General features: G+C 54.2%; 102 protein-coding genes and 1 tRNA gene (2 of these 103 only partly in view). 57 read left to right on the forward strand and 46 right to left on the reverse strand.

All coding sequences use genetic code 11. From position 1 onward, the window contains the following. The 7 genes from ABMA60_RS05105 to ABMA60_RS05135 form a co-directional block, all read left to right on the forward strand. A protein-coding gene (locus ABMA60_RS05105) for a heme biosynthesis protein HemY (protein WP_392799662.1) crosses the window boundary here: on the forward strand, positions 1 to 601 show its 3' portion. 587 nt of this gene lie to the left of the window's left edge; the window shows 601 of its 1,188 coding nt (coding positions 588-1,188); its start codon lies beyond the left edge, outside the window; it ends in the stop codon at positions 599 to 601. Further along, positions 594 to 1,091: a GAF domain-containing protein gene (locus ABMA60_RS05110; RefSeq protein ID WP_392799665.1), complete on the forward strand. Its 498-nt coding sequence runs from the start codon at positions 594 to 596 to the stop codon at positions 1,089 to 1,091. The genes ABMA60_RS05105 and ABMA60_RS05110 overlap by 8 nt, the downstream gene beginning before the upstream one ends. 356 nt (positions 1,092 to 1,447) lie before the next feature. Further along, positions 1,448 to 2,695 carry an ABC transporter substrate-binding protein gene (locus ABMA60_RS05115; protein ID WP_392799667.1) on the forward strand — a complete coding sequence of 416 codons (1,248 nt, stop codon included), beginning with the start codon at positions 1,448 to 1,450 and terminating at the stop codon, positions 2,693 to 2,695. Positions 2,696 to 2,851: 156 nt separating this feature from the next. Next, positions 2,852 to 3,739, forward strand: coding sequence for a carbohydrate ABC transporter permease (locus ABMA60_RS05120; RefSeq protein WP_392799671.1), 888 nt, complete (start codon positions 2,852 to 2,854; stop codon positions 3,737 to 3,739). Further along, positions 3,732 to 4,607, forward strand: coding sequence for a carbohydrate ABC transporter permease (locus tag ABMA60_RS05125; RefSeq protein WP_392799674.1), 876 nt, complete (start codon positions 3,732 to 3,734; stop codon positions 4,605 to 4,607). Before ABMA60_RS05120 ends, ABMA60_RS05125 begins: the two co-directional genes overlap by 8 nt. A 12-nt stretch (positions 4,608 to 4,619) precedes the next feature. Next, positions 4,620 to 5,729, forward strand: coding sequence for an ABC transporter ATP-binding protein (locus ABMA60_RS05130; RefSeq protein WP_392799677.1), 1,110 nt, complete (start codon positions 4,620 to 4,622; stop codon positions 5,727 to 5,729). A 168-nt stretch (positions 5,730 to 5,897) separates the two neighbouring features. After that, positions 5,898 to 8,933, forward strand: a complete 3,036-nt coding sequence (locus tag ABMA60_RS05135) for an EAL domain-containing protein (RefSeq protein ID WP_392799679.1) — start codon at positions 5,898 to 5,900, stop codon at positions 8,931 to 8,933. A gap of 69 nt (positions 8,934 to 9,002) precedes the next feature. On the opposite strand, the gene argH is transcribed toward ABMA60_RS05135, so the two are convergent. Further along, positions 9,003 to 10,403 carry an argininosuccinate lyase gene (gene argH, locus ABMA60_RS05140; RefSeq protein ID WP_392799681.1) on the reverse strand — a complete coding sequence of 467 codons (1,401 nt, stop codon included), beginning with the start codon at positions 10,401 to 10,403 and terminating at the stop codon, positions 9,003 to 9,005. A gap of 227 nt (positions 10,404 to 10,630) precedes the next feature. Between argH and ABMA60_RS05145 the strand changes: the two genes are divergently transcribed. From ABMA60_RS05145 to ABMA60_RS05165, 5 genes are all read left to right on the forward strand, one after another. After that, positions 10,631 to 10,834, forward strand: coding sequence for a hypothetical protein (locus ABMA60_RS05145; RefSeq protein ID WP_392799683.1), 204 nt, complete (start codon positions 10,631 to 10,633; stop codon positions 10,832 to 10,834). Positions 10,835 to 11,257: 423 nt separating this feature from the next. Continuing rightward, positions 11,258 to 12,799 carry a phosphoenolpyruvate carboxykinase gene (locus ABMA60_RS05150; protein WP_392799685.1) on the forward strand — a complete coding sequence of 514 codons (1,542 nt, stop codon included), beginning with the start codon at positions 11,258 to 11,260 and terminating at the stop codon, positions 12,797 to 12,799. Positions 12,800 to 12,869: 70 nt separating this feature from the next. Next, positions 12,870 to 13,817 carry a thiamine-phosphate kinase gene (thiL, locus tag ABMA60_RS05155; protein WP_392799686.1) on the forward strand — a complete coding sequence of 316 codons (948 nt, stop codon included), beginning with the start codon at positions 12,870 to 12,872 and terminating at the stop codon, positions 13,815 to 13,817. A 13-nt stretch (positions 13,818 to 13,830) separates the two neighbouring features. Continuing rightward, positions 13,831 to 14,307 carry a phosphatidylglycerophosphatase A gene (locus ABMA60_RS05160; protein ID WP_392799689.1) on the forward strand — a complete coding sequence of 159 codons (477 nt, stop codon included), beginning with the start codon at positions 13,831 to 13,833 and terminating at the stop codon, positions 14,305 to 14,307. Between the two features lie 33 nt (positions 14,308 to 14,340). Beyond that, positions 14,341 to 15,081: a substrate-binding periplasmic protein gene (locus ABMA60_RS05165; protein WP_392799692.1), complete on the forward strand. Its 741-nt coding sequence runs from the start codon at positions 14,341 to 14,343 to the stop codon at positions 15,079 to 15,081. Between the two features lie 6 nt (positions 15,082 to 15,087). On the opposite strand, the gene ptsP is transcribed toward ABMA60_RS05165, so the two are convergent. Next, positions 15,088 to 17,352: a phosphoenolpyruvate--protein phosphotransferase gene (ptsP, locus tag ABMA60_RS05170; RefSeq protein ID WP_392799694.1), complete on the reverse strand. Its 2,265-nt coding sequence runs from the start codon at positions 17,350 to 17,352 to the stop codon at positions 15,088 to 15,090. 166 nt (positions 17,353 to 17,518) lie between these two features. Between ptsP and ABMA60_RS05175 the strand changes: the two genes are divergently transcribed. The 5 genes from ABMA60_RS05175 (at position 17,519) to ABMA60_RS05195 (ending at position 25,004) form a co-directional block, all read left to right on the forward strand. Continuing rightward, positions 17,519 to 18,121, forward strand: a complete 603-nt coding sequence (locus tag ABMA60_RS05175; protein WP_392799697.1) for a TetR/AcrR family transcriptional regulator — start codon at positions 17,519 to 17,521, stop codon at positions 18,119 to 18,121. Then, positions 18,118 to 20,547, forward strand: coding sequence for an RND family transporter (locus tag ABMA60_RS05180; protein WP_392799699.1), 2,430 nt, complete (start codon positions 18,118 to 18,120; stop codon positions 20,545 to 20,547). The genes ABMA60_RS05175 and ABMA60_RS05180 overlap by 4 nt, the downstream gene beginning before the upstream one ends. Before the next feature lie 2 nt (positions 20,548 to 20,549). Next, complete coding sequence (locus ABMA60_RS05185) at positions 20,550 to 21,359, forward strand: outer membrane lipoprotein-sorting protein (RefSeq protein ID WP_392799702.1); 810 nt, start codon at positions 20,550 to 20,552, stop codon at positions 21,357 to 21,359. Next, positions 21,356 to 22,690 carry a hypothetical protein gene (locus tag ABMA60_RS05190; protein ID WP_392799706.1) on the forward strand — a complete coding sequence of 445 codons (1,335 nt, stop codon included), beginning with the start codon at positions 21,356 to 21,358 and terminating at the stop codon, positions 22,688 to 22,690. The genes ABMA60_RS05185 and ABMA60_RS05190 overlap by 4 nt, the downstream gene beginning before the upstream one ends. 118 nt (positions 22,691 to 22,808) lie before the next feature. Then, on the forward strand, positions 22,809 to 25,004 hold the full coding sequence (locus tag ABMA60_RS05195; RefSeq protein WP_392799709.1) for an OsmC domain/YcaO domain-containing protein: 2,196 nt from the start codon (positions 22,809 to 22,811) through the stop codon (positions 25,002 to 25,004). Between the two features lie 67 nt (positions 25,005 to 25,071). Here ABMA60_RS05195 and ABMA60_RS05200 read toward each other — a convergent pair whose 3' ends face one another. Continuing rightward, entirely contained in the window at positions 25,072 to 26,136 is a 1,065-nt protein-coding gene (locus ABMA60_RS05200; protein WP_392799711.1) for a M28 family metallopeptidase, read from the reverse strand. A 136-nt stretch (positions 26,137 to 26,272) separates the two neighbouring features. Here ABMA60_RS05200 and ABMA60_RS05205 point away from each other — a divergent pair, with 136 nt between their 5' ends. The 8 genes from ABMA60_RS05205 (at position 26,273) to ABMA60_RS05240 (ending at position 38,037) form a co-directional block, all read left to right on the forward strand. After that, complete coding sequence (locus ABMA60_RS05205; protein WP_392799713.1) at positions 26,273 to 26,674, forward strand: OsmC family protein; 402 nt, start codon at positions 26,273 to 26,275, stop codon at positions 26,672 to 26,674. A 181-nt stretch (positions 26,675 to 26,855) separates the two neighbouring features. Beyond that, positions 26,856 to 26,932 (forward strand) — tRNA-Ile (locus tag ABMA60_RS05210). A 268-nt stretch (positions 26,933 to 27,200) separates the two neighbouring features. Continuing rightward, positions 27,201 to 30,371, forward strand: coding sequence for a type I restriction endonuclease subunit R (locus ABMA60_RS05215; RefSeq protein WP_392799716.1), 3,171 nt, complete (start codon positions 27,201 to 27,203; stop codon positions 30,369 to 30,371). Between the two features lie 18 nt (positions 30,372 to 30,389). After that, positions 30,390 to 32,024 (forward strand): class I SAM-dependent DNA methyltransferase, encoded by a 1,635-nt coding sequence (locus ABMA60_RS05220; protein WP_392799718.1) that lies wholly within the window; start codon positions 30,390 to 30,392, stop codon positions 32,022 to 32,024. Continuing rightward, a complete protein-coding gene (locus ABMA60_RS05225; RefSeq protein WP_392799721.1) occupies positions 32,017 to 33,303 on the forward strand; it encodes a restriction endonuclease subunit S in 1,287 nt (428 codons plus the stop codon). Before ABMA60_RS05220 ends, ABMA60_RS05225 begins: the two co-directional genes overlap by 8 nt. A gap of 1 nt (position 33,304) precedes the next feature. Further along, entirely contained in the window at positions 33,305 to 34,318 is a 1,014-nt protein-coding gene (locus ABMA60_RS05230; protein ID WP_392799723.1) for a hypothetical protein, read from the forward strand. Between the two features lie 16 nt (positions 34,319 to 34,334). Continuing rightward, positions 34,335 to 34,796, forward strand: a complete 462-nt coding sequence (locus tag ABMA60_RS05235) for a type II toxin-antitoxin system death-on-curing family toxin (protein WP_392799725.1) — start codon at positions 34,335 to 34,337, stop codon at positions 34,794 to 34,796. Positions 34,797 to 34,833: 37 nt separating this feature from the next. Then, on the forward strand, positions 34,834 to 38,037 hold the full coding sequence (locus ABMA60_RS05240) for a hypothetical protein (protein ID WP_392799728.1): 3,204 nt from the start codon (positions 34,834 to 34,836) through the stop codon (positions 38,035 to 38,037). A 376-nt stretch (positions 38,038 to 38,413) separates the two neighbouring features. Here ABMA60_RS05240 and ABMA60_RS05245 read toward each other — a convergent pair whose 3' ends face one another. After that, the gene (locus tag ABMA60_RS05245) at positions 38,414 to 38,776 is read right to left on the reverse strand and encodes a hypothetical protein (protein ID WP_392799730.1); all 363 of its coding nucleotides are present in this window, start codon (positions 38,774 to 38,776) and stop codon (positions 38,414 to 38,416) included. Positions 38,777 to 39,201: 425 nt separating this feature from the next. On the opposite strand from ABMA60_RS05245, the gene ABMA60_RS05250 reads away from it, so the two are divergent. Further along, a complete protein-coding gene (locus tag ABMA60_RS05250; protein WP_392799732.1) occupies positions 39,202 to 40,839 on the forward strand; it encodes a methyl-accepting chemotaxis protein in 1,638 nt (545 codons plus the stop codon). Positions 40,840 to 41,149: 310 nt separating this feature from the next. Here ABMA60_RS05250 and ABMA60_RS05255 read toward each other — a convergent pair whose 3' ends face one another. From ABMA60_RS05255 to ABMA60_RS05280, 6 genes are all read right to left on the reverse strand, one after another. Continuing rightward, on the reverse strand, positions 41,150 to 41,716 hold the full coding sequence (locus ABMA60_RS05255) for a hypothetical protein (protein WP_392799734.1): 567 nt from the start codon (positions 41,714 to 41,716) through the stop codon (positions 41,150 to 41,152). Between the two features lie 530 nt (positions 41,717 to 42,246). Further along, positions 42,247 to 43,011, reverse strand: a complete 765-nt coding sequence (locus tag ABMA60_RS05260) for a class I SAM-dependent methyltransferase (RefSeq protein ID WP_392799736.1) — start codon at positions 43,009 to 43,011, stop codon at positions 42,247 to 42,249. Next, a complete protein-coding gene (locus tag ABMA60_RS05265) occupies positions 42,989 to 43,810 on the reverse strand; it encodes an ABC transporter ATP-binding protein (protein ID WP_392799738.1) in 822 nt (273 codons plus the stop codon). The genes ABMA60_RS05260 and ABMA60_RS05265 overlap by 23 nt, the downstream gene beginning before the upstream one ends. Then, positions 43,807 to 44,769, reverse strand: a complete 963-nt coding sequence (locus ABMA60_RS05270; protein ID WP_392799740.1) for an ABC transporter substrate-binding protein — start codon at positions 44,767 to 44,769, stop codon at positions 43,807 to 43,809. The genes ABMA60_RS05265 and ABMA60_RS05270 overlap by 4 nt, the downstream gene beginning before the upstream one ends. 28 nt (positions 44,770 to 44,797) lie before the next feature. Next, entirely contained in the window at positions 44,798 to 45,790 is a 993-nt protein-coding gene (locus ABMA60_RS05275; protein WP_392799743.1) for a FecCD family ABC transporter permease, read from the reverse strand. A gap of 152 nt (positions 45,791 to 45,942) precedes the next feature. Continuing rightward, complete coding sequence (locus ABMA60_RS05280; protein ID WP_392799745.1) at positions 45,943 to 46,944, reverse strand: helix-turn-helix domain-containing protein; 1,002 nt, start codon at positions 46,942 to 46,944, stop codon at positions 45,943 to 45,945. Positions 46,945 to 47,102: 158 nt separating this feature from the next. On the opposite strand from ABMA60_RS05280, the gene ABMA60_RS05285 reads away from it, so the two are divergent. Next, on the forward strand, positions 47,103 to 48,035 hold the full coding sequence (locus ABMA60_RS05285; protein ID WP_392799747.1) for a sterol desaturase family protein: 933 nt from the start codon (positions 47,103 to 47,105) through the stop codon (positions 48,033 to 48,035). 222 nt (positions 48,036 to 48,257) lie between these two features. Here ABMA60_RS05285 and ABMA60_RS05290 read toward each other — a convergent pair whose 3' ends face one another. Then, on the reverse strand, positions 48,258 to 49,859 hold the full coding sequence (locus tag ABMA60_RS05290) for an alpha/beta fold hydrolase (protein WP_392799750.1): 1,602 nt from the start codon (positions 49,857 to 49,859) through the stop codon (positions 48,258 to 48,260). Positions 49,860 to 50,141: 282 nt separating this feature from the next. Between ABMA60_RS05290 and ABMA60_RS05295 the strand changes: the two genes are divergently transcribed. The 3 genes from ABMA60_RS05295 to ABMA60_RS05305 all read left to right on the forward strand — a co-directional run bounded on the left by ABMA60_RS05295 (position 50,142) and on the right by ABMA60_RS05305 (position 54,162). After that, positions 50,142 to 51,179 (forward strand): hypothetical protein, encoded by a 1,038-nt coding sequence (locus ABMA60_RS05295; protein WP_392799752.1) that lies wholly within the window; start codon positions 50,142 to 50,144, stop codon positions 51,177 to 51,179. Positions 51,180 to 51,342: 163 nt separating this feature from the next. Next, positions 51,343 to 52,995 carry a hypothetical protein gene (locus ABMA60_RS05300; RefSeq protein WP_392799755.1) on the forward strand — a complete coding sequence of 551 codons (1,653 nt, stop codon included), beginning with the start codon at positions 51,343 to 51,345 and terminating at the stop codon, positions 52,993 to 52,995. 354 nt (positions 52,996 to 53,349) lie between these two features. After that, positions 53,350 to 54,162 carry a LysR family transcriptional regulator gene (locus tag ABMA60_RS05305; protein WP_392799758.1) on the forward strand — a complete coding sequence of 271 codons (813 nt, stop codon included), beginning with the start codon at positions 53,350 to 53,352 and terminating at the stop codon, positions 54,160 to 54,162. 93 nt (positions 54,163 to 54,255) lie between these two features. Here ABMA60_RS05305 and ABMA60_RS05310 read toward each other — a convergent pair whose 3' ends face one another. The 3 genes from ABMA60_RS05310 to ABMA60_RS05320 all read right to left on the reverse strand — a co-directional run bounded on the left by ABMA60_RS05310 (position 54,256) and on the right by ABMA60_RS05320 (position 58,933). Further along, complete coding sequence (locus ABMA60_RS05310; protein ID WP_392799761.1) at positions 54,256 to 55,407, reverse strand: L-lactate dehydrogenase; 1,152 nt, start codon at positions 55,405 to 55,407, stop codon at positions 54,256 to 54,258. Between the two features lie 67 nt (positions 55,408 to 55,474). Beyond that, positions 55,475 to 56,770: an L-rhamnose catabolism isomerase gene (gene rhaI / locus ABMA60_RS05315; RefSeq protein ID WP_392799764.1), complete on the reverse strand. Its 1,296-nt coding sequence runs from the start codon at positions 56,768 to 56,770 to the stop codon at positions 55,475 to 55,477. Positions 56,771 to 56,833: 63 nt separating this feature from the next. Beyond that, the gene (locus tag ABMA60_RS05320) at positions 56,834 to 58,933 is read right to left on the reverse strand and encodes a bifunctional rhamnulose-1-phosphate aldolase/short-chain dehydrogenase (protein WP_392799767.1); all 2,100 of its coding nucleotides are present in this window, start codon (positions 58,931 to 58,933) and stop codon (positions 56,834 to 56,836) included. Positions 58,934 to 59,177: 244 nt separating this feature from the next. On the opposite strand from ABMA60_RS05320, the gene ABMA60_RS05325 reads away from it, so the two are divergent. The 8 genes from ABMA60_RS05325 to ABMA60_RS05360 all read left to right on the forward strand — a co-directional run bounded on the left by ABMA60_RS05325 (position 59,178) and on the right by ABMA60_RS05360 (position 66,966). Next, a complete protein-coding gene (locus ABMA60_RS05325) occupies positions 59,178 to 59,975 on the forward strand; it encodes a DeoR/GlpR family DNA-binding transcription regulator (RefSeq protein WP_392799769.1) in 798 nt (265 codons plus the stop codon). A gap of 55 nt (positions 59,976 to 60,030) precedes the next feature. Continuing rightward, positions 60,031 to 61,026 carry a rhamnose ABC transporter substrate-binding protein gene (gene rhaS / locus ABMA60_RS05330; RefSeq protein ID WP_392799771.1) on the forward strand — a complete coding sequence of 332 codons (996 nt, stop codon included), beginning with the start codon at positions 60,031 to 60,033 and terminating at the stop codon, positions 61,024 to 61,026. A 92-nt stretch (positions 61,027 to 61,118) separates the two neighbouring features. After that, the gene (locus tag ABMA60_RS05335) at positions 61,119 to 62,624 is read left to right on the forward strand and encodes a sugar ABC transporter ATP-binding protein (protein ID WP_392799774.1); all 1,506 of its coding nucleotides are present in this window, start codon (positions 61,119 to 61,121) and stop codon (positions 62,622 to 62,624) included. Then, on the forward strand, positions 62,621 to 63,628 hold the full coding sequence (locus tag ABMA60_RS05340) for an ABC transporter permease (protein WP_392799777.1): 1,008 nt from the start codon (positions 62,621 to 62,623) through the stop codon (positions 63,626 to 63,628). The genes ABMA60_RS05335 and ABMA60_RS05340 overlap by 4 nt, the downstream gene beginning before the upstream one ends. Before the next feature lie 14 nt (positions 63,629 to 63,642). After that, the gene (locus ABMA60_RS05345; RefSeq protein WP_392799780.1) at positions 63,643 to 64,638 is read left to right on the forward strand and encodes an ABC transporter permease; all 996 of its coding nucleotides are present in this window, start codon (positions 63,643 to 63,645) and stop codon (positions 64,636 to 64,638) included. Then, positions 64,635 to 64,949 (forward strand): L-rhamnose mutarotase, encoded by a 315-nt coding sequence (locus tag ABMA60_RS05350; RefSeq protein WP_392799782.1) that lies wholly within the window; start codon positions 64,635 to 64,637, stop codon positions 64,947 to 64,949. The genes ABMA60_RS05345 and ABMA60_RS05350 overlap by 4 nt, the downstream gene beginning before the upstream one ends. Continuing rightward, on the forward strand, positions 64,946 to 66,361 hold the full coding sequence (locus ABMA60_RS05355; protein ID WP_392799785.1) for an FGGY-family carbohydrate kinase: 1,416 nt from the start codon (positions 64,946 to 64,948) through the stop codon (positions 66,359 to 66,361). Before ABMA60_RS05350 ends, ABMA60_RS05355 begins: the two co-directional genes overlap by 4 nt. A gap of 128 nt (positions 66,362 to 66,489) precedes the next feature. Next, positions 66,490 to 66,966: a hypothetical protein gene (locus tag ABMA60_RS05360; RefSeq protein WP_392799788.1), complete on the forward strand. Its 477-nt coding sequence runs from the start codon at positions 66,490 to 66,492 to the stop codon at positions 66,964 to 66,966. Positions 66,967 to 66,981: 15 nt separating this feature from the next. Here the strand turns inward: ABMA60_RS05360 and ABMA60_RS05365 are convergent, their stop codons facing one another. Continuing rightward, positions 66,982 to 68,613, reverse strand: coding sequence for a methyl-accepting chemotaxis protein (locus tag ABMA60_RS05365; RefSeq protein WP_392799790.1), 1,632 nt, complete (start codon positions 68,611 to 68,613; stop codon positions 66,982 to 66,984). Between the two features lie 245 nt (positions 68,614 to 68,858). Here ABMA60_RS05365 and ABMA60_RS05370 point away from each other — a divergent pair, with 245 nt between their 5' ends. Beyond that, positions 68,859 to 69,401: a DUF2058 domain-containing protein gene (locus ABMA60_RS05370; protein WP_392799792.1), complete on the forward strand. Its 543-nt coding sequence runs from the start codon at positions 68,859 to 68,861 to the stop codon at positions 69,399 to 69,401. A gap of 1 nt (position 69,402) precedes the next feature. Here ABMA60_RS05370 and ABMA60_RS05375 read toward each other — a convergent pair whose 3' ends face one another. Together ABMA60_RS05375 and ABMA60_RS05380 are read right to left on the reverse strand one after the other, a co-directional pair. Next, positions 69,403 to 70,254 (reverse strand): hypothetical protein, encoded by an 852-nt coding sequence (locus ABMA60_RS05375; RefSeq protein WP_392799794.1) that lies wholly within the window; start codon positions 70,252 to 70,254, stop codon positions 69,403 to 69,405. A gap of 125 nt (positions 70,255 to 70,379) precedes the next feature. Then, complete coding sequence (locus ABMA60_RS05380; protein ID WP_392799797.1) at positions 70,380 to 71,390, reverse strand: LacI family DNA-binding transcriptional regulator; 1,011 nt, start codon at positions 71,388 to 71,390, stop codon at positions 70,380 to 70,382. Positions 71,391 to 71,701: 311 nt separating this feature from the next. Here ABMA60_RS05380 and ABMA60_RS05385 point away from each other — a divergent pair, with 311 nt between their 5' ends. The 7 genes from ABMA60_RS05385 (at position 71,702) to ABMA60_RS05415 (ending at position 80,305) form a co-directional block, all read left to right on the forward strand. Next, on the forward strand, positions 71,702 to 72,754 hold the full coding sequence (locus ABMA60_RS05385) for a sugar phosphate isomerase/epimerase family protein (protein WP_392799800.1): 1,053 nt from the start codon (positions 71,702 to 71,704) through the stop codon (positions 72,752 to 72,754). Between the two features lie 40 nt (positions 72,755 to 72,794). Then, positions 72,795 to 73,934: a Gfo/Idh/MocA family protein gene (locus ABMA60_RS05390; RefSeq protein WP_392799803.1), complete on the forward strand. Its 1,140-nt coding sequence runs from the start codon at positions 72,795 to 72,797 to the stop codon at positions 73,932 to 73,934. Beyond that, complete coding sequence (locus ABMA60_RS05395; RefSeq protein WP_392799805.1) at positions 73,931 to 75,442, forward strand: sugar ABC transporter ATP-binding protein; 1,512 nt, start codon at positions 73,931 to 73,933, stop codon at positions 75,440 to 75,442. The genes ABMA60_RS05390 and ABMA60_RS05395 overlap by 4 nt, the downstream gene beginning before the upstream one ends. Further along, on the forward strand, positions 75,439 to 76,425 hold the full coding sequence (locus ABMA60_RS05400; protein WP_392799808.1) for an ABC transporter permease: 987 nt from the start codon (positions 75,439 to 75,441) through the stop codon (positions 76,423 to 76,425). The genes ABMA60_RS05395 and ABMA60_RS05400 overlap by 4 nt, the downstream gene beginning before the upstream one ends. Before the next feature lie 98 nt (positions 76,426 to 76,523). Next, the gene (locus tag ABMA60_RS05405) at positions 76,524 to 77,495 is read left to right on the forward strand and encodes a substrate-binding domain-containing protein (protein ID WP_392799811.1); all 972 of its coding nucleotides are present in this window, start codon (positions 76,524 to 76,526) and stop codon (positions 77,493 to 77,495) included. Between the two features lie 209 nt (positions 77,496 to 77,704). Continuing rightward, on the forward strand, positions 77,705 to 78,514 hold the full coding sequence (dkgB, locus tag ABMA60_RS05410; RefSeq protein ID WP_392799814.1) for a 2,5-didehydrogluconate reductase DkgB: 810 nt from the start codon (positions 77,705 to 77,707) through the stop codon (positions 78,512 to 78,514). A 225-nt stretch (positions 78,515 to 78,739) separates the two neighbouring features. Further along, positions 78,740 to 80,305, forward strand: a complete 1,566-nt coding sequence (locus tag ABMA60_RS05415) for a PAS domain-containing methyl-accepting chemotaxis protein (RefSeq protein WP_392799817.1) — start codon at positions 78,740 to 78,742, stop codon at positions 80,303 to 80,305. A gap of 7 nt (positions 80,306 to 80,312) precedes the next feature. On the opposite strand, the gene ABMA60_RS05420 is transcribed toward ABMA60_RS05415, so the two are convergent. From ABMA60_RS05420 to ugpB, 8 genes are all read right to left on the reverse strand, one after another. Then, positions 80,313 to 81,920 carry a Na/Pi cotransporter family protein gene (locus ABMA60_RS05420; protein WP_392799820.1) on the reverse strand — a complete coding sequence of 536 codons (1,608 nt, stop codon included), beginning with the start codon at positions 81,918 to 81,920 and terminating at the stop codon, positions 80,313 to 80,315. Beyond that, positions 81,917 to 82,699 carry an HAD-IIB family hydrolase gene (locus ABMA60_RS05425; RefSeq protein ID WP_392799823.1) on the reverse strand — a complete coding sequence of 261 codons (783 nt, stop codon included), beginning with the start codon at positions 82,697 to 82,699 and terminating at the stop codon, positions 81,917 to 81,919. The genes ABMA60_RS05420 and ABMA60_RS05425 overlap by 4 nt, the downstream gene beginning before the upstream one ends. Positions 82,700 to 82,707: 8 nt before the next feature. After that, positions 82,708 to 83,463, reverse strand: a complete 756-nt coding sequence (locus tag ABMA60_RS05430; RefSeq protein WP_392799826.1) for a DeoR/GlpR family DNA-binding transcription regulator — start codon at positions 83,461 to 83,463, stop codon at positions 82,708 to 82,710. Then, the gene (locus ABMA60_RS05435; protein ID WP_392799829.1) at positions 83,460 to 84,185 is read right to left on the reverse strand and encodes a glycerophosphodiester phosphodiesterase family protein; all 726 of its coding nucleotides are present in this window, start codon (positions 84,183 to 84,185) and stop codon (positions 83,460 to 83,462) included. The genes ABMA60_RS05430 and ABMA60_RS05435 overlap by 4 nt, the downstream gene beginning before the upstream one ends. Then, entirely contained in the window at positions 84,182 to 85,252 is a 1,071-nt protein-coding gene (locus ABMA60_RS05440) for an ABC transporter ATP-binding protein (protein ID WP_392799832.1), read from the reverse strand. The genes ABMA60_RS05435 and ABMA60_RS05440 overlap by 4 nt, the downstream gene beginning before the upstream one ends. Before the next feature lie 9 nt (positions 85,253 to 85,261). Next, on the reverse strand, positions 85,262 to 86,110 hold the full coding sequence (gene ugpE / locus ABMA60_RS05445) for a sn-glycerol-3-phosphate ABC transporter permease UgpE (protein ID WP_392799834.1): 849 nt from the start codon (positions 86,108 to 86,110) through the stop codon (positions 85,262 to 85,264). Continuing rightward, positions 86,110 to 86,991 (reverse strand): sn-glycerol-3-phosphate ABC transporter permease UgpA, encoded by an 882-nt coding sequence (ugpA, locus tag ABMA60_RS05450; RefSeq protein ID WP_392799837.1) that lies wholly within the window; start codon positions 86,989 to 86,991, stop codon positions 86,110 to 86,112. The genes ugpE and ugpA overlap by 1 nt, the downstream gene beginning before the upstream one ends. Before the next feature lie 99 nt (positions 86,992 to 87,090). Next, positions 87,091 to 88,389: a sn-glycerol-3-phosphate ABC transporter substrate-binding protein UgpB gene (ugpB, locus tag ABMA60_RS05455; protein ID WP_392799839.1), complete on the reverse strand. Its 1,299-nt coding sequence runs from the start codon at positions 88,387 to 88,389 to the stop codon at positions 87,091 to 87,093. A 253-nt stretch (positions 88,390 to 88,642) separates the two neighbouring features. Between ugpB and ABMA60_RS05460 the strand changes: the two genes are divergently transcribed. Beyond that, positions 88,643 to 89,263: a DUF305 domain-containing protein gene (locus ABMA60_RS05460; RefSeq protein WP_392799842.1), complete on the forward strand. Its 621-nt coding sequence runs from the start codon at positions 88,643 to 88,645 to the stop codon at positions 89,261 to 89,263. Between the two features lie 7 nt (positions 89,264 to 89,270). Here the strand turns inward: ABMA60_RS05460 and ABMA60_RS05465 are convergent, their stop codons facing one another. Continuing rightward, a complete protein-coding gene (locus ABMA60_RS05465) occupies positions 89,271 to 89,594 on the reverse strand; it encodes a hypothetical protein (RefSeq protein ID WP_392799846.1) in 324 nt (107 codons plus the stop codon). Positions 89,595 to 89,598: 4 nt separating this feature from the next. Between ABMA60_RS05465 and ABMA60_RS05470 the strand changes: the two genes are divergently transcribed. The 5 genes from ABMA60_RS05470 to ABMA60_RS05490 all read left to right on the forward strand — a co-directional run bounded on the left by ABMA60_RS05470 (position 89,599) and on the right by ABMA60_RS05490 (position 94,419). After that, entirely contained in the window at positions 89,599 to 90,189 is a 591-nt protein-coding gene (locus tag ABMA60_RS05470; RefSeq protein WP_392799848.1) for an alpha-ketoglutarate-dependent dioxygenase AlkB family protein, read from the forward strand. Positions 90,190 to 90,310: 121 nt separating this feature from the next. Then, on the forward strand, positions 90,311 to 91,183 hold the full coding sequence (locus tag ABMA60_RS05475; RefSeq protein WP_392799851.1) for an acyl-CoA thioesterase domain-containing protein: 873 nt from the start codon (positions 90,311 to 90,313) through the stop codon (positions 91,181 to 91,183). Beyond that, positions 91,180 to 91,803 (forward strand): flavin prenyltransferase UbiX, encoded by a 624-nt coding sequence (locus ABMA60_RS05480; RefSeq protein ID WP_392799855.1) that lies wholly within the window; start codon positions 91,180 to 91,182, stop codon positions 91,801 to 91,803. Before ABMA60_RS05475 ends, ABMA60_RS05480 begins: the two co-directional genes overlap by 4 nt. Then, complete coding sequence (locus tag ABMA60_RS05485; RefSeq protein WP_392799858.1) at positions 91,790 to 93,034, forward strand: DUF3524 domain-containing protein; 1,245 nt, start codon at positions 91,790 to 91,792, stop codon at positions 93,032 to 93,034. Before ABMA60_RS05480 ends, ABMA60_RS05485 begins: the two co-directional genes overlap by 14 nt. Before the next feature lie 107 nt (positions 93,035 to 93,141). Beyond that, on the forward strand, positions 93,142 to 94,419 hold the full coding sequence (locus tag ABMA60_RS05490) for an MFS transporter (RefSeq protein WP_392799860.1): 1,278 nt from the start codon (positions 93,142 to 93,144) through the stop codon (positions 94,417 to 94,419). Between the two features lie 25 nt (positions 94,420 to 94,444). Here the strand turns inward: ABMA60_RS05490 and ABMA60_RS05495 are convergent, their stop codons facing one another. From ABMA60_RS05495 to traF (ABMA60_RS05575), 17 genes are all read right to left on the reverse strand, one after another. Continuing rightward, complete coding sequence (locus ABMA60_RS05495; protein ID WP_392799863.1) at positions 94,445 to 94,711, reverse strand: YHYH domain-containing protein; 267 nt, start codon at positions 94,709 to 94,711, stop codon at positions 94,445 to 94,447. 120 nt (positions 94,712 to 94,831) lie between these two features. Beyond that, positions 94,832 to 96,523: a serine hydrolase domain-containing protein gene (locus ABMA60_RS05500; RefSeq protein WP_392799865.1), complete on the reverse strand. Its 1,692-nt coding sequence runs from the start codon at positions 96,521 to 96,523 to the stop codon at positions 94,832 to 94,834. Positions 96,524 to 96,663: 140 nt separating this feature from the next. Continuing rightward, on the reverse strand, positions 96,664 to 97,545 hold the full coding sequence (locus ABMA60_RS05505; RefSeq protein ID WP_392799868.1) for a response regulator transcription factor: 882 nt from the start codon (positions 97,543 to 97,545) through the stop codon (positions 96,664 to 96,666). 97 nt (positions 97,546 to 97,642) lie between these two features. Beyond that, positions 97,643 to 97,939, reverse strand: coding sequence for a DUF4180 domain-containing protein (locus tag ABMA60_RS05510; protein ID WP_392799872.1), 297 nt, complete (start codon positions 97,937 to 97,939; stop codon positions 97,643 to 97,645). A gap of 11 nt (positions 97,940 to 97,950) precedes the next feature. Then, positions 97,951 to 98,304 carry a DUF2200 domain-containing protein gene (locus tag ABMA60_RS05515; RefSeq protein WP_392799875.1) on the reverse strand — a complete coding sequence of 118 codons (354 nt, stop codon included), beginning with the start codon at positions 98,302 to 98,304 and terminating at the stop codon, positions 97,951 to 97,953. 73 nt (positions 98,305 to 98,377) lie between these two features. Then, complete coding sequence (locus tag ABMA60_RS05520; RefSeq protein WP_392799878.1) at positions 98,378 to 98,983, reverse strand: trimeric intracellular cation channel family protein; 606 nt, start codon at positions 98,981 to 98,983, stop codon at positions 98,378 to 98,380. Positions 98,984 to 98,989: 6 nt separating this feature from the next. Continuing rightward, positions 98,990 to 99,280 carry a putative quinol monooxygenase gene (locus tag ABMA60_RS05525; RefSeq protein WP_392799881.1) on the reverse strand — a complete coding sequence of 97 codons (291 nt, stop codon included), beginning with the start codon at positions 99,278 to 99,280 and terminating at the stop codon, positions 98,990 to 98,992. A 92-nt stretch (positions 99,281 to 99,372) separates the two neighbouring features. Next, the gene (locus ABMA60_RS05530) at positions 99,373 to 100,020 is read right to left on the reverse strand and encodes an acyl-CoA thioester hydrolase/BAAT C-terminal domain-containing protein (RefSeq protein WP_392799884.1); all 648 of its coding nucleotides are present in this window, start codon (positions 100,018 to 100,020) and stop codon (positions 99,373 to 99,375) included. 450 nt (positions 100,021 to 100,470) lie between these two features. Beyond that, the gene (locus tag ABMA60_RS05535; protein ID WP_392799887.1) at positions 100,471 to 101,094 is read right to left on the reverse strand and encodes a DUF4272 domain-containing protein; all 624 of its coding nucleotides are present in this window, start codon (positions 101,092 to 101,094) and stop codon (positions 100,471 to 100,473) included. Positions 101,095 to 101,147: 53 nt separating this feature from the next. Then, entirely contained in the window at positions 101,148 to 102,170 is a 1,023-nt protein-coding gene (locus tag ABMA60_RS05540; protein WP_392799890.1) for a hypothetical protein, read from the reverse strand. After that, positions 102,167 to 102,604 carry a T6SS immunity protein Tdi1 domain-containing protein gene (locus ABMA60_RS05545; protein ID WP_392799893.1) on the reverse strand — a complete coding sequence of 146 codons (438 nt, stop codon included), beginning with the start codon at positions 102,602 to 102,604 and terminating at the stop codon, positions 102,167 to 102,169. The genes ABMA60_RS05540 and ABMA60_RS05545 overlap by 4 nt, the downstream gene beginning before the upstream one ends. A 163-nt stretch (positions 102,605 to 102,767) precedes the next feature. Then, complete coding sequence (locus ABMA60_RS05550) at positions 102,768 to 103,163, reverse strand: hypothetical protein (protein WP_392799896.1); 396 nt, start codon at positions 103,161 to 103,163, stop codon at positions 102,768 to 102,770. A gap of 103 nt (positions 103,164 to 103,266) precedes the next feature. Then, positions 103,267 to 103,899 (reverse strand): DUF1877 family protein, encoded by a 633-nt coding sequence (locus tag ABMA60_RS05555; RefSeq protein WP_392799898.1) that lies wholly within the window; start codon positions 103,897 to 103,899, stop codon positions 103,267 to 103,269. A 393-nt stretch (positions 103,900 to 104,292) separates the two neighbouring features. Further along, a complete protein-coding gene (locus tag ABMA60_RS05560) occupies positions 104,293 to 105,051 on the reverse strand; it encodes a pteridine reductase (protein ID WP_392799901.1) in 759 nt (252 codons plus the stop codon). Next, on the reverse strand, positions 105,042 to 106,268 hold the full coding sequence (locus ABMA60_RS05565; protein WP_392799903.1) for a multifunctional CCA addition/repair protein: 1,227 nt from the start codon (positions 106,266 to 106,268) through the stop codon (positions 105,042 to 105,044). The genes ABMA60_RS05560 and ABMA60_RS05565 overlap by 10 nt, the downstream gene beginning before the upstream one ends. Positions 106,269 to 106,410: 142 nt before the next feature. Further along, positions 106,411 to 108,090 carry a conjugal transfer protein TraF gene (gene traF, locus ABMA60_RS05570; protein WP_392799906.1) on the reverse strand — a complete coding sequence of 560 codons (1,680 nt, stop codon included), beginning with the start codon at positions 108,088 to 108,090 and terminating at the stop codon, positions 106,411 to 106,413. 282 nt (positions 108,091 to 108,372) lie between these two features. Next, the gene (traF, locus tag ABMA60_RS05575; protein WP_392799909.1) at positions 108,373 to 110,040 is read right to left on the reverse strand and encodes a conjugal transfer protein TraF; all 1,668 of its coding nucleotides are present in this window, start codon (positions 110,038 to 110,040) and stop codon (positions 108,373 to 108,375) included. Between the two features lie 82 nt (positions 110,041 to 110,122). Here traF (ABMA60_RS05575) and ABMA60_RS05580 point away from each other — a divergent pair, with 82 nt between their 5' ends. From ABMA60_RS05580 to ABMA60_RS05600, 5 genes are all read left to right on the forward strand, one after another. Next, the gene (locus tag ABMA60_RS05580) at positions 110,123 to 110,284 is read left to right on the forward strand and encodes a hypothetical protein (protein WP_392799912.1); all 162 of its coding nucleotides are present in this window, start codon (positions 110,123 to 110,125) and stop codon (positions 110,282 to 110,284) included. Between the two features lie 111 nt (positions 110,285 to 110,395). Continuing rightward, positions 110,396 to 111,007 (forward strand): LPP20 family lipoprotein, encoded by a 612-nt coding sequence (locus ABMA60_RS05585; RefSeq protein WP_392799915.1) that lies wholly within the window; start codon positions 110,396 to 110,398, stop codon positions 111,005 to 111,007. Positions 111,008 to 111,064: 57 nt separating this feature from the next. Next, a complete protein-coding gene (locus ABMA60_RS05590; RefSeq protein ID WP_392799918.1) occupies positions 111,065 to 112,327 on the forward strand; it encodes a flagellar assembly protein T N-terminal domain-containing protein in 1,263 nt (420 codons plus the stop codon). Positions 112,328 to 112,509: 182 nt separating this feature from the next. Next, complete coding sequence (locus ABMA60_RS05595; protein ID WP_392799921.1) at positions 112,510 to 112,836, forward strand: type II toxin-antitoxin system PrlF family antitoxin; 327 nt, start codon at positions 112,510 to 112,512, stop codon at positions 112,834 to 112,836. Continuing rightward, entirely contained in the window at positions 112,833 to 113,351 is a 519-nt protein-coding gene (locus ABMA60_RS05600; RefSeq protein ID WP_392799924.1) for a type II toxin-antitoxin system YhaV family toxin, read from the forward strand. The genes ABMA60_RS05595 and ABMA60_RS05600 overlap by 4 nt, the downstream gene beginning before the upstream one ends. 60 nt (positions 113,352 to 113,411) lie before the next feature. Here the strand turns inward: ABMA60_RS05600 and ABMA60_RS05605 are convergent, their stop codons facing one another. The 3 genes in view from ABMA60_RS05605 to pdxA are tightly spaced (each overlapping or abutting the next) and all read right to left on the reverse strand, a layout consistent with a single transcriptional unit that may run on beyond the window. Then, positions 113,412 to 114,236 carry a symmetrical bis(5'-nucleosyl)-tetraphosphatase gene (locus ABMA60_RS05605; protein ID WP_392799927.1) on the reverse strand — a complete coding sequence of 275 codons (825 nt, stop codon included), beginning with the start codon at positions 114,234 to 114,236 and terminating at the stop codon, positions 113,412 to 113,414. Next, the gene (gene rsmA / locus ABMA60_RS05610) at positions 114,233 to 115,024 is read right to left on the reverse strand and encodes a 16S rRNA (adenine(1518)-N(6)/adenine(1519)-N(6))-dimethyltransferase RsmA (protein WP_392799930.1); all 792 of its coding nucleotides are present in this window, start codon (positions 115,022 to 115,024) and stop codon (positions 114,233 to 114,235) included. Before rsmA ends, ABMA60_RS05605 begins: the two co-directional genes overlap by 4 nt. Beyond that, positions 115,017 to 115,343, reverse strand: the final stretch of a protein-coding gene (gene pdxA / locus ABMA60_RS05615; RefSeq protein ID WP_392799933.1) for a 4-hydroxythreonine-4-phosphate dehydrogenase PdxA. It continues 699 nt past the right edge of the window; the window shows 327 of its 1,026 coding nt (coding positions 700-1,026); the start codon falls outside the window, past its right edge; the stop codon is at positions 115,017 to 115,019. The genes rsmA and pdxA overlap by 8 nt, the downstream gene beginning before the upstream one ends.

Consider the following 115,343-nt stretch of genomic DNA (forward strand, 5'->3'; position numbering starts at 1 on the left):
GATTGATGAAGGCCAGGCCGACAAAGCACTGCGTCGTATCGAAGCGGCGCCGACGTTGAATCCGGACGATCGTGAACAGTGGCAACGGCTGGCCGGCCGCGCTTTGGTCGAACAAGCCTACGCCTTGGGCACGCCGAACAGTTCGGTGTTGAAAGCCTTGCCTCGCGGCATGCGCCAAAAGCCTGGGCTGGTCGCGACCGAAGTGCGTTGTCTGGCGCGGCATGAGCGCTTGAATGAAGCCTACGATCGGCTGAAAAAAGCCCTGGAACGCGCGCCTGCGGACGAACTTTGGCAGTTACTGGCTGAGCTGCCCTTTAACAACAGCGATGCCTTGCGTCTGGGTGAGTCGATCCTGACTCGCTCGCGCCAGCCGTCAGCCGCGGCGCAGACGGTCCTGGGTTTGCTCAGTGAGCGCGAGGCGCTGTGGGGGCAGGCGGAAAACTATTTGCAGGCGGCCTGGCAACAACAACCGTCGGTTCAGGCTGGCCAGGCACTGGCGGCGCTGTATGAGCGTCGCGGTGACAAAGACCGCGCCCTGACTATCTACAAACAACTGGCGGCCCAGCAGGCCGCTGCACCTGGAGCGCCGAACCTTGGCTGAGACTCTCAACATCAACAGCGCCGCTGATCGTCAGCAGCAGTACGCTGACTTATTGCCGCAATTGCGGGGCCTGATCAGTGGCGAGCCCAATCGTACCGCCAACCTGGCCAATCTCGCCGCTGCCATCCGTCAGACCTTCGGCTTTTTCTGGGTGGGTTTTTATCTGGTTGATGGCGATGAACTGGTACTCGGCCCGTTCCAGGGCGATATCGCCTGTACGCGCATTGGTTTTGGCCAGGGCGTGTGTGGTGCGGCCTGGCAGGAAGCGACCACTCAGTGGGTGCCCGATGTCGATGCCTTCCCGGGTCATATTGCCTGCAGCAGCCAGTCACGTTCGGAAGTGGTGGTGCCGGTTTTGGTCGATGACGACGTCGTTGCCGTGCTGGACATCGACAGCGACCAGCTTGATGACTTCACCGAAGCCGACGTCGAAGGCTTACAGGCCATCGCCAGCCTGTGCAGTGAACTGTTTCAAACTTCACAAGTGTAACAATCTTGTTACATGCCGCCGGTAACCATCGTTACCGGCTGTTACCCTCCGCACCGATTTTCTCCGCCAGGAACCACCCAGTGCTGCGCTTGTTGGCGACGGTTAAATACTGTGTCACTCACAGTAACACCGGTAACACTTTGCTTTGCCCTCTCCCTGTTAGCCTTTGTTACGCTCGGTTGCCTTTTTAGACGTGTCATTGACCTTCGCTGCAACTAGAGTCCCGGTGTTGGAAGGCGGTTGTACCGAGTCCGAACGATGCCCTTTCCAAATACTGGACCGGCAATTCCGGTTCGGTTTGCCTCGAAAACTAGTAAGAACAGCTAGTCACAACAACAACAGAAGGACTGAGCGATATGTTTAAGAAAACAATGATGGCAATGGCACTGGGTGGCACCCTGGCTGCTGGCGCTCAAGCTGGTGAAATCGAAGTGATGCACTGGTGGACCTCCGGCGGTGAAGCACGCGCTATTTCCGTATTGAAAGAAATGGTCGAAGACGAAGGCCATACCTGGATCGACTTCGCGGTCGCTGGTGGCGGCGGTGAAAACGCCTACACCGTACTGCGTTCACGCGCTGTGTCTGGCAACCCGCCGGCAGCGGCCCAGATCAAAGGTCTGGAAATTCAGGAATGGGGCGACCTCGGCTTCCTGGCCAGCCTGGATGACGTGGCTGAAGAAAATAACTGGGACGAGCAACTGCCGACCATCGTTGCTGACTACATGAAGCACGACGGCGAATACGTTGCCACTCCGGTCAACGTTCACCGCGTTAACTGGATGTGGGCTAACCCGGCGGTATTTGAAAGCGCTGGTGTTGAAATCCCGACCACTATGGACGAACTGTGGGCCGCTGCCGACGCGCTGAAAGCGGCCGGTGTTACTCCGATCGCTCACGGCGGTCAGGCTTGGCAGGACGCGACTACCTTCGAAAGCATTGTATTGGCTGTCGGTGGTGCGGACTTCTTCGAAGACGTCTTTGTTGACCACGATCAGGACGCGCTGCAAAGCGACACCATGATCGAAGCGCTGGAACAGTTTAAGCGCGTCAGCAACTACATCGACCAGGGCGCTCCGGGTCGTGACTGGAACGTAGCGACTGGCATGGTTATCCGTGGCGAAGCCGCTATGCAGTTCATGGGCGACTGGGCCAAGGGTGAATTCACCGCCGCTGGCATGGAGCCAGGCACCGACTACGTCTGTGCGCCGTTCCCGGGTACTGAAGATGCGTTCACTTTCAACATCGACTCTCTGGCGATGTTCAAACAGCCGAATGCAGACAGCACCGAAGCTCAGATGGCGATGGCTGCTCTGGTACTGTCCGATGAATTCCAGCAGACCTTCAACCTGAACAAAGGTTCTATCCCGGTTCGTACCGATATGGACATGAGCGCTTTTGACAGCTGTGCGGTACAAGCGATGGATGCTTTCAAATCAACCGCTGAAACCGGTGGTCTGGTTCCTTCCATGGCACACGGCATGTCTACCAGTTCCAGTGTTCAGGGTGCAATCTTCGATACTGTGACTGAGTACTTCAACTCTCGCAGCATGACTGCTGAACAGGCTGCCACTCAAATGGCTCGCGCTATCCGTGCGGCTCAGTAAGTGACATAAAACTGCATTAACGCAGTGCTAAAAGGCGGCGCATCCGCGCCGCCTTTTTATACCCAGACTGTTTCAAAAAGGGCTCAGTCGGCCAACCTGACTTTGCGCCGCTGAACTACTTTTTGAATCTGCTTTGTGTGAACGGACGGAAGACTTATGTCGGTAACAAGCAAAAAGGGGTTGGACTACTGGCTGCCCAAGCTGGTGTTGTCGCCCACGGTGGCCATTGCCATCATTTTTATCTACGGCTTTATTATCTGGACCAGCGTGATTTCGCTGACCGATTCGACCATTTTGCCGCGTTACGACTTCGTTGGTTTTGAACAGTACGTCAAGCTGTTCCAGAACCCGCGCTGGTTATCTTCGCTGTGGAATCTGGTGGTATTTGGTTCTCTGTTTATCGGTGTCTGTATGTTGGTGGGATTGGTGTTGGCCATCCTGCTGGATCAGCAGATCCGTGCTGAGGGTGCTTTGCGAACCGTTTATCTGTATCCGATGGCGCTGTCTTTCATCGTCACCGGTACGGTGTGGAAATGGTTGCTGAACCCGACCGTGGGTATCGAGCGGTTTGTTCATAACCTGGGTTGGGAAAGTTTCCAGTTCGACTGGATTGTTAACCCGGATATGGCCATCTACACGGTGGTGATCGCCGGGGTCTGGCAATCGAGTGGTTTTGTCATGGCGATCTTCCTGGCCGGTCTGCGGGGTATTGATACCTCCATCATCAAAGCGGCTCAGCTCGATGGTGCCAGCCTGTTTTCGGTGTACTCGCGCATCATTATTCCGTCCATGCGACCGGTGTTTTTCTCCGCCTTTATTATGCTGGCGCACCTGGCGATCAAGAGCTTCGATTTGATCGTTGCCTTGACCGGCGGCGGTCCGGGTAATGCCACCGACGTGCCGGCCATCTTTATGTATCAGTTCTCCTTCCAGCGTGGACGTCTGGGTGTGGGCGCGGCGTCGGCGGTCATTATGTTGATGACCATCCTGGCGATTCTGATTCCTTATCTGTACTCCGAATTGAGGAAGCCAAAAGATGCGTGATACCAGCAAACGTTACCAACCTGTTACCGGGCGCGCCATCCTCTACGGTGTCCTGATTATTGTGGCCGCTTATTATCTGCTGCCGCTGATTCTGATGATCCTGACATCGGTGCGTTCGATGGAAGACATCCGCATGGGGCAGCTCATTGCCTGGCCGGAGTCGTTCAGTTTGGAAGCCTGGCGTCAGGCCTGGAGTGAAGTGCAGATCGGTGCGCGCAGCGATACCGGTCTGAAACCTTATTTCCTTAACTCCATCAAGATTGTGATTCCGGCGGTGGCGATTTCCACCATCCTGGGCGCACTGAATGGTTATGTGCTGAGCTTCTTCAAATTCCGCGGCAGTGACTTCTTTTTTGCTGCGTTGTTGCTCGGTTGCTTTGTACCTTTCCAGGCCATTCTGTTGCCGCAATCTCAGTTGCTCGGCTGGTTGAATCTGGGCGGTACCATTCCCGGTCTGGTGTTGACGCACGTGGCTTACGGGGTGAGTTTTACCACCCTGTTCTTCCGCAACTACTACGTCAATTTGCCGCACGAACTGGTCAAAGCCGCCAAGCTCGACGGCGCCGGTTTCTGGACCATTTTCTTCCGCATCATTCTGCCGATCTCCACCCCCATTCTGGTGGTCACGGTGATCTGGCAGTTCACCCAAATCTGGAACGACTTCCTGTTTGGGGTGGTGTTCTCCGATCCGTCATCGCAGCCGGTGACCGTCGGTCTGAACAATATGGTCAACAGCACCACCGGTGAGACGCGTTACAACGTGGACATGGCCGGCGCCATCATCGCCGCGCTGCCTACCATCATCGTCTATGTCGTTGCCGGCAAGTATTTCGTACGCGGCCTGACGGCCGGGTCTGTTAAAGGTTAATGGAGTTCCCTCATGGCTGAACTGAACATCAAGAACGTCAATAAAAGTTTTGGCACCACCGATGTGCTCAAGGGCATCAACCTGGATATCCAGGACGGTGAATTCATCATCCTGGTCGGCCCGTCCGGCTGTGGTAAATCGACGCTGCTGAACTGCATCGCCGGTTTGGAAGATGTTACCTCTGGCGACATCATGATCGGTGACGACAACGTCACCTATGCCGCGCCGAAAGATCGCGACATCGCCATGGTGTTCCAGAGCTACGCGCTCTATCCGAACATGAACGTGCGTAAGAACATCGCCTTCGGTTTGGAAATTCGCAAGATGCCGAAGGAAGAGATCAACACAGAAGTGCAGCGTGTTGCCAAGCTGCTGCAGATTGAAAATCTGCTCGATCGCAAACCATCGCAACTGTCTGGCGGTCAGCGTCAGCGTGTTGCCATGGGTCGTGCTTTGGCGCGTCGTCCCAAGACTTATTTGTTCGATGAGCCGCTGTCGAACCTCGACGCCAAACTGCGTGTCGAGATGCGTACCGAAATGAAGAAACTGCACCAGCGTCTGGGCACCACCATCGTTTACGTGACGCACGATCAGATCGAAGCCATGACCCTGGCCGATCGCATCGCCGTGATGAAAGACGGCATCGTCCAGCAGTTCGGCACGCCCCAGGAAGTCTATGACGATCCGGCCAACATCTTTGTCGCTGGTTTTATGGGTTCGCCGTCGATGAACTTCCTGGAATGCGCTGTGATTAAAACGGCGAACGGCTTTGCGGTACAGATCGAATCTCAGGGTAAAAACTTCGAGCTGCCGGTTGATCCGAGTCAGGCCGACCTGTCTGCACACGAAGGCAAAAACGTCGTGCTGGGCATTCGCCCGGAGCAAATCACTCACGTGATGCCGCATGTTGAAACCCAGCCGTTTGTCACCCGTGTGCCGGTGAAGATCGAAGTCACCGAACCGACCGGCGCCGACACCCTGGTGCTGACGCACATCAACGGTCAGGAATGCGAATGCCGGGTACACCCGACTGAAGCGGGCAAGCCGGGCGAACAGATGGACTTGCTGTTCAATATGAGCAAGGCAGTGTTCTTCGACGCTCAGACTGAAAACCGTATCTAAACACTGACGAACGCCGTTCAGGTGTTCGTGCCGAATGATAGGCAAACCCTTAGCGTGGCTTCCGGCCACGCTTTTTTTATGCCTGCCAATTACAAAAAATCAGCAAAGCCGCTAATGACTCGCTAGACTCTGGCCGAAACAGGATGTAGCCAAACAGTACGGATAAGCATGGTGGAGAAGGTAAAACAGTCTGCTGACAGCGATGACAATCAGACGGGGACAATAGACGCTTCGGTTTGGTTAACGCATTTGCCACTGGTGCTCTACGATGCAGTGGTTTCTGAACACAATCCTGATTTATGGCGCCTGTTGAGTGTCAGCCCGGCGGTGGAAGAGCTGACCGGTTATCCGGCGTCGGACTTTATCGGTGCCCATCCCACTCGCTTCCTCTATGAAATGATTCATCCGGACGATCGGGTTCGGGTGGGGGCTGAGTATGATCGCAGCCGCATTACCGAAAGCCCGATCAGTCTGCGTTACCGGATCAAGCACTGTGATGACGGCTATCGCGCCGTCGAAGAGCGCTCGTCGTTCAAACGTGACGCCAAGGGGCAACTGCATGCTTATGGCGCTTTGCTCGATGCCGATCAGTTGCAGCGCCAGTCGAAACGCCATGCCCAATTGGATGCGGGGTTGGAAAACCTCAATGCCGATGTTGCTATTGCCACCGGTCAGGCTTTTTTGGAGAGCCTGTGCCGGCGCCTGGCCTATTTGTTGAGCATTCGTCAGGTTGCCATCATGCGCGTGGTTGAAGGCAACAATCTGGAAACTCTGGCGCGGGTACACGACGGATTATTGATTGCCCCCTATACGGTTTTGACCAGCTCCTCCCAGTTGTCGGTGATACAGCAGCAGACTCGTGCTGAATTTTTACTCGACGCTTCTATGCTGAAGGGGTTCAGTAATCTCGATGAACTGACGCATACCATCGTTATCCGGCTCGACAATCATCAGGGCCAGTGGCTGGGTGCCTTGCTGCTGTTACATGATCAGCCGTTTACCACCAGTCAGACACTCGATCGGGTGCTGGAACTTTATACCGACCGGGCCATTACCGAGATTGAACGGCTCGGCCTGGAGCGTCAGTTACAGGAAAGCGATGCGCGTTATCGCGCCTTTTTTGATACCGCTGTGCAGCCAGCGCTGGTAATTGATCCGCACGGCCGGGTGACCAACTTCAATCAGGCGGCGCGACGCCTGTTTGAAGTCGGTGATGGAGAAGATCTGCAACTGGCTGATTTGCTGCCGCGTCATCAACCCGATGGCCGTGGTTCGCTCTATCAATTACTGCGTCGGGTCCGTGAGGCTCGCCACAGCGGCGCGGTGCCCAGTCAATGGCAGATGCATACCCTGGGCGGGCGTGAGTTGACGGTGACCCTGCACATCTCACCCACCATGATGAATCAGACCGAGCGCGCGCTGCTGACCATCGAAGACATCACCGACCGACTCAAAGCCGAACTGGTGCTGGCGGAACAAAACCGCCTGATGAATGAACGCCAAAGTCGCTTGCGCGGTTTGGTGCGGCTGGCTACCGAACTCGAACGTCAGGGCGATTTGAACGATTTCTTGCACGCCTGCTTGCAGGAATTGCTGCGTCAGGATGGCTGTCGTGAGGTGGCATATTACCGGGTCGAGCGCGAGGTGTGGCGGCACAATTTAAACGATCCGCAACAACCCAGTCACAGCCTGGCGTATCACACCCAAGCCATTCAGAGCGTTATCGATAGCGGCGAACTGCTGTTGCAGCAAGGGCCGGAACCCTGGGTTTATTTGCCGCTTTTCGATAGCGGTGCGGCGGTGGCTGTGTTGGTGATCGGCAGCCGCGAATCGGGTTTTAGTGACCGTGAGTTTATGGATTTGTTGTACCAGACCATCGGTTTGGCATTCGACAATCTGATGCAGCGGTTGACGTTGCACCAACAGGCGATGCAAGACAGCCTGACCAGCCTGGGGAATAGAGCGCAATTGCATCGCTGGATCCGGGAATCTCTGGAGCAGAAACCGGAGCAGACGGCCTCCTTATTGTTGTTCGATTTAAACCGCTTCAAGGAAATCAACGACACTCTCGGGCATCACTTTGGCGATCGGCTGCTGTGCGAAATTGGGCCGCGCATTGTTGAGGTATTGAACCGTGATGACACCTGGGGCATCGCTCGCCTCGGTGGCGATGAGTTTGCGGTTTTTCTGCCCGACCAAACACCGGCGCAGGCTTTGGCGCTGGCTGAATTAATTGGTGAAGCGCTGCGCGAAGCCTATTTGATCGACACCATGAAGTTGCAGGTTGAGGCCAGCATTGGACTGTCGCATTACCCGCTACAGGGTAAGGACGGTCACGAACTGCTGCGCTGCGCCGACGTTGCCATGTACGCCGCCAAAAGCAAAGGTCAGGCGGTGGTGGTGTTTAATGCCGATCTCGATGCCAGTACACCGCAACGTATTGCTGTGCTGTCTGAGCTCGATCAGGGCTTGCAGGCCGGCGATTTATGGGTGGCTTATCAGCCGGTTATTTGTTCCAGCGATGGCCGGGTTACCGGTTTGGAAGCGCTGGTGCGCTGGCGTCATCCGGAGCTGGGTGAATTATCGCCGGCTGACTTTATTCCCATCGCGGAAATGGGACAGGGCATCCGGCAGATTACCGACTTTGTGTTGCGCACCAGTCTGGCCATGGTGGCGCAGTGTCGTCGTCAGGTAAAACCGGATCTCTATATGGCGGTGAATTTATCGTCGCGCGTTTTGCTCGACCATGCGTTGCCGCAACAGGTCGCGGCGTTGCTGGACGATTTTGATTTGCCCGGTTCAGCCCTGGTGTTGGAATTAACCGAAAGCACCTTGCTGTCCGATCCATTGCGCGCGGTCGATATTATTGAGCAGTTGGCGGAGTTGGGCGTGCAACTGGAAGTGGATGATTTTGGTACCGGTTATTCATCCCTGGCTTATTTAAAATCCTTGCCCATCCATGCGCTGAAAATCGACAAGAGTTTTATCGCCGATCTGTTGGAAGACCCTCAGGATCGCATCATCGTCGAATCGACCATCAAGATGGCGCACAACCTGGGTCTGGAAATTATCGCTGAAGGCGTGGAAGACGAAGCCACCCTGGTTGAGCTGGTTAAAATGCAGTGCGATGCGATTCAGGGTTACTACTTTTCCAAGCCGTTGGCGGCGGATGATTTGGTGGTGTGGTTGCAACGTAATCTGTGAAGATTAGGCGGGAGATGCTGAACGGGAGACGGGAGACGCTGTTTTGCGTCTCCCGTCTCCCGTCTCTCGTTACGCGTCGAGCCGCGCCAAGGCGCGCTTCGCTGCGGCGCGCACCTGATTCGGTGCCGTGCCGCCGAGGTGATCGCGAGCCGCGACCGAGCCTTCCAGTGTTAACACCTCAAACACATCGTCGCTGATGGTGTCGCTGAACTGCTGCAGTTCTTGCAGCGACATCTCGCTCAAGTCCTTGCCGCTGTGCAGACCGTAAGCGACGCTTTTGCCGACCACTTCGTGCGCATCGCGAAACGCCATGCCTTTTTTCACCAGGTAGTCGGCGAGGTCAGTGGCGGTGCTGTAACCGCGCAAAGCGGCAGCGCGCATGCTGTCTTTTTTCGGTTCGAGGTGCGGCACCATATCGGCGAACGCACGCAGGCAACCGGCGAGGGTATCGACGGTGTCGAACAGCGGTTCTTTGTCTTCTTGATTGTCTTTGTTGTAGGCCAGCGGCTGGCTTTTCATCAGCGTCAGCAGACTCATCAGATGGCCGTAGACGCGGCCGGTTTTACCGCGCACCAGCTCTGGCACGTCCGGGTTTTTCTTTTGCGGCATGATCGACGAGCCGGTGCAGAAGCGATCCGGCAGGTTGATAAAGTCGAACTGCGCCGAGGTCCACAACACCAATTCTTCGGACATGCGCGACAGATGCATCATCAGCAGCGAACCGGCGTGGGTGAATTCGATGGCGAAATCGCGATCGGAAACCGAGTCCAGGGAATTCTCGGTGGGCTTGTCGAAGCCGAGCAATTCGGCACTGCGCGCTCTGTTGATCGGGTAGGTGGTGCCCGCCAAAGCGGCGGCGCCCAGCGGCAGAACATTGACTCGCTTACGGCAATCGATAAAACGTTCGGCATCGCGTTGCAGCATTTCGTTCCAGGCCAGCAGGTGATGACCGAAAGTGACCGGCTGCGCCGTCTGCAAATGGGTGAAACCGGGCATGATGGTGTCGGCCTGTTGTTCGGCGAGGGTGATCAGGCCACGCTGCAGCCGGTTCAGTTCGCCGACCAAACCGTCGATGGCCGCGCGCAGATAGAGCCGGATGTCGGTGGCAATCTGGTCGTTGCGCGAACGACCGGTGTGCAGCTTTTTACCGACCGGACCGATCTTGGCCGTCAGCGCCGCTTCGACATTCATATGCACGTCTTCCAACGCCACCGACCACTGCTGGCGGCCGGCTTCGATGTCGGCTTCCACCGCTTTCAAGCCGTCGACAATGGTGCGGCCTTCGTCCTCGCTCAGCACGCCGACTTCGGTCAGCATGGTGGCGTGGGCGATGGACCCGGCGATGTCGTGGCGGTAAAGGCGCTGGTCAAAACCGATGGAGGCGGTGAATTCGGCCACGAAGGCATCGGTTGCTTCGCTGAAGCGTCCACCCCAGGCAGCGTTGGTGTCCTTATTGTTGGTGTCAGACATGACAAAGAGATTCCGGCAAAGATTCAGTGCGCATTATATAGCCGCTGCCGTCGCTGGCTATGGTGGTCGCTGCAAAACTGCCTTGCGGGTTATGCAGAGCAGCACTAGCAAAGTCAGTCGGTTTTACTGTGACAATGGGTAAAATTTTGTCGTGTTTTTGATGGCGAACTGGCGCTGATGGTCTATAAAGAGGGAATCTTCCACGGGTGTGATCAGGAGAGGTGAAGATGAGCACCGAGTCTACGTCGAAAACCGAGGCCCAGAAGGACAGCGGCCAAGCCCCGAAAAGTCGTGATGAATTGCGTGCCAAGGTCGCCAGCGATGTCGAAGCGTTTTTGGCGGCCGGCGGTGAAGTGAAAGAAGTCGAGCGCGGCAAACGTGCCGACCCACCCAAGGCGCCCTCCAACCAATACGGCAGCCGGCCGATTTAACGGCCGTTGTCAGCCTCAGGTGTCGGTTTAAAGGCTGTGTTTCAAAATTTGCATCATTGAAATTCCCTTACCAAAATCGACGCTGCAATCGCATAATCTTGTAACATAACAACAAATGGCCGTTTGCCACTGACATTTTTTGTCTGCCTATTGCGCGGATAGACTGTGTCGGTAACAGGCGGACGGCCGGTTGTTGGCTAGGTCATTTACTGTCAGTGCTTTTGTTGCGGGCTTTTTCGCCGAATGATGGTGCTGTCCAGTCTTTCCCCCGGGCGGCGTCAATGTGGTTTTCTTTCAGCTCGGTTTCCGCTTTATGGCTTTGTCAAAAATATATTGACGTTTTGTCGTTTCAAGACGCACGCCGTTGCGGCTTAGACTGGTTGGGCCTAACACGCTGGACCAACCGCTGGAGTCGAAACCGTCATGGCCGCTTTTTCCCCCAATGCTCATCTCGATCTGGGCACACCCCTGTTGCTCGAATTTGCCGTTCGCCGTGAAGAAGGCGAGTTCGCCCGTAACGGTGCCTTCGTTGCCCGGACCGGCGAGCGCACCGGGCGCTCACCCAAGGACCGCTTTATTGTCGACGTCCCCGGCAGTCGCGATGAAATCGATTGGGGCACAGTCAACCAGCCTTATCCGGCGGATCGGTTCGATGCATTATGGCGCCGCGTCAGTGACTATCTGCAAAGCCGCGAACATTTTGTCAGCCATCTGGAAGTCGGTTCAGCCGCCGAGCATGCGCTGCCGATTACTGTCACCACCGAGTTGGCCTGGCATCAGGTGTTTGCCCGCAATCTGTTTATCGTGCCCGAGCACTGGAATGAGCGCGGCAAGAACGTCTGGCAGGTGCTGAATGTCCCGTCCTTTGTGTGCGATCCGGACCGTGACGGTACCAACAGCGATGCGGCGGTAATTATCAATTTCGAAGAACGCCGCGTATTGATCGCCGGTATGTACTACGCCGGTGAAATGAAAAAGGCGCTGTTCTCGGTGCAGAATTTCTTGCTGCCGGCGAGCGAAACGCTGCCCATGCATTGCTCGGCCAATGTCGGTGACGATGGTAAAACCACGCTGTTCTTCGGCTTGTCCGGCACCGGTAAAACCACCCTTAGCGCCGACCCGGATCGCTTCTTGATCGGCGATGACGAACACGGCTGGGGTCCGGGCGTGGTGTTCAATATTGAAGGCGGTTGCTACGCCAAGTGCATCGATCTGTCGGCCGAAAACGAGCCGGTGATCTGGAATGCCATTCGCTTTGGCACCATTCTGGAAAACGTTGTGCTCGATGCCGACCGCGACCCGGATTACCGCGACGACAGCCTGACGCAGAATTCCCGCGCGGCTTACCCGCTGGAACATATCGATAAGCGCCAGCCGACCAATCAGGGGGAAGAACCCAGCGCCGTTGTGTTCCTGACCTGCGACCTGAACGGCGTGCTGCCGCCGGTATCGAAACTGACCAAGGAAGCGGCGGCCTATCACTTCTTGAGTGGTTACACCGCCTTGGTGGGTTCTACTGAAATGGGCGCGGGTTCTGGCATCAAGACGACTTTTTCCACCTGCTTCGGCGCGCCCTTCTTCCCGCGCCCGGCCGGTGTTTATGCTGACTTGTTGATGAAGCGCATCGAAGCGGCCGGCACCGATGTCTACCTGGTCAATACCGGCTGGACCGGCGGCGCCTACGGACAAGGCAAACGCTTCAGCATTCCGGTGACGCGGGCGGTGATCAGCGCCATCACCAGTGGCGCTTTGTCCGGCGTTGAAACCCGTCACCTGGATGCCCTGAACCTGGATGTGCCGGTGGCCGTACCAGGCGTTGACAGCCAGTTGCTCGACCCACGTCAGACCTGGGACGACGGCGCCGCTTACGATGCGCGGGCTGCGGCGCTGGTGGCCGAGTTCAAAGCGAACTTTGCCAAGTACGACGTCGCCGATGCCATCGTCGCCGCTGGTCCACAAGGCTGATTGCTGACAGACCCGAGCGATAAAACCGACGAGCCTTGCCTTCGCACAGGCGGCTCGTCAAACTTCGATCATGACTGAATTTGAACTGATCGAAGCCTGCTTCCGCAGCGGCGTGGTTAAGGACGCCAGCCTGATCGTCGCTAATGGTGATGACTGCCTGGTCTGGCAGGATGCCGCGCCGCTGGCCATGTCGATCGACACCGCCGTTGCTGGCCGCCACTTCCCCGAAGACGCCGCTCCCGAACGCGTTGCCCAACGCGCTTTTTTACCGGCGTTGAGCGATCTGGCTGCCATGGGCGCCACTCCGGCATTTTTTACTCTGGCACTAACACTGCCCACTCCGATGGATGAACACTGGACACGTCGTTTTGCCCAGCGCCTGGTGCAACTGGCCGATCAATACGGTCTGGTTTTAGCCGGTGGCGACACCACGGCGGGACCGGCGCGGGTGATCAGTCTGCAAATGCATGGCCGCGTTTCGCAGCCGTTAAAGCGCAGCGGTGTTGTGCCGGGCGACGAGGTCTGGGTTTCAGGCCAACCCGGGCGCGCCGCGGCCGCCTTGCCAGCGGTTCTGGCCGGGCGTGAAAGCGATGTGCCGGGCGATTGGCTCGATGCTTATTGGCAACCGGAACCGCGCTTGTTGCTGGGGCAGTGTTTAGTCGGTCTGGCCAATGCCGCCATCGATGTGTCCGATGGTCTGGTCGCCGATCTCACTCATTTGGCGCGCGCCAGTGAATTGCATATCGAATTGGCGGTAGAGCAATTGCCGGTAGCGTCAAGCCTGACGGAACGGCTCGGTTTTGACGCCGGGGTCGGCAAGGTACTCGCCGGGGGCGACGATTACGAGCTGGCCTTTACTGCCCCGGCTGAGCGTCATAACGAACTGCTCGAACTCAGCCGTGAGCTGGCGTTGCCGCTGACTTGCATCGGTCGCGCTCAGGCAGGCGACGCGACGGTCTCGATTCGGCATAATGGCGAACACTATCGGTCGTCCTGGCCGGGCTTCAGCCATTTTTAATTTGAGGAAGACCATGATCGAACCCGGTCAACGTCGTTGGTACAACCACTGGGCTCACTTCCTGGCGTTTGGGCTGGGCAGTGGTGGTTTCCCCAAAGCGCCGGGCACCTTTGGCACTCTGGCGTCGATGCCGTTCTTATTACTGCTGGCGCCATTACCGCTGTGGCTTTATGTGCTGATTGTCATTCTGGCGTTCGGTTTCGGCTGTTATTTATGTGAGCGGGTGTCGCAGGACATGGGCGTGCACGACCACGGCGGTATCGTCTGGGATGAATTTGTCGGCCTGTGGATCACCTTTATCGCCGTGCCATTAAACGCCTGGACGTTGGTTGGCGGCTTTGTGCTGTTCCGCTTTTTCGATGTCATCAAACCCTGGCCCATTGGCTGGGTCGATAAACGTGTCGCCGGTGGGTTTGGCATCATGATTGATGACGTTATCGCCGGCGTTTTTGCCTGGGTAGTACTGCAAGGTCTGATCTTGTTGCTGTAACCATGTCACCCTGACCGAAGGAGTCGCGGTTCGATGAAACAAGCCTGGCTGTTCTCTCTGACCGCCTTTTTCGTCGGCTTGTCATCGGCGCAAACCCTTAACCAGCTGCGCTGGTTCACCGAAGATTTTCCGCCCTATAACTACGCTCAAGGCAAAGGCGGCCTGATGGTCGATGTTTTGCAAGCGGTCAGCGCAGCGTTGGAAGAGCCGGTCGACCCAAACACCATTGAGGTCTATCCCTGGTCACGCGCCGTGCATACCGCTGGCAGCATCGATCAATCCGTCTTGTTCAGCCTGGCACGAACTGAGCAGCGTGAAGCGCAGTATCAGTGGGCCGGGCCGGTGGTGCCGATTCGTATTGTCATGATCGGTTTGCCTGCCGCCGCTGAGATTCCCGCAGAACAATGGCGCATTGGTGTGGTGCGTGATGATGTTGCCGTGCGTCTGGTGACTGCCGCCGGTCACCGCCACGATCAGCTGATGTACAGCCAGTACCCGGCGTCGATTGCGCGCATGTTGCAAGCCCAACGCATCGACGTCTGGGCTTATGGAGAGTTGCCGGCGCAACGCCGGCTCGATGCCTTGCCCGGCCATGAAGACTGGCAGGTGCTGGAAGTGCTGTCGTCCACTGAAGCTTATTTCGGCTTTCATCCGGCGGTGGATCCGCAATTGGTGGAACGTTTCCAGAGCGCTTTGCAGGCGCTCAAACAAGCCGACGACAGCGGCGTTGCACCGCTGGATAAACTGATCGAGCGTTACGCCAGCGCTGACTGAAAGCCGTTATTGAACCAGCGCGCCCAGACCCAGGCTGCGAATATGGGCGTTCAACATTTCGCGGCACTCGGTTTCGGTGCTGCAATCGCGTGACTTATCGAGCAGGGCGACGCAGTCGTCCAGATGCAGATGGCGAATCAGCCATTTGATGCGCGGCAGGTGAAACGCCGACAGACTCAGAGTACGAATCCCCATCCCCAATAACAGCATCACCGCAGCCGGATCGGACGCCATTTCGCCGCAAATACTCACTGGCAAATTCAGCCGCCGGCACTCGCGAACCAGGCCTTGCAAGGCATCCAGAACCGCCGGATGCAGATGGCTGTACAACGACGCCACGCGCGGATTATTGCGATCGACCGCGAGCAAATACTGGGTTAAATCGTTAGAGCCGATGGAGACAAAATCGATGTTGTCGCGCAGCCTGGGCAGCAGCCACAACACCGCCGGCACTTCCACCATAATGCCCACCGGCGGTTTGCTGACGGCGTGCCCTTCTTCATTCAACTGGGCAACGGCTTCATCAACAATGGTGTGGAATTTCAGCAGCTCATCTTCGCGGCTGAGCATTGGAATCATCAATTTCAGATTCTGAGTATTCAGGTTGGCCAGCAACATGGCGCGAATTTGGTCGAGCAGAATATTGCGGTAATCGAGCGTGAAACGAATGCCGCGCCAGCCCAGAAACGGGTTCTGTTCCTGGATCGGAAAGTAGGGCAGGGCTTTATCGCCACCGATGTCCAGCGTACGCATGGTCACCGGTTTGGGCGCATAGGCTTCGAGCACACCCTGATAGATGCGCAACTGTTCTTCCTCAGTCGGGAAGTTGTTGTGCACCATAAAGGGAATTTCCGAGCGGTACAGGCCGATGCCTTCGGCGCCGCGTTCCAGGCCCGGAGTGATGTCGGCGAGCAGACCGGTGTTGGTGTGCAATTGCACCGTGGTGCCGTCTTTGCTTTCCGCCGGCAGTTTTTTCAGATGCGACAGGTCCGCCTGCAGCGCTTTTTGCTGGCGCTTCATGCGCTCGAATTCCGCCACCAGACTGGCCGGTGCGTGGGCGATGACCTGGCCGCGATAGCCGTCGAGAATGATTTCCGAGCCGTTCACACTGGTCAGGTCTTCATCGCCAATACCGACCACCGCGGGAATACCCAAAGCATTCGCCAGCACCGCCGTGTGCGACAAGGCCGAGCCTTCCAGGCTGACGATGCCAGCGAGCTTGCTGCGGTCGATGCGGGTGAAGTGCGAGATATTGATTTCACGACCGACCAGAATGACCGGTTGCTCGGGGTCAATGCGTTCGTTCAGATCGTCCTGCAGACGCCGATAGATGCGAATTGCCAACACGCGCAAATCCTCAGCGCGCGCTTTCAGATAGGGATCGGCCATCGCCTCGAACACATCAACCTGCTGTTGAATGGCGTGTTTGAGCGCGGTACTGGCACTGACGCCGGTGGCGATTTCGGCTTCAATCGCAGTGCTCAGTTCGGGGCTGTCGAGCAGCAGTTTGTAGACATCAAGCAGTGAATTGAGGGTGTCATCGCCGCTGTTGCCCAACTGGTCGAGACCGGAATCCAGCTCTTCGCGGGTCTCGTCGATGGCGTCGCGGATGCGCCGCCGCTCGACGGCCTCACCACTGCCGCTGCGTTCGGCGATGTCGTCCAGTCGAATGTCGTCTTTCACCACCCAGGCCGGGGCGATTTCAATGCCCGGCGCGCCCTTAATGCCCTGATAACGGGTGACCGGCAATTGTTGCGTCGGGTTCGGGTCTACCGGCCGCACCGACTTTTTGATATTGCCACCCAGACTGCCCGCCAGATGCGCGGCCATGGTGATCAAAAAGGCTTCTTCTTCCTCGGTGAAGCGGCGGGTTTCGCGCACCTGCACCACCAGCACGCCCAGTGTCCGGCCCAGATGGATCATCGGCACACCCAGGAAACCCTGATAGTGCTCTTCGCCGGTTTCTTTGAAATAGCGGAACGCCGGGTGTTTATCAGCGTGGTCCAGGTTCAGCGGGTGCTGGCGTTTGGCAATGGTACCCACCAGACCCTGGCCGGGCATCATCCGAATCTGGCCAATGGCTTCGGGTGCCAAACCCTGGGTGGCAGTTAACACCAGTTCGCCGTCTTCGTTCATCACATAAAGACTGCATACATCGACAGCCAAAGTGGTGCGGATGCGCTCCACGATCAGCCGCACCAGCGCGCTGCTGTCGGTCGCTTGTGCGGCCGCCTGCAAGATTCGCTTGGCCGTGATCAAGGGGTTGAGCATTCGAAAATCCGTCCTGTGGTTATCGCTTCATTGTCCATGCTTTAGCCGGACAGCACCACTGCCAATGGTGTTGATCATTGCGTGAGATTTGATGAACGACAGTGCTGGCTGAGGTCCGAGGGACTGACTAAAGTCGCGTTAATCAACCGATTAATGTGGAGCCAGCATGGTCGAACTCAATGACGACAACGCCCGCGAGCGATTATTGCAAGCCGGCCGCACTCTGTTTTTGCGCCAGGAATACCACCGCGTTTCTATCCGGCGACTGGCCGAACGTGCCGAGGTGAACTCAGCGATGATTGCCTATTACTTCGGCGACAAAAACGGCCTGTTTCAGGCGGTGCTGTTCAGCTACGTCGACCCGATGCGCAACGCCATGCTCGAACGGCTGGTGCAAACGCCGGAGCTGACTTACGCCGAACTGTTCCGCTATTTCTTCCGTTATGCGCCGCGCGACCTGATGCGGCTGATCATCCGCAACGCCCTCTTCGAACCCGACGAACAATGGCGCTGGATTCTCGATCATCTGTTGCGACCTTTGCTGACCGAAGTGGAACAGCGCTTTGGCCGGGTCTTGCCCGAAGGCCCGCTGCATCGACCGGAGCAGGCGCGGTTGGCGCTGCAATCTTTGCTGGTGTTTCCCATCCTCGGCCAGACGCTGCTCGAATCGGTGCGCGGTGAACCGATGGACGACGCCTTTTTTGATGGCCTGGCCGATTATTTCGGTTTGCTGCTCGATCGGGCTTTCGCACCGGAGGCCGACCAATGAACACCCACGCAAGCTGGCTCGACCGCTACAGCGATGCGCTGATGCGCTATCCCAAACGTATTTTGCTGGCCGTGCTGGTGCTCGTCGTGGTACTGGCCAGTCAGTTACCGACGCTGGTGCTCGATACCAATCTGGAACACTTTATCAGCGCCGAAAATCCGGCGCGTCAGGCCTACGACCGAGTCAAAACCATCTACGGTCGCAACGATGTCATCGTCGTCGGCATCAGCGCTGACGATGTGCTGGCCGAATCGACGCTGACCGAACTGGCCGATTTGCATCGCCATATTGAACAGGATGTGCCCTGGGTGAAGCGCGTTAACAGCCTGATCAACGCGCCCTATCAGGAAGGGCGGGGCGATTCGCTGCTGGTCGATGATCTGGTGCCGCAACCTGTGGGTACGCTGAGCCGGTCAGAAATTGAAGCGCGACTGGCGCAGATGCCAACGCTGGAAGGCATGGTCATTAATGCCGATCGCAGCTTTACCACCCTGGTTATCGAACCCTTCACCTACGACTTTGATCCCAAGGCCGTTGCTCAGGATAACGACGCTTTTGGTGATGCCTTTGGCGACGACTTTATGGCCGATACCAGTGCCGCCGAGGTTGATGCCAGCAGCGATACATTCCTGCCCATCGAAAAAACCAACGAACTGATTGATGCCTTGCAGCAACAACTGGCTGCCTCGAATCTGCACAGTGTCGTCGCCGGTATGCCGGTGGTGAATCAGCAATTGGAACAAACCATGAAGACGGAGATGCTTACTTTTATCCGTCTGACTGTCGCCTTAATTGTTGTTGTACTGGTGTTGTTCTTCCGCCGCGTCAGCGCCGTCGTCGCGCCGATGCTGGCGGTGGGTCTGGCGATCGTTATCACCTTCTCGTTACTGGCGCTTTCCGGTCAGAAAGTGCAGATGCCACTCATCCTGGTGCCGTCGTTTTTGCTGGCCATCGCCGTCGGCGATTCGGTGCATCTGCTGACGCATTTCTTTAACCGCTACAACGCCGGTGAAGCACGCAGTGACGCCATGCGACACGCCATCAGCGTTACCGCCTTGCCGATTTTATTAACCTCACTGACCACCGCTGCGGGTCTGGCGACGCTCGCCAGCGGCGATTTAATTCCCATCGCCAATCTGGGTATTTTCTCGGCCATTGGCGTTATGTTGGCGCTGCTATTAACGCTGGTGGTGTTGCCAACTTTAATAGCACTCTGGCCATTGGCCGCACCGAAAGCGGCAAAGCATTCAGCGCAACAGGAGCAATTACTGCAACGGTTATCGAACCTGAACTGGCGCTTCGGGGCGCTCTTTGCCGGCCTGTGGTTAGTGGTGGTTGCCATCGCCTTGATCGGCGTTCTGCAACTGCGTTTTTCCTTTAATCCACTGAACTGGATGCCCGCCAGTTCGGCGATTCGCCAAGCCACCGAGACCGTCGATTCCCGCTTAAGCGGCACCATTAATATGGACGTGGTTATCACCACCGGCCGCGACAACGGCATTAAAAACCCCCAGTTATTGCAGGCGCTCGATAAAGCTTTGAATGACTTACAGGCAGGCGCGCCGGGCGGCGTGCGCATCGGACACGTCAATTCACTGATCGATATTGTTAAGGGCACCAACCAGGCGCTGAACGAAGGTGACTCGGCTTTCTATCGCTTACCCGATGACGCCGGTTTACTGGCCGAAGAATTATTGCTGTTTGAAAACAGCGGCGCCGATGAGCTGAGCCGTTTGGTTGATTCATCGTTCAGTGAAACCAAGGTGACCTTGATTATGCCCTGGCAGGACATTCTGGCTTATCAGGATTTTATTGAGGTCATCGATCAGCGCCTGGGCACGGCCGTCGAACCCTGGGCCGATGTTTCGGTTACCGGTTTATTGCCACTGCTCAGCGAAGCACTCAATGCGGTGATTCAAACCACCGCCTGGAGTTATGCGCTGGCAGCTCTGGTGATCGCCATCATGTTAATGCTGCTGTTGCGCTCGGTCGGTCTGGGCTTGATTGCCATGCTGCCGAATCTGGCGCCCATTGTTGTGGTTATGGGGTTAATGCACCACGTCGGTATTCCGCTGGATTTATTCACCATGCTGGTGGCGACCATCGCCATCGGCATCACCGTCGATAACACCGTGCACTTTGCGCATCACTTCCGTCGCGCCCTGTTTGAACAGCGCGATACTCGCCGCGCCACCGACATCGCTTTTCAAAATGCGGGCAAAGCCTTGCTGACCACTGCGGTGGTATTAACCGCCGGTTTCTACGTGTTTTTGTTCAGCGATGTATCGAGCATTTTCAATTTCGGTTTTCTCAGCGGCACCGCCTTTTTACTGGCGCTGCTGTCCAACTTTACGCTGACACCGGTGCTGCTGCGTTGGTATGCGCCGGTGTTACTGCGTCATTTCTCTTCGCAACAGGAGCACTAACCATGACCCGTTTTTCGCTCAATCCCGTTATTGGTTTATTGATCATCTTGATGGCCGCAGCGCTCAGTTTTTGCGCTCAGGCAGAAACCGGGCTCGATATCATGACGCAGGTTGACGCCCAGGAAGATCCACCCGTAATGGCGGCTGATCTGACCATGACGCTGATCGACCGCAACAACAATCAGCGCGTACGTTCCCTGCGTTCACTGAGCAAAACTTTTGACGAGGCCGACCGCCAGCGGCTGTTTTTCCTGGAACCTTCGGACGTGCGCGGCACCGGTTTTTTAGTGGTCGATTACCACGACGCCAACCGCGATGACGATCAGTGGTTGTTTCTGCCCAGCCTGAATAAATCGAAACGCATCGCCGGCAGCGACCAGAGCGGCAGCTTTATGGGGTCCGATTTATCCTACGCCGACCTCGCCTCACGCAACCTGGAAGACTGGACTTACCAACTGGTGCGCGAAGACAGCGTCGGTGATGCAGCAGTCTGGGTTATCAACGCCACTGCCGCTAACGACGAGGTGATTGACCAGACCGGCTACACCGAATCGCTGCTTTACGTGCAGCAAAGTAATTACCGCGTTATTCGCGCCATTCACACCCAGACCGGCACCAACCAGCGCAAGCTGCTGAACATTCCGCAGTGGGAACAGCGCGACGGTTATTGGCTGCCCAAGGTGATGCAGGTGGTCAGTCAGGAAGGCGGCCAAACGGTGCATCGTACTCAACTGACGTTCAATAATATCGACCTGGATGTCGAGGCGCCGGACGCCGAATTTTCTGTGCAACGTCTGGAGCAAGGGCTGTGAAAACCAGGTCAGTGAAAACAAGTCAATCGATAACCGCCGTGGCGCTGTTGAGCCTGGCTGCGGTATCAGCACAGGCTGAGGACGATCCCTTTGGCGATGTCTTCGACTCGGGTTTCGAGGAGGTGCGCACCGACGCTCCGAAACAACAGTCTTTGCATCTGTCACATCGGCTATTCACCCGCGGCCAATGGAACCTCGCGCACGATAAACCGCCCGCCGGCCAAACCGACCACCGTGGTTTATCGAGCCTGACCACCGGCTGGCAACCTCGGCTGGAATGGCGACCGAGCGATGCACTGGAAGCAGTCCTGGATGTGCGCCTGGAACAGGACTGGATTTTCGCGCTGAAACCCGACGCCGACTGGCAGGACGATTACCGCGACGAACGCGAAACCCGGCTCGACATTGAACAGGCCACTTTCAGTTATCGCTCCTTGCGCGGTGCTGCTTCCATCGGCAAACAAACCCTGGCCTGGGGTTTTAACGATGTGCTCTCGGTCAACGAACCCGTCAATCCACCCCAGCGCAGCCAGCCCGGCTTGCAGGACCCGGACGATGCCTTGGTGCCACGCTGGTTATCCGAAGGCCGTTACTACATCGGCGACTGGACGGTGCAGGGCGCTATCGCCCTCGATAACGCCGTTGCCGAGCAGCCGGTTTTCGGCAGCGATTATTATCCGGGGTCGGCCGCTATCGATGACCAGACTCCAGACACACCTTTTGAAGACCCAGATACCTTATCCGGCGGCGTTCGGCTTAGCGGTTTGCTCTTGGGTGCCGATGTCGGCGCTTTTATCTGGCGCGGCTTTAACAGTACCGGCCATATCGATAATGGCCGTCGCCAATACGAACGTCTCACCCAGGTCGGTGGCGGCCTGAGCGTGCCGGTCGACCCAGCGGTTTTAAAAGCCGAACTGCGCTGGGAAGATGGCCTGGTCTTCGCTGGCGAAACGACTAAGCGCCTCGCCTGGACGCTCGGAGCCGACATCACCTTACCCGCCGACAGCCGCCTGATCGTCGAACACCAAAGCCGCTATTTGCCCGACTACGAGGCGGCCATGGCCTCCATCGGTGACGAATTCGAACAGCAATGGGCCATCGGCCTGGAGCACAGCCGCTGGAACGATCGCTTGACGTTAAAAGCCATGCTGCTGGGTTTCGGTAACGACTTGGACCAAGGCCAGATGATGCGCACTTCCGCGGAATTGGAGGTGAGTGACCACTGGCAAACCGAAGCCGGCTGGGTGCTTTACCGCGACGGTGACGCCGCCTTACCAAGCCTCGCCGCCGATAACGACCGACTTTATTGGACCGTCGATTACCGTTTTTAACGACCGCTCAGCCAAGAGGCGGGGGCCAGAAACATAATGAGGGAAGACGAACGGCTGAAAATCTGGACAATGGCGCAGTTCAAGCCCCAGGCAAACCCCATTACCCGGTATTCTCGTCATGGAAATCAACGTTCGTTTTCTCGACAACCTCAGGCTCGAAGCGCTGTTCGACGACTTCAGCGTCATCACCGACCAGCCCATTCGCTACAAAGGCGATGGCTCCGCGCCCAGCCCGTTCGACTATTTCCTGGCGTCCTCTGCCCTGTGCGCGGCTTACTTCGTGCTGGTCTACTGCAAGGCGCGCGATATTCCGACCGACAATATCAAGCTGTCGCAGAACAACATTGTCGACCCGGAAAACCGCTACAACCAGATTTTCAAAATTCAGGTGGAACTGCCGGAAGACATTTCCGACAAAGACCGCCAGGGCATTTTGCGTTCCATCGAGCGCTGCACGGTAAAAAAAGTCGTACAGACCGGCCCCAGCTTTGAAATCGAATCGGTCGAGCATCTGGCCGAAGATGCCAACGCCTTGCTGATGAGCCTGCCCGAAGGCGACGCCCAGACCTATATCGAAGGCAAAGACCTGCCACTGGAACAGACCATCGCCAATATGACCGGGATTCTGGCGAACCTGGGCATGAAGATTGAAGTCTCGTCCTGGCGCAACATCGTGCCCAATGTCTGGTCGCTGCACATTCGTGATGCGGCTTCGCCCGCCTGTTTTACTAACGGCAAAGGCGCCACCAAAGAAGCGGCGCTCTGTTCGGCGCTGGGTGAATTTATCGAACGGCTGAACTGCAACTTCTTCTACAACGATCAGTATTTTGGCGAAGCAATCGCCAACAGCGATTTCGTGCATTACCCGGATGAACAATGGTTTCAGCCCGGCGAAGACGATGCCTTGCCCGAGGGCATTCTCGACGATCACTGCCGCGCCATTTACGACCCGGACGGCGAACTGCGCGGTTCTAATCTGTACGACACCAACTCCGGTCGTACCGACAGAGGCATTTGCTCACTGCCGTTTGTGCGCCGCTCGGATAATAAGACGATTTATTTCCCCTCCAACCTGATCGAAAACCTCTTCCTCAGCAATGGCATGAGCGCGGGCAATACCCTCGAAGAAGCGCAGGTGCAGTGCCTGTCGGAAATTTTCGAGCGGGCGGTAAAACGCGAAATTATCGAGCAGGAAATAGTGCTGCCGGATGTGCCTAAAGAAGTGCTCACCAAATACCCACATATCGAAGCGGGCATTGCCGGTTTAGAAGAGCAGGGCTTCCCGGTGCTGGTCAAAGACGCCTCACTCGGCGGTCAGTTCCCGGTGATGTGCGTCACCTTAATGAATCCGCGCACCGGCGGTGTTTTTGCTTCCTTCGGCGCGCACCCGAGTTTCGAAGTCGCACTCGAACGCAGCCTGACCGAGTTGTTGCAAGGCCGCAGTTTTGAAGGCTTGAATGACGTACCTCAGCCGACCTTTAACAGCCTGGCGGTATCGGAACCGAACAACTTTGTGGAACACTTTATCGATTCAACCGGCGTGATCTCCTGGCGCTTTTTCAGCAACAAAGCCGATTATGAATTCAGTGAATGGGACTTCTCGGGCAGCAACAGCGAAGAAGTCGCCGCGCTGTTCGGCATTCTCGACGACCTGGGTAAAGAAGCCTATGTCGCCAACTACGACGCGCTCGGCGCACCGGCTTGCCGCATTCTGGTACCGGGTTATTCGGAAGTTTATCCGGTCGAAGATTTGATCGAAGACAACACCAATGTGGCGCTCGATTACCGCGCCGACATACTCAACCTGCATCGGTTGAGTGACGACGAATTGGAAGACTTGCTGCAACGCCTGGAAGCCAGCCAGCTCGACGATTACATGACCATCATCACCCTGATCGGCATCGAATTCGACGAGAACACGCCCTGGGGTCAGCTCACCATTTTGGAGCTCAAATTGCTGATCTGCCTGGCGCTGCAATGGCATCAGGATGCGCTCGATCTGGTCGAAGCCTTTCTGCAATTTAACGACAACACCGTCGAACGCGGCCTGTTCTATCGCGCCGTCAACGCTGTGCTGGAAATCGTGCTCCACGACGATCTTGAGCTTGAAGACTTCGAACCCAACCTGCGCCGCATGTACGGTGAACAAACCATGGATGCGGTGATCGGTTCCTGCGCTGGCAGCGTGCGCTTCTATGGCCTGACCGAAACCAATATGCAGTTAGACGGCTTGGAAAAACATCAGCGTTTGATTGAAAGCTACCAGAAACTGCACGCCGCCCGGGCGGTTCAAGCGGGCATTGAGCTGAGTTGATAGCGGGCCGGTAACGACCCGCAATAATCTGCATAGAGGTAAGCGGGTCGCAACCGGTGATTGGGTTTTATTGATCCAGCCAGGCGGCCAGCAGTTGCGATGATTGATGCAGTTGCTGCGGCACTCGGTTGCCGAACAGTTCCAGCAAACGCTCCAACTGGTCGTTGCGGGTATGAATGATTTTGCCCCACTGGGTTTCTTCATCGCGGTTGCAGGCCGTACGGGCTTCGGCGTCGTAACAATCCCAGAGGGCTTCGTGCGTGGTTTGCGAATAGCCATCGTGGCCTTCTTTGCCATTAATGCTGAAATTACTGGCCTCGACATACGCAATAGGAATGCCCGAACAGGCAAAGTAACGCTGGTCCGACCAGTCGCCGGTTTCGCCCGGTGCATAGCCGGGGTAACCCGGGTGTTCAACAAACGCCAGCCCGGCTTGTTCCGATACCGCTATCAATTCTTCGCGCAGTTCAGCACTGGCACTGTAGGTCGACGCATCGGCGCAATGTTCGGACGGCGTAACGGGCGCACTGTGAATGTAGAGCAGATCGCCACCGGCAATGGTGTCGAGGTTGACCATGGCATCCACGTTTTCGGCGTGCCCGGCGCGCACAAATGCCTGCGAACCGTGCATGCCCAATTCTTCGGCACCGAACAAGGCGAAGGTCAGCGTGAAGGGCGGCTGCTCATCGTTCATTACCAGGTATTCGGCCAAAGCCACCATCAGCGCCACGCTGATGCCGTTATCGGTGGTGCCGTTCGACTCGAACACCTGGCCAGCGCTATCGTAATGCCCGCCGATCAAAACATGGCGGTCGGACGCGCCGTCAATGGTCACCCATAAATTGCGGCTGGTGTAGGTGCGGCTGGAAAACTCAAACTCGAACGTCTGCCACTCAATGTTTAAACCGGCTTCCTGCCACGCACTGGCCAGCACGTCGGCGGTAGCTTCTTCTACATAGGTTCCGGCCAAGCGGTTGCCCAGGTGCTTTTCCATCACCTGAGTAATCTGCCAGGCACGCTCACTCACGGCCAGGGCATCCACCGCCAACGCCGGCGCAGCCGAGAGCAGCAAAGACAACATCACAACGGAACTTTTGAGCAGAGGGGCGATCACACGACATTGGCGAATCATCACAAGGGTCCCTTTTTACATCCTTTGGTGAGACAGTAGCCGACGCTACCATGAAGCACGGAATATCAGCACAGGCCGGGCTATTCGATCAAGCCGGGCAGCGCCATAAACCACACCAAAAAACACAGAGGTGACCATGCCAGAGATTCAAATCAGCCTGAACCGCAAAGGCGCTACTGCCAGCGAAGCACATATCCGCAACCACAGTGTGGTGATGGACAGACCCACTGAAAAAGGCGGCGAAGACCAAGGCCCCATGGGCGGCGAAACCCTGCTGGCTGCCCTGGGCGGCTGCTTTATGTCCAACCTGGTAGCGGCTGCCGCTGCGCGCGACATCGACCTGGGCGACGTCGACGTCGCCATCACCGGCCACCTGGACGGCACGCCACCGGTGTTCAACGCCATCGACATGGCCGTCACCGGCCCGGCCGGCATCGACGACCTGGAAAAACTGGTCACCATTGCCGAACGCGGCTGCATCGCCTCTAATACGTTAAAACAGGGTTTGAAGGTGCAAGTGACTACTCAGACGCGCTGAGTGCTGGCCATAGGCCCTTGTTAAGCGGCGCCTGGCCTCACAAGTGGCGCCGTCATCCCGGACCGCGCATAGCGCGGAGCCGGGATCTCGCCTTTAGCCATCCCCAAACCTAGACTTAGCCAACACCCACGTTATAATGCCGCCCTCGTTTTCAGACCAGCGTTCGCTGGCTGATCATAAAGGGCCCATAGCTCAGTTGGTTAGAGCAGTCGACTCATAATCGATTGGTCGCTGGTTCAAGTCCAGCTGGGCCCACCATGTGATTTCCCCTGCCAGTTACTTTTCGTTTGCTGTAAATTAGACCCTCATTAAGGCAGCCGCATCCTATTTATGGTCCTCATTCATCAGCTTAAAATAGTTGGCCAAGAGTAGGATGTGTTTACTGTTGTGAGTAGAGTGTCTAGGTCAATCTGTATCCCGGTGACTATGCATATGAGTGCATCCAGCAATGTAGATAGACCTCTACTTATTACGTTTAAATGCGGGATAGTTAATTTACTCGAACTGACAAGAAACAGGCCATGTGATGAAGTTTAACGAAGATACTCGCGTAAAGATTCCCACGATTCTCCATTTAATGAAGTTGGGCTATCAATATTTGTCGCTCAAAGATCAGGACTGGGATCCGACATCGAATATCTTTCCCGATCTTTTTATCCCTGCAATTCTTAAAATCAACCCAGGTATTGAGCCGGATGATGTAAGTCGTTTACTCGAAGATATTAAGCTGGAACTCGATAACGAAGACCTTGGTCGGGCCTTTTTTAATCGCTTAGTAGATCGTTCTAACACTAAGTTGATTGACTTCGAAAACTTCAACAACAACAGCTTTCATGTTGTCACAGAGCTTACATGCCAGAACGGCGATGAAGAATTTCGTCCTGATATAACTTTGTTGATTAACGGAATGCCGTTGGTATTTATTGAAGTCAAAAAACCTAATAATCGAGAAGGTATACTGGCCGAGCGAGACCGTATAAAAAAACGCTTCCAGAATCCGAAATTTAAGCGCTTCGCTAACATCACTCAATTTATGATCTTCTCCAATAATATGGAGTATGACGACGGTGACCCAGAGCCAGTGCAAGGTGCTTTTTATGCCAGCAGCTCTTATCACAACCCTATATTTAATTACTTCCGTGAAGAGGAAATTCTGAACCTTACAGCACTGCTGAAACCCATGTCAGAGGAAGATGAACTGAGAGTGCTGAAAGATAACAATTTGGAAGTTATTCGTAGTAATCCGGAGTTTCAGACAAATAAGCAACCCGAGCGTCCAACTAACCGCATCTGCACTTCACTGGTGAGTCGTGACCGGTTAGCGTTTATCCTACGTTATGCACTGGCTTATGTAGACGAAAGCGATGGGCTGCAAAAGCAAATCATGCGTTACCCACAGCTCTTTGCGACCAAAGCTATTGAACACAAGCTGAATGATGGCGTTAACAAAGGCATTGTCTGGCACACCCAAGGCAGCGGAAAAACGGCCTTGGCCTATTACAACGTTCGGTTTCTAACAGATTATTTCCAGAAGCAGAAGATTGTTCCCAAGTTCTACTTTATTGTAGATAGGCTTGACTTGTTGCAACAGTCTCGCAGGGAATTTACGGCACGCGGCCTGACGGTACATACTATTAATTCCCGTGATGCATTCGCTAAAGACATTAAAGCCACACAGGTAATTCACAACCATTCTGGTAGGCCAGAAATTACGGTAGTGAATATTCAGAAGTTTCAAGACGATCCTGATGTCTTGGTTACTAAAGACTACGATGTCGACATACAGCGCATCTTTTTTCTCGACGAAGCCCATCGTAGTTACAACCCGAGAGGTAGCTTCTTAGCGAACCTCTATCAGTCTGATCCAAATGCCATCAAGATCGCACTAACCGGTACGCCCTTGATCATTGATGAAGAGAAAGCCAAGACGAGCCCGGATTACAGAGCCATTAGTTCCAAGCAGATCTTTGGCGACTATATCCATAAGTACTATTACAACGCGTCCATAGCCGACGGATATACTCTTCGCTTGATCCGTGAAGAAATTGCAACTAATTACAAAATGACGTTGCAACAGGCGTTGCAGGACGTTGAAGTTCAGATGGGAGATGTGGATCGCAAGCTTATCTATGCCCATCCTAGCTTTGTTGAGCCCATGCTGGATTATATCGTCACCGATTTTGAGAAAAGCCGTGGCGCACTGAATGATGCTAGCATTGGTGGAATGGTTATCTGTGACAGTTCGGACCAGGCGAAGGAAATGTTCAGGCTCTTCGGCGAGAAATATGCCACACAAGAATCACAGGTTATAAATGTACAGGAAGCCAATGACTCGGTTTATGGCCTTCCATCGGTAGCTGAAGAGACGCCAGAGTATGTCGCATCTCCAATCAACCGCGTTAAGTTACCTAAGAATAAGGTAAGCAACGCTCGATTAATTCTGCACGATGTCGGCAGCAAAGCAGAGCGGGATGACTGGGTAGAAGAATTTAAAGCAGGCAAGATTGATCTCTTGTTTGTATACAACATGTTGCTGACAGGGTTTGACGCCAAGCGGTTGAAAAAGCTGTACCTGGGTCGAGTGATCCGCAAACACAACCTGCTTCAAGCACTCACACGCGTTAACCGAGCCTATAAAAGCTTCCGCTATGGCTACGTCGTAGACTTTGCCGATATCCGTGAAGAGTTTGATGCCACTAACAGGGCTTACTTCGATGAGTTGCAATCGGAACTGGGCGATGAAATGGAGCATTACTCCAATCTGTTCAAATCCCAAGAGGAGATTGCTGACGAAATTGATCACATTAAAGATGTGTTGTTCCGCTTTGATACCGAAAATGCTGAGGTGTTTACCGATCAGATCAGCCAAATTCAAGATCGTGAAACAGTATTAGCTCTAAAAAAAGCCCTGGAAAACGCCAAGAGTCTGTACAACCTCATTCGGTTGCAAGGCGATTTAGAATTGTTGGAGAAGCTAGACTTCGCCAAGCTCAACATCCTCTATCGAGAAACATGTCACCACCTCGATATGCTCAATCTTAAAGAGAGCATTGAACAAGGAACTGGCACCGAAAACCTTCTGAATGTTGCTCTGGAAGATGTGGTGTTCCGTTTTATCAAGGTGGGGGAGGAAGAGCTGGTATTGGCCGACCAGTTAAAAAATACCCTGTATCGAACCCGTGAAGCCTTGGCCAGCAACTTCGATCAGCAAGACCCTAAGTTTGTCAGCCTGAAAAAAGAGCTGGAAAGGTTGTTCAAGAAAAAGAACCTCAGTGAAGTGACTCAAGGTGATATGGTCGCCAATATCGACGCGCTCAATAAAATTCACGAGCGCGTAAAAGAACTGAACCGCCAGAACAACCAACTGCGTGAGAAGTACCTGGGTGATACAAAATACACACGCGCTCATAAGCGTTTGCAAGAACGCCAGAAAAACCAAGGTGGTATTTCTGATAACGAACGTAAGATATTCGAAGCCTTGACCGGCGTAAAAAAAGATGCTGACGAAAGGGTACTGAATAATAGCCAAATATTGGTTAATGAAGATTACTTTGAAAAAGCAGTGACTTCCTTAGTTATTAATCGGTTTGTGAAGCAGCAAAATATAGAGCTTAATCCAGATGTTTCTGTGTATATCGGAAACTTAGTGGCCGCAGAATATATGAACGAATTTAACACTGGCAGCAGAGCCAGTTAACAATTAAGAGCGTAATCAATGGTAGAACTAGAGTTTCAACAGAAAACTAAGGCTCTTATTGATAGCCTTAAAAATATTTGTGCCAACTATGGTCTGGGTAACGACGGCAATGAGTTTAAGATTATTACTCAGACTTTTTTGTATAAATTTCTAAATGACAAATTCGCTTATGAAGCGAAGAAAATCGATGAAAGTGTGGCCAGTGCAGAGATATGGGAAGAAGCCCTAATCGCGATGAGCGAAAATAAGCTAAAAATGCTACAACTACAAATGGGTGGTGATACTGCGCTCTTAAAACCAAACCACTTTATCAGCTACTTGTTCAGCCGCCAGAATGAGCCGGACTTTGGCAAGCTATTTGATGATACCTTGCGCGACATTGCGCAAACCAACAATGACGTATTTGCGGTAAAGACCGATGGCGGAGCCAAGGTAGTGCTATTTGATCGAATTAGTGAATATATTGCTGATGAATCCAAACGCGATGCCTTTTGCCGAGCTATCATCAACAAGCTGGTGGAATTCAGTTTTGAACGCATCTTCACTCAAAAATTTGATTTCTACGCCACCATCTTTGAATACCTGATTAAAGACTACAACAGTAACTCCGGTGGTAAATATGCCGAGTACTACACACCTCATGCAGTAGCTCGCATTATGGCCGCCATTTTGGTTCCGGCCGACCAGCAGGGAAAAGTTAAAAACGTTAGTTGCTACGACCCATCAGCAGGCTCAGGCACTCTATTAATGAACGTAGCCCATGCCATTGGTGAAGACCGTTGCAGCATATTCACTCAGGACATATCGCAAAAGTCTTCAAACCTGCTGCGTCTTAACCTGATTCTGAACAACTTAGTTCACTCCATTCCCAATGTGATTCAGGGGAATACGGTGTTACATCCTTATCACCGGGATGGCAAAGAGTTGAGGAAGTTTGACTACATCGTCTCCAATCCACCATTCAAAATGGACTTCAGCGACTTCCGCGATGAGTTGGACAGCAAAGAGAATAAAGAGCGGTTCTTTGCGGGCATTCCTAAGATTAAAGCTAAAGCCAAGGACAAGATGGAAATCTACCAGCTGTTTTTGCAGCACATTATCCGTTCGCTCAAACCCGGTGGCAAAGCCGCAGTGGTAGTGCCGACGGGCTTTATTACTGCGCAATCGGGTATTGATAAAGGCATCCGTAAATACATGGTAGAAAACAAGATGCTGGCCGGTGTGGTCTCTATGCCATCGAATATCTTTGCCACCACTGGCACTAATGTATCCATAGTGTTTATGGATGACAGTAACAAAGAGAACGTCATGTTGGTTGATGCCTCCCATCTCGGTGAGAAGGTTAAAGACGGGAAAAATCAAAAAACCGTACTGAGTCCCGATGAAGAGCGGCGAATTACTGACACCTTTAATGCTAAAGAAATATTGGATGACTTCTCCGTTGCCGTTAGCTATGAGGATATCGAAGCTAAGAATTACTCGTTAAGCGCGGGCCAGTACTTCGATGTCAAAATCGAGTATGCGGATATTACCCCAGAGCAGTTTTCTGAAAAGATGCAGAGCTTTACAAGTAATTTGGATAGCCTATTTTGTCAATCTCGTGATTTAGAAACTGAGATTAAAAAGCAGTTGGCGGGGTTGAGATATGAGTAATTATCCCCTTTCTAGCTTAAAAGGGAAGATCAGCATTAAGCATGGATTTCCATTTAAGAGTGAGTTCTTCTCGGATAAAGAGACAGACTTCATTGTGCTTACGCCCGGAAATTTTTATGAAGAAGGTGGTTTCAAAAGGCAAGCAGGGAAAGAGAAATTTTATACTGGAGATGTTCCCGAAGAATACCTCCATAAGGCTGCCGACCTAATAGTTGCAATGACCGAACAAGCAACCGGGTTGTTGGGCAGTTGTGCTAGAGTTCCAGAATCAGGAATTTATTTGCACAATCAGCGGTTAGGGTTAATTACTACAGATTCGAAAAAGATACTGAGAGATTACGTATATCACCTTTTCAAGACGAAGACTGTACGAGAGCAAATTCGCCTCACGTCATCTGGCTCAAAGGTTAAACACACATCTCCTGAAAGGATATACGACGTAAGGGTTCCTCTCCCAACTGTTCCCGAGCAACAGAAAATCGTTAATTTACTTGATGCGCTCGAAACAAAAATCGAACTCAACAACCGCATCAATGCCGAATTAGAGTCCATGGCTAAAACTCTGTACGACTATTGGTTTGTACAGTTCGACTTCCCAGACGCCAACGGCAAACCCTATAAAACCTCCGGCGGAAAAATGGTCTACAACCCAACCCTAAAGCGGGAAATACCGGAGGGGTGGAGTGCTACACCTTTGTCTGTAATCACTCCAGTTAGTAACCAGTCAGTAAATCCAGCCGACTATTCCGACAAGGTCTTCAGGCACTTCAGTATCCCAGTATACGACTCCACAAAAACGTTTGGCCTTGAAGCTGGGCAAACCATTGGTAGCAATAAATTTACTGTCAAAGAAAACGACATTCTGGTCTCAAAGCTGAACCCGTGGTTTAGCCGAGTGATCTATGCCATGGAAGAGGAAGATCTTATCTGCTCAACCGAGTTCGTAGTATGGCGAACACCGAATAGCAGTATTAAGAACTTTCTTTATATGGTGGCCACATCACCACAATTTGTAGCGCACTGTACCCAATCAGCAACAGGCACCTCCAACAGCCATAAGCGGGTAAATCCAGGTGTCATGATGCGCTTCGAGACTCCTTTTAAGGAAGAAATCGCTAATACTATTGGCGAGAAGCTTGAACCCATGATCAAGCAAATGGTAATTAGTCAAAGGGAGAATACCGAGCTAGCAAAACTGCGAGATTGGCTTTTACCCATGCTAATGAACGGCCAGGTCACAGTTACTTTTTCTCGACAGCAAGAGACCATGGAGGCTTAGGATGGCCAAAGACCTTACCGAGTCATCGCACGATCGCCAAAATATCCTCAATAATCGCTATGCCTTGCAACAGGCCGAGCAGCATTTGGGGTTAGGCGGCGTGACGTTTGAGGGCGAAACTCTATTTACCAAGGCGCAGGTAGTGGCTTTGTATGGGGTTACAGATCGTACCATTGAACGTTATTTAGCCAGCTATGAGGACGAGTTGAAAAGTAATGGCTATCAGGTTCTGAAAGGAAGAAAACTCAATAAATTCAAAGAGATATCGAATGGGTCCGACATCAATGACGGTACCAAAACCAGCGTGCTGGGAGTGTTCACTTTTCGAGCAGTATTGAATATTGGCATGTTACTTACTGAAAGCGAGCAGGCTCGTCTGCTACGTTCTCGCCTGTTGGATATTGTGTTGGACGTTATGGCGGAGCGCGCAGGCGGGCATACCAAATTTATTAACCAGCGTGATGAAAACTATCTCGTCAGTGCGTTACAGGAAGAGAACTACCGTCTTCAGTTCACTAGTGCCTTAGATAACTATGTTGAAGGTAACCACTGGAAATATGCTCGCTTTACCAATCTGATTTACCAAAGCATTTTTCACGAAAATGCCGCTGAATATAAAAAGGTCTTGAAGCTTGCGGCTAAAACTACTATTCGGGAAACCTTATATTCTGAAGTACTAAACCTGATTGCCAGCTACGAATCCGGAATTGCTCATGAGTTGCAAAAAGCAAGCATAGAATACGGTCGTAAGCTAACCTTGAAAGAGGCCGAAAGCCTTTTTTCCAGTTTCGAAACGCACCCGTTATTTAAACCACTTATCCTGGATGCGCGAACCAAGATGGCCAGCCGTGATTTATGTTTTCGCGATGCTTTGCATGAAAAGCTGGAAGCGTACATCCAATCCGTACCAGAAGCGGACTTTGAACGTTTTCTAGGCGAAAAGAGCCGTTCACTAGAAGAACAATTGAGTGACCCGGAAACTTTGGAAGTACTAAAACGCCTAAAGGATCGATAGTTAAAGGATTACGTCAATGAATGATTCTGTAGGTACGGGATTACGGTTTTTCTACTTTGATGTGGTACATGCGGTCAGTGTTCACGATTGGATCATTAAACATTCTGGCGGGCTGGCTGGTACCAAAGATATTGGCCAGTTGGAAAGCCCGTTGGATCATATTCAGAACGATGTCTATTATCCGGAAATCGAAGATAAACTGACGCACTTGGTGTTTTCCATTAACAAGCACCATGCATTTAACGATGGCAATAAACGTTCATCGTTAGCCCTGGGAGCTTACTTTCTCGAATTGAACGGCTTTGACTATGTGGTAAAGCGATTTATTAAAGAGATGGAAAACATTGCTGTCTGGGTCGCTGATAACGTGATTGACAAGGATTTACTTCATCAAATTATCTGTTCAGTGCTTTATGAGGATGATTTTTCCGAGCCGATTAAGCTGGCCATTATGGAAGCCATTGAAGCGACCAACTAATGGGATCGGTTAACATGACAAAATGGGAGCGTAGACTATGGGGTACGAGGCAACATTCAATGGATGGAAATCTCTAACCGTCGAAGACCTTCTCGTTGCATACAGAAAAGCAAAAGCAGACTGTTTCTTCGAAAACACCTTTCCTACGGCAATCAAGTTTGCTGAATTCGAACAAGACCTACTGGAAAATTTAAATACTCTCTTAGGGCAATTAAAGAAGGACTCCGCATTCGAGAATAATGAAGAATTAATCGGGGATTTCCGATTACTCCCCAAAAAACTGTCTACTAGGAAAAAACCAGATGTTAATGAAACCGGTCATGTGCACTTCTCCAAACCAGAAAGGGCAGTTGAAAACCTATTCAGGTATTATGACATAACGCCTGAATTCCGGATTATTGGTGACTTTCCAGTTGAAACACACATCATTTCAGCGTTATGGATCAATATGATTGGCCACCAGCTTGATGCCAATCTCGACGATAGTTGCTATGGAGCTAGACTAAAACGAATCAGCAATGATGAGCCATTCACGGACGACGAAAATAAACCATTCCATATCAGCTCAGTTGGCTCGTTTGTTCCGTATTTTCAACCCTACCAACAGTGGCGTAGTGATGGTCTTAATGCAATTCGAGATGAGTTAGAGAAAGATCGGGATGTTATTGCTGTGTCCCTTGATCTGAAAGGTTATTACCACTTTATCGATCCGCTGGCTATTTCTGGTACGGCTTTGCTTGAAGCCTTAAATCTTAAGCTATCCAGTGAAGAGATGATCTTCACTGAACAACTTACCCGATTTTTAAACAATTGGGCAGAAGGTGCTGCAAGATTCGGACAGACCGTTGGAGGTAGAAGCGCCAAGATCAGCGGAGGGTTGGTGATTGGTCTGACTTGTAGTCGTATTCTTTCCAATGCCCTGTTGCATAAGTGGGACAGGCTCGTTCTAGAAAAGTTATCACCTATTCATTACGGCCGATACGTAGATGATATGTTTCTCGTGTTACGTGATACAGGTACAGTCACTAACAGCTTAGATCTGATGAACATGATTCAGGAGCGAATGGGTGAGAACTTCGTTTCACAGAATCCCAAGGATGATAAGGTTTGGGAAATTGATCAAGGTTCGGAGATACAAGGAGCGACCAAAATATCGCTTCAATCTGACAAGCAAAAATTATTCATATTGCAAGGTCGGGCGGGCCTAGACTTGCTGGACAGTATTGAGGAAGAGATACACGAGCTCTCCAGTGAGCATCGCCTTATGCCGTCACCAGACCAACTAGAGCATTCGACGGCAGCCAAAGTGCTCTCCGCTGCTGGTAGCGTGGGCGAAAATGCTGATACATTGCGTAGAGCCGATGGTTTGACAATTCGTCGTTTGGGTTGGTCTTTGCAATTGCGTCATGTAGAAACCCTGGCTCGGGATTTGCCGCCGAATCAATGGAAAGAACAGCGCGAAGAGTTTTATCAGTTCGCGCATAGTCATATCCTGCGCGCTGATAATCTCTTTGCTCATTTCAGTTACCTACCAAGATTACTTGGTTTTGCAATCAGTATGAATGATTGGGAGCAAGCTGAGCAGATAGCCGTAAAGTCCTATCGAGCCATTGATATCTTAGCCTTAGAAGTTGGCAGGGGAGAAAAGATCCGCATCAATGGATGCGATGTCAAAGTGCTGAAGAACCTTTGGGGCTATATAAAGGGTACTCTAACATGGTTGTTTATTGATGCTGCTACCCGATACTATGATCCAAACAAGTTATTTCTAGGTGAGCGGTCTAGGAAGAAGAAGCGCTTGGCTGATCTGTTCCTGAGTCAGATTGTGGAAGCACTGACTGATTTTAAGGCGCTGCTAAACCTACATTTTGATGTGGCCGAGTTTGAGAAGAAAGCACCACTTGTTGCTTCATCGGACCTTGCAAAAGAAGCCTATAAGAATATTTTGAACAGCCAGTCTGCTGAGGAACTGGTTGGCAATCGTGATGCTACGAAGGAAAACGAAATTCTAAGATTGCTTGGTAGCTCTGGGCTGCTCGATGTGGAAACGTTTGAGCAGTTTATTAGCTCTACCCGAAAAACAAGGTTGAGTAAGGTTACTAAAGGGAAAAAGAAAAATGACAGCTACCTGCCTTATCTTTTTCCAACCCGGCCGCTGTCTCCGGCTGAAATATCGGAATTAGCCCCCGAATGTGTTGGTCTGCCACCCGTTTCAGGCAAAACTCCTACCTTTAACCCGGCAGTTACATGGGCTAAATACACCCAGGTTTTGCGCGGGGTATGGATAAAGCCTACGCTTCTGGCAGCAGAGCAAGACGCCGATGATAAGGGACCTAAACGGCGCAGGAAGTATCTGAGGATTGGAACTGACAGTAAAGACAAGGTAGTGGTTGCATTAACCAACCTGCGTACCGAAGACAGTGATTGGGCGGCTACCGCATGCAATAAGCCGAATTTAAGCCGCAAGCGTTACCAGAAAATATCCAAATTGGTTAACGATGTATTAAAGCTAAAGCCGAGGCCGGATTACGTCCTTTTCCCAGAGCTTTCAATCCCTTTGCGCTGGCTGAATAGCATTGCCGCTAGACTTAGTGCTGCGGGTATTAGTTTAATTGCAGGAATGGAATATCGGCATAGCGAAGAAAACAAAATTCTGAGTGAGGCCGTGCTGGTTTTGGCAGATAACCGACTCGGCTACCCAACCTTTGTAAAAATATGGCAACCCAAACTTGAGCCAGCCGTTGGCGAAGACAAAGACCTCACGGTGAAATTTGGCAAGAAGTGGGATCTTTCTAAAAAGTCACCGAAGCCGATTTACATCCATAATGGCTTCAACTTTGGTGTTATGGTCTGTTCAGAATTGCAAAATAGCAAGGCGCGGATTCGTTTCCAAGGTGACGTTGATGCCCTCATGGTGCTCAGTTGGAATAGAGATCTGGACACTTTCGCGTCTCTAATCGAATCGGCTGCATTAGATGTTCATGCGTACACCATACTGGTAAACAACCGGAAATATGGCGATAGCCGCGTTCGATCTCCAGCCAAAGAGAGCTTCCTGCGGGATATTGCCAGACTGAGGGGTGGAGACAACGACTTCGTGGTTGCTGCGACCTTGGATATTGCAGCACTCAGAGCATTCCAAAGTCGTGCTAAACGCTGGCCAGAAGAAGGCGACAAATTTAAACCTGTGCCTGAGGGGTATAGAATATTGGCCGACAGAAGAAAGTTACCACCCAGGTAGACTTTTACTTTTATCATCCAATTTGCAAAGCTCCATATGTAGTTTTAAGAGCATTTTTCTGCACTTACTTGGGCAAGTTTATTTTTCCTTTGGTACCCGATAGGCCACTTAAAGGGGCTGGTGTTGTTCGCATAGCAGTCTTCGGTAAAGAACTGAACTGAACTGAAGTGAAGGGTCTGGGGCACACCGACTGATCAACTTTCCGCATTTAGTAGGCCTGCGATTTCTCGACCACTTGCTGCACTATGCAAGGCAGTCGTCCTTTCTGACCTACCTCAAGACGAAACACCTTGTGAGATTTCTTTAGGTTGTCCGCCAATTCTTCTTTCCTTTGCTGCTCGTGTGCATGCCAGGCAGGTTGACCTGGAGCACTGCGCTAAGCCTCGCTAAGAGGACTGTTATCTACGGTATCGAAACCGAGTTGGTTGTAAAACCGGCGTACAAATTCCACAGCTTCAGGATGATTGCGATACACCGACAGTGCATGACGCCCGGGCGTTCCCTCTGAGCTTGCAGAAATAAACAGCCTTGGCGCCTGGATATGAGTGAATGCCTTGGCAACCTTCGAGGTGGGGAGTTGCTCCTGCCTGAGTTCGGGTTCGGTTTTCTCGCCCGAATCGATCATCGGATAGCTGCCGTCACGCCAGGGCACGTCGTTCTGCAGTTTGAGTGGAACGGTGATGACTACGCAATCTCCGCTTTGCGCAGACGCGCTTAGTTCAGCAACCAGATCCTTCAATGTTTCTGGGTCGCCTGAGTTTGCTATTCCCGCAGTATTGCCACCCTTTAGTTAGTTTCCTCCGATATTTTCATCCCGAAGTTTCTTAACAACTCATTGACCACTAAATTTTCGAGCTATTAAAACCAAATGGTGTTTGATTCGATTCAAAACACTCCGTTATTACGGTTATCAAACATAGTTAGAGAGTATTTTTTTCAAAACGAAAATAACAATCGGAACGGATCTTAATTGCAACTGGTTGCGCTAGTTGCTTTTGTACCTGGTCAATTTTCTGCACTGCTCTGGACCTAAGAATTTTTTTCAATTTTTACGAGAGAATATTAGCTTTTTCTTAAATCTGGTCTAACTTTCCTGACAGCGTATTGGGGTGCGCATTCAACTCGATGAAACCTAAGTAAAAACCTTGTTAGAGGATCTTGCAGATGTACTGGAAGCGTTTGCCAACTCGGGCAAAACTCATGATTGCTATTGGCATGCCGCTCGTTCTAATGGCCATTGCTTGCTTTGTGATATACACCAATGTTCAAAAAGTGAAGCAGTCGCAAGAGTGGGTGAAGCATACCTACCAGGTGCTATCGACGGCCGATGCGATCATGGCTGCGGCGGTGGATATGGAAACCGGTATGAGGGGTTTTCTGCTGGCGGGGCAAGAGCAGTTCCTGGATCCGTATAAGAATGGTGAGACGCAACTTTATTCTCTGCTCGATGAGTTGATGAACACTGTTTCAGATAACCCTCCTCAGGTGGAGCGGTTGCGTAAGGTCGAAACAACGTTGACCGAATGGCAGGCGAACGTCACTGAACCGGTGATTCAAATGCGCCGCAATGTCCGTACTCCTGTACAGATGATGGCTGTTGTCAATCGCGTAGCTGAAGCGCGCGGTAAGGTGTATTTCGATTCCGTGCGTTCATTGATGGCTGAATTTAAGCAGATTGAATCGGATCTTTTGGCCGTTCGAGATCAAGATAATACTGCCACGATGATTCAGACTGAGCGCGTTCTGATGTACAGCATTCTGACGGCTTTCCTGATTGGCATCGGCATTGGTTTGTTCGTAATTCGCGAGCTGTTGAATACCTTGGGAGGTGAGCCGCACGAGGTGGCGCAACTGTTGGGTAAAGTAGCTGGCGGTAATTTAAGTATCGATGTCAGTCGAAAAGCGCCGGTAAACAGCCTCTACAGTTCCTTAAGAAACATGGTCGATCAATTGAAAGTACTGATCACGGATGTGAAAAGTGCCGCCGATACTATTAACGGCGAAGCCGAGAAAATTTCGGTTATCTCTGAAGAGTCGAGTAATGCGAGTAGCGTGCAGGTATCTGAAACCACTCAGGTGGCAACCGCCATTGAAGAAATGAGTGCTACGGTTCGGGAAGTGGCTAGCAGTGTGCAAACGACGGCCAACGCATCCAGGGGTGCGAACGACCAGGCGCTGGATGCCAGAAGTGCGATGACATCTGCGGTGTCAAAAATGAATGAACTGAACTCAGACATTGATAAGGCGGCCAACGCCATCAAGACAGTTGACCACAACACCAACGAAATCAATTCAATTGTTGAAGTTATCCGTGGCATTGCCGAACAGACCAATCTGTTGGCGCTCAACGCAGCCATTGAGGCGGCGCGTGCAGGTGAAGAAGGTCGCGGTTTTGCGGTGGTGGCTGACGAGGTCAGAACCCTGGCAGAACGCACTGGCCATTCCACCAACGAAATTAATGGCATGATTGCGAACTTGCAGACGGTGGTGCAGGAAGCCGTTCAGTCAATGAGTTCGAGTCAGGCGCAGTCACAATCAGTGAGTGAAAGCGTGCAGAGTACCGATGCGCTGATTTCGTCAATGCAGGAGGCGATTCAAAACATCTCTGATATGAGCATTCAGATATCGAGCTCTGCTGAAGAGCAGAGCATTGTGGTTGCAGACATCAGCAAGAACGTCAGTGTTGTTAATGAGCTGGCCATCAAGACGTCTGATGGCTCGAAGAAAACATCGAGCCTGATTAGAGATCTGGTGAATTTATCCTCATCGCTGAAGCGCTCTGTCGATCGTTTTACCGTCTAAAAGACGGCTGTCTTGGCTCACAATCGCACGCGGTTGTGAGCCTTTTTCGGCTGGCTTCGACTTCCGGAACTTTCATGAAAACTAATTTTTATAATTAACCTTATTCATATGTTTCTAAGGCTGAAATCGCCGAGAATATTTCCCAGTCCATTGGTCTGCTTTCTAATAAGAAAACTGAACCGGTGTTGCTTGTTCAGAACGGAACAGTACCTTTCTATGGATAGAGAGTGGATAGCAGATTACTGCGAATTAATAAGACGATCATGCCAGAGCCTACTAAGCAGGTAGCACTCTGGCGTTTCGAAATTGCTTACTCTTCCCAGCCCATCCAAACGGCAGCATCAACACTAAACTGCGTCATTGGGACTTGTTGGCCATCATAGGGTTCAACACCAACCCAGACTTCCCATCCCGGGGAAAGCTCAGTGCCTCCTGCCCAGGTGGCAGTACCATCATAGGAGTCTGTGGTGATGTTTCCCTCACCGATAAATTGACGGCAGTTGGTTCCGTTGCCTCGGCAGAAATAAACCAGAAGATGTTCTTCATCCGCTGAATCTATGCCATAAATCTGAAGAGAAAATTCGACACCATCAATGGTGGAAGCAAAAGGCGCTGTAGTGACCAAATAGCCAATGTAATAGTTACCGCGAGCCCCTACTGTTACTGTAGTGGAGTCGTAAGAGGGATTGGAGGCTGCTATTGCAAGCTCAGACGGCGCATAGGTTGGTTCCGCTACACTCTCACTACTTCGACCGGCGTTCCCGACGACCGCGCTTGAAAGGTCGTAGACTTCCTTGGAAAGCTCTGCTGCATTTACGTTGAGGATAGCGGCTGAAAAGCCAATGATCGTTAATAGCGTTGTTGTTAGTTTTTTCATGAAGTTGTCCCTCTATTTAAAGATATAGATCAATGATTGTGGTGATGCACATTGCTGATATCCCTATCTTTTATTTCTGTTCTATTCACCTCCTTGAAGAGCTTAAGAATCGATTTATGCCGTCGCATCGACACTCAGGATGTTGTTTTTCAAAGCGATCTATTTTCAGTAAATCCTTTCGTCGGTTTCGTCTCCATTGGCGTACTAAAACTGTAATCAAGGCAGGCTTTTGAAAGCAAATAATCAGTAGTCACATCTGTCCGCTTTGGTGAAACATCTGTCCGCCAGCTAGTTGATTTGTGTCGTACTTATTTTTCGCAGACGCGGGTAATCAGAAAGATGCTTATGAATATTTGATGTCTTGCGGAGCAATATTCCAAGGGCGCGAGCTCTGTCCCGGCGTTGTAATATTATTTTATCCGTGTTGATTCTTGCCGCCACGTCCGAAGAACGAACATTAATGTTTACCCGGGCAGTTAAAACGCAGCGAATGAACGACTTTAACGACTGGGCTTCCTTGCCCACCTCCGTTACCGAATGGCGCAAATTACATAGTCGTCCAGATACTGCCAGATTGTGCCGGTTTCCTTAAAACCGGCGCTGCGCAGGGTTTCCAGATGGTAGCCGAGTGTCACCTTGGTTGGCGGTGCGTCCTTGGCCCAGCGACGGCTGCGTTCTTCGACGGCGTCACGATAATCACTGCGTGATTCGGCCAGTGCCCACCATTGATCCCAGTCATCCACACCCTGGCCGAAGGCTTCATCCTGGTTGGCCTGGTCGTCTGTTTTGGCCAGTTGGTGGAGTGTGGTTTGGTTGTGAGCATCGAAGTAGAGGTGATCGGCATTCATAAAAATACCGCCGAGGCGCAGCCGTTGTGCCAGCTGGAAATACAGCCGCGATAAGCTGTCGGGTTCCAGCCAGTGCAGGGCGGTGGAACTGACGATGGCATCGAACGGACCTTGCAGTTCGGGGTGTTGCCAATCGATGTTATTCAGGTCGATGTCGAGCACGGTCGCCTTGCCTTCTGCCGGCAATATTTCCTTGGCAATTTTCAGCAGCACCGGGTCTTTATCGACGGCAACCACCTGGCAATTTTCCAGCCCTTTTAATAACGCCTGGCTCAGTGAGCCGGGCCCGCAGGCCAGGTCGAGAATGCGTGGTTGTGCTGGCGCCAGACGGCGAATGGTATCGACCATGATGTCGAAGCGTTGATCGCGGTGTTTGATAAAAGCCGTTTGTTGGGCGTCCCAACGTTGCAGCAAGGTTTGCGCACTAGGCTCGTGCGTGGTGGTCATGGCGTTCTCCTAACAAAGTATGCGAAGCAAGGCGGGCTTGCTCAGGTTCAGCGAAAATAAGATGGGGAAAACCGGATGGCCGGTCGAGCCGGGTGGTGCGAATGCCATAAACCGGCTGCAGATTGTCAGCGGTCAGCACCGCGGTTGGCTTCCCCTGGGCGACGACCTTGCCCTGGTTTAACAACAACAGTTGGTCGCAATAGCGCGCCGCCAGATTCAGGTCGTGCAGCACCAGGACGGTGGTCAGATTCAACGTTTGGTTTAACGCCAGAATGTCGTGTTGATAGCGCAGGTCGAGGTGGTTGGTCGGTTCGTCGAGCAATAGATGAGTGGCTTGCTGGCATAAGGCTCGGGCGATTAGTGCGCGCTGCACTTCGCCGCCCGATATCGCCGAGATGGGCTGCTGTGCTTTGTCTGCCAGCCCGACCCGGAACAGGGCTTCAGCGATGTGTTGATCATCTTCTGCCTTACTTCGCGCAAACCAGTTTTGGTGTGGCAATCGGCCCAGGCTGACCAGGTCGTAAACGCTTTGGCCATTATCGGCCGGGCGTTGCTGGGGTAATACGGCCAGGCGCTGGGCGATGGCCCGGCGCGACAGCCGGGCGAGGTTTTCACCGTCGACGGTCACGCTGCCACTGTCCGGGCGCAAGGCCCGGAACAACAGGCGCAACAAACTGCTTTTGCCACTGCCGTTGGGACCGACGACGCCAAGTGTCTGGCCGTCTGGCAGGGTGAAACTGACATCCTGCAGTATTGGCCGACCGGCCAGTGATAAGTGCAGCGCCTGGACGTTGATCATGGCAGTTTGGCGATCTGCTCAGCCAGCACATCGGCGCCGCGAATGGACATCGGCGTCGGTGGGTCGGTCAACGGGAACGCCAGGGCGGTAACGCGTTCGTTCTTAACAGCGCTTAGGCTTTGGACAGCGGGAATTGCCAGGAATTCGTCGACGATGCTTTGTGGCGTGGATGAGGAATGCAGGATGACGATGTAGTCCGGATCCAGCGCCAGAATGTCTTCGACATTGGCGTCGAACACCCGCTGCGGTTCGTCGCTGTAGAGGTTGTTCAAACCGGCTGCGCGGAACACCGGCGTCACCATGCTAAAGGCGCCGTAGGGGCTGAGCACTTTGCCGCCGCGCGATACATAAAGCGCGATGGCAGTCGGGCTTTGTTCGGGCAGATCGGACGCCAGGGCAGCGACTTTTTGTTGCAGTTGAGCAATGCGTTGTTCGGCCAACTCAGCTTCATCCAACAGAAGCCCGAAGCTGGTTAGTTGCTGATAAACCCAATCGAAATCAGCCACGTCATCGGCTGCGCGGGTGCTGCTGTTGCAAAACGCCGGCGCGGAATAAAGCGCGATACCGGCATTGGCCAGCAGTTGGCGATCGACGGCGTTTTCCGGTGCCAGCACCAGATCGGGTTCGGCTGCCAAAATAGATTCGAGTGAGATAACCGCGCCGCCGGTGGCGTTGGTGGTGGTTTGGATTAACGGAATATTTTCGAGCTGATCGTAAACCTCGGCGTCGTAAATGCCCGGCATCGGGTCGTTAGTTCGGCCGATTACGCGGTCCAGCGCATCCAGTTCGCTGAGCAGGGCGATGTCGCTGTTGTTGACCAGAAAAATGCGCTCGGCCGGGCCATTCAGTTGCAGGCTTTGACCGCAGTTATCCAGTTGCAATGGGTAGTTGGTATCGGCCAGGGCGTGAGTGGCGCAAAAACTGAGCGCTAGAGTCAGGGCGGTGAGATGTCGTTGCATAAGGTTTCCTGTGAGTGGATAAGTGCGCTCAACGAGCGCGATTCAGTAACAGCAGTAATAAGGGCGCGCCGACCAGGCCGGTAACCACGCCGATGGCCATTTCCTGGGGCGCAAATAGGGTGCGGGCGCCAAGGTCAGCAAGCACCAGAACGGTGGCGCCAATTAAGGCGCTGGTAGGCAGTAATCGATGATGGCGAACACCCACCAGCCAACGCGCCAGGTGCGGCACTACTAAGCCAACAAAGCCAATGCTGCCGGCGCCGGCTACCATGATGGCGACGACCAACGACACCAGCAGCATCAACACCAGGCGGGTGGCGTGGGGCGAAATACCCAAGGCCAGCGCGCTTTCATCGCCTTCGGCGAGGGCATCGAGAAAGCGGCTGGTGGTCATCAGAATCAAGACGGCAAGCAGCGCGATCAGTGCAGAGAATTGGGCCGTCGGCCAGTGAGTGTTGGCCAGCGAGCCGAGCATCCAGAACATGACCGAGCGACTGGCTTCGGGGGAGTCGGAGGCAAAGATGATAAAGCTGGTGATCGAGCTGAAGGCATAACCGACGGCCATGCCGGCCAGAATCAAACGCAGTGGGCTGGCGCTGCGACCGAAGCCGCCGAGCAGCAGAACAATAAGGGTTGCCAGCAAAGCACCACCAAAGGCAGCGCCACTGAGCAGGGCCAAACCGCCAATGCCGGTGAAAAACACGATGGCGATAGCCGCCCCAGTCGAAGCGCCGGAGCTGATGCCCAGCACATAAGGATCGGCCAGCGGATTACGAATGATGGCTTGCAGCACAACTCCGGCCATGGCCAAAGCGGCGCCTACGGCCATGGCCATTAACACCCGAGGCAAGCGGCTGATCCAGATAATGGCTTCCGTGCTGGCAGGCCAGTCGGCCTCGGTGGGGTGATTGAACAGCATATGCCCGAGCACGCGCATCACCGTTGTTGGATGCAAACCAACCGGCCCGGTGCCAATGGCAATAATGGCAGTGGCAAACAGCAGTGCGGCCAGAGCCAGCATGACGCCGCGGGAACCTTTGCTGGTTAAAACCCCGGCAGCTGCGGCAGTGGTTTGGTTGGGTGCGGTTGTCGGGATCGACACGGAACAAACAGTCTGTATGGCTAGGCGATGTTACAACATAGCATTATCGTCGGCAGTTAGAAATACTGCCGTTACTGCGGAATCGTCGTACGCCGCACCTGGGCGGGTGTCCGCCCGGTCCACTGCCGATAAGCGCGGCTGAAGGCGCTGTGCTCGGAATATCCCAGCAACAGGGCAATTTCGCTGAGCGTTAAAGAAGCGTCGGCCAGGTAATGATTGGCCAGTTGTTCGCGGGTGCGGTCGAGCAGGGTTTGCCAGCTGAGTTGCCGCTGTGCCAAGCGGCGTTGCAGGGTGCGCACTGAGACATGCAACTGCGCCGCTACCCGTTTCAGACTGACCTGGCCTTCGTGCAGCAAGCGAACCATGGCGTGTTGCAAGGCGCGGTCAAAGTTGTCTGAGTCGGGCAGGGCTTGCAGCAGCGCCTGAGCCTGGCGGTCGAGCAGGGTGCGCAGGCTGGCGTCGTTGTGTGGTAGGCGAACGTCGAGTAACGCCTGAGGAAATCGGACGCTGGTGTGGCTGGCCTCGAAGTTGACCGGGCAACCGAAAAAGTCTTCATAGGTTTGCTGCACGGCCGGTGCTGGGGCGGGAAAGACAAAGCTGACCCCGGTCAGTGATGGCGGTTGTGAGACCAGTCGACGCATAAAGCTGATCAGGGCGGCAATGGAGACGCTGTCGGCCAGGTCGCCCACCGAAGCCGATGCTGGCCAGCGCAGGTTGATGTCTTCCGCCTCGCCAATCACCTCAACCAGATCCTGGCCGTAAAACAGGCTTTCATAGCGCTGATACGCCAGCATGGCTTCGCCCAAGGTCTGGCAGGTCAGGGTGAGATAACCCAGGACACCCAAATGTCGCGGTTGCACCAGCGCGCCAATCGCCAAACCCGGCGCCAACTGCTGCGGACGCAGTGCCACGGCGTTTGCCAGCAAGCTTCGCCACAACGGCAAAGCCACAACATCGGCCGGGCTGCGGCTATCGAGCACCACACGCAGCTCTGGCGCGGGCAGGTTCTGCTGATCCAGCCAATCGCTTAATAACTGTACCCAGGCGCCGGTGACACGGATGTTTGTGGCCATCTTGGATCTCCTTGCTGACCTTGGCACAAATTGTCAAAAACTAGGCATCATTCGTCAATTAAACATCCGTGCCGCAGCGCACTATTAGCAGAGATGAACGGGCATTCGCCGAAACGGTAGCTTTGCCAAACCCATAATAATAAGACCGGAGATGCTCCATGACCTTGATGCCGATATTCCAGGCGGTTTGGCACGACAGCGGTCTCGCCAGCGTGTGGCAAGCGCTGGCACCCTGGCTGGCCATTGATGAGCGGCAGCTGATTTTCGTGGTCGCCACGCCCTTCTTTATTGGCCTGTTCTTGTGGGAATACTTCAAAATCCGTCACGACCCGGTACGAGTTGATGCTCGTGAATCCGTCCGTAATTTCATGCTGGGCGCGGGTTACCAAACCACTGAGTTGTTGTTTGCCGGAGTGATCTCTTTCCCGGTCTATGCGCTGGCTTACCATTACCGCCTGCTGGACATTCCCTTGAACTGGGTGACGGCTGCACTGCTGTGGGTGCTGACCGACTTTTGTTTTTACTGGTTTCACCGGGCGTCACATCGTGTACGTTGGCTGTGGGCGGCGCACGTGACGCATCACTCCTCTGAGCGCATGAATTTTTCCACCGCCATGCGTCAGAACGCGACCAATATTTTTAACGGCGGCTGGTTGGTTTATGTGCCATTGGCGTGGCTTGGTTTTAATCCGGTATGGATCGGCGTGTGCTATGCGCTGTCGTTGGTGTATCAGTTTTTTATTCACACCACTTTGGTGAGCCGACTGCATCCGATGATCGAATGGTTGTTCAATACGCCCAGTCACCACCGGGTGCACCATGGCAGAAACCCGGGTTATATCGATCGTAATTACGGGGGCGTCTTTATCGTATTCGATCGCTGCTTCGGAACCTTTGTATCGGAGCGCGATGATGAACCGGTGGAATACGGCATTACTCGCCCGGTCTATAGCCATAACCTGATCGTCAATTGGTGCCATGAATACCGGGACCTGTTCAAAGCCATGGCCGCCCCTGGTGGTCCGTGGCTGCAGCGGTTACAGCATCTGTGGAAACCACCGGAGTGGCAGCGGCATTCAAAAACTGATTAAAAGCTGCTGGATTGGAATAAAGAGACGTTCAGTTTCTGGAAAGCTCAATACTCTGTCACTGCCTTGGCGCTACTTTAAAAAACAGAGTTGTATTTTATGAATGGTGGTATTCAACGACGAATACTCGAGGGTAATGATCTCGCATTCGCTCTAATTCAGTAGTCGTCGTTGCATTACCATTCAGTGAAGATACCTGGTGAAAACTAAGCTTCGAACATCTGACTAGGACTCTTTGTCGACGAAATTTCTAATGGCCTGCAGAAACACTTTCGCAGCGGGCTCCCTTCCCAGCAGTGAGTGATTATTGCTGTCGAGACTGAGAAATTCCGCATTGGGAATTTGTGCCGCCAGTTCCAAGCCGTTTCCGATAGGGACTTGTTGGTCGCCTCGGGCATGAAGGACCAGAGTGGGAACCGTCACCTTCGCCAGGAGATCGCGAACGTCAATCTGATCGATATTGGTCAACAGGCGTGCGGCATTTTCCGGGGACGTCGTTGCTTTTTGGAATTCACTGTACCAAGCCAGTTCGTTGGTGTTGGCGTTGGGAATATAGACCGAAGAAAAGATCTGCCGATAGGCCGGGTTATCGCGCGACCAGCCGGACTTGGCCAGTGTAATCAGTGCTTCCTTCTCGCGTTTTGTATCGGCGCTGGCGGTTAACCCGGAACTGACCGCATAGCCACCAAATAAGATCAGATGGGACACTTTTTCAGGGTGTTTTACCGCATAGGCGATGGCCACAGCGGCGCCCTGAGCAATACCCAACAATGCGAATTGATTCGTATTGGATGCGGCTACAACGGTTTCCAGGTCACTGACAGAGGATTCGAAAGACAGGTCTTCAACTTCCCACTCGGAAAGGCCGCTGCCGCGTTGATCGTAGCGGACAAAACGATGGTCTGTTGCCAGGTCCTGGAACAGAGGGCTCCAAATGGGCGACTCCCAATCGTAATCAATGTGGTTTGGCCAGTTTGCAACTTTGACGATTGGTTTGCCTCTGCCGGCGGAAGCATAGGCAATGCGCACATTGTCTTTGGTGGCACAGAACTCGATCTTCTGTTTCGGGCCGGTATTGCTGAGTGCTTCTTTATAGTCATGTAAATCGGCATTGAGTGAGCCATTAATGACGTTGTCATCTCGTTTTTTTGCCGACCAGGCAATGCCGGCATTGCGGAAACGAATGGTCAGCTCAATGCTTTGCTCTTCCAGTTCCTTGCTGAGCCCAAGCGATTCCAGCAGCGTTAGCAGGCGAGTGGCAGCAGAGGGATTGAATGGTTCCATCTGCAGTCGCCGCCGGGCCCATTGCAAGCGTTTTATGGTGGACAGTTCGGGGTGGGTTGATAGCCGGTGCAGAACTCTGGTTTTGAGTTGCACCAGGCTCTGGCGCTTGACCATCAGCCAGCGTTGATACTTGTCCTGGTCGGGCAGCTCTGTGCCATCCAGAAAAGTCTCCTCCAGAGACTCGCTAATGCTCTCGAGCTCCTGCGCTGTGGTGAAGGGGTCATTGGTTTTCAGTTCCATTTCGCGGATATCGATAAAGACATCATAAGTCAGCAGTGATACTTGCTCGCGGTCGGCGACCAGTCGTTTCTTGTCGGACTGGTTGACCAACGGCCGTATCTTGCTGAGCGACCAGCGCAGGGTGCTGCGCGGATCGTTCGGCTCCTTCCAGAAAAACTCGCACAATTGGTCACGCCGAAACGTTTTTTCCGAGATCGCCAAGTAAGCCAAGAGTGCTCTTGTCTTTCGTGAGCGTGGTAGGTCGAGGCGTTGGCCATCCTGGTAAATCGACAGCCCGCCCATCGTTCTGATCGTCAGTGTCATATAGAACCCCTGGGTCATAAGTGTAAAGACACCTAAAACCGAGCTTTTTTCAAACGAAGCCAAAGAAATACAACGATGGTTTAAACGTTCAATTAAACGGTCTTAAGTTATCTTCGTTCGTATCGGGGCATCTCAGGAGAAGGGATGTTGCGGTGAAAACACTGATGTAGAGACGTATTGAAGAGCCAACAGTGGCATGGAAGCTCATCAACTGGCGGACATTTTTACCCGGAAAGTGATCGTAAAACAACCCGGGTAGGTGAAAGACAAGTGAGGGAGAAAATGACGAAATTTAATCGCAGCAACTTCAGTTCGGTCGATTATATATGGGTGGATGGAGGCCGGTACGCCGCGAGGGTTAGAAGTAAGGTGCGTGTCCTGTCGTTACCGGATGAACCTCAGATCGAAGATTATCCCAGCTGGACATTTGATGGCAGCTTGACTGATCAAGGAGGCAACGAGAATTTGCATCTGGTGCCTGTCCGGCAGTACGTCAATCCTTTTAAAGGCGGGCGAAATTACCTTGTACTGTGCGAGGTTAACGATGCTACTGGCTATGCACATGCAACCAGCCATCGTTCCGGGCTACGACTGTTGCTGGACAACATTAGGCTTATAGCTCACCAGCCGTGGGTGGGTTTTGTGCAGCACTATAGCCTGGTTGCTGATGAGGCTGGTAACGGCGAGCCGACGCTTGACGAAGACCTGCAATCCCAAACCCGTGCCCGTATTGCCGAAGCTCATGCCAATGCCTGTCTGGATGCCGGTTTGCATCTGCACAGTTGGCATCTGTCGTCGCATGAAGATCACTGGGTATTTCAGTTGGGTGTGCGTGATGACAGTGATCAGCACGATCCATTGGAAGTTGCCGACGATCTATGGGTTGCCCGCTACTTGTTAGAGCAGATTGCACAACAGGACCACCAAAGCGTTGTTTACGACAGCTTAAACGCCCCGGCACCGCTGAGTATCAGTATTTCAACGCTTAAAACGAGAAGCGAAGTGGGTGGCATCACAGAGATTCAACGCATCATCTCTGTGCTCGAAAACCTGGAAATAGTGGACCGGGGCAGTAACGAATTCAAGCGGCAGTTCTATCGATCTGAAGACCTTAACCCGGGCTATACCAGTCGCCACTCAGCCTTTCGGATTCCAGCTTCTGTGGTGATGGAACGATCCGGATATGTTGTCGATCAACGCCCGCGTGCCAAGGCAGATCCCTATCGCATTGCTCAATATTTATTGGGCAGCCTGTTAGTGAGTGAAGTCAGTTCCGATCGAAGAGCGCGGATGCAAAGGAGTTCGGAAGTCGGCGTTTGATCGACAGCCTCACCGGGATACCTGGTGATTATTGGAAATGATAGAGGTACCTGGGTTTCACCGTCGAAGTTTCGTTGATGTTTATCTGTCTGATGGTTAAGGACATCATCAACGATGCAGTGAACGTACCTAAGGATGGCAATAACAGGTTGGAGGTTGCGACATGCGTATCAATAATAAAATTCAAGTCCTTTGTAAGGCTGTCTTGATCGGACTGATGACAGTGTTGTGTGCCAGCTGTGAGACACGACCCTATTCCGATGATACCTATCGGATTGGCGGGTTTATTTCAGGAGAGCTCGCGGCCGAGGGGTTGAAAATTGTCAGTCAAAGCGGCGAAGTGGTTGATGTAATCGGTCGCCAGTTTTCTTTTAAAAAAGAACTAAGGGAAGGTGATTCATACTCTGTTGATGTTGCCGAACAACCGGGCGTGCAGATCTGTAAGATTCAGAACGGCACGGGTGTGGTACTGGGAAAAAACATCGATGATATAGAGGTTCGTTGTCGTTCCTGGCGTACAGAGCAGGCGATCTTTCAGAAGGTGGCGAGCAAGACCACAAAGATGGTAGTAGATAAAGACGATCAGCGACACGCCATTGCGGTCTGGCAGCAGGTGAGTGATACCAGTGATGATTCCGATATATGGGCGAACCTCTACAAGGAGGATTCCGGTACTTGGTTTGAGATTAAACAATTAAACGGTGAGGTATCAGGCCCATCAACCAATCCGCAATTATCTTCCCAGGGGGATCGTGATTTATACGTCGTTTGGGAAGAAGAAGACGCTGGGAGTGACTCTAAAATACTCTTTGTCCGTCATAATCAGGATGTTACTCAACCGCCTCAAATTGTTAAAACAGGTGATGTCTCCGAACCCAAGGTGGCATCCAACGATCAGGGCGATGTCATAGTGCTTTGGTTACAAGCTGATGCTGAGACGGGTAATAACCAAGTCTTTTATGCTATCGCAGATCGAGATTCCGGCTGGGGTTTTTCCAATGGTGAAATAGTCAACGACGGACTGGGCGATGCCTCAGACGTGCAGGTTGCCATGAACCACAATGGTGATGCCGTTGCTGTTTGGCTGGAAGCGGATGAAAACAATGTTAATCAGGTCCGTGGAAAATTTTATGACTCGGAGAAAAAGGCTTGGTTTGGAAATGGAAACAATGAGGCGTTTTTAATAAATTTCAAATCAGACGAAGCAGACAAAGCGGCGTTTTCCCCTGAACTGACGATCGATGGCAACGGCAATGTTGTAGTCGCCTGGGTGCAGCAGGGAGTCGATAAGGCATCCAATAGTGTCTGGATTAACACCTATAGCCCTTCAACCAATGCCAACGGTTGGGGTAACGCTGTGGAGGTGGATGTCGAAAATGCGGGCAACGTTGTTTCTGACAGTATTAAGTTGATGGCCTATAAAAGCACGCAGGTCATGATTGTCTGGTCGCAGGATGATGGTTTCGGTACTAATCGGGTATGGGCTATTACGCATAAACCAAATGGCCAGTGGAGAGGCGTAGCGCTGAGTAATCTTCCGTCGGAAACAGGTGTTGAGAGTGGTGAGCAGCCGCAGATCGCTCAGGATGGTGACGGCAACGTCATCGTAGTCTGGCGGCAGTCCATCGCGGGTAACAAGACGATATGGACCAGTACCTATACACCGACCAGTGGCTGGGGAATGCCGGAGCAAATAGAGGCCGATGGTGCTGGCGATTCCACCGAACCGCTGATTGCCATGGGGCAAAGTGGTCACGCAATGGCTATTTGGCGTAAAGAAGTCAGTGGCGATTTGTTTTCCAATTTATTTGAGTAAATAAAACGGCCGGGTCCACAGTCGGTTATTCCCAGTATCCGACCTAGAGCGGGCCCGGCCGGCTGAGTAAGTGTCTGAGTTTTTTCCAGCTGTATTGAATTCTCCTGACGAAAACCGGCAGGTCATTGGCGTGGCGAGATAAATATTCTTCCTCCTCAACCAATGCTTGGCAGGGTTTTGCATCGTTAAAGGGTTGGTGGTTATAGCGCCCACTGGTGTGAGGCGTGGGTGTGCGTTTCCGCTCTCTGGGTGTTATTACGAACATAGTTGGCCTTTGGTTTCGTTACTTGACAGTGCCTCAGGCTATCGGTCTATGCTCTGCACTGGAATAAAACGAAACAGAATGGTCTTTTCATGAATGAAAAGGATATGGATTGGCGTGATCTGCAATTGTTTCTTGCTGTAGCGCGTGAAGGCGGCTTATCGCCGGCGGCAAAACGAGTGGGGCGAAGTGCCGCTACCCTCAGTCGGCGGATGTTAGCGCTGGAAGCGGCCTTGCAGTGCGAGTTGTTCGTTCGTCACGACAGGGGCTACGAACTGACTCAGGATGGCCAGACGCTGCTGGCCTCTCTGACTGAAGTGGAAAATCGACTTCAGCCACTGGGTCAATTATCTCCGCAAGCCGAACGGCCTTTGGTGAAGTTGTCGGCCGGTAGCTGGACGACGCTGGCGCTGATGCCGCACATCCATTTTCTTCAGGGTGAGCCGGCTGATATTTTGCTGCGTTTTATGGCAGCAGAAGAACCTTTAAATATCTCGCATCGGGAAGTTGTTATTGGGTTTCGCAACAAGCGACCGACAGAAGAATCTCTGGTGTGTCGCAAGTTGGCGCCGGTCGAGTTTGCACCCTATGGACAGGCAGAGGCGCCGTTGCGATGGATAAAGGTATTGGTCGATACCCCTTCGGCACGCTGGGTAGACCGGCATGCCGGCGCCGATGCTGTGTGTGAGGTCAATGCGCCACGCAACAGCCTGGATCTGGCATTGGCGGGTGCCGGTGTGGCACTGCTGCCAACCTTTGTGGGCGATGCCCAACCGACGTTAGTGCGTCGCGGTAAGGTGGTTTCCGAGCTCAGCCATGATCGCTGGCTGGTTGTGCACCAGCAGGCGAGGGAATTACCGCAGGTACGTCGGGCGATTGATCGTCTATGCGAGGTTCTGGGATAAACACTGAACCACCTATAGTCATTTCTGGGCAACCCAAGCTGTTATGGAAGAATCAGTAGAAGGGCTAACCCGGAGCAATGCTCCGGTTTTTTATTAACGTGAATAAACGTGCGGATTCACCAGATTGTGTTGGCCGACATTGAGAATATCCCGCTCACCACAGAGCGCCATCGAGATATCCAATTCCCTGTGCAGGATGTTCAGCACATCGGTGACGCCCTGTTCACCCGCCGCACCCAAGCCATACAAAAAGGCCCGGCCGATGTAGGTGCTTTGTGCACCCAGAGCGATGGCTTTTAAGATCTGCTGACCGCTGCGAATGCCGCCATCGAAGTGCACTTCGATGTCGTTGCCAACGGCATCGAGGATCGCCGGTAAGGCTTCGATGCTCGACGGCGCACCGTCCAATTGCCGACCGCCGTGGTTGGAGACAATGATCGCATCGGCGCCGGTTTTGACGGCTGACCTGGCATCTTCCGGGTCCATAATGCCTTTCAGAATCACCGGGCCACCCCAGCGTTCTTTGATCCAGGCGATATCGTCCCAGGAGAGCTTCGGATCGAACTGTTTCGCCGTCCATTCTGACAAGGATGACAAATCCTCCACGCCGCTGACATGGCCGACGATATTGCCGAAACCATGACGTTTGGTGCCCAACATCCGCAAACCCCAGGCCGGTTTACTCATCAATTGCAGGATCGAATTAAGGGTAAATTTCGGCGGCGCCGACAAGCCATTGCGTAAGTCTTTATGACGCTGGCCGAGAATCTGCAGATCGAGCGTAATCACCAACGCCGAACAACCCGCAGCTTTAGCGCGGTCGATTAACCGGCCGATAAAGTCGCGGTCGCGCATCACATAGAGCTGAAACCAGAACGGCTTTTCAGTATGGGCGGCGATGTCTTCAATCGAGCAGATACTCATCGTCGACAGCGTAAAAGGTACACCAAACTGTTCGGCCGCTTTGGCGGCTTTAATTTCGCCATCGGCCCACTGCATACCGGTTAACCCAGTCGGCGCCAGCGCCACCGGCATGGCGACCTTCTGGCCGATCATGGTGGTGGCGGTGGAGCGGTTGGTCATATCGACGGCGACGCGTTGGCGGAATTTCAGTTTATTAAAATCCGTTTCATTGGCGCGGTAGGTCGATTCGGTCCAGGAGCCGGAATCGGCGTAGTCATAAAACATACGCGGCACGCGGCGGCGGGCGAGTTGCTGGTAGTCGTGAATATCGCAGGGCTTCATTGTTATTGTCTCCCAAAAAAAGACCGCCCGCAGGCGGTCAAGAATTGCGATGAAAAGTCGCGCTTGCTTAAACGATGCCAGAGCCGGAACGGCTGGCGTCTACCGGACGTTGTTCAGCACAAGCCTGGCGATAACCACTGGCGCGGTAGCTGGCAATCGGGTCGATGGCGCCGCCGGCATTTTTACGTGCATGCTGCAGGATTGGCTCGACGTCCAGATTGAAAGCAGCCTTCAAGGTTGCTTGCGCCATCAGCGCATCGTTGGTGCGTTGATATTCCGCCAACGCTTCGCGATCGACTAGCGATGCTTTAACGAAAGCACGCTGCACTTCACCAGCGCTGTAGATCAGGCTTTCAATCGGGTCGGTGACATTGTGCGATTGATCGAGCATGTAAAACGGCGCGAAAGTTTTGTCGTTACGCTGAATATCGACCAGTTCGTTGAACACCAGGAACAGTTGATAGGGATCGATGGAGCCGGAATCCAGATCGTCGTCGCCGTATTTGCTGTCGTTGAAATGGAAGCCGCCGAGTTTGCCGAACTGGGCCAGGCGGGCGACGATCATTTCGATGTTGACGTTCGGTGCGTGGTGGCCGAGATCGACCAGGCACAGACAGCGCTCGCCGGTTTCTTTCGCCGCCAGATAGTTTGAACCCCAGTCCTGAATAACGGTGGAGTAAAACGCCGGCTCGAACATTTTGTGTTCGATCAACATGTTCCAGTCGTCCGGCAGCGCGCTGTAGATTTTTTTAGCGCTGTCCAGATAGCGCCCAAAGCTGTCGGAAAAATGTTGCTGGCCGGGGAAGTTGGAGCCGTCGCCGATCCACACCGTCAGCGCTTTCGAGCCCAGTTGTTTGCCCAGTTCAATTACTTCGATGTTGTGCTCTATCGCCTGTTGGCGGGTGGCGTCATCGGCGTGCGTCAGGCTGCCGTATTTATACGAGTGCTTTTGATCGGCCTGATCCTGAAAGGTGTTGGAGTTCATCGCATCGAAACCCAGACCGCGCGCTATGGCGTAGTCGCGCAGTTCGCTGGCATCGCTGGGTTTGTCCCAGGGAATGTGCAGTGAGACGCGTGGTGTCAGCGTGCCCAGTTGCTGGATAACGGCGCAGTCGTCGAGTTTCTCGAAGATGTTGCGCGGCTCGCCCAGGCCCGGAAAACGCGCGAAACGCGTGCCGCCGGTACCCACACCCCAGGAGGGCAGGGCCACTTCCAGTTGCTGTGCCAGCTTTGTTACGGCGTCGATTTGCACACCACGCCGGGCGAGTTTTTCGCCCAGCGCCTGGTAGTCGCTGTTCAGGTTTGCCGAGCGTTGATCGTTGTCGGTCTGGATTTGGTCAGCGGAAATCATTGTTGTTGTCATGCTGCTTACCTGTGATTTTGTTGTGGCTTTTATCGCAATTTTTTTAAAGCTTAAAAGACGGTTTTAACGCGTAAAGGACGGCGCGTGGCCGGCATCGACATTCAAAATGTTGCCGGTCGATTTGGCTGAGGCATCGCTGACGAAGAAGTAGATCGCTTCGGCGATGTCTTCGGGCAGAACGTTCAGCTTCAGCAAGCTGCGCTGGCGATAATGGTCTTCCAGTTCATCGGTACTCAGATCGTAAGCGCTGGCGCGTTCTTCCTTCCACTTGCCGGTCCAGATTTTTGAACCGCGCAATACCGCGTCCGGGTTGACCACATTGGCACGAATACCGAGTGGCGCACCTTCCAATGCGACACTGCGCGCGAGCTGAATTTCGGCGGCTTTGGCGGTGCAATAAGCCGCGGCATTGGCGGAAGCAACCAAGCCATTTTTGCTGGCGACGAAAACGATATTGCCGCCCATTTTTTGCTGCTTGAGCACCTTGAAGGTTTCGCGTGTGACCAGAAAATAACCGGTCGATAGAATTGCCTGGTTGCGGTTCCACAGCTCCAGGCTGGTTTCATCCAGCGGGGCCGAGGACGCAATGCCGGCGTTCGAGACCAGTATATCGGCACCGCCGAAGGCGACACAGGCGTGGGCCAGCGCCGCTTCAACCTGGCTTTCATCGGTCACGTCCATGCGGCAAATCGAGACGTTATCTTTGCCAAATTGCTGAGCCAGTTGCGCCTGAGCGTTTTGCAGACTTTCGGCGTCGATATCGAGCAACACGGTGCAGGCGCCTTCGTTCATTAATCGAGCCGCCGTGGCCTGACCGATACCACCCGCGCCGCCGGTAACAATGGCGATGCGGCCGGCCAATGCCTTCGGCTTGGGCATGCGCTGCAGCTTGGCTTCTTCGAGCAGCCAGTATTCGATGTCGAAAGCTTCCTGCTCGGGCAGGCCCATGTATTCGCTGACGCCGGCAGCGCCACGCATGACGTTGATGGCGTTGATGTAGAACTCGCCGGCGATGCGCGCCGTGGCTTTGTCTTTGGCGAAGGTCAGCATACCGACGCCCGGTACCAGATAGACCACCGGGTTGGAGTCGCGCATGGCCGGGCTGTTGTCGCGCTTGCAGCGCTCGTAATAGGCGGCGTAGTCGCGGTTGTAGTCGGCCAGTTGATCGTCGAGACCGGCGATAACGGCATCGAGGTTGTCTTTGCTCGGGTCGAAGTTGACCACCAAAGGTTTGATCTTGGTGCGCAGGAAATGATCCGGGCAGGAAGTGCCCAGTTCGGCCAGCGCTTTCAGGTCGTTGGAGTTGACGAATTCCAGCACCTCGGGGGCGTCGTTAAAGTGGCCAATCTGACGTTGCTTGGCGCTGGTTTTGCCGCGGATCACCGGCATCAATTTGGCGGCGATATCACGGCGTTTGGTTTCATCCAGGCTGTCGAAACGCGCACCGGAAAACGCCGCCTTGCCGGCCAGTTTTTCATCCAGCCAGGCTTGTGCTTTGTTGATCATTTCCAACGAGGTTTCATAGCATTCTTTAGCGCTGTCACCCCAGGTGAACAGGCCATGCGCTTCGAGTAATACGCCTTTCAGGTGCGGATTTTCGAGGGCAATTTTTTCCAGTTCCAGACCCAGCTGAAAACCGGGGCGGCGCCACGGCAGCCAGCCGATGTCCTGGCCGTAAATCACTTCGGTCAGTTCGCGACTGTTCTTGGCGGCAGCGATGGCGATGACCGCATCGGGATGCAGGTGGTCGACGTGCGCATAAGGCAAATAGGCATGCAGCGGGGTGTCGATGCTGGCGGCGCGGCTGTTCAGGTTAAAGGTGCAGTGTGGCAGGTAGCCGACCATTTCGTCTTCAAACTCTTCACCTTTATAGAACTGCTTCAGTGTTTCCAGCTTATCGAGATAAAGCGTTGAGAAACCATCCAGGCCCATGCTGCCAATATCGCCCCCCGATCCTTTGACCCAGAGCACACGGACATCTTCGCCAGTCAGCGGGTCGGGCTGAACGATCTTGGCGGAAGTGTTGCCACCGCCGTAGTTGGTAACGCGCATGTCAGCGCCGAGCAGATTTGAGCGATATTGCAAACATTCGGCTGCTGACAGGGTTTTGGCCTTGGCATCATCCCAGTTATTGGGAATCTGATTGGCAGGCTGCGTGGGCATCGAGGCACCTCTGTTGTTATTGGGACAGCCTTGTTTCTGCGCGGGTATAGCCGCTTGTGACGCGGCTTTCAGGCCCGTACAGGCTGTCATCTTTGGTTAAAATAGCTCAGACTGCGCATACAGCTGATCGAATTTGACAGAAAGTATTAATCCGAGCCCTGAAACTGTCAATACCAATCAAAAAACTTCAAAAAGAGCTTGCGCGTGAGCGATTGTGAAATATAGTGACGAGTGAGGACAGCCGATGCACGAAGTTGAACGCCACCGGATCATTCTGGCGGAAGTTGAAGAAAAACCCATCGCCACCCTGGGTTATCTGGTGGAATTGCTGGGCGCTTCGGAAGCCACCGTCAGGCGGGACATCAATGAACTGCACCGGCAAGGAAAGCTGAAAAAGGTCCGTGGTGGGGCGGAGGCATTGCATCCGCCAGCCAACACGTCCCTGGTCGGTCGGCCTTACTCGGTTAATCAGATGATTAACGCTAAGGCCAAGCGTGCCATAGCGCGCGCAGCGGTAGACCTGCTCGAAGACGGGACGTCGGTCACCATCAGTGGCGGCACGACGACCAACTTTATGGCGGAGTTTATGCGCACGCGCAAATTGCAGGTGCTGACCAATTCGTTCGTGATGGCCGAGCAGTTGGTGAAACGCAGCAAGTGTGTCGTGACCTTGCCCGGTGGCAGTGTCTACCGCGAGCAAAACATCATTCTGAGCCCGTTTCCGAATGATGTGTCGAGTCGCTTCTACGCTTCGATGCTGTTTATCGGTGCTCAGGGCGTCGGTCCTCAGGGGGTGATGGAAGCAGACCCCCAGATTGTGCAAGCGGTGATGAAATTGATGGACCAGGCCGACCAACGTGTGTTGTTGATCGACTCCAGCAAATTTGAGAATCGCAGCAATCTGATTGTCTGCCCACTGTCACGCGTCGATATCGTTATCACCGATGACGGCATCGACCCCAAAAGTCGCAAGATGATTGAAGACGCTGGTTGCCAGCTGACAATTGTCAATAAAAATGCCGATACGGCCGACCCCGACTGACCGCTGAGTTCCAGCACAAAGCGGCGGGGTAAAACAACAATAATTGGAGAACAAGATGTGTAAGAAACTTTTCGCAGCCGCTGCTGCGGTCTTGTCTATTGCCCTGATGTCACCCGCTCACGCTGAAGACGATGTGCGCATTGCCCTGGTGGTAAAAGCCCTCGGTATTGGTTTCTTCGAAGCTGCCAATGAAGGCGCTCAGGAAGCCGCCGCAGAACTCGGTAATGTAGAAATCATCTACACCGGCCCGACCACCACCACCGCCGAAGGCCAGATCGAAGTGATCAGTTCACTGATCGCCCAGCGCGTTGATGCCATTGCTGTTTCTGCCAACGATCAGGACGCTCTGGTGCCGATTCTCAAACGCGCCCAGCAGCGCGGCATTAAAGTCATTTCCTGGGATTCTGGTGTTGCCCCGGAAGGTCGCTCCATTCACCTGAATCCGTCCAGCAACGAACTGATCGGTCGCATGAATGTGAAACTGGCCGCCGATGCTCTGGAAGCCAAGGGCGTCAGTTCTGGCGAGATGGCGATCCTGAGTGCAACGCCGACCTCGACCAACCAGAACATCTGGATCGAGGAAATGCAAAATGCGCTGCCGGAATTTTCCCAGCTGGAATTGGTCGATACCGTCTACGGTGACGACCTGGCCGATAAAAGCTATCGCGAAGCGGTCGCTTTGATGCGCAACCATCCGAACCTGGATGTCATCGTGGCTCCAACCACCGTGGGTATTCTGGCTGCCGCTCAGGCAGTGAGCGATGAAGACCGCATCGGTGAGGTTTATGTCACCGGTCTCGGTTTGCCGTCTGAATTGGCGGGCCACGTTGAAAGCGGTGCCATCCATAATTTCGCCATCTGGAACCCGATCGATCTGGGCTACGCCGCCACCATGATTGCCTACAACCTGGTTCAGGGCGACGTCAACGAAAACTACGTTGAGATGGGACGTATGGGCCTTGCCGAACTGGACGAAGATGGCAATGCCGCTATGTCCGATCCGTTCGTCTATGACGCTTCCAATGTGGCGGATTTCGCAGACATTTTCTAAGCGGAAAATCTGCAAATTTTCCGTGAGAAAGAAGCAACGGGTGTCCAAATGGGCACCCGAATACAGTCGGTTCAACAATAAAGATAACGACCATGACAACGAATTCAGCAGTATTGTCGCTGCGCGATGTCAGCAAGGTATTTCCTGGCGTCAAAGCGCTCGATAACGTCAAGCTCGATCTGTATCCGGGCGAAGTGACCGCCCTGGTTGGTGAAAACGGCGCCGGCAAATCCACTCTGGTAAAAACCCTGACCGGCATCTATCAGCCGGACGGCGGCGAGCTGTACTGGAAGGGTGAGCATGTCGAAATCAGCGATCCGGAAGTCGCGCTGCAACTGGGTATTACCGCCATCCACCAGGAAACCGTGTTGTTCGATGAACTCTCGGTGGCGGAAAATATTTTCGCCGGCAACTACATAACGCGTGGGCCGCTGCGTCGTCTCGACTGGCCGGCCATGTATCAGCGCAGCCGTGAGATTCTCGCCGACATTGATGCGCCGTTGGACCCAAAAGCTCAGTTAAAAGGTTTGAGCATTGGTCAGAAGCATATGGTTGCTATTGCCCGCGCTTTATCGGTCGATGCGCAGGTGGTGATTCTCGATGAACCGACGGCGGCGCTGTCGCACCATGAAATTGAAGAGTTGTACGGCATCGTCGAGCGGCTGAAAAAATCCGGCAAGGCGATTCTGTTTATCAGTCATAAGTTCGATGAAATTTTTACCATCGCCGATCGCTATGTCGTTTACCGCGATGGCAATTTTGTCGGCGAAGGTTTGATCAGCAACGTCAACGAAACCGAGCTGGTGGAAATGATGGTGGCGCGCAGCGTCAGTGAAACCTTTCCCAAGCAGACGGTCGAAATTGGTGAGCCGGTAATGACGGTCAGCCACCTCAATCACCCAACCGAATTCGCCGATATTAATTTCGAAGTGCGTGCTGGCGAGATTCTGGGTTTCTATGGCCTGGTCGGTTCCGGCCGGACTGAAATCATGCAGGCGCTTTATGGTTTGTCGAAAGCCGCCACCGGCGAAGTGCTTATCGAGGGCAAGACCACTCAGATTCGTTCACCGGCCGACGCCATCGCCAGTGGCCTGGTCTATGTGCCGGAAGAACGCCAACAACAGGGCGCCATTCTCGATCTGCCGATTTTTCAGAACATCTCTCTGCCACAATTAAGCAAGCTGAACCCCAAGGGCGTATTGAACGAGGCGCGCGAATACGAACTGGCGCGCGCTTATGGCGAACGCTTAAAAGTCAAAACTTCCAGCTGGGATCAGAAGGTCTCCAACCTCTCGGGCGGCAATCAACAGAAAGTTGTGATCGGCAAATGGTTGGCGACGCAACCCAAGGTGATCATTCTCGATGAACCGACCAAGGGCATCGATATTGGGTCAAAGGCAGCGGTGCATCGCTTTATGTCTGAACTCGTCGAAGACGGCCTAGCGGTGATCATGGTCAGTTCTGAACTGCCGGAAGTGCTGGGCATGGCCGATCGCATCATGGTGATGCACGAAGGCTTGATGGTGCGTGAATTCAGTCGCGAAGACGCCACGGCCGAAGCTGTGGTCGCTGCTGCAACCGGAGGGCTGGCCGCATGATGTCCGCTATTTTGAAAAACCGTGAGCGCTTTTTGGCGTTGGTCATAGTGGTGCTGATTCTCGCCGTCGGCGTGATCACACCGGATTTTCTGTCGCTGACCAGTTTGGTTGGCACCTTCAACGACACCTCGATTTTGATGATTCTGGCTATGGGTCAGATGCTGGTTATTTTAACGCGCTGCATCGATCTGTCGGTCGCCGCCAACGTTGCTTTGACTGGCATGGCCGTGGGCATGATCAACGCCGCTTTTCCCGGTGTACCCATTCCGTTGCTGATGTTGTTTGCCTTGGCGATGGGCGCGGTGCTCGGTGCCATCAACGGCTTCTTTGTCTGGATTGTCGGCGTGCCGGCTATCGTAGTGACGCTTGGCACCATGAGCATCTATCGCGGCAGTGTGTTTTTACTGTCCGACGGCGCCTGGGTAAATGCTCACCAGATGAGTGAATCCTTTATCGACTTGCCGCGCCAGATCGTGCTCGGTCTGCCGATGATGAGTTGGATCGCCATCGCCATCGTCGCGCTGCTGTTTTTTGCGACGCGCCACTGGCGCAGCGGTCGCGATTTCTTCACCGCCGGTGGTGACCCAACCGCGGCTTTTTACACCGGCGTCAACGTCGGCAAGGTGCAGTTCAAGGCCTTTGTGGTGTCCGGCACGCTGTCCGGTTTGTGTGGCTATTTATGGGTGTCGCGTTTTGCCGTTGCCTATGTCGATGTTGCCAATGGCTTTGAGTTGCAGGTGGTGGCTGCCTGTGTGATCGGTGGCATCAGCATTATGGGTGGCATCGGCACGGTGATTGGCTGTGCGTTGGGTGCACTCTTTTTGGGTGTGATCAACAATGCGCTGCCGGTGATTGGTGTGTCGCCGTTCTGGCAGATGGCCATTTCCGGCGCGGTGATCATCGTCGCCGTGATCGCCAACTCCAGCGCTGAACGTCGTCAGGGCCGCATCATTTTGCGCAGCGCTGTGACCGCCCGCGGTGCGCAAAAAGTAGAGGCCGCCTGATCATGGAAAATACGATGACTCAATCCGTTGTTCCTAATCGTTTGTCGGGTAACTGGCGCCATTATTTATTGCGTTGGGAAACCTTTTTGTTGCTGGTCGCAGCGCTGGTCTTTCTGTTTAACAGTTTTGCTTCGCCTTACTTTTTAGACCCTTGGAATTTGTCTGACGCGACCTTCAATTTCACCGAGAAAGCCATCATCGCTTTACCCATGGCGATGCTGATTATCTGCCGCGAGATCGATCTTTCAGTGGCATCCATTATCGCGTTGGCATCGGTCGCTATGGGTCTTGGTGTTGAGGCTGGTTTGGGGACCGGTTCCTTGGTTGCTATCGCCATTGCCGTTGGCGTTGCCTGCGGTTTATTTAATGGTTTGGTGGTGACCGGTTTCGGCATTCCGTCGATTGTGGTCACCATCGGTACCATGAGTTTGTATCGCGGTATTACTTACGTAATTCTCGGCGATGGTGCCTATACCGATTACCCGTCCGAGTTCGCCTATTTCGGTCAGGGTTATGTCTACTGGGTGTTCTCCTTCGAGTTTGTGCTGTTCCTGGGGTTGGCGCTGGTGTTCTATTTTCTGCTGCACCACACCAACTTTGGCCGGCGCACTTATGCCATCGGTAATAACCCGACAGCGGCGCTCTATTCCGGCATTAAGGTGAACAAACATAAGCTGATTCTGTTTGTGCTGGTCGGTGCGTTATCTGGCCTGGCTTCGGTGTTGCTGACGTCTCGCTTGGGCAGTACCCGGCCGTCCATCGCTTTCGGCTGGGAACTGAACATCGTCACCATGGTGGTGCTCGGTGGCGTCAGTATTCTCGGTGGCGCTGGCAGTATGCTCGGTGTGGTGATTGCGGTCTTTCTGATGGGCCTGGTGACCTTCGGTTTGGGGTTGTTGAACGTGCCCGGCATCGTCATGAGCATCATCATCGGTGCCATGCTGATCAGTGTGATCAGTATTCCGGTATTGCTCGGACGCTGGCGTGCCAGGCGGGAGCGACAATCATGATGTATGCGTCGGTGATGCAGTTGTATCCGGGTTATGAAGAGGAATACCGCAAGCGCCACAATAACCTCTGGCCGGAGTTGGAAGCGCATTTGAAAGACTGCGGTATACGCAACTACCGCATCTTCCTGCACCCGGAAACCTTGCAGTTATTTGCCAGTTTTGAAACCGATGCTGCGCTGGATGATGACGCCCTGAAAAACCATCCGGTGATGCAGCGTTGGTGGCACTATATGGCCGATATTATGGTCACCCAAAGTGACTCGCCGGAACCCAAGGCTACGCCCCTGGCCGAGGTGTTTTACCTGCCATGAGTCAGTTGGAAATGCGTGAGCCTGTGCTGGCAGTGCTGGATATTGGCAAGACCAATGTCAAAGTCTGCGCGGTTCGTGCGGGTCATCATGGCGGCGATGTGCTGGTGGAAAAACGCCGGCCTAATTCTGTGGTCATGGACGGGCCTTATCCGCATGTCGATACCGACGGCATCTGGCAATGGTTCAAACAGGCGTTGGCCGAGCTGGCGCGCGATTATTATGTGCTGTCCATCGGCATGACCACCCACGGTGCCACCGCAGCCTGTTTGGCCGGCGATGAACTGGCGTTACCGATTGCCGATTATGAGAGCGATCTGTACGAGGCTGTTAATGATCAATACAACGCCATACGGCCGCCGTTCAGCGAAACCGGCAGTCCGGGACTGGCGTCCGGCTTGAATCTGGGTCGGCAATTGTATTGGTTGGCGCAAACGCAAACAGCAGCGTTCGCCAGCGTCACCGACATTCTGCTCTATCCACAATACTGGGGTTGGCGATTGACCGGTGTGAAGGCAGGAGAGGTGACCTCTTTGGGCTGCCATACCGATTTGTGGAATCCGTCGGCGGGCGATTATTCATCGCTGGTTACGACGCTCGGCTGGCATTCGTTGTTGCCTGAGGTGCTTGCTACTGGAGCGCCGCTTGGCACGATCAAACCCGCGCTCGCCGCTGAGTTGGGGCTGCCGGAAGACTGCCAGGTGCTTAACGGTATTCACGACAGCAATGCTTCTCTGGTGCCTCATTTACTGACTCGTTCAGAGCCGTTTTCGGTGGTTTCCAGCGGCACCTGGACGGTGATCTGCGGCATCGGTGCGCCGCTGCAAAACCTCGATGAACAGCAGGATATGCTGTTGAATGTCAGCGCCTATGGCGCGACGGTGCCGACCATCCGTTTTATGGGCGGTCGTGAATGGGAAACGCTGCGCGGAGATGGTCAGGCGCATCTCGATGAACTGCCGGCCTTGATGGCAGCCGGCGTGTTTGCGCTGCCATCGTTCAGTGATCAGGGCGGGCCTTTTCGTCAGTTACGTGGTCGTTTAATCGGCCCGGTCGAACGCCTCGGCGGCGCTGGCAAAACCACTCTGGCTTCAGTGTATTGTGCGCTGATGACCGACCATTGCCTGCAATTGTTAAACAGCGGCGGCACTGTGGTTGTTGAAGGCGCCTTCGCTGCTAACGATGTCTATATGGCGGTGCTCGCCAGTCTCTGCGCGCAGCGCGACCAGGCGGTTTACGGCAGCACCGATAGTACCGGTACCACCCAGGGCACGGCCATGCTCGGCCAGGATGTGAATCACTGGCCGTTCAAGGCACCGGCGCCTACCGAACCGCCATCGGAGCTGAACGAGGCCATTCTGGCTTATGCCGCCGACTGGCGACGCTGGGTCAGCGAGCGTCAGACAGCGGCATGACGATGGCGTCATTCGGGCGGCAAAAATTGTCCGCCTGAATCACCAATCCAGGTTAAAGCTTGCCGCTTTTGAGTGGTTTTTTTGGGCTTTTCGCTGGCCCGTTTTGTGCTGTTGGACTGTCGTCCGCAATGTACGAGATGGCAGCGATGAATCTGCTCAACAGCGCCCTGCTCAATACCAATCCAGTTGCTTTGCTGCCGGCTTCGGCAGGCACTAAGGCGACACTGCCAACAACCTCCTTTGCCGAGATCGCCGCGGTTGAACAGGTTCGGGCTGTTGAAAATCAACAGTCAGGGCAGGTGATGGAAGGTCTGCCGGACCTCAGCCCGATCGAAGAATTTAAGCGCTACATGGAAATGTCGCCAGCCGAGAAAATGCTCTACAGCGTTCTGGCTGAAAAAGGCATGACGATCGAGGAGTACAACGAACTTCCCGCCGAAGAAAAAGCCAAAATTGATGAACTGGTTGAAGAGCGTCTGCGCGAATACCGTGACGCGCGCGAACTGGACAGAACGCAAACCAAGGGCGTCGCGCAATACCAACTGATGCAAATGAATACGCCAGATAAAGACGGCGACCACCGCCTGGCCGACATCTTTATCTGAGCTGTTTGCTAGCCATTAAAAACGAAAGCGCGCCACCATATCGTTCAGCCCGGTCGCCAACTGAGCCAGCGCCACGCTGGATGCCTGGGTCTCTTCTGCACCCACCGCAGACTGAGCGGCCAGATCTTTGATATTGATCAGGTTGCGGTCCACTTCCTTGGCAACGCTGGCCTGCTGCTCCGAAGCGCTGGCCGACGACAGGGTGCGTTGTGAAATATCACCCACCAGTTGCGCGATGCGTTCCAGGGATTCGCCAGCGGCGCTGCCCGCAGTCAGGGTTTTCCTGGCATTGTCCTGGCTGACCGCCAGCGACGACATCACCGTCTTACTGCCATCGTTGACCGCCGTGATAATACTTTCTATCTCGGTGGTGGACTGACTGGTGCGTTGCGCCAGGGCACGGACTTCATCGGCCACCACGGCAAAACCGCGACCCTGATCACCGGCGCGGGCCGCTTCGATGGCCGCGTTCAGCGCCAGCAGATTGGTTTGCTCGGCGATGCCCTGAATAACCTCCAGCATGCCGGCCACATCGCTGACCCGGTTGGCCAGTTGTTCGGTATTGCTGGCGTTTTGCTCAATGCTGCTGGCCAGGCTCTGAATCGCTGCCAGCGTTGTGCGCACCTGTTCCAGTCCGTCCTGACTGTGAGCTTCGGCGTCTTTGGCGGCTTGTGAATTGTTGGTCGCATTGGCCGCAACCTCATCAATGGCGGCACTCATTTCGGTCACTGCCGAGGCGGCCGATTCCAGTTCTTCGCTCTGGCGCTGCAGGCCTTGGGTGGTGTCGTTGGTGACCTGAGATAGCTCTTCCGAGGAGGCGGCCAATTGCTCTGCCGATTCGCTGATTTCACTCAGGGTTGCGCGCAGCCCGTGCTGCATATCATTCAGCGCGTTGAGTAATTCGGTCGCTTCGTCCCGGCCCTGCACCTGGATATCGGTGCTCAGGTCCCGGTCGGCAATGCTGCGCGCTACCTGGACTGCTGAGCGTAGCGGCGTGGTGATGGAGCGGGTCAGCAGCCAGGCAATAATGATCGCCAAGCCAGTGGCCAGCGCCATGATCTCGATAATACTCAGTTGCGTGCTGCGGTAGGTGGCGTGAGCGTGCTCGGCCGCCTCGTGGATGCGCATTTCCTGATGTTCCATCAGTTGGGTGAAGTGATCGGAAATTTTTTGCGCCTCCACAGCCAGCTGGTTGCGCGAAAACAGCGTTGCTGCTGCCTGATCGTCGTTGGCGATCAGACTATTGAGCTCTGTCCTTAGCTGTTGATAGCGCTTAACTTCAGCTACCGAGGCGTCAAAACTGGCCTGTGCAGCGGGCGTCGAGATATGTTCCTGATAGTGCTGCTGGGCTTCCGTCAAGCGGGCCAGGGCTTCGTTGTAGGCCGTGTTAAAACGCTGTTGATCGGTCGCATTTTGCGCCGACAGCAGGTTGGCCGTGTTGACCCGCATGATCAGAAATTGACTGTTCAATTGGTTGGCCGCATGGAGGGCGGGAATACGTTGCTCGTCAATAACCGTCAGGTCGTGGTCGATGTCCATCAGTCGAATCAGACTGACCACACCCAGAGCAATCATCAGCGCTACTATCAGGCCGAGCACGATTGCCAGCCGGGTTCCGATAGCAACAGCGCGCAGAATCTTATTCATGAAAGGGTCTCCGCAGAGAAGGTAAGTGTGAGATAAGTCACAATTTGTCACGGCAAGGCTAGAACGACTTTTGCTGCCCGCCAGGACGAAATTGTAGGAAATTGTCAGGGCAAAAATGTCAAATTTATGACGCAGTGATTGCCCTGATCGGCAGGTTGGAGGTTCGCTCGACAGGCGGTCGAGGTTAGAATATCAGGCCCCATTTACCGGTCCTGACGGGCCGGTCCGTTTGACAGGAATCTAGCATGGCAAAATCCCTCGCCGACCAGTTGCTCAATGCCGGCCTGGTCGATAAGCAAAAGGCCAAAAAGGCCGAGCAGCAAAAACGCAAAGCATCGCGCCAGCAGAAAAAGGGCCAGGCGGAACCGGATGAAACCCAGCAACGGTTGGCGCGTGAGCGGGCAGAAAAAGCCGAGCGTGATCGTGAATTGAACCGGCAACGGCAACAAGCCGAGCAGGCCAAGGCGCTGCGCGCTCAGGCCTGGCAGATGCTGCGCCAAAGTGAAGTGTCGACCAGCGGCGAAGTGCGTTTCAGCTTTACCGACCCCAGGGTGAACAAGATCAAGCAGTTGTATGTCGATGAAACGGCCCAGGCTCAGTTAGCCAAAGGCCGATTGGCTATCTGTGCAGACGATGAACGTTACTATCTGGTACCGCGCAATGTGGCCCACAAAGTCGCCGAACGCTTTGCCGATGCGGTGATCTTTATTGCCGATGGCAGTGACGGCGAGCCGGATGAAGACGATCCCTACAAAGACTTCCCAATCCCTGACGACCTGATGTGGTGACTCAGGGCTCAGCAGACATCACCTGGCGGTGATAGACCTCAGACAGCTCTGCCCTCAGTTGTCTGGGGGCAAGCTCCAGGTTGAGTTGCAGATAAACCGGATCCTGCACCAGGCTTGGCAAGCGAGCATCCACCGCCGCAATAAAGGCAGAACCCAGTTCGGATTGCGAACAGCTGATCGCCAGGTTTAAAAAGGGAGCGGTGCCGCTGATGGTCACGAAGTGAAGTTGATCGGCGCGATCTGCCAATAACTGAGCAATGACCACAGGGTATTCGATCAGGAAGTCTGCGCGTCCGCCGGCGAGCATGCGCATGGCATTGGTGGAACCGGTGACCGTCATATTCAGGTTGGTGGCGGCATCCAACTGCTGGTCGATAAAACCACCGTAGGAGCGGTGGTTAACGCGCATGCCGCGCAGTTCCGGATGGTTCAGCAACTCGCTCAGCTCAATCTGCTGCGGGCGCCCCAGTGTTTCCCAACCGTTCGCGGTCATAGCAACCTGTGGCGTGGGAATCACCATATAAGGCCGTGAGAAGTTCAGATAACGCTCGCGTTCAGCGGTGCGCAGCAGGATGCCGGTGCAGACGTTATCGCCTGATTGCATCTCTCGTTCAATACGTGGAATCAGCATCGAAACCGGCTGCAGGCTAAAGTCGTCAGGCAGCCCATCTAACAAATAATTCTGCACAGCGCCCACCAGCCCCTCCAATTGAGGGTTTTCCTGTTGAGCGCTCAGTCCGAATACACCAGGCAATTCAGTCGCTGCCCAGATAATGGTCTTACTCCCGTCTGCGTGGCTCGGCGGCGACAGCAAAAACAGGCCCATAAAACCAGCGAGAAACAACGCCTTCATCCGCTTTCCCAATCAGCAAGCTGGGTGCGACAGTTTAACAGCCGGGCGATCTAAGGCGAGGAAAGCAAGCTTGTCCTGTAGGTAAAATCAGCCTGTTGGCGTTCCGGCGCTTTGCGAGTAGGCCTTTAACCGGCGCAGCGGGCGGTGCTGTCGCGTACGATTAGCTGAGTAGGCAGTGTTTGCTGCAACGGCACCTGCTTTTTAGCCAGGATATCCAACAGCAGACGCATGGCGCTGCGGCCGATGTCGTCGCGCGGCTGGCTGATGGTGGTCAGTTCCGGTTCGCAATATTCGCTGAAGCCGATGTTGTCGAAGCCGATTACCGACAGTTCGGCCGGTACCTTCACTTGTAAATCACGCGCTGCCTTGAGCAGACCGATGGCCATTTCATCGCTGTGGCAGAAGACTGCTGTTGGTCGCGTCGCCGCAGGGCGCTCCAGCAGGGCGCGACCTTGTTGATAGCCCGCCAGGAAACTGAAATCGCCTTCAGCAATCCAATCGGCAGGTGCGCTGAGACCGGCGCGTCCCAGCTCGGCCTGATAACCCAGAATACGATCACGGCAGATGGGATTGTTGCCCGGTCCGGTAATGGTGGCGATGCGTTCGTGGCCGAGTGACAGCAAATACTCTACGGCTTTTTCAGCCGCCAGACGGTTATCGATGCACACTGTTGGCAGCGCCAGGCCGTCAAAGTATTCACAGGCCATAACCAGCGGAAAATTATTGCTCGCCTGGCGATCTTGCACCAGTGAGCGCGGTACTTCGGTGGTCATCAAAATAATGCCGTCGGCCTGGTTGGTCGGCAGCAGATCGAAATAGCCCCGGGCGCGACTGGCGTCGTTCTCGCAATCCCCCAACAAAACCTGATAACCCGCCCGATGCGCGACTTCTTCCAGCCCGGCAATGATTTCCGAAAAGAACGGATTGGCGATGTCGGGTAGCAATACCACGATGGTTTTGGATTCACTGCGCCGCAGATTACGCGCCGCCACATTGGGTGAATAACCGACCTGAGCAATGGCCGCAGCAACACGTTGACGGGTGGCTTCGGTCACTTTTTCCGGAGCCGCCAGCGCTCTTGAAACGGTGGCGGTGGAACAGCCGGCGGCGAGGGCAACGTCTTTGATGGTTGGCATGGTTGGGTCTGCAAATTGGATCGCGCGAATGATACCACGATGACATGAATCGAAAGATCCGGCCGCTTTATACCAACAGCGAGCCCGACGATGACGTTTTGCAACTTAATGTAAACCGTTACATTTTACAAATTCGATGAGCAGAAAGCAGCGGTCAAGCCGGGTTCTGCTTGCCACGAATAGCAGTGAATGACGCTATATCATTGATATGACGCGGTATTTTTAATTTTGCACCGCAAGCATTGACGCCCCGATTCGCCTTTGCTGTAATGTAATCCATTACATAAAAACAAAAATGAAGGCGAAGTACGATGAAGACCATCCAGGGTCCAGCCCTCTTTCTTGCTCAATACATCAGTGACCAAGCGCCCTTTAACGGCCTCGACAGCATTGCCGAATGGGCGGCCAGTCTCGGCTTTAAAGGCGTGCAGATGCCGACCGGCGACAGCCGCTTTTTCGATCTGGAACGCGCCGCGACCGATCTTGATTACTGCCGTGATATTCAAGCGCGCCTGGCCAAACATGGTCTGGTCATTACCGAGTTATCAACGCACCTGCAAGGTCAGTTGGTTGCGGTGCATCCGGTGTATGACGACCTGTTCGATGGTTTTGCACCCGAGCATTTGCGCGGCAAACCGGCCGAGCGTCAGGCCTGGGCCGTTGAGCAATTAATGCTGGCCGCCAAAGCCAGTAAAAACCTCGGGCTCACAGCGCACGCCACTTTTTCCGGTGCCTTGTTATGGCCGTTTTTGTATCCCTGGCCGCAACGGCCTGCGGGCTTGGTGGAAACCGGCTTTGCTGAACTGGCCGAGCGCTGGAAGCCGATTCTCGATGCCTTCGACGCCGCCGGTGTTGATCTGTGTTATGAAATTCATCCCGGTGAAGACCTGCACGATGGCGCAACGTTTGAGCGCTTTTTGGCGGCGGTCGATCATCATCCGCGCTGCTGCATCTTGTTCGATCCGTCTCACTTTGTGCTGCAACAACTCGACTATCTGGCGTTTCTTGATCACTTCAAAGATCGCGTGAAGATGTTTCACGTCAAGGATGCCGAATTTAATCCAACCGCTTTGCAGGGCGTTTATGGCGGCTATGAAGGTTGGGTTGAACGCGCCGGCCGGTTCCGTTCGCTTGGTGATGGCCAGGTCGATTTCAAAGGTATTTTCTCGCGCCTGGCGCAGTATGACTTTGCCGGTTGGGCCGTCATCGAATGGGAGTGCGCCCTTAAACATCCCGAGCAGGGTGCGGCTGAAGGCGCGCGCTTTGTGAGCGATCATATTATTCAGGTGACCGACAAGGCGTTCGATGATTTCGCCGCTGCCGGAACCGATGAGGCCACTAACCGCAAATTGCTCGGCCTATAAAAGAATAACCCCAAACAACGACAATTAAGGGGATAACAAGATGTCCATTTCACCACGCTTGCGCCTGGCCATGATTGGCGGCGGGCCGGGGTCGATGATCGGTGCGGTGCACCGTTTCGCCACCCGGCTCGATGATCGCTATGAACTGGTGGCCGGCGTATTCAGTACCAACGCCGACTCCAACCGGGCCACTGCCGCGCAATTGCAGCTGGCCAGTGAGCGTTGCTACGACGATTACCAAAGCTTGATTAAAGCCGAGGCCGGGCGCGATGACGGCGCTCGGGTCGTCGCTATTACCACGCCCAATCATTCGCATTACGCCATTGCCAGCGCCTGTATTGACGCCGGTCTGGATGTAGTATGTGAAAAGCCGATGACGGTGACGCTGGCCGAAGCGGAAGATCTGCAACAGCGCTTACGCAACGCTCATACGCGGTTGGTTTTGATGCACAACTATTGCGGTTATCCGCTGGTGCAGCATGCCCGCGAACTGGTTCAAAACGGCGAGCTTGGACGCATTCGCAGCGTTCAGGTCGAGTACGTTCAGGATTGGCTCAGCCAGGTACCCGACGCCGACAACAAACAGGCCGCCTGGCGTCTCGATCCAAAACGCGCCGGTGCCGCTGGCGCTTTGGGCGATATCGGCACGCACGCTTTTCAACTGGCGGGTTTTATTTCTGGTTTGAAACTGGCCGCGGTCAGCGCCGATTTGTCCGCGATGGTCGAGGGGCGGGTATTGGACGATAACGTTCATGCGCTGCTGCGTTTTGAAGGTGGTGCCAAAGGCATGTTGTGGGCCAGCCAGACCTCGCCCGGTTTTGAAAATGCGTTACGCATTCGAGTGATTGGAGCAAAGGCGTCGCTCGCCTGGGCCCAGGAAAACCCCAACGAGCTTTGGTTCGCGCCGCTCAACAAACCGCAACAACGGTTAACCCGTCGTGCTGATTGGATAGGTACAGAACCGGCGCGTGGTATCCGCATTCCGCCGGGCCATCCGGAAGGTTATCTGGAAGGGTTCGCCAATCTGTATCAGGCATTGGCCGATGGTGTTCCCGGCCAGTCCGACGGTGGCTGGTTGCCCGATGTTCAAACTGGCGTCGATGGCTTGCGTTTTATCACCGCCACCTTGCAATCGAGCCAGGCTGATGGCGCCTGGACGGCGGTCGGAGGTGAGTCATGAAAGACGCTCCCATTCGCTTGCATGGCCTGGGCAAACGCTTCGGTGCGGTTACGGTTTTGCGCGATATCAGCCTCGATATTCACCCCGGTGAAGTGCTCGGCATTCTCGGTGAAAACGGCGCTGGTAAAAGCACGCTGCTGAAACTGATCAGTGGCGTTTATCAGCCGACCTTTGGTCAGTTGGAAATCGATGGTCGTCGTTACGACCGCCTCGATCCGATTCGTGCGCGCCAGTTGGGCATTGCCATGATTCCGCAGGAATTTAATCTGGTGCCGACGCTGAGCGTTTACGAAAACGTCTATCTCGGTCAGGAATTGCGTCGCAAAGGTTGGCTGGATCACAAACAGATGCGTGCCGAAACGGCGCGTGTATTGGCGTCGCTTGATTGCGATCTGGATCCGCGCGCGCCGATTTCCGCCTTAAGCGTGGCCGAAAAACAGATGGTCGAGGTGGCGCGCGTGCTGGTAAACGATGCCCGCCTGGTGATTCTCGATGAACCGACTACGGTGCTCACCGATCGTGAAGTCGAGGTGCTGTTTAATGTCGTCCGGGCGTTGCAAAAACGCGGCGTCGCGGTGCTGTTTATTTCGCACAAATTGAAAGAAGTTAAAAACCTCTGTCAGCGCTTACTGATTTTGCGTGACGGCTCTCCGGTTGAGCTGTGCGACACCGCCGATCTGGATGAAGAAGCCATGGCGCGCAAGATGGTCGGCCGTGAGTTGTCGCAGGTCTACCCCGATAAAGGCCAGCCTCAGAATGAAGTGGCATTAAGCGTTACCGGACTCAGTGTGGCCGGTCAGGTCGATGAAGTCAGCTTCGAATTGCATCGCGGCGAAATTCTGGGTTTGTCCGGTCTGGTGGGCTCCGGGCGTACGGAAATTGCCGAAGCCATTATGGGTTTGCGCAACCGCTCGGCCGGAGACATTCGCATCGATGGCAGCGCTTGCGATATTCGTTCACCCAGCGATGCGCATCAGCAAGGTCTGGCTTATCTGTCGGAAGATCGACAAGGCCGTGGCCTGGTGATGAATTTTAATCTGATCGAAAACATGACTTTGCTCAGTTTAAAACGTTATGTGAAAGGTTTGATTTCGCATCGTCGTGAACGCGAACGTGCTGAACATTATCAGCAGACGTTTAACATTCGTGCCGCCAGTTTGAATTCGCCGGTTGGCCAATTGAGCGGCGGTAATCAACAGAAAGTTTATCTGGCTAAGTTGCTCGATATCGAACCGAAAATTCTGCTGCTCGATGAACCCACGCGCGGTATCGATGTCGGTACCAAGCGGGAAATTTATCGACTGATTCGCCAACTGGCCGACGAAGGTCGCGCCATTTTGGTGATCTCCTCCGAACTCGAAGAAATCATCGGTCTGTGTGATCGCGTGCTGGTGGTGCGTGAAGGTCGCATTGCCGCCGAACTTGCCGATGAACAAATTAACGAAGAAGACATCATGCTGTACGCCGCCGGTGCCCGCGCGCGTACACCAGCCGGAGTACATTCATGACTGCCACTCAAACTCTCAGCCAACGTCTGGTTTCAGCGCTGCGACGACTGCCGTTGGACCTGACCATTGTCGCGCCTTTACTGGCGTTGATTGTTCTTTTGGTCGCGTCGTCGCTGGCCAGCGAATATTTTCTGAATACCCGCAACCTGACCAATATTCTGCGCCAGGTTTCCTACACCGGCATCATCGCTATTGGTGTCACCTTTGTGATTATTGGCGGTGGTATCGATCTGTCGGTCGGCTCGATGGTGGCGCTGGTCGGGGTGTTGTTGCTGTTCGTTTTAAACGCCGTGGGCGATCCGGTATTGGCGGTGATGGTCGGCATGAGTGCCGCCCTGGTCGTCGGCGCGCTGTTTGGTCTGGTCAATGGTTTGTTGGTCACGCGCGGACGCATCGCTGCCTTTATTGCCACCCTGGCAACGATGTCGATTTATCGCTCCCTGGCGCTGTATTTAACCGACGCCGGTGAAGTGGTGTCGAACAATGCGATTTTCCCAGACATCGGTGGTGGTTATTGGCTCGGTATTCCGATTCCGGTCTGGGCGTTTTTTGCGCTGGCGCTGGTCGGTCATGTGTTGCTGTTTCATACGCCTTATGGCCGCCATTTGTGCGCGGTGGGTTCCAATGAACAGGTGGCGCGTTATTCCGGTATCCGGGTGCGCACCGTGGTGTTGCTGAGCTTTGTCATCGCCGGTGTCTGTGTTGGTCTGGCCGCCATCATGCTCAGCTCGCGCTTGAACTCGATCAGTCCGTCCGATGCCGGTGTGCTTTATGAATTGGACGCCATCGCCGCTGTGGTGATCGGTGGCACCAGTCTGGCCGGTGGACGCGGCAGCATCTGGGGCACCGTTATCGGTGCGCTGATTCTCGGCATCATCAACAACATGCTCAATCTGTTGGGTGTGTCTCCCTATTTGCAGGGTTTGGTGAAAGGGGCGGTCATCCTGATCGCTGTATTAATGCAATACAAACGCAGTCAGTAATTTTTCAGCAAAAAGGCGTCGAAATAATTTCGGCGTCGGACCGGCGCCTCGCGCAAGTGAGGCGAATAACAACAACAAGCGAACGACAGGAAATAACCATGAAACTACAAAAATGGCTCAAGCAGCTGGCGGTGTTAGCCGCTTTTTCTACCGTGCCGTTCCTCGCGCTCGGCGAAGACGATTATCACATCGGTGTCAGCGTACCTTCAGCTGACCACGGCTGGACCGCCGGTCTGCTGTGGTGGGCAAACAAGGCTGCCGACGAACTGAGTGAAAAATATCCCAACGTGACATTCACTGTGCTGGCGGCCAATTCCGGCACGGCTCAGGTCGGTGATGTGGAAGACTTGATGGTGCGCCAGATCGATGCGCTGGTCATTCTGCCGACCAACCCGGCAACCTTGCAGCAGGTCATTGCCGAGGCGTATCACGATGGCATTTACACCGTGGTGGTCGACCGCGAACTGGAAGAGCCGACGCAGGATGTTTTCCTCGCCGGTGATAACCCGGGCATGGGTGAAGAAGCCGCCAAATACATGGCCGATGCTTTGGATGAAGAAGGTCAGATCGTGATCATCGAAGGTCCGTCCATTCCCATTAACGCTCAGCGCGTTAACGCCTTCCGTGACGAATTGTCACGCCACCCGGATATGGAAATTCTCGATTCACAGTCCGGCGAATGGAACCCGCAAACTTCCTTGAATGTGATGGAAGATATGCTGGCGCGTTACCCGCACATCGATGGTGTCTGGGCCGGTGATGACGATGCTCTGAAAGGTGTTTATCAGGCCATCCGTGAAGCCGGCCGCGACGACATTCGCGTGCTGGTAGGCGGCGGCGGTTCCAAAGATGTGATCGGTATGATTCGTGAAGGCGACTACATTGTTTCCGGCACGGTTACTTATCCGCCAAACATGATCGCTTCCGGTATGGCGGTTGCTCTGAATGGTTTGATGGGTCAGCACCTGGGTGATATGTACCACGGTGTGCCGTCGCGCCTGATCCTCGCAGCCGATTTGATTACCGTCGATAACGCCGATGAATTCTACGAGCCCGACGCGGCATACTGAGTTCTGTTAACTGACTTTTCGTGCACAAGCCCCGACCTGGTCGGGGCTTTTTTATGCGCGCAACCAATGTTTATGGGCGCAACTAATGTTTATGGGCGCAACCAATGCAAAGTGACGCCCTGGTTGTTAGGGTCATTGTCGGCCCCATCTGATTGGGTGTAGTTACTGAGGCATTAACAGTTACTGAGGCATTAACGAGGAGCCAATCGATGTCCTATTCAACCTTACCCATTCCCGGTATGGGGACTTTCCGACTCAAGGGTGATGAAGCCCGCAAAGCCATCGCCACCGCTTTGCAGCTGGGTTACCGTCATATCGATACCGCCACCATGTACGACAACGAAACCGAGGTGGGCGAAGCCATCGCTGACAGTGGTCTGGTGCGGGAGGATTTGTTTTTGACCACCAAGGTCTGGCACACCGAGCTGGAGCCTGAAGCGCTGCACGCCAGCCTGGATGGCAGCTTGCAACGGCTGGGCACCAACCATGTCGATCTGTTGCTGATTCATTGGCCGTCACCGCAGCAAAGCGTGCCGATGGCGGAGACGCTGAACGCCTTGAAAGCCGCGCGCGATAGCGGGAAGACGCGGCATATCGGGGTCTCCAATTTCACCATTGCGCAAATTGATCAGGCCATCGAACTCCTCGGTGAAGGTGAATTGCTGACCAACCAGATTGAAGTCCATCCGTTTTTGCAGAACCATTCAATAGTCGATCATTGTCAGCAACGAGGCATTACCGTAACCGGCTATATGCCGCTGGCGGAAGGCCGGGTTGTGGATGATCCGATACTGATTGATATCGCCAATGCGCATCAGTTGACGCCCGCCCAGGTCGCGCTTGCCTGGTTGCATCAGCGCAACATCGTGCCGATACCAGCATCGCGTAAAGCTGAGCATCTGCAAGCCAATCTGGATGCCATCTCCGTGGTGTTGACGGATGCCCAGATGCAACGCATTGCGCAACTTGATCGCCAACAGCGCCTTGCCAACCCCGGTTTTGCGCCCAGATGGGACTGACAGTTGTTTGCCGGGCAAGAGCTCCAGCAGCGCGAACATAGCGTTCGCATGAACGTCGTTCAAACAATCTGCAGGCCAGTCGATACAGTCCTTTTCCGCTTGCCAGGAACTTGAAAAAAGTCGATGGCCGACTAGGTTTAGGGCGCGAAGAGGTGTCGCTGTACTTCGCCAACAACCGATGTGTCGTTTTTTGTAGAACGGTGAAGTGCAGCTTAGGAGGCATCCATGCGCGACAACCAGCCTGTAACCCAGGAACGTTATGAATTTCCCGACGATCAGCGGCTGATTTCGTCGACCGATACCTCCGGAAACATTAAGCACTGCAACAACGCCTTTGTTGAAGTCAGTGGTTTTTCGCGCGATGAGTTGATTGATCAGCCGCACAACATTGTTCGCCATCCTGATATGCCCCCGGCCATTTACGCCAACATGTGGTCCTACCTGAAAGCGGGCGAACCCTGGATGGGTGTCGTCAAGAACCGTCGTAAAAACGGGGATCATTATTGGGTTAACGCCTACGTCACACCGATTCGCGATGGCAATACCGTCGTTGGCTTTGAATCGGTGCGAACCCGGCCGCAAGAAGATGATGTTAAGCGTGCTGAAGCCTTGTACAAACGCATGCGCAAAGGCAAAAAGCCGGTCTCATTAATGCGTCGTGTACGTTTTGCTCTGGCTCAATATGGCTTTGGTGGCTTGGCTATGGTGGCGGTTCTGGCCACTTGGCTGTTGTTTGGTGAACATCTGGCTATCTTTATAGCGATAGCCGCTATGGTTGCTTTGCAGGTCGACGGCCGGATGCGTAACAGCCGTTTGGTGCAGCGGGTTTTGAACCGCATGGAAGATAACTTTCAGGATGCGACCGTCGCCTTGACCTATTCCGATTCCATGGGATCACTCAGTCAATTGGAGGTGGCCATTACCGCCATGATGGCGCGTCTGCGCACGGTGCTGACGCGTATCGATGATTCGGCAAAGGAGGTCCGCAAGCAGTCGGAAGAAGCACTGCGGCTGGCCGAGTCGTCGTCGGTGTCTATCGATGGATTGCAGGCAGAGACCAGCAATATTGCCGCGGCCATGAACCAGATGAGCACCAATATTCATGAAGTGTCCGGCAATGTTCAGGACACGGCCAATCAAGCCGATGGTTCACGGCAGATCGCCGAAGAAGGCGCGCGGGAAGTGCAGTTGTCACGTGACGGTATTCGTACTCTGGCCAAGACAATGGACACCCTGGACTCAACCATTAAAGAGGTGGTGTCGCAGACAGAGGCCATCACCAACGCCACCGTTTTAATTCAGAACATTACCGAACAGACTAACTTGTTGGCGTTGAACGCGGCCATCGAGGCTGCGCGTGCCGGTGAGCATGGTCGTGGCTTTTCGGTGGTGGCCGATGAAGTGCGCGCGCTGGCGTCTCGCACGGCACAAACCACCGAAGATATCCGCGATATCATGACGCAATTAAGCGAACGCACCAGTCGCGCAGAGCAGGTTTCTGAAGAAGGCCGGCAGGCCTCCGCAGAGGCAGTGTCGCGTATTGAAAACGCCGCTGAATCGCTGAGCAAAATTTCCGAAGTGGTCAAAGACATCAACAGCATGACGCACCAGATGGCCGCGTCAGTTGAAGAGCAATCTCAGGTTGCAGAGCACATCAACGAGCAGCTATCGCGGGTGACCGAGCTGGCCGGTGACAGTCAGGAAAAAGGTCAGCAGTCGAATAAAGGCGCGGTACGCATGAGCGAATTGGCCGATAATCTGCACGAGTTGGTGGAGCGTTTCGCGATCTGAGACGGCGTCAGTCACGACGCCGTTGCAGCACCGGATAGGCCACCGCCGTCAGGTGTGAGCAGATACGCTGCAAGTCACGCAGCACATCAATAAATATCTGGGTGGACAGCAGGTTTTCCGAATGGTGGCCACCCAGTTCATCCAGATGGCTTTGTCGGGCCTGCAGAATGTCGCTGCGATACTGACGCTTCACATCCAACAGTTCCTGCGCGAGCTCAGCGCTGTCGCTGGTGAACACTGCCTGTGACAAACGGAACGCATCCACCAACTGATCGTGCAGATGATTGACCACCTTGGTCTGGTCTTCATCAAAGTGCACGCCTTCGCGAATTTTGTGGCGCGCCAGATGCATCAGACTTTCATCGATGATGTCGCCGATGTGCTCCAGGTTGGTCATAAAACTGATCAGTTCGCGGTGCTGTTGCTGCTGGCCGCTGTCTTCAATCGACAACACATAATTCAGTGCTTCGCGGTGCAGTGCATCGATGTCGTCATCCAGATCGGAAATCTGTTTCACCAGATCGCGATCATCAAAAGCATCGAGCGCATTGTTCAGCATGCGATACACCAGCTCGGCAATGTGTAGCGCTTCGTTACGCGCGTTTGCCAACGCCCGACCGGGATTGCGGATGTCATCGATGGACAAATAAATCGGCCGATCCTGCTGCTGCGACAAGTCATTGTCGGCAGCATTGGAATTGCGTGCGGGCATAAACAGCGGCAGCAGCAAGGGCAGAATGGCGACCAGCAGCAAACCGTTGAGCAGGTTTAATCCGGAGTGCGCAATAACGATGCCCAGGGCGCGTTCGGGTAGCAGTTGCTGGATTAAATCACCGCTGGAAATGATCGCCAGTAACCCCAGGGCCACGGCAACAAAACGGAAAATCAGATTACCCAGAACCACCTGACGGCCGGAGTCCTGCAACGACCAACCGCTGACCAGAGCAGGCAGGGCGCCGCCAAGGTTGGCCCCGAGCAGGAGGTAAAAACCAGCATCCATGGTGATGGTGCCGTCCTGGACAAACTGCGCGATGATCAACACTGCGGCCAGGGTGGAATGGATCATCCAGGTGAACAGTCCCATCAGTGTGATGGCCAGCGCCACATCGCTTTCCACCTTGTTGCTGATCAGCAAAAACACATCACTGGAACGCAGCAAGTAGGTGACATCGCCGATCAGATTGAGCGACAGCAACACCAGACCCAGACCGATCAGAATGCGGCCGCTGTGTTTCCAGGCGCGTGAATAATCGAGTTTAAAACTGATGACGCCCATCAGAATGATCGGCAAGGCGAGCTTGTTCAGCTCCATGTTCAGCAGCACCGCCGCCAGGCTGGCACCGAATTCCGCGCCCAGCACCGTGCCCAAGGCGGCCATCAAGGTGAGCATGCCGGTGGCGCTGAAGGAGGCGACCATCAACACCACGGCGGTGGAGGATTGCAGCATAAAAGCGGTCAGCGCGCCGGTGATAAACGCCTTGCCTCTGTTGCTGGTGGTGCGACGCAGCAGCCGCTCCAGGCGGTTGCCGAGCAGCCGGGCAAAGCCGGTCTGCACCATGCGAATGCCCCACAGCAGTAACGCTACCGCGCCGGCCAGTTCAATTAATACCATCATCCTTGACGATCCCTCAGGTTGCTCAGCCAGGCATTGGCCATTTCCACAAAGCCAGTCCCGGCTTTGCCCTGGGTTAACTGCTTGGGTTGGTGAGTCATGGTTGCCAGATGCGGCACGATGTTGGCAACGCCGACGCTGTTGGGAAAAGCTTCGAACATGGGTTCGTCGTTGGGCGCGTCGCCAATAAACAGCACCTGCTGTTGGGCGGCGGCTTCATCGAGTTTAAAGACATCGCGCAATAAACGTTTGGCCATGGCGGCTTTATTAAAGTCGCCACGCCAGACATTGATATGAATGGAGCTGCATTTGGCCTGGAAACCCGCGTCGATAAAGGTGGTGCATAGTTGATCGGCCTGGGCTTTGGTCAGGTGCGCATCCTGGCGGTAATCGATGGCGACATCGACCCAGCGCAGCGACTGGTCTTTGGCCAGCGCAACGTCGAACGACAGTGGCATCTCTTTAAGCGTTTGTAAGATGGCGGCCTGATCACTGCGATGCTGCTCAGCGCTGTCCCAGAATTGCCATTCAACCGAACCAGTGGCGCTGCGCAAGCCATAGAAGGCGCCGCCTTCACCGATCACCGCGGCGACCGGCCAGGTGCGCAGCATCATGTCGCACCAACCGGCGCAGCCACCGGTAATGGGAATCACCGAGACACCGGCATCGGCCAGTTGGCACAGGGCGTGGTAGGTTTCAGCAGACAGACGACCCTGGGTGGTCAGGGTGTCATCGACATCGGTCAGCAGCAGTGTCAGCGGCGAGTAATCCAGGTTGGTCATGCCGTCGGTTAAGCCTCGGTTTCGATAATATCCAGCGTGGATGGCAGTCGGTGCCGCAAATCGTTGCTGAGTTGGTCGGTGATAAACAGGTCAAGCTGATCGAAGTCGACCACTCGAGCCAGTGCCTGGCGTTCCCACTTGGAGTGATCGGCAATTAAGACGCGGCGTCTGGCATTGGCAATGATAGCGCGACTGACTTCGGCTTCGCGTAGATCAAAATCCATGGCACCGCGGTTCGGGTCCAGGCTGCCACAGCCAATGATGCCATAGTCGGCACAAAAGTCGGCAAAGAAGGCGGTAGTGGCCGCGCCCACGACATCGTCATCATTGTGCCGTAAATGGCCGCCGGAAACGATCACCTCGGTGTTATCGCTGGCGCACAACACCGAAGCCACCTTCAGGTTGTTGGTCAAGACTTTACAGGGCCGACCCATCAAGGCGCGAGCGACGAACTCCATCGTCGTACCGATGCCCAGATGCAGCGAGGCATCGTCGGGCAGTCGGTCTGCCAGCGCTTTGGCGATGGCGCGCTTGGCCGGGGCGTTCATCACCTGGCGTGAACTGAACGAGAGGTTCACGCTCGATGATGGCAGGCTCACGCCACCATAACGCCGGCGCAACAAACCCGCTTCGCACAGTGGGGTAAGGTCGCGGCGGATGGTCTGAGGTGTCAGCTTAAAGTTGGCGGCCAGCGCTTCAACCTGGACGTGTTCTTCACGGCGAACCCAATCGAGAATGTGCTTCTGCCGTTGGTTCAGTTTCATGCCGGCTGGATCAGCGCCGGGTCGTCGGTGATCAAGCCATCGACGCCCCAGCGCAGCAGGCGCTCGGCGGCTGCGGCGTCATTGACGGTGTAACAATACAGATCATAACCCGCGGCTTTAATGGCCTTAGCCTGACCTTCGGTCAGCTGATGATGGTCCAGATTAACGCTGCTCAACTCGAGAATACGCGCCACTTCCTGCCAGTTATCCGGCAGCGTTACCCACAAATGACCGCGCAGCCATTGCGGTCGGGCGCGATGCAGCCGCTCCAAAATTTCGCCGTTAAAACTGGTGATCAGCAGGCGGTTAAAATCTTGCCAATGAGCGTCGAGCAGTTCGATGCAGCGATCCGTAATGGCGTCGATGCTGAAGTCCGGATAGTGCTTGATTTCCAGGTTCAGTCCCAGACCCAGATCGCGAATATGAATCAGCGCCGCTTCCAGGCTGGGTAAGCGCTCACTGCGGTAATCTGAGCTGAAGTGGCTGCCAACATCGAGATCTTTTACCGCCGCCCAATTTTGATCGGCCAGCTTACCTTGCGCCGGTGTCAGGCGGTCGAGTGTGCTGTCGTGAAACATCACAGCAGTGCCGTCGCCGAGCAAATTGGCGTCGATCTCTACCCAGTCCAGACCCGCATCGCGACTGAAGGTCATGGCACCGAGAGTGTTTTCAGGCGCGCGTCGGGCGCAACCGCGATGGCCGATAATGGGGCTGGCAATCATGCAATTCTGAGCTCCGTTTGTGGGTCGAACAGGTGTAGCCGCTGGCGGTCAAAGCGCAAAGGAATACCTTCGCCGCTGTGAAAACGGGCTTTGCCGGACTGCTCTGCCAGCACCAAGGTATCGGTGTCAGGAAAGCTACCGTACAGCAGGGTATCGGCGCCGAGCGGCTCAATGATTTCAACACTCAGTGTAAAGTCCGATTGCTCCGGCGAACAGCTCTCCAGATGTTCCGGACGAAAGCCGAGGATGACCTCACCGCTGTGATCAACCGCCTGCGGCAGCTGCAATCGTTGACCATTGGGCAGCACCAACGTGGTCGGATTTTCCAGGCTGACGGTCAAAAAATTCATTGCCGGCGAACCGATAAAACCCGCCACAAAACGGCTGGCCGGTTGCTCGTAAAGCTCAATCGGCGGGCCGACTTGTTCCACCTTGCCACCGTTCATCACCACCAGGCGATCGGCCAGCGTCATGGCTTCCACCTGATCGTGAGTGACATAGATGGCGGTGGTGCCAAAGCGCTGTTGCAGGCGTTTGATCTCGATGCGCATCTGCACGCGCAACTTGGCATCGAGGTTCGACAGCGGTTCGTCGAATAAAAACACCTGTGGATTACGCACGATGGCACGACCCATGGCAACGCGCTGCCGCTGGCCGCCCGATAAACGCGCGGGCTTGGCGTCGAGCAGATGTTCGATGTCCAGCGTCTGGGCGGCAGCGCGCACTTTGCGGTCGATGTCAGCACGCGATTCTCCACGGTTTTTCAGGCCGTACGCCATGTTGTTAAACACCGTCATGTGCGGATAGAGGGCGTAATTCTGAAACACCATGGCGATGTCGCGGTCAGCCGGTTCCAGGTCGTTTACCCGGCTCTCACCAATGTGCAGATCACCCGCGCTGATGGCTTCCAGCCCAGCGACCATGCGTAAGGTGGTCGACTTGCCGCAGCCTGATGGCCCGACCAACACCAGAAATTCACCATCCTGAATATCGAGGTTCAGATCGTGCACCGCGGTAAAACCGTTCGGGTATGTTTTGTGCAAATGTGTCAACGTTAAACTGGCCACAGTATCCCCTTACTTTTCCTGTTCAATCAGGCCTTTCACAAATAGTTTTTGCATCGCCAGTACGACGATTACCGGTGGCAACATGGCCAGAATGGTCGTCGTCATTATGAGGTTCCACGGAATCAAACCGTTGTCGGAGGTCATCAGGCGTTTAATGGCCATGACGATGGTGTAGTACTGATCGTCGGTAGTAATCAGCAATGGCCACAGATACTGGTTCCAGCCGTAGATAAATAAAATCACGAACAGAGCAGCAATATTATTGGCCGACAATGGCAGCAAGATGTCTTTGAAAAAACGGATCGGCCCGGCGCCATCGATGCGTGCGGCTTCGAGCAGCGAATCGGGCACCGACATAAAAAACTGCCGAAATAAAAAGGTCGCGGTGGCGCTGGCAATTAACGGGATGGTCAGACCGGCGTAGCTGTTAAGCAGGCCTAAGTTGGCGACCACTTCGTAGGTCGGCAGAATGCGCACCTCGACCGGCAACATCAACGTAATAAAGATCAGCCAGAAACACAGCTGACGACCGGGAAAGCGGAAATAAACAATGGCGTAGGCCGACATCATGGAAATCACAATCTTGCCAACGGCGATGACCATGGCCATCACAAAGCTGTTCCACAGCATGCGCGTGGCCGATACCGAGACGCCCAAACCGCCGTCATTACTCAGCACAGTCATTAAATTGGCAATGGCCTGATCACCAAACCACAACGGCAAAATACCGGACACAAAGGCGCTGCTCGGATGGGTGGCCGCCACCAGCGCTACCCAGATGGGCAGACTGATAACCGCAATGCCGAGCAGCAAGAGCAGATGACGCGTCAGCGTCAGCCAGGGTCTGTTTTCAACCATCAGTATTGCACCTTCTTCTCGACGTAACGGAACTGCACCACGGTCAGGGTGATGACAATCAGCATCAGCAACACCGACTGCGCCGACGATGAACCCAGGTCCAGACCGATAAAACCGTCCTCGAAAACTTTGTAAACCAGCGTCTTGGTGGAGTTACCCGGACCGCCTTGCGTCGTGGCGTGAATGACACCGAAGGTTTCAAAAAAGGCGTAGACCACATTCACCACCAGCAGAAAAAAAGCGGTCGGTGACAGCAGTGGAAAAACGATTTGCCAGAAGCGTCGGAACGGGCGCGCGCCGTCGATGGCGGCCGCTTCAATAAGTGAACGCGGAATAGCCTGTAGGCCGGCAACAAAGAAAATGAAGTTGTAGCTGATCTGCTTCCAGACCGAGGCAACAATAACCAGGATATTGGCCTCAACGGAGTTCGCCAGATGATTCCAGTGGTAGCCGATTTTGCTCAGCCAGGATGGAATGACCCCGATGCTGGGGCTGAATAACATCAACCATAAAACGGCGGCAACTACGGGTGCGACGGCGTACGGCCAGATCAACAGAGTCTGGTAAAGGCGTGAGCCACGAATGACTTTATCGGCCATCGTTGCCAGCAATAACGCCAGTGCCATACCGATAAAGGCCACCCAGAAACTGAACAGGGCGGTGACGCGAATGGAGGTCCAGTATTCGGGGTCGGTGAGCAGATAAATAAAATTCTCGAACCAGACGAATTCGGTACTGAAACCAAAGGCGTCTTCGACTAAAAAGGATTGATACAAGGCCTGGCCAGCCGGCCAGATAAAAAACACCAGGGTGATGATCAATTGCGGCGCGACCAAAAAATAAGGCAGCAATCGATGCTGGAAAACGGTCTTGTCATGCATGGGTGAAACCCGGCTTGAAACCCAATCAAAAAGACACGACCGGACGCCCGGCCGTGTGTGAAATCAGGCGATGATGGCATCGCCTGATGAGCCCACTTTTTAGCGGTTGGCGCGTTCGAAACGACGCAGTTGTTCGTTGCTGCGACGGGCGGCGCGATTCAGCGCACGCTCGGCGCTGGCGTCACCGTTCCAGACGGATTCCAGCGCTTCGTCGATGATGCCGCGAATCTGCGGGAAGTTGCCCAGACGCAAACCGCGGGAGTTGGCGGTCGGTGCCACCGAAGTCATCTGGTTGATGGCCACATCGGTGCCGGGATTGTTGGCGTAGAAACCCTGTTCTTTGGTCAGTTCAACCGCGGCATAAGTAATGGGCAGATAACCGGAGAACTGGTGCCAGTCGGCCTGAACTTCCGGCTGCGACAGGTATTCGAAGAAGCGGGCAACGGCCGGGTAGTGGTTTTCGTCCTGACCGCGCAAGGTCCACAGGGTGGCGCCACCGATAATGGTGTTTTGCGGCTGATCAATCTGGCTTTCCCAGTAGGGCAACTGGCTGACGCCGAATTCGAAATCGGTGTTGGCGCGTACCCCGGCGTAGCCGGCAGAAGATTCGGTGTACATGGCGCACTCGCCGCTGTAGAAGCGCGAAGCGCCTTCGCTGGTACGACCGGAATAACTGAAGATGCCGCTGTCATGCCATTGCGCCATCTGCTCAATGTGGGCGATCTGCAATTCGCTGTTGAACACCACCTCGGTATCCAGGCCGCCAAAGCCATTGTCGTTGGTGGCGAAGGGCACGTTATGGCGCGCCGACAGGTTTTCCAGATGAATCCAGGATTGCCAGGCGGTGGTGAAACCACAGTCGTAACCGGCCTCCAGAATAGCCTGACCAAATTCATCCATTTCTTCCCAGGTTTTCGGACCACGGTCGGGCAGACCCGCAGCTTCGAAGGCGGCTTTGTTGTAGTACAGCACCGGCGTTGAGGAGTTAAACGGCATCGACAGCATGTTGCCGTTTTCATCGGCGTAGTAGCCGGTCACGGTGCTCAGATAGGCGCTTTGATCGAAACCATCACTGTACTCTTCCATCAACTGGTACACCGGATAAACCGCGCCTTCAGCAGCCATCATGGTGGCGGTGCCGACTTCGTAAACCTGAACGATGTCCGGTTGCTCGCCCGAGCGGAAAGCGGCGATGGCGCCGGTCATGGTTTCGCTGTAGTTGCCGCGATAGCTGGCGTTGACCACAACGTCGTCTTGGGAGGCGTTAAAGTCGGCGACCATGGCGTCAACTTTTTCACCCAGAGCGCCGCCCATGGCGTGCCAGAAATTGATTTCGGTGGCGGCCTGAACCTGGCTGATGCCCGCCGCGACAGTCAGTGCAAGAAGCGTCTTCTTCATGAGGTGTTACATCCTTTCAGTTGGCTGCTTATTGTTCGAACGAATCCCGGCAATGCCTGAGGTGCCAGCAATGCCTGGGCGTCGCTCATTGAATTCGCAGCCCACCTTAGGTGGCTTCTATTGCAGGGCGTTGACAGTTCCATTGCGCTTTTATGTGTTCGATCGAACATTTTTGCGGTCAGTGGCGCATCGGAACCCGGTGGTTCATCCGGTACAATGTCCGGCTTAAGCGGTAAGGGTTCAGGAGAGAAGCATGAAAGCAGTTATGGGGTCTTTGGTATCGCTGCTGATGGGCTGTGTTTTGATAATGGCACCCGTCGGGGCAGAAGAGTCGGCTGAGGTGTCGTTACAGCAGGCGCGCACTGAGTTGATGAGTGCGGTATTTGAGGTGACGTTAAGCGGTGATGTCGATTTCGATTTCTCTCAATTGATGGTGGCCCACCAAAGTGCCGGCGTGCAGATGGCCGAATTGATGCTCGATAAAACCGACAATGAACGACTGGGCCGAGTGGCTGAGTTGATTGTTAAAAAACACCGTGACGAGATCGAAGCCTTTGACACCTGGCTGGGACGTTACGACGAAGCCAACCCGGACGATGATGCGCAACTTATTCGCCAAACCTACCAGACGGTACTCGATCAATTTGCGGATGACCGTGGTGAGTTTCAGGTGGAAGGCGATGCCGAAACCGTCTTCGCCCATGCCATGGTTTGGCACCACGAACTGGTGGTGAGTCTGGGGCAAGTGATACTCAACCACAGCGTCGATGCGCAACTGCGAATTCTGGCCGGCGATGTGGTGCGTGAAGCCAACCGTGACATCGCCGAGCTGCGCAACTGGATGCAAACGCGTGAGCTGGAAAGCAGCCAGTAAGACTGGCTTATAAATCCTTGAAGCGATTTTTCAGCTCATCGAAGGTGCGGCGTTTCACATCTTCTTCCAGCTGTATCGGATCGGCGTCGGGGATCAGTTCGGAGGTGTCCAGATTGGCCGCTGGCGCATCGCTGTCGGCAGCTGGGGCGTCCAGTTGCTCCAGATGATCTTGCAACAACACCAGCGCATCGACCGAGCCAGCCAGCGCCGGGTCTTCTTCAGACAGTTGTTCGATGCGTTTTTCCAATTTCCCGACCACGTCTTCAATCGCCGCGCGATCGGGTTTTTGTTCGTTCAGCCATTGTTGGGCGCTTGCAGCGGAGGTAGCCATAGTGATGGGTGAAACCTTATTCGATGATGACAGCGGACGGCTGCAAGTGTACCGGAATTGGTGCGCCGACGCCGAGTCCTGGCAGCAGCGATTGCAACAGCAATTAAGCTGGCGCCAGGGCGAGGTGCGGGTTTATGGCCGTGAACACGTTACGCCTCGGCTGGAAAGCTGGTTTGGTGCGCCCGGTGTACGCTACCGCTACAGTGGCCAGACGCTGGTCGCCGAGGGCTGGCCGGAGGTTGTTAAACCCTTGGTAGACGCTGTCTGCGACACAACCGAAGTGGCCTTCAATGCCGTGCTCGCCAACTGGTATCGCAATGGTGACGACCGCATGGGCTGGCACGCCGACAACGAAGCGGAGTTAGGTGTGAACCCGCCGGTGGCCAGTGTGTCGCTCGGCGCCCGGCGCGATTTTCGTCTGCGTCGCAACAGCGATCACCGCCAGACGCTCAGCGTTGCACTCGGCGAAGGCGATTTATTGTTAATGGATGGCGCCTTGCAACATCACTGGCAGCACTGCGTTCCCAAGCGTGCCCGTGCCGAGGCGAGGCTGAGTTTGACCTTCCGGCGCGTTATCTTTGCTGCAAAGTTATGAATAGCCGAGGTTTCGTCCTGGTTGCCACGCCCGGACCGCTCAGTTGATATACTGAGCCACTGAAAGAATCGATCCGCCCCGACGAGCGGAAGCACTCGCAGAAGTAAGAGGAGAACCACAGATGGCCAAAGCGGTCGTTGAAGGCTTGATTGAGTTGTTGAAGCTGGAGCAGATTGGCGAGCAACGTTATCGCGGTCTATCGCAGGATTTGGGTTATCCCAAGGTGTTTGGCGGTCAGGTTATCGGTCAAGGATTATCAGCCGCCATTCAGACGCTCGACAGCGCGCGCATGCCGCACTCCCTGCATTCCTATTTTTTGCGCCCTGGTGATGTTAATACACCCATCGAATACACCGTCGAAGCGGTGCGTGATGGACGTTCATTCAGTGTGCGCCGAGTGATTGCCAGCCAGTTTGATAAACCCATTCTGGCGATGACGGCCTCTTTCCAAAAAGCAGAAGAGGGCCTGGAACATCAGGACGCCATGCCCAATGTGCCTGGACCGGAAGGGCTGGAACCGGAAGCCAAACTCTATCGCGATCATGCCGAGGAAATTCCGGCGCGGGTGCGCGATCTGTTCACCGCCGAACGGCCCATCGAATGCCGCATTGTTGAAGCACAAAATCCGTTCCGGCCGCGCCTGGGTATTGCCAAGCGACATATGTGGATCCGCTCCAACGGGCCGCTGCCGGAAGACCCGCTGGTGCATCAATCGATGCTCGCCTACACCAGCGATTACGGCTTTTTGGAAACCGCGCTGATGCCGCACGGTATTTCATTAATGAAACCGGGGTTAACCATTGCCTCGCTCGATCACGCCATCTGGTTTCATCGTCCGTTCAAACTCGACGATTGGTTGCTGTACGTCGCCGACAGCCCCAGCGCGAACGGTGCCCGTGGTTATGTGCGCGGCCAGATTTTCGATAGCAACGGTCGGCTGGTCGCCAGCACCGCCCAGGAAGGCATGATCCGCTATCACGGAGAAGAGGCATGAGCCGACGTATTACGCTGGCCATTACCGGCGCCTCGGGTGCGCCTTATGCCGAACGGCTGTTGCGATTTTTACTGGCTGCCGACTGCGAAGTGCATCTGTTGGTGTCCAAGGCTGCGTTGATGGTGGCGGCGGTGGAAACTGGCGAACCCTGGCCGGCCAATCACGACAAATTACACGATCATTTGCGCGCGCGTCTGGGCGAGGGCGGCAAGCTGATCATCGCCGGTCGCGAAGACTGGATGAGTCCGGTTGCCAGCGGCTCGGGCGCGCCGGATACGATGATCGTCTGCCCCTGTTCCACCGGTACTTTGGCCGCCATTGCCACCGGTCAGTGCGATAACCTGATCGAGCGTGGCGCCGATGTCATCTTGAAAGAAAGCGGCACCCTGATTCTGGTGCCGCGCGAAACGCCGTATAACGAAATTCACCTGCAAAATATGCTCACCCTGAAACGCGCCGGCGCAGTTATTTTACCGGCCAGCCCGGGCTTTTATCATCAGCCAAAAACGCTTGAAGATATGGTTGATTTTGTGGTCGCCCGCATTCTGAAATGTGCCGGTTTCAAACAGGATTTATTAGCGCCCTGGGGCGTGGATGATGCCAAGGGTGGCGCCGACTAACGGCACTGATCCTGGCCAATCCGCCACTAAAACAACGTCATCCCGGAAGTGCGGCAACTTAAAAAATTGTCATCCCGGAAGTGCCGTAGGCGCTATCCGGGATCTCACCCAACCATCAACTAAAACCACCAACCCAAAAGCCCACCGCCTTATGAACATCCTGCTGCTCAGCGCCTATCATTCGGCCAGCCACCGTTACTGGTGTGAAGGCCTGATGGCAGCCTTCCTGGAACATAACTGGACCCTGCGCAGCCAGCCGGCGCGTCATTTCAGTTGGCGTATCGAAGCTTCGGGCTGGTTGTGGGCGCTCGGCGATGACGCTGCTTTTCAGCAATCCTACGACCTCATTATCGCCACCAGCCTAACGCAAGTCGTGACCTTAAAAGCGCAATGCCCGGCGCTGCGTGATGTGCCTCTGTGGTTGTATTTTCACGAAAATCAATTTGCTCATCCGTTGTCGAATCAGCAGCAGGCTGCGCACCAAACTGCCTGGCAATTTAAAAGCCTGGAAAATGCGTTCTGTGCCGACTGGATCAGTTTTAACACGCACTTTAATCGCGATACATTTTTTGCCGGTGCTGAAAAACTGTTGAAGAAATTTCCCGAAATAATTCCGGGTGATCCGTTAACAAAATTAAAGCAGCGCAGCGATGTTCTGGCGGTGCCACTAAGCGATCGTTTTAGTGTGTTACGCGAGCAGGAAAAAGACTCTCGTTTAATTGTTTGGAACCACCGTTGGGAATGGGATAAACAGCCGCAACGGTTTTTGAATGCGCTGATAAAACTGAAACAGAACAACGCTGATTTTCGCTTAGCGATGCTCGGCAGTGGCGGTGGTCGTGGCGAGGTGTATGCACAAGAACGACAGCTGTTGAACGAGCAGGTTGTTCATTGGGGCGAGGCCAGTGAATCGGAGTACGAATACTGGCTTGGCCGCGCGGGGATTGGCGTCTCTACTTCGTTGCACGATTTTCAGGGCTTGGCGATGCTCGAACTGGCGCAAGCCGGGGCGACCTGCATTGTGCCAAGGCGTCAGGCTTATCCGGAATGCTTGCCTGCAGCCGTTTTCTTTGATGGCAATGAGCAAGACGCTTCAGAGGAAGAAACCGAGTTGGCAGCTACTCTTTCCAACTGCTTGGGCCAGTCGACCAGGCAGCATCCATTGCCGCTTTCATGGTCTGAATTGCAAACCGGTTACCGCCAAATCATAGAGCGGCTTGCAGCTGTCTAAACCGGTGTCGTAAAAGAGCATAAAACCGGCGTCATCACCGCTTCATTGCTGAGTGTTCTGTGCCATGCTGCGCGGCAGTTACAGTCCTGCTGCTGCGGAGGTGTGTGGTGATCAGCGTTGTTACTCGCGTCTGGCCATTGTTGTTGGGGATACTGCTGATCATGCTCGGCAACGGCATGCACTTCACGCTGATTGGTCTGCGCGGCGATATCGAAGGTTTCTCTGCCGTTGAACTGGCGGTGGTGACCTCCTGCTATTACGTCGGCTTTTTATCCGGCGCGCGCTTTACGCCGCTGTTGATTCGACGCGTTGGCCATGTGCGGGTGTTTGCCGCTCTGGGCAGTTTTATGTCGGCGGGTTTGATTGCTTTTCCCTTGTTGGCCGAGCCGTGGTCCTGGTCGCCGCTGCGGATTATGGTCGGCTTTTGCATGTCGGGCATTTATGTCACCGCTGAAAGCTGGCTGAACGATGCGTCCACCAACGAAACCCGGGGCAAGGTTTTGTCGGCCTATATGATCGCTCAGACGCTGGGCATCATTGGTGCTCAGGGTTTATTGACGCTGGGCGACGCGGCCACTTCGGTGTTGTTTATCGGTGCCTCGATTCTGGTCTCCATTTCCTTTGCGCCTATTTTGCTGTCGGCGACCCAGGCGCCATCGATTAGGGTGGCTCGCCCGATGCGCTTATGGGATTTGCTGATCAGCTCGCCGTTAAGCAGTGTGGGTATCTTTTTGCTGGGTGGTGTCTACGCCTCCCAGGCCGGTATGGGCGCGGTCTTTGGCACTAAGGTCGGGCTGAGTACGAGTCAGATTGCGCTGTTTGTGGCCAGCCTCTTTGCCGGCTCAGTGGTGCTGCAATATCCCATCGGCTGGTTGTCGGATCGGATCGATCGCCGCAAGGTGATTTTCGGTGCCGCCGCCCTCGGCGCTGTGTCCTGTTTGCTCGGTTGGATGGCCAGTGGCTATTTCTGGCTGTGGGTGCTGGCGGCCTTCTTCGGCGGTGGCGTGACGACGCCGCTGTATTCGTTGTTTTTGGCCTATACCAACGATTCGTTGTCGACTGAAGACATGCCAGCCGCTTCCGGTGGTTTGGTGTTTATCTTTGGTCTGGGTGCCATCGCCGGACCGCCGTTAACCGGTGGCGCTATGCAATGGTTAGGGCCGACCGGTTTTTGGCCGACCTTGGCGGTGACCTTCCTAATGATTGCGCTTTACGCCCTCTACCGCATGACGTTGCGTGAAGTGGTTAATGTCGATGACAGCGAACATTATTTGGGCGTGGTGCCAACGGCCTCTCCGGTCGCGGTCGAAGCAGCGGGTGTCTGGGCAGCAGAACACGCCGAAGCCGAACGCGAAGCGGACGCGGAAGAAGAGCAGGCACAGTGACAGCGCGCTCTATTTTCACGAGTCGTTATTGCTGCCTGACACAACGCCCACCGTACTGGGCGACCAGATTATTGCAGGTGCTCAACGCATAACCGCAGCGGGATTCGCCGTTTATCTGGTGACAATAAAGCACGCTGTTTGCGGGTGGCGTTTTGGGGGTGTGGCAGTGGTAGTCGCCGGTGCGGTGGTTGGTGTGGCAACCCTGGGCATTAGTGCCGCCGGAATGACCCAAGGCGAAGCTGGTGATGGCCAGCGCGAAACACAGCGCCATCAATTGCTGAATGTATTTCATCCGCGTGCCCTCCTGATCAGGCTGTCTGTACTGACATAGCCTGAGCAGGAAAGCACCCGCCGCCGATGTCAGTGCAACATCAGGTTAGCGGCGGGCAGAGTTGGAAACTGAGCGTTTTACTCAGTCGGTTTTGTGTCGGAATGTAATACCGGAATAGCGAATAATGGGTTCGCCATTTTCCCGATCCAGCTGAATCACGTTGCCGACATTACGGCCATAACCTTGCACCTGCATCAACTGGTCGTTGATCGGTTTCAGGGTGACCGCCAGACCATCTCCGAGCACACCCAGGCTGACATCCAGTCGATAGCTGCGGCGTTCTTCGTCGTAGTACAACTGTGCACTCTCAACCAGATCGTCCGACTCATAGTGCCCCAGCCAGGCTTGGTAGTGCTCGCTGGTGTTGTGGGTTTCAAGCGCTGTCGCTGGTCCTAACAGATAGCCGTTGAGGTAACCGTGAAAGGCAATCGGTAGCGGCGTTTCGGTTGCCGACCCTGTATAGGGACGCAGCTCCATATCCAGGTCCGCCGCATACCAGCCGTTGTTGTTAGGTGTCAGTGAGAAACTGCCCATACCGGGTAATGCCAGTTGGCGGTTATCTGCTTCGCCGTTAATAGAGACCAGCCCGAAACCGCCCAGGTTGTAGTCGCCATTGCTAATAGTCGCGGTATTGATAGCCGGAGTTTCCGGGTTCTCAATTGGCGGTAACAGCAGATCAAAGATGTCGGCCGCCAGTTCATCCAGCACAGCGTTATTGCCCAGCGTATCGTTGGCGGCAATAAAAACCGCGGTGCCAGATTCGGGCAGAATTTTCAGCTCGGAATAAAACGGCGGCACGGTGCCACCATGACCGACCTGAGTGCGACCGTGATGATCATTCAGCCAGAAACCCAGACCGATTTTAAAGTCTGCATTCATTGGCAAGCCGGGGAATTGCTGTTTGAGCATGGCGTCGAGGGTGTCGGTCTGCAGCCAGTCATTGGCTGGATAACCGTGCTGGGTGCGCACCAGTGCCAGCGCAAACTTGGCCATATCGTTGGCGGACATTAAGAAACTGCCCGCCGGCACGTCTTTGATCAACAACGGATCGGCCGGCTCGCCCGCGTGGTAACCCAGGGAGGTATTTTCTGTCACACCGGGCACACCAAAGACGAGGCTTTCATCTAGCTCCAGCGGTGCAAAAATATGCTGCTCAATATAGTCGGCATAACTTTGCTGGCTCACCGTGGCCACCAGCTCGCCCATCAAAGAGAAGCACACATTGCAGTAAGCGAACACCTGCTGATGTTCCCAGACGAGGTAGGTGTCCGACAGCCAGCTTGAGGTTTGCATAAACAATTCAGCGTCAGGCTCAGCCATGATGAACGAACGCAGGTAGGCGCTGGGAATGCCGGAGTGGTGCGTCAGCAGATCGCGTACCGTGACCGTTAGCGCATCGCTGTTCAGAGCCTTGGGATTGAACTGTGGCAGATAGGTGCGGATGTCGTCATCGAGTTGGATCTGTCCGCTTTCGACCAACTGCATGACCGCCAGGGCGGTAAACAACTTGGTGGTCGAGCCGATCTGGAAACGGGTGTCGGCGCTAACAGCGGTATCATTCGCCTTATCGGCAAGACCATAACCGCGCGCACTGAGCGTTTGCCCTTGATAGATAACAGCGGCGGCAAGGCCGGTTATCTGGGTTTCTTCCAGGCGCGCTTCGATCAGCGCTTCCACCGCCCGGGCTTTTTCAGCATCGGGCTGGCAGCCGCTGATCAGACCCGCAGCGACGGCCATCGCCAGGGTAATAATGAGTGTTAACCAGAGTTTCATAGCAATGTCCTTGTTCAATGAGTCGAAGCTGAGTCTTGGCTCAGGCGATAACTATTGAAGCTCGGACCTGGTCTAAAAAGCAGGGTGCAAACGGGCGATATAGCGGTGATAAAAGGGTGAGATTCGGGTGAGGCGGCCGCTCAGTCGTCGCTGAAGCGGTGTTTGAGTTCCGATTTTCGCTGGGTGCCGGTTTTGCGGTACACGTTCGAGGCATGGGTTTTCACGGTGTGCGCAGAGATCGACAGTTCATCGGCAATGGTCTTGTACGGCTTGGCCTGCACCAGCAAACGCAGCACCTGGAACTCGCGTTCGGTGAGGTCGAAGTGCTGTTGGACCGTACTCAAGGCAAGCCGTTCGCCCTGGCTATCGACCCGGTTTTTGTTGGCACCCAAACCATCAAGCGCTATCCACAGCGCGCAACCCATAACATAGAGATAAGCCATCGCATCCACCGGATGCACCACCAGCCAGCGCTCGGGCAGAATCAATTGCAAGACAAAGGCGGGTAACAAGAGTGCCAGACCAAACAGCGCCAGGCGACGAATGCGCTTGCCCGACGGCTGCTGCGGCGCAAAACGCCAGAATTGCACCAGCAACAGCACACCGGTCAGTACGAAACAGGCGCTGGCCAGGGCCTGCAGCGCCAGACTGTTCAGCGCTCGCGCCACCATATTGAGCACGGCCATCGCCACCAGGCTGAGCCAGATCGCGCTGCTCAGCCATACCGCAGGCTGCGCGCCGAGCAGACGCAACAGCTGCTGCGTGCCCAACAGCAGACCCATCAACGTGAGGCTCTGCAAGACAAAATGCACATAGCTGGCGGCATTGACGGTCAGGTCATCATCGAGCACGAAAGCATAGAGCCCGAGCAGATAATTGACGACCGCGCAGACCAGCACCAGCAACGCCCAGCGCAAGCGCGCATCGGGTGCAACTCGATGCCAATAGGCATAAACCAGCACAATGCCGGCGCCGGCCGAGAAAGCGAAGAACTGCAGCAGGAAATCGAAGGGTACTGGCATGGTTTGGGCTGATTAACAAGGAGAGGCGCTTTTGTAGCAGGGATTGGCGGCCGGGGCAATTTGACCGGGAAGCCTCGGGGAAATGTTCAGAGGTTCCCTAGCGTTGTGCCGACAACCAGCTTGCGGCGGACTCCTGGTCGGCAAAGAAACGCACCCTGGAATGGCCGCGGTGTTCGCGTACCAGTTCGTTGAAGCGATCGCCGTACAGGGTGGCGTCCTGCACCACGATCGCCAGCGGTAGCTGGTAGTTGACGAATTTCTGCAACAGGTCACCGGCCAGGCCCGTGTTTAGTTTAAAAAAATCCGCGGGTAACTCTGCTTCGTCAAGCAGTAGATAACCGCGTTCCATGGCATGACTGAGTAAATCAGCAACGACAGTGGCTTGATTGGTCATGGTGGATACCTTCAGGGTTGCCGGAGAATCTTCGCCATCGCCTTGCCCTTGGCAAGTTCGTCGATCAGCTTGTCGAGCCAGCGGATTTTTTGCATCAATGGATCTTCGACTTCTTCCACCCGAATGCCGCAAACCACACCTTTGATCAAGGCCGTGTTGGGATTCATGGCAGGCGCTTGGGCGAAGAAGGTGTCGAAATCGGTTTGTTGATCGATCTGCTGTTTCAAGCTGACCTGGTCATAACCGGTCAGCCAACAAATGATTTCATCGACCTCGGCCTGGGTGCGGCCTTTGCGTTCCGCTTTTTGGATGTAGAGCGGATAGACCTTGGCAACAGGCATGGTGAAGACTTTGTGCCCCGACATCTCAACTTCCTTTTATGGTCCGAAATTTAACTCAGCGAGCAGTGTAACTCTGCCTGCTGTGCAATAAATAGACTCAGGGTTTGTACAACACCGGCAGGTGAAGATTCCAGCGCAAGGCTAATAAACGCAGCCCGACAATAACCAAGATGCCGATCCAGAATGCCAGTGTCTGAGCAACGCCCAACGCCTGTAACAGCAGATAAAGAGCGATACCGGCAATGGCTGCTGTGGCGTAGATTTCGCGCCGCAACACCAGTGGTACCTTGGCGGTAATCACATCGCGAATAATGCCGCCGGTAACGCCGGTCATGGTGCCCATCAGAATCACAATCAGCGGATCGTAACCGCCTTGCTGGGCGTACTGGGCACCGGAGAGAGCGAACAGCGCCAGACCGAAGGCATCGGCCACCAAAAAGGCCGGGCCGGGAACCTCTTTAAAGCGCAGATAGACCAACGTCAGCACCGCCGCTGTGATAATAACGACCAGATACCAACTGTCGGTGACCCAGAAAATTGGATGCCGATTCAGCAGCAGATCGCGCAGCGTACCGCCACCAATGGCGGTGATGGTGGCGATCACTATAACGCCGAGAACATCCAGATCGCGATCCCGTGCGGCCAGTACACCACTGGTGGCAAAGACGGCGACGCCGGCTAAATCCAGGTAGTAGAGCAGCATGGCGATTTAAAGACCCTGACCGCCGATTGGCACTGTTTCTATATGCTGATCGAAGCCGGCAATCAGTGGTCTGCCGCGCGCGATTGCATCTTGAACAGCGGGCAGTGACAACGATGCCTTATGGCTATCCGGGCTATCCCAGACCTCTGTTACCCAGATTGCATCCGTATCGGTCGGGTCCTGAGCAACCACGTAGCTCAAGCAGCCAGGCATACCGGACACGCCGCGCACAAGAATGTCGACCAGAGCGTCCCTTTGCCCCGCCACGGCTCTGATTTTGCCAATCAATCCGTACATGGATGTTCTCCTGTCTGCTGTTTGTTCTTAGCCTGTATACAGCCGATTGCGATAACAGCCAATTCATTAACACTGGCCTTGCCCGCCAAGGATCAATTAGCGGACAACACCGAAAACAATTCAATCAACGGTTGTTTGATTTGTTCAACACTGCGCTGATTAAGGCTGTGATCATCCGCCAGTATCAGATGATTCACTGGATAGGCAAAGTCGTGAATTTCCAAACGCTCAACCAATTCCCGGGCCATGGCTGTTGACGGCCAGATGTGGTCCTGACTCGCTGATATTAACAACAATGGCCCGCCGATTCGCTCTACCGGCAGTTGCGCTCGATCGGCTGGTGCGGTGCTCAACGCCTGTTGCGCCCGAATCAGAATGGGTTGCTCAGAGCGCCTGGCAAAACTCAGGCTGTTTACGGGTTGCGCATCCACTGTCCAGGCCGCAGGGCCGGTCTGGCCATGCCAGGCCACCGATGAAGGAACAATAGCCGCGACCGCCCGGATTCGCTGATCATAAGCACCAGCCAGTAAAGCCAGTTCGCTACCGCGCGACACACCCAAAACACCAAAGCCCCCACGCTGATCCACCTCAGGATGCTGTTCCAGGAAATCCAATGCCCGACTCACTGTTTCCACCGGCACCTCATCCAAAGTGGCAGGTAAACCCGGAGCCTTAAAGTAAGCTAAGGCCAGCACGACAAAACCCTGTTCTGCCAGTATTTCGGGATAGACGGTATTCAACTGCCCACCTGAACCACCCAGTACCACTATCGCAGGCGATGGTTGCAGACTTGCAGGTTGAAACAAAAGGCCAGTGAATTGTGAGGTTTGGATGGTTGTAATCTGATTCTCGACAGCGGTTTCTTCCGCTACCGACTGGCCGACCCAGGTGGACAGAATGAAAAAACTGAGCAATGTATAGATCTGAGGCTTTGGGTTGTTCATGACTTGTTGAAATTCAGCGGTGTTTGTTTGGCTTTTTATTTTACTGCGATCAATTAAGTTCTTTGGTTGTGATATCCATTGTGGGCTTTGCTTGAAGAGATCACCAGATACGATCTTAACTCTTGAAAGAGTATGTCTATGATTATTCCTTTATCATCCGACTAGAATTGAAGCCGCGACGATGGGTTTGCTGTTTGCTTCCGTAGAAAAAAATATGGATATGTTTCCCTTGGGATACTGTGCTTCTCAAGTATCCATAGGAACATTGTCCCAATCTTCAGCAACGCCGTATGCCCAGTCAATCGCCTTTCTGCGTTCGGTTATCACGCTTTCGTTTAGTAAGGATTCTTGACCGCTGAGCCGGCAGTTTCTGACGTACCAGTGCATCCGATAAAGTAGATCGGATTGTTCCTGAATGGCGTCGATGGATCGTCGCTCAGCGTGCTGAATAAAAGGCTCTGGCGATGTTTTAAAGGGTATTTTCTGTGCTAAGTCACTATCGCAGGGTTTGAAGTGATCGAACCCAACAACCCCGATGCACCATGCCAGTGCCTGAGCACATTCGACTTGCCACGCCATGTTGATTCTTTGTTGTTCAGTTAAGCTCTCTTGACTCAAAAGCTGCTGTTCTTTAGGGCTGACAAAGTCCATCAGATTATAGGCTTGCAGATCATCAAGCAGATCATTGTGCTTTGCTCCAAATCCCATACCGATGACATAAGTCAGTGCACAGAGTCGGCTAGCAATCTGTGTTGCCGTCTTGGGGTTTACGTCATCAAGGCTTTCTATTTTTGGCAGGTGAGAAGGAACCTGGATACCCAATGAAGTGAGGTAGGTTTCCGATTTTATTTTTAGATCATTGGTGTCCATTAAAGTTACTCTACAGCTGTTGGTGGCAGTTTCTATTTACGGTTGTGTGACTTTCAGAACCACTCCATTTGGCGCAATTTCCCCAAGGCAAACTCGCCTCGCTCAGAGACGGCTGTCGACTTGTCGGCTGCAAATTGACTGGCTAGTGGTATGGCTTTAGCACCGATCTTCGTCAAATTTTTAATCAGCACTCCCGCAGCGACTCTCCTGACGACGGACGAGGTATCTGTTGATGATTGCTCCAGTAACTCCCAGTAGTCCGAGCTCACCTGAAATGTTCGCTCACCAATAACGGTCACCGGTTCTCTCTTGCCCGAAGTGCGGTCGACCACCTGCCATTCTCTCTTTTCTACCCAGGTGATACGTCCTTCAAGCAAGCTTCGGTAGGCCTTCGCTCTTATCGCCGGTTGTACAGCCTGCTGAGCCATGTCTTCAAGGCTCTGGTCCAGCATTGACGTTCGGCCGAGCTGTGAAAAAAGGCTAGGCATCGGGCCGGCAGCTGTTGTCATCAGCTTCCTTATTAGTGCACCGGCCAGAGGTTCTTGACTGACCGTATTGAGCAAAACCTGACGCTCTAACTCTGTAATTCTGCCCCATGTTCTCCAGTGTATTAAGACCTGACAGATTGCCTCGGTGACACATTCAATATTGGAGTGTGCAATGATGAGCGGCACTTGCATTCTGGCGGCGTCTCGAATTTGAGGAACGCCGTCGTTGAACATACGAATGGCCAGCGTTAACAAGAGAGCGTTAGGTGCAGGGCCAGTGAGTGCGCGTAAGGTTTGTTCGCGTCGATAACCATCGCGACAGAGCAACTCCAGCCAAGTTGGGCGGTTAGCCGTGTAGCTGGCCGCTCTGTCGAGGTTAGACGGTGGCGTCCAGATGAAATTGTTAAACCGGGCCCGCATGCTTTTGATCCAGTAGCCGAAGCTGGCTGAGGGCAGGTTGCTTGTCGCTTCAATAACCGCTTGCTCGGCGTTGCTTAACCTACGATTGGTGTTTACCGCAATCGCCAAGTCTTCTACGGCGCTTAATAGGTTTTTTTTCATGGCTTTAAGGTGGCTAGGCTTGGTCAATCATCAACTTTGAGTTGTATCTTTGCACCATCCGGCAGATTTTCTATTTGCTGCGCTATATCACCCGACAGTCCAACAAGCTGGTGGAGGGGCAGTTTTTGGATATTGGATGCGGCGTAAGCACCACCCAAAGGCCCTGGTATCACCAGGTAATATTTTTCATCTTCATTTAATGGCCCCAGCTTATGGTGTGCCTGATCGACCAAAGTCTGCATAAACCAGTCGTGTACGAATTCATGGTCGGTCGTTAGCTTATCCAGTTCTTCCCGGTTATCCGCAATAACGCTGCAGTAGAGGTCCTCCGGGCAAAGCCGCCAATATTTCCCAGCGGTGTCTTTGATGATCAGATTGCCGAACTCGTTTTGACTAACGACCTTATCGGGATCGATACCAATCCAGCCCCAGGCTTCTTTGATGGTTTGTATTAAGCTCATTTGCAATCGACCTTAGTTATTGCGCACTACTGAGTAAACGAGACACCCATCGAAAGAGGCCCGAGATAAAGCCCTTTTTGATCTTTCTGGACTACTACCTTGTATTGCTAATGGCTATCAAAGGATGGCTTCCTATAGCTACTAAGTTGGGTGTTCTCGCAAGCTAGTTTTCTTTTTCTTTGGGATATAAAACGTACTTGCTGGCAATAAAAATCAACGCTATGCCGGCTGCTAAAAATAGAGTTTTATCAAAATACGCCTGCACTGGCTCAATTTTTTCTGACAAAACAAACGACAGCAAACCAGTACTACCAGAAACCACAAATAACCCGCCCCATGTATACGTCAGCCCCTTAATTGGCCCTTTGCTTCCTAGCAGACAGTAGAAAATGGCCAATTTTAATAAGATTCCCAGTGAGACCAGTACCTTCGTGAAAAGGGGTACATTTACTTGCGCGCTGTAAATAACCCATACACTGTAGGCGTCAACAAGTAAAACCAGTATCAATACACACCACAAAACCACCCGGGCTATATTTGATGAAAATTTAAACTCCAATGTTCGTAACTCCTTTTGAGAACTAACGCCGCCAACAGCGGCCGACCGAAGGGAGGTCCAAGCCCAGCTTGCTAGGCTGTTGCTGCTTGGCCTTGTTATGCATTTACGAATACCACATTATGACAATTTGATTTTCGCGATGCGCATTATTGTAGAATTGCTTTAGCTTGTTGAAGTTTGCAACAATATAATTTTCAAATATATCGTCACCTTCTTCGCGCCAATGGCTAGGAAAAACATCTTCTGAATCCATTTTCTCGAAATCGGGCTTTCTTTCAAGGCGAGTGCATTCATTGAATGATGCAGCTATACTTGCAAGCTCTTCACTTTTGAATATGCATGATTCTCCATAGCCGAAATCAATTCTTGGCTCTTTGTTTGATCCACGACCTTCAATACCAACCAATATTACTTCAGGTTGAAATTCATCTAATTTTTGTTGTTCCTGCTTCAAAAACCTGAAGCTTTCCTCTTCTGGATCTTTTTTAAAGATACGTTTAAGTAAAGTAGGTTTCTTTGTCTTTCCCTGATTCCTTTCACTCATAATGGAGTGCATTACTAACTGGTTGTATGCGTGCTCCGCACGCTTGCGTTCAGACAGTATCCAGCTCAACGGATCCCACGAGCGATCAATGTCGATAAACTCGGCACTTTCAGAAAAAAGTTTTTCCTGATCTAAGGCGAACTTTTCGAAATCAGCCTCTTTTATTCTTGCGTAGTTTGCGATGATGCTCATTCTTGATCCTTAGGATGCATAACAACTTATTAATCGTCTCCTGCGCCTCTTATCCCGGCGCGAACCTTATTTCAATACACAACCAAACTATACCCTGTCCAGTAACCCCTCATTTTGCAGCGAATTGAGGGCGTTGCTGTGGCTGATATCAATTACTGGAAAACAGTCTTAGCCGACAAGTATCTCCGCTATCAGTGTCACTGAAGACACATATCAGGGTTTATCCACTGGATATGCATCGTACTAAAGGTGCTTATTGGCCCAACAACGCTACCGCTCGGCCGGTTACAGGGCTCGCCAAGGGTTTAGGTTTAGGAATACCGCTTTGTATGATGAGGTTCAAGAAAAGGGGGGCGTTTGTGTCCGTTTTCAGTAGGAGAAGCCGTTGGCGGTCTACTGTTTGACGGTGCGCCCGCCGTCTACCGCCAACACCTGCCCGGTAATATAGGGCGCTGTTGCCAAAAACAGGGCGGCTTCGGCTAGGTCTTTGGGTTGGCCCATTTTGGCCAGCGGAATCTGGGCGGTGAGGTGTTTTTCGTAGTCCGAACCCTGGTTTTCCGGCAACAAGATAGCGCCGGGTGCGACGGCATTGGCGCGGATGTTGGGCGCAAGATCGAGTGCTATGGATTTTGTCGCGCTGATTAAACCGGCTTTGGCGGCAGCGTAGGCGGGGTGGTCGGCTAGAGGGCGCAGGGCGTGGATGTCGACCATATTGATGACGGCGCCTTTGGCTTTTGTCAGTTCGGGCGCTAGCGCTTGGGTGAGCAGAATGGGTAGGCGCAGGTTGGAGTGCAATAACCGATCGAGGTCGGCTTCTTCTATTTCACCGAACGCGGTCGGGAAGAAGGCGGAGGCGTTGTTGATTAAGACGTCGAGGCGACCGAAAGCGGCGCTGGCCAGTTGAGCGAATTCGTTAATGATGTCGGCGTTGTTGAGTGTGGATTGTATTGCCTGAGCGCTGTTGTCTCTTTGTTGGTTTAAATCGGCAACCAAGGTTTCGGCATCGTTCTGGCTGCTGCGGTAGTGGACCACAACACGAAAGCCGGCTTGGTGAAAGGTGTGTGCCATTTGCGCGCCGACGCGCTTTGCAGCGCCGGTAATAACGACGACAGGAGCCGGGTCAGTTGCTTTTAGCGTGAGCATCAGTTCCATGTTTTCTGTACGTCCTTGACGGCGTTTATTCGAGCGCGGTGAATGGCTTCGCCGAGTTGGGCGCCTTCATAACCCTGAGCCATCAGGTCGGCAGGTTTAACGCTTTGACAGGCTTCCAGGCAGGCTCGAAATTGGTTGGCTTCTGGATACGGCTGTCGTTCAAAACCGGATCGTCCACGCGCATCGGCTTCGCAGGCGAGTAGGAAATGTTCGAAGGTTTCCGGCTGACGAAAGGCGGCGAAGGCCTCCAAGGTTTTCACAATGGTGGCGGCTTTGAGTTCGCCGATTTTATGGCAGTGGGTGTGGTAGCGTGCGGTCAGCTCGGCCAGGCGTGCGGGCTTCTTCGGCCATTTGCGTTCGGCGGCGACTTTGGCAATTGCCTGGGCGCCGCTTTCTTCATGACCGCGATGCGATGGCCAGTATTTCGGGTCGGTCAGGCCTTTGCCGAAATCGTGGCATAAGACGGCTAGGCGAACGTCGAGGCTGTCGCTTAATTGCACCGCCATTTGCAGTGCTTTTAAGGTGTGAATACCGGTGTCGATTTCCGGGTGCCAGCGCATGGTTTGTGGCACGCCAAAGAGCGCATCGAGTTCCGGCAGTATCACTTTTAACGCACCGCAGGCGCGCAGTTCGCGGAAAAAATATTCCGGGCTGGGTTCGAGCAAGGCGCGGCTCATTTCCTGCCAGACGCGTTCGTGTACCAGATACTGCAATTCGCCATCATCCACCATGGCGCGCATCAGTTCCTGGGTCTCTGCGGCCACTTCGAAACCCAGGCCGGCAAAGCGGGCGGCGAAGCGGGCAACGCGCAAGACTCGTAATGGGTCTTCACGAAAGGCGGGTGAGATATGGCGCAGTTGTTTGTTTTCGATATCGGCTAAGCCGCCATAAGGATCGACCAGTTCGCCAGCGTCGCTTTTGGCGATGGCGTTGATGGTGAGGTCGCGGCGCAGCAGGTCGTCTTCGAGGCTGACGCTGGGGTCGAATTGCACTTCAAAGCCGGTGTAGCCGTGGCCGGATTTGCGCTCGGTGCGCGCCAGGGCGTATTCCTCTTTGGTGTGCGGATGCAGGAACACCGGGAAGTCGGCGCCGACGCGTTGATAACCTTCGGCTTCGAGTTCTTCCGGGCGCGCGCCCACGACCACCCAGTCGCGGTCTTTTACCGCCAGTCCCAGGAGTTCATCGCGCACTGCGCCGCCGACCAAGTAAGTTTGCATCGTTCATCAGCTGTTTGAGTGTGTGGGCATTGTACTGCTGAAGGGATATGGCTGACAGGTTGGTAGACGCTTAACGCACGCTGCGTTTCCCGTTAAGCGGCACATAGATTGGGGTTTCAGCCGAAACCCCGTCTTAACCGGGTTACCAATTCATCGAAAACTGGCCGGCGATGCCGGCGTCGCGGAATGCTTTGTGTGGGTCGAAGGTGGGGACCATCCAGGCGGTGAGATCCAGGCCGATGCCGAAGGGCGTGAAACCCAAACCGGTGCTGATGGTGTGCAGGTCCTTGATGGCCAGGTTATTGCGGTAGCCGGCGCGTACTTTGGCCCAGTTGAAGGCATCGTATTCGGCGCCGATGCCGAATTGTTGGCTGGGTGAGCCATAACCCAGGGGTTTGTTTTCGGTGAGATCAAGGTCCATCGCCAGGGTGCTGAAACGGGTTTCGTGGGCCACGCCGATTCTGGCTTTGGGCGACAGGGTTAATTCCCGGCCGGCGGTGCTTTTGAAGGTTTGCGGGACGATGTCTTTGACTGCCAGGCCAGCGCGCATCTGGCCGCCGATAATGGTGGACCAGGTTTTGGCCACGCCCACATCAACATTACCGGTGGTAACGAATTTGACGTTCTGCATAAAGTCGCTGCTTGTCACGCCATTGTTTTCGTTAAAGCCGAAGTTGTCTTCGAATATCTGAATCAGCTGCAGTTTTGGGGTGATGCCGACTGACATATCCTGCTTTAAAAAGGTGATGTCGCGCGCGACAGACAAGCCCAGTTCTACCATGTTGGCGCCAAGAACGGTGATGGTGGAATCATCCCCCAAACCTTCGAGCGTCGAGTTTTGTAATTCGCCATCAACGAAGAGACCGTCTTCGCTGGTGTAGTTGGCGAGGTTGGTGTTGCCGATGGGCGGGCGATCCTCGTTGGTAAAGCTGCCTTCGCCATCACAGATGACCGCGGTCTGATCTTCGTTGGTGACTTCGGCGTAGAGCGACGCCTGCGCCAATATCAAGTTGTTGAACGCTGCCTGGTAAGCGGCATTGCCCGAGGTGCAGGGTTCTACTGTGGTGTCGAAGGTGTTGAAGGTGGCCAGAGCCGCGGAGAAGTTGGCGTTCAGTTGGGTGACTTGTTGAGACTCGTTGGCAAAACCATTGGTGGCCGCGACGATACTGCTGATTTTATCCAGATCCCCCTGATCGATTTTCGTCAACATGCCCAGGTTGATATTGGAATTAAGATGCAGCGCCGCGCTGGTTTTTTCCCGAGGCAGTGAAATGGCGGTGCCGATGGAGCCGAGGAAAGCCAGCGGTTTTTGGTTGAGTGTCGAGAAGCTCTCGCTGGATTTTTTAACGGCGGCGTCCAGGTCGTTCATCTCGGCTGTAATGATGGTGACTTTCTCACTTAAGGCGGCGTTGGCGGCGCTGAATTTTTCGAGTTCTTCCTGGTCTCCGCCGTCTTTGAAATCAGCTGAATCCCGAACGTTTCTGACCGCTTCGGCCAGGGAGACCGTGTTGGCATTACCGCCAACCTGGGTGGTAATGACGGCGATATCGACTTTCTTGAATTCACTGACGACAGAGGCGGCTTCTTCAAAACCTTTGCCGTCGTCGATGGCCAATACCATGCTGGGTAACTGCAGGCCGAAGTCGATTTTTTCGCCGAAATTGGTCAGTAAGGCCGGGTTGAACTGGCTGGCGGCGAATGAGGTTGCTGATGCTACGCCGGTACCGCCCATGGCATTCGAGCGGGTGTCGTTCCCGGTAAAAGGCGCGGCCGATGCCGCTGTGGTTATTAAGGTCACCAGTGTTACTAAAACGCGTTCCATCGTTTCGATTCCCTGTGGTGTCAATGACCCTCGGTTGGGTCGTGGCGCTTCCGTTGCGGTGTTAAAGAATGTAACCGGAGTTTAGGGGCGAAGGTGAGACCTGAACAGATGCCTTATTGACGACTGGGTCTCAGAACGGAGTTGATGTTGTGGGCCGGGGTGAGGTGGTTGGATGTTTGGATTGTGGCCCAGGGGAGATCCCGGATAAGGCTGCTGCGCAACCTTTCCGGGATGAAAGGAGCGGTGGGTGTCCACTGCTCCGGGTATTGCAGAAGCTTTGGCTTACCAGTTCATGGAGAACTGGGTGGCAAGACCTGCGTCCTGAACGATTTCTTCCCATTCCGTTGCAGGGCTGAGCCAGGCGGTGATGTCCAGGCCGACACCGAAGGGCGTAAAGCCGAGGCCGGTGGTGATGACGTGGCTGTCTTCGACGCTCAGGTTATTGCGGTAACCGGCGCGGACTTTCATCCAGTTGAAGGCATCGAATTCACCGCCCACACCGATGTAGCGCGTGGTCACGCCATAACCCAGGGGTTCGTTTTCGGTCAGGTCCAAGTCCAGCGCCAGGGTGCTGAAGCGGGTTTCATGCGCCACGCCAATGCGCGCCTTGGGGCCCATTTCCAGCTCGCGGCCGGACGCACTTTCGAAGGTCTGCGGAATCAGGTCTTTCACCACCAGGCCGGCACGCACCTGGCCTTTGGCGACGTTGTACCAGTTTTTGGCGATACCGATATCGAGGTTGCCGGTGAAGGCCGTGGTGGTGTTTTGACTGAACGTGCTGGAGTCTACCGAGCCGGCTTCGTCGAAGGCGATGGTGTCTTCGAAAATTTGCAGCGACTGGAGTTTTGGGGTGACACCGACGGAGAAAGTTTGGCCCAGGTAGGTGAATTCACGAGCGGCGGAGATGCCCAATTCTACGATGTTGGCACCGAGGATGGTGACTGAGGAATCGTCTCCTAGACCTTCGGTGGCTGAAGCCTGGAGTTCGCCGTTTACGTAAACACCGTTGCCATCGGTATAAGTTACCAGCGTGGTTCCACCCGTAGGACCTTCACTTACGGCGCCAGCGCAATTCGTGGTGTTGACTGTAGTATTTGTCGATTCTGCTTCTAGTTTTGCTTGTGCAACAACCATGTTGTTGAAAGCTGTTTCATACTCTGCAGATCCACCTCCACATGGGTTTAGTGACGTATCGAACTGGTTAAAAGCCGTAACAGCATTAGAAAGATTAGTAGACAGTTGAGACAGCTCTGCTGCTTCATCGGTGTAACCACTAGTGGCTGTAACAATTGTTGATATTTGATCAAGGTCAGACTGAGCAATATTTGCCCTCATGCCAAGATTTGCACTTGTATTTAGATGAAGTGCTAGACCCAATCCAGAGCGAGGAATTGCTATCGCCGTTCCAATTGAGCCAAGGATTGCTAAAGGTCTGTCTTCTAGAGTGGATAGACTTTCGTTGGTATCGGTAATTGCTATATCCAGTTTGTCCATTTCTGTCTGGATATTAGTGATCTTTGTATTAAGTGTTGCGTTAGCCGAATTGAGTGTTTCGACTTCACCTGGATCTACGCCGTCATTCAGAGCAGCTGCAGCAGCCGTTACATTATCGGCGGCCGTAGCCAGGTCAACTCCACCAGTTCCGCCATTAATTTCTGCTTCAATAGCAGCAGAATCCGTATCCTCAAACGCATCAGTAACATTCGCCGCCTTAATAAACCCATACCCATCATCAATCGCAAAGCGGATGCTCGGCAGTTGCAAACCAAAATCCACATCATCGTCATAGGCTGACAACAGCGCTGGGTTGAACTGGCTGGCGGCGAAGGAGTCGGCGGAGGCGACACCGGTATTGCCCATGGCGTTGGAGCGGGTGTCGTTGCCGGTAAAAGGCGTTGCAGAGGCGGTGCCGGCCGTCAGTATGGCCAGTGCAAGCAGACTTCGTTGCATAGTGATGATCTTCCTGTGATTTCTGGTTGGGCGGCCAAATACCGCTGGCGGTTTGCTTTAAAAATAGTGGATGTGAACCACTTTGCAAAGCGAGCTTGAAGCAAATAGCGAAGAAGTGGTTTTTTGTGGCTGTTTTGTCGAAATTAATAACATTTATCGTCAAATTATTGGCGCGCGTCGTATCGTATTTGGTGGTGACTTTAAAATCGTCAAGCCGCTGACAACTGGATGGCTCGGCGTTTGACCGGGCCTCCGATCTCCTGCTCCCGAAATGCCCCTAATGTAATTTCTGCGCTGGCCGATAGCTGGAAACAACAGCGTCAGGCCACGTGCCGATATGAAAATGGAGCGCCCTATGCAAGCGAATACCCTGCGCCAGGTGATCAGCCTGGCGGCCCTGTCCCTGCTGCTCACTGGTTGCGGAATGTTCGGCGGCGATGAGCCGAGCCAGGAAGAACAGGTGGCCGCCATTGTTTCCGAAGTGCGCCAGATCAATGAAAAACTGCCTCCGATGGAGCCAATGGTATTACGGGCTTCCGGTTACGGCGCCATCAACCCGAACTCGGCCGGTCTGACTGAAGTTCAGCAGCGTCTGATTGCGCGTCGCGCTTCCAAGCTCGATGCCTACCGGACCATGGCGGAACGGGTGTACGGCACGCAGATCATCGGTACTTCTACCGTGGAAGACATGGTGGTGCAGAGCGATCGCTACCGTGCCTTTGTTGATACCCAAATCATGGGTGCGCGGGTGATTTATCAGGAAATGCTGTCTGACGGCAGCTACGAAACCATGGTCGAGATGGTGATCGACGAAGGTTTCCGCAACTGTCTGGCCAACCGTGCCAACGGTCGTCAGAACACCAGTTGTGCCGCTGACATGATTCACGACATCGATGCCATTACGCGCAGTCAGCTGACGCGCCAGGGCGTGGAGTCGAATGAATCCGGTCTCTATTTCATTGAATAACAGCATCGAATAACGGCATCGCCTAACGGCATCGAGTCAGCGGCGGAGGAGAGCATCATGTTGCGCACAAAACAGAGTCTGAAGATGGCACTGCGTTGGTTTGTCGCCACGGTGGTTTTCCCGCTGGCGGCGATCAGCCTGGCGCAAGCAGAACCGATGCCGTCCAACGATGGTCTGGTACTGGTTGACGCCGTTGGCGAAGCGGAAATTCAGTTTGGCGATACCGACAGCGCCCGCATTCGTGCCCTGCGTCAGGCGATCGAAAGTGCCTCGGTGCAGGTCAGTGCTCAGGTGCATTCCACCCAGGTGATGGAAAACGGAAACCTGACGGTCGATTACCTGCGCGTGAACAGCGCCGCCCGGGTGACCGATATTCACATCATGAGTGAAGGCCGCCAGGGCAATATGTACCAGGTGTCCATTACTGCTCGGGTGTCGTCAAACGAAGTCTGCGCCAATGTGATGGCCAACCACTATCGCAAAACCGTGGCGGTAACCGGCTTCCAGATGGACCATCCGGAACAGTCCACCATGGGGCACCTGGGTTCGGTCGATCGGGAACTGGCGGCTTACTTTGTGAATGGTTTTGGTGGCATGGCCGGCATTCGTGCGCTGAACGCCAACACCATGACCTTGTACCCGAACAGCGATGCGGCGCCGACACAATTGTCGCCGCGCATGACGCTGACCAGTGCGGTCGATGCTGCGAAAAATCTCGGTGCTCAGTTTGTAATTTCCGGCGCCATTCGTGAGTTGGCGATGGAAGATCCGCACGCCGATCAGCCGAAAATCTGGGATGGCATGTTGTCGCGCGTGGGTATCGATCGTCCCGAACGCACCCGTCATTTTGTGTTCGACATCTTCGTGCACGATGGCTATTCCGGCGCCCTGGTTTTCCAGAGCCGTTACAGCACTTACGGTGAATGGAACGAGCCACGCAATGCGCGTGTCGGCTTCGCCACCGGTCGTTTCTTCAGCACCGATTACGGCCATGAAGTAAAACTGTTGCTCGACCAGGCGGTGGAAGACATTCAGAAAACCATTCAGTGCCAGCCGTTTATGGCGGCGATCAGCCAGGTTAATGGTCAGCGTATCTTTGTCGATACCGGTGCCAGCAGCGGCTTGCGTCCGGGCGATTTCCTGAGTGTGTATCGCACCAGCCAGCACTTCGACCGCCAGGGCGATACCTTCTGGCAACTGAGCGACACCCGCCTGGTGGCGGAAGTCAAACAGGTCCAGCCGCACTTCGCCATTGCCGAACTGGCGATTGGCAGCGAACGTTTGAACTTGCAGATGGATGATGTGGTGATGGCCTGGTAATTCCCCTGTCAGGCCAAATAGACTCTCTCGACAGGCGCCTTAAGGCGCCTTTTTTTATGTTTTAGGATAGGTGCTCTGTGACTGGATAGGCGTTGGTTGAGGTGTCGTGGTGCAACCACTCAGCTTGACATGGTAATGCAATCGCATTACCTTGCTGGTATCGACAGACGCCGGAGCGAATCATGGGCACCTCCTTGGAAGTTGAATCCACACTGACCGACCGCTTTCAGACCACAGTGCCGTCCTCGGTGAGAGAAGCGCTCAAGCTGAAAAAGCGAGACAAGATCCACTACAAACTCCTCCCCGATGGTCGGGTTGTGCTGACCAAGGCGGTCGAAGAAGCCAACGACCCTGTATTGGGTCAGTTCTTGCACTTCCTCGCTCAGGACATGGCGGCCCACCCCGAACGGATTCAAGCGGTCAATACTGGCTTGGTAGAGCGTATCCAGGTGTTGGTGGGTGATGTTAACGTCGATCTCGATGAACCGCTGTCGGACGATGATGAATGACCATCGAAGATGGTCCAGCCTCAAGTGGTTCGGCCATAGTCATTAATGGCTGGACCATTTATGCCCACCCCCTGTTCCTTGATCAGGTTGAAGAGCTGACTAAGCAGGTGACTTTGCTTAAGGCAAAACACCCGACCGACTATCAGAGCAAAAATGTCACTAAACGCCTGGCGGCTATATACCAGCTTGCTTTGAATATCATTCCGCAGGACCCGGGAAGGTCAGAGTACCGCCAAGGCAATACTCTGGGTGACGACTACAAGCATTGGTTCCGGGCTAAATTCTTTCAACAGTACCGGCTATTTTTTCGCTATCACGCGCAAAGCAAAATCATTGTATTCGCCTGGGTTAATAACGAAAAAACCAAGAGGGCTTATGACAGCAAGTCTGATGCCTATCGAGTTTTTAACCGGATGTTGAACAAAGGGCACCCTCCAGATGATTGGGATCAACTCATCCAAGAAGCCAAGAAAGTGACATCGAGAACGGCCCGACTGACTCAAGGTCCGATATAGTCTGTCGTGGTTTTTATGGTTGAGTTACTGAAAATCTAGATTAAAGACTACATCGCAAAACTACACCGAAAAAACAATCCCCGCTGTATCGCAATGCAAGCGCTCGCCGGTATCGAGATTCATCAGGGTTAAATAATTATTCCAGACGTAACCGGTATCGAGAGCGACAAAGTCGTCGTTGCCGGTGCGACCCATCAGCGCGGCCCAGTGACCGAACAGGATGGTGTGGTTGCGTTTGACCGGCCAGTCGAACCAGGGCCTCATGCCGGTGGGGAAGTCGTCGATGCCTTCTTTGTGTTTGAATTCCAGGCGGCCGTCGGGGCCACAAAAGCGCATGCGGGTGAAGGCGTTGGTGAGGTAGCGGTAACGCGCCATGCCGGTTAGGTCGTCGCTCCAGACGTCGGGCTTGTCGCCGTACATCTCACTGAGAAAGCCGAGAAAACGCGGCCGGTCGGCGAACAGACTTTCCAGTTCTTTGGCGTGCAGTTGGGCTTCGTTGTCGCTCCAGATCGGTGGGATGCCGGCGTGTGTCATCAGCAGACGGCGTTCGGCGTCGTGCAGTAATACCGGCCGGGTGCGCAACCATTCCATCAACTCGAAGCAGTCTTCGGCGTTCAGAATACGGTCGAGGTCGGGGTTGCTTTTCATCGGTTGCTGGCTGAGTGCCAGCGCTAATAAATGCAGGTCGTGATTGCCGAGGACGGTTTCGGCGGCAGCGCCCAGTGAACGCACGAAGCGTAAGCAGCCGAGTGAATCGTCACCGCGATTAACCAGATCGCCGGTCAGCCAGAGTTTGTCGACGCTGGTGTCGAAGCCGACGGTTTCCAGTAACAATTCGAGTGGTCTGCGGCAACCCTGGAGGTCGCCGACGGCGTAGAGCGTCATGCTTTCTCCTGACGATGGATGGCGTTGGCCAGGTTCACAAAGTCGGCAATGGCGAGGTTTTCGGCGCGCTCGCCGGGGTTTAATCCCAGCGCTTCAATGCCGGCGGCATCGATCAGCGGTTTTAAATTATTACGCAGCGTTTTGCGGCGTTGGCTGAAAGCGGTGCGCACCACTGTGCCGAGCAGTTCAACGTTATCGGCCGGGGTTTGCGGTTCGGCACGTGGCGTTAAGCGGACGATGGCGGAGTCGACTTTCGGCGCCGGCTGGAACGAGCCGGGCGGTACGGTGAACAGGTACCGCGCTTCGCAGTGGTACTGCATCATGATGCCGAGACGGCCGTAAGCGTTGTCGCCCGGTGCCGCACAGAGTCGTTCGACCACTTCCTTTTGCAGCATAAAATGCATGTCGTGAATCTGGCTCGACCAGTTGAGCAGATGAAACATTAACGGCGTGGAAATGTTGTACGGCAGGTTGCCGACCAGGCGCAGTTTTTCATCGCCGTTGATCAGTTGACCGTAGTCGAAACGCAGCGCATCGGCTTCGTGAATGCGTAGATTTTTGGCATCAAAAAACTGGGCGCGCAGGATAGGAATTAAATCGCGATCGAGTTCGATAACGTCGAGTTCGCCGTCGGTTCCGGCGAGCAACGGCTCGGTTAAGGCGCCGCGCCCCGGGCCGATTTCCACCAGTCGCTGCCCCGGTTTGGGCGCGATGCTGGCGATGATACGATCGATGATGCGGCTGTCGTGCAGAAAGTTCTGGCCGAATCGTTTACGCGCTTTATGCATTCAACTGTCCATTTGCGGGGTCGTGTAACTGACCATTGTTGTGCCGGTGCTGCGCCATGGTGGCAGCGGTTTGCAGGGCGACGGCGAGTGAGCCGTCTGATGCTTTGCCGGTGCCGGCAAGATCGAGCGCGGTGCCGTGATCGACCGAGGTGCGCACAAAAGGCAGCCCCAACGTAATGTTCACCGCCGCGCCGAAGCCTTTGAATTTCAGCACTGGCAAACCCTGGTCGTGATACATGGCGAGTACGGCGTCGGCGTCGTCCAGATAGTGCGGTTGGAACAGCGTATCGGCCGGCAGCGGGCCGTCGAAATGCCAGCC

Origin of the sequence: Saccharospirillum sp. HFRX-2 (assembly GCF_043196805.1) — a bacterium.
Taxonomy (GTDB): Bacteria; Pseudomonadota; Gammaproteobacteria; order Pseudomonadales; family Natronospirillaceae; genus Saccharospirillum.

Excerpts from the sequence above, each read along its gene's own strand:
- ABMA60_RS05115 (WP_392799667.1), top strand. The coding sequence starts at position 1,448 with ATGTTTAAGAAAACAATGATGGCAATGGCACTGGGTGGCACCCTGGCT.
- ABMA60_RS05120 (WP_392799671.1), top strand. The coding sequence starts at position 2,852 with ATGTCGGTAACAAGCAAAAAGGGGTTGGACTACTGGCTGCCCAAGCTG.
- ABMA60_RS05125 (WP_392799674.1), top strand. The coding sequence starts at position 3,732 with ATGCGTGATACCAGCAAACGTTACCAACCTGTTACCGGGCGCGCCATC.
- ABMA60_RS05130 (WP_392799677.1), top strand. The coding sequence starts at position 4,620 with ATGGCTGAACTGAACATCAAGAACGTCAATAAAAGTTTTGGCACCACC.
- ABMA60_RS05135 (WP_392799679.1), top strand. The coding sequence starts at position 5,898 with ATGGTGGAGAAGGTAAAACAGTCTGCTGACAGCGATGACAATCAGACG.
- argH (WP_392799681.1), bottom strand. The coding sequence starts at position 10,403 with ATGTCTGACACCAACAATAAGGACACCAACGCTGCCTGGGGTGGACGC.
- ABMA60_RS05145 (WP_392799683.1), top strand. The coding sequence starts at position 10,631 with ATGAGCACCGAGTCTACGTCGAAAACCGAGGCCCAGAAGGACAGCGGC.
- ABMA60_RS05150 (WP_392799685.1), top strand. The coding sequence starts at position 11,258 with ATGGCCGCTTTTTCCCCCAATGCTCATCTCGATCTGGGCACACCCCTG.
- thiL (WP_392799686.1), top strand. The coding sequence starts at position 12,870 with ATGACTGAATTTGAACTGATCGAAGCCTGCTTCCGCAGCGGCGTGGTT.
- ABMA60_RS05160 (WP_392799689.1), top strand. The coding sequence starts at position 13,831 with ATGATCGAACCCGGTCAACGTCGTTGGTACAACCACTGGGCTCACTTC.
- ABMA60_RS05165 (WP_392799692.1), top strand. The coding sequence starts at position 14,341 with ATGAAACAAGCCTGGCTGTTCTCTCTGACCGCCTTTTTCGTCGGCTTG.
- ptsP (WP_392799694.1), bottom strand. The coding sequence starts at position 17,352 with ATGCTCAACCCCTTGATCACGGCCAAGCGAATCTTGCAGGCGGCCGCA.
- ABMA60_RS05175 (WP_392799697.1), top strand. The coding sequence starts at position 17,519 with ATGGTCGAACTCAATGACGACAACGCCCGCGAGCGATTATTGCAAGCC.
- ABMA60_RS05180 (WP_392799699.1), top strand. The coding sequence starts at position 18,118 with ATGAACACCCACGCAAGCTGGCTCGACCGCTACAGCGATGCGCTGATG.
- ABMA60_RS05185 (WP_392799702.1), top strand. The coding sequence starts at position 20,550 with ATGACCCGTTTTTCGCTCAATCCCGTTATTGGTTTATTGATCATCTTG.
- ABMA60_RS05195 (WP_392799709.1), top strand. The coding sequence starts at position 22,809 with ATGGAAATCAACGTTCGTTTTCTCGACAACCTCAGGCTCGAAGCGCTG.
- ABMA60_RS05200 (WP_392799711.1), bottom strand. The coding sequence starts at position 26,136 with ATGATTCGCCAATGTCGTGTGATCGCCCCTCTGCTCAAAAGTTCCGTT.
- ABMA60_RS05205 (WP_392799713.1), top strand. The coding sequence starts at position 26,273 with ATGCCAGAGATTCAAATCAGCCTGAACCGCAAAGGCGCTACTGCCAGC.
- ABMA60_RS05215 (WP_392799716.1), top strand. The coding sequence starts at position 27,201 with ATGAAGTTTAACGAAGATACTCGCGTAAAGATTCCCACGATTCTCCAT.
- ABMA60_RS05220 (WP_392799718.1), top strand. The coding sequence starts at position 30,390 with ATGGTAGAACTAGAGTTTCAACAGAAAACTAAGGCTCTTATTGATAGC.
- ABMA60_RS05225 (WP_392799721.1), top strand. The coding sequence starts at position 32,017 with ATGAGTAATTATCCCCTTTCTAGCTTAAAAGGGAAGATCAGCATTAAG.
- ABMA60_RS05230 (WP_392799723.1), top strand. The coding sequence starts at position 33,305 with ATGGCCAAAGACCTTACCGAGTCATCGCACGATCGCCAAAATATCCTC.
- ABMA60_RS05235 (WP_392799725.1), top strand. The coding sequence starts at position 34,335 with ATGAATGATTCTGTAGGTACGGGATTACGGTTTTTCTACTTTGATGTG.
- ABMA60_RS05240 (WP_392799728.1), top strand. The coding sequence starts at position 34,834 with ATGGGGTACGAGGCAACATTCAATGGATGGAAATCTCTAACCGTCGAA.
- ABMA60_RS05250 (WP_392799732.1), top strand. The coding sequence starts at position 39,202 with ATGTACTGGAAGCGTTTGCCAACTCGGGCAAAACTCATGATTGCTATT.
- ABMA60_RS05255 (WP_392799734.1), bottom strand. The coding sequence starts at position 41,716 with ATGAAAAAACTAACAACAACGCTATTAACGATCATTGGCTTTTCAGCC.
- ABMA60_RS05260 (WP_392799736.1), bottom strand. The coding sequence starts at position 43,011 with ATGACCACCACGCACGAGCCTAGTGCGCAAACCTTGCTGCAACGTTGG.
- ABMA60_RS05265 (WP_392799738.1), bottom strand. The coding sequence starts at position 43,810 with ATGATCAACGTCCAGGCGCTGCACTTATCACTGGCCGGTCGGCCAATA.
- ABMA60_RS05270 (WP_392799740.1), bottom strand. The coding sequence starts at position 44,769 with ATGCAACGACATCTCACCGCCCTGACTCTAGCGCTCAGTTTTTGCGCC.
- ABMA60_RS05275 (WP_392799743.1), bottom strand. The coding sequence starts at position 45,790 with ATGCTGGCTCTGGCCGCACTGCTGTTTGCCACTGCCATTATTGCCATT.
- ABMA60_RS05280 (WP_392799745.1), bottom strand. The coding sequence starts at position 46,944 with ATGGCCACAAACATCCGTGTCACCGGCGCCTGGGTACAGTTATTAAGC.
- ABMA60_RS05285 (WP_392799747.1), top strand. The coding sequence starts at position 47,103 with ATGACCTTGATGCCGATATTCCAGGCGGTTTGGCACGACAGCGGTCTC.
- ABMA60_RS05290 (WP_392799750.1), bottom strand. The coding sequence starts at position 49,859 with ATGACACTGACGATCAGAACGATGGGCGGGCTGTCGATTTACCAGGAT.
- ABMA60_RS05295 (WP_392799752.1), top strand. The coding sequence starts at position 50,142 with ATGACGAAATTTAATCGCAGCAACTTCAGTTCGGTCGATTATATATGG.
- ABMA60_RS05300 (WP_392799755.1), top strand. The coding sequence starts at position 51,343 with ATGCGTATCAATAATAAAATTCAAGTCCTTTGTAAGGCTGTCTTGATC.
- ABMA60_RS05305 (WP_392799758.1), top strand. The coding sequence starts at position 53,350 with ATGAATGAAAAGGATATGGATTGGCGTGATCTGCAATTGTTTCTTGCT.
- ABMA60_RS05310 (WP_392799761.1), bottom strand. The coding sequence starts at position 55,407 with ATGAAGCCCTGCGATATTCACGACTACCAGCAACTCGCCCGCCGCCGC.
- rhaI (WP_392799764.1), bottom strand. The coding sequence starts at position 56,770 with ATGACAACAACAATGATTTCCGCTGACCAAATCCAGACCGACAACGAT.
- ABMA60_RS05320 (WP_392799767.1), bottom strand. The coding sequence starts at position 58,933 with ATGCCCACGCAGCCTGCCAATCAGATTCCCAATAACTGGGATGATGCC.
- ABMA60_RS05325 (WP_392799769.1), top strand. The coding sequence starts at position 59,178 with ATGCACGAAGTTGAACGCCACCGGATCATTCTGGCGGAAGTTGAAGAA.
- rhaS (WP_392799771.1), top strand. The coding sequence starts at position 60,031 with ATGTGTAAGAAACTTTTCGCAGCCGCTGCTGCGGTCTTGTCTATTGCC.
- ABMA60_RS05335 (WP_392799774.1), top strand. The coding sequence starts at position 61,119 with ATGACAACGAATTCAGCAGTATTGTCGCTGCGCGATGTCAGCAAGGTA.
- ABMA60_RS05340 (WP_392799777.1), top strand. The coding sequence starts at position 62,621 with ATGATGTCCGCTATTTTGAAAAACCGTGAGCGCTTTTTGGCGTTGGTC.
- ABMA60_RS05345 (WP_392799780.1), top strand. The coding sequence starts at position 63,643 with ATGACTCAATCCGTTGTTCCTAATCGTTTGTCGGGTAACTGGCGCCAT.
- ABMA60_RS05350 (WP_392799782.1), top strand. The coding sequence starts at position 64,635 with ATGATGTATGCGTCGGTGATGCAGTTGTATCCGGGTTATGAAGAGGAA.
- ABMA60_RS05355 (WP_392799785.1), top strand. The coding sequence starts at position 64,946 with ATGAGTCAGTTGGAAATGCGTGAGCCTGTGCTGGCAGTGCTGGATATT.
- ABMA60_RS05360 (WP_392799788.1), top strand. The coding sequence starts at position 66,490 with ATGTACGAGATGGCAGCGATGAATCTGCTCAACAGCGCCCTGCTCAAT.
- ABMA60_RS05365 (WP_392799790.1), bottom strand. The coding sequence starts at position 68,613 with ATGAATAAGATTCTGCGCGCTGTTGCTATCGGAACCCGGCTGGCAATC.
- ABMA60_RS05370 (WP_392799792.1), top strand. The coding sequence starts at position 68,859 with ATGGCAAAATCCCTCGCCGACCAGTTGCTCAATGCCGGCCTGGTCGAT.
- ABMA60_RS05375 (WP_392799794.1), bottom strand. The coding sequence starts at position 70,254 with ATGAAGGCGTTGTTTCTCGCTGGTTTTATGGGCCTGTTTTTGCTGTCG.
- ABMA60_RS05380 (WP_392799797.1), bottom strand. The coding sequence starts at position 71,390 with ATGCCAACCATCAAAGACGTTGCCCTCGCCGCCGGCTGTTCCACCGCC.
- ABMA60_RS05385 (WP_392799800.1), top strand. The coding sequence starts at position 71,702 with ATGAAGACCATCCAGGGTCCAGCCCTCTTTCTTGCTCAATACATCAGT.
- ABMA60_RS05390 (WP_392799803.1), top strand. The coding sequence starts at position 72,795 with ATGTCCATTTCACCACGCTTGCGCCTGGCCATGATTGGCGGCGGGCCG.
- ABMA60_RS05395 (WP_392799805.1), top strand. The coding sequence starts at position 73,931 with ATGAAAGACGCTCCCATTCGCTTGCATGGCCTGGGCAAACGCTTCGGT.
- ABMA60_RS05400 (WP_392799808.1), top strand. The coding sequence starts at position 75,439 with ATGACTGCCACTCAAACTCTCAGCCAACGTCTGGTTTCAGCGCTGCGA.
- ABMA60_RS05405 (WP_392799811.1), top strand. The coding sequence starts at position 76,524 with ATGAAACTACAAAAATGGCTCAAGCAGCTGGCGGTGTTAGCCGCTTTT.
- dkgB (WP_392799814.1), top strand. The coding sequence starts at position 77,705 with ATGTCCTATTCAACCTTACCCATTCCCGGTATGGGGACTTTCCGACTC.
- ABMA60_RS05415 (WP_392799817.1), top strand. The coding sequence starts at position 78,740 with ATGCGCGACAACCAGCCTGTAACCCAGGAACGTTATGAATTTCCCGAC.
- ABMA60_RS05420 (WP_392799820.1), bottom strand. The coding sequence starts at position 81,920 with ATGATGGTATTAATTGAACTGGCCGGCGCGGTAGCGTTACTGCTGTGG.
- ABMA60_RS05425 (WP_392799823.1), bottom strand. The coding sequence starts at position 82,699 with ATGACCAACCTGGATTACTCGCCGCTGACACTGCTGCTGACCGATGTC.
- ABMA60_RS05430 (WP_392799826.1), bottom strand. The coding sequence starts at position 83,463 with ATGAAACTGAACCAACGGCAGAAGCACATTCTCGATTGGGTTCGCCGT.
- ABMA60_RS05435 (WP_392799829.1), bottom strand. The coding sequence starts at position 84,185 with ATGATTGCCAGCCCCATTATCGGCCATCGCGGTTGCGCCCGACGCGCG.
- ugpE (WP_392799834.1), bottom strand. The coding sequence starts at position 86,110 with ATGGTTGAAAACAGACCCTGGCTGACGCTGACGCGTCATCTGCTCTTG.
- ugpA (WP_392799837.1), bottom strand. The coding sequence starts at position 86,991 with ATGCATGACAAGACCGTTTTCCAGCATCGATTGCTGCCTTATTTTTTG.
- ugpB (WP_392799839.1), bottom strand. The coding sequence starts at position 88,389 with ATGAAGAAGACGCTTCTTGCACTGACTGTCGCGGCGGGCATCAGCCAG.
- ABMA60_RS05460 (WP_392799842.1), top strand. The coding sequence starts at position 88,643 with ATGAAAGCAGTTATGGGGTCTTTGGTATCGCTGCTGATGGGCTGTGTT.
- ABMA60_RS05465 (WP_392799846.1), bottom strand. The coding sequence starts at position 89,594 with ATGGCTACCTCCGCTGCAAGCGCCCAACAATGGCTGAACGAACAAAAA.
- ABMA60_RS05470 (WP_392799848.1), top strand. The coding sequence starts at position 89,599 with ATGGGTGAAACCTTATTCGATGATGACAGCGGACGGCTGCAAGTGTAC.
- ABMA60_RS05475 (WP_392799851.1), top strand. The coding sequence starts at position 90,311 with ATGGCCAAAGCGGTCGTTGAAGGCTTGATTGAGTTGTTGAAGCTGGAG.
- ABMA60_RS05480 (WP_392799855.1), top strand. The coding sequence starts at position 91,180 with ATGAGCCGACGTATTACGCTGGCCATTACCGGCGCCTCGGGTGCGCCT.
- ABMA60_RS05495 (WP_392799863.1), bottom strand. The coding sequence starts at position 94,711 with ATGAAATACATTCAGCAATTGATGGCGCTGTGTTTCGCGCTGGCCATC.
- ABMA60_RS05500 (WP_392799865.1), bottom strand. The coding sequence starts at position 96,523 with ATGAAACTCTGGTTAACACTCATTATTACCCTGGCGATGGCCGTCGCT.
- ABMA60_RS05505 (WP_392799868.1), bottom strand. The coding sequence starts at position 97,545 with ATGCCAGTACCCTTCGATTTCCTGCTGCAGTTCTTCGCTTTCTCGGCC.
- ABMA60_RS05510 (WP_392799872.1), bottom strand. The coding sequence starts at position 97,939 with ATGACCAATCAAGCCACTGTCGTTGCTGATTTACTCAGTCATGCCATG.
- ABMA60_RS05515 (WP_392799875.1), bottom strand. The coding sequence starts at position 98,304 with ATGTCGGGGCACAAAGTCTTCACCATGCCTGTTGCCAAGGTCTATCCG.
- ABMA60_RS05520 (WP_392799878.1), bottom strand. The coding sequence starts at position 98,983 with ATGCTGCTCTACTACCTGGATTTAGCCGGCGTCGCCGTCTTTGCCACC.
- ABMA60_RS05525 (WP_392799881.1), bottom strand. The coding sequence starts at position 99,280 with ATGTACGGATTGATTGGCAAAATCAGAGCCGTGGCGGGGCAAAGGGAC.
- ABMA60_RS05535 (WP_392799887.1), bottom strand. The coding sequence starts at position 101,094 with ATGGACACCAATGATCTAAAAATAAAATCGGAAACCTACCTCACTTCA.
- ABMA60_RS05545 (WP_392799893.1), bottom strand. The coding sequence starts at position 102,604 with ATGAGCTTAATACAAACCATCAAAGAAGCCTGGGGCTGGATTGGTATC.
- ABMA60_RS05555 (WP_392799898.1), bottom strand. The coding sequence starts at position 103,899 with ATGAGCATCATCGCAAACTACGCAAGAATAAAAGAGGCTGATTTCGAA.
- ABMA60_RS05560 (WP_392799901.1), bottom strand. The coding sequence starts at position 105,051 with ATGGAACTGATGCTCACGCTAAAAGCAACTGACCCGGCTCCTGTCGTC.
- ABMA60_RS05565 (WP_392799903.1), bottom strand. The coding sequence starts at position 106,268 with ATGCAAACTTACTTGGTCGGCGGCGCAGTGCGCGATGAACTCCTGGGA.
- traF (WP_392799906.1), bottom strand. The coding sequence starts at position 108,090 with ATGGAACGCGTTTTAGTAACACTGGTGACCTTAATAACCACAGCGGCA.
- traF (WP_392799909.1), bottom strand. The coding sequence starts at position 110,040 with ATGCAACGAAGTCTGCTTGCACTGGCCATACTGACGGCCGGCACCGCC.
- ABMA60_RS05585 (WP_392799915.1), top strand. The coding sequence starts at position 110,396 with ATGCAAGCGAATACCCTGCGCCAGGTGATCAGCCTGGCGGCCCTGTCC.
- ABMA60_RS05590 (WP_392799918.1), top strand. The coding sequence starts at position 111,065 with ATGTTGCGCACAAAACAGAGTCTGAAGATGGCACTGCGTTGGTTTGTC.
- ABMA60_RS05595 (WP_392799921.1), top strand. The coding sequence starts at position 112,510 with ATGGGCACCTCCTTGGAAGTTGAATCCACACTGACCGACCGCTTTCAG.
- ABMA60_RS05600 (WP_392799924.1), top strand. The coding sequence starts at position 112,833 with ATGACCATCGAAGATGGTCCAGCCTCAAGTGGTTCGGCCATAGTCATT.
- ABMA60_RS05605 (WP_392799927.1), bottom strand. The coding sequence starts at position 114,236 with ATGACGCTCTACGCCGTCGGCGACCTCCAGGGTTGCCGCAGACCACTC.
- rsmA (WP_392799930.1), bottom strand. The coding sequence starts at position 115,024 with ATGCATAAAGCGCGTAAACGATTCGGCCAGAACTTTCTGCACGACAGC.